This is a genomic window from Lysinibacillus sp. NPDC058147, assembly GCF_042884205.1.
Lineage (GTDB): Bacteria > Bacillota > Bacilli > Bacillales_A > Planococcaceae > Lysinibacillus.
Map to the genome: position 1 here is coordinate 207,698 of NZ_JBHVUJ010000002.1, position 115,343 is coordinate 323,040.

General features: G+C 35.1%; 99 protein-coding genes, 7 pseudogenes and 1 riboswitch (1 of these 107 cut by a window edge). Of the genes and pseudogenes, 42 read left to right on the forward strand and 64 right to left on the reverse strand.

The annotated features are described in order from the left end of the window. The 7 genes from ACFVT8_RS06415 to plsY all read right to left on the reverse strand — a co-directional run. On the reverse strand, positions 1–1,456 hold a 1,456-nt coding region (locus ACFVT8_RS06415), incomplete at its 3' end, for a GerAB/ArcD/ProY family transporter (protein WP_387082758.1). 194 nt (positions 1,457–1,650) lie between these two features. Further along, positions 1,651–3,381 (reverse strand): GerAB/ArcD/ProY family transporter, encoded by a 1,731-nt coding sequence (locus ACFVT8_RS06420; protein WP_387082759.1) that lies wholly within the window; start codon positions 3,379–3,381, stop codon positions 1,651–1,653. Between the two features lie 38 nt (positions 3,382–3,419). Continuing rightward, on the reverse strand, positions 3,420–3,653 hold the full coding sequence (locus ACFVT8_RS06425) for a hypothetical protein (RefSeq protein WP_387082760.1): 234 nt from the start codon (positions 3,651–3,653) through the stop codon (positions 3,420–3,422). 3 nt (positions 3,654–3,656) lie between these two features. Beyond that, positions 3,657–4,856, reverse strand: a complete 1,200-nt coding sequence (locus ACFVT8_RS06430; RefSeq protein ID WP_387082761.1) for a Ger(x)C family spore germination protein — start codon at positions 4,854–4,856, stop codon at positions 3,657–3,659. A 14-nt stretch (positions 4,857–4,870) separates the two neighbouring features. Then, positions 4,871–6,418 (reverse strand): spore germination protein, encoded by a 1,548-nt coding sequence (locus tag ACFVT8_RS06435; RefSeq protein ID WP_387082762.1) that lies wholly within the window; start codon positions 6,416–6,418, stop codon positions 4,871–4,873. Positions 6,419–6,550: 132 nt separating this feature from the next. Further along, positions 6,551–6,841 carry a HesB/YadR/YfhF family protein gene (locus ACFVT8_RS06440; protein ID WP_387082763.1) on the reverse strand — a complete coding sequence of 97 codons (291 nt, stop codon included), beginning with the start codon at positions 6,839–6,841 and terminating at the stop codon, positions 6,551–6,553. An 18-nt stretch (positions 6,842–6,859) separates the two neighbouring features. Next, a complete protein-coding gene (gene plsY, locus ACFVT8_RS06445) occupies positions 6,860–7,462 on the reverse strand; it encodes a glycerol-3-phosphate 1-O-acyltransferase PlsY (RefSeq protein ID WP_387082764.1) in 603 nt (200 codons plus the stop codon). A gap of 685 nt (positions 7,463–8,147) precedes the next feature. Here plsY and parE point away from each other — a divergent pair. The 7 genes from parE (at position 8,148) to ACFVT8_RS06480 (ending at position 16,836) form a co-directional block, all read left to right on the forward strand. Next, on the forward strand, positions 8,148–10,124 hold the full coding sequence (gene parE / locus ACFVT8_RS06450) for a DNA topoisomerase IV subunit B (RefSeq protein ID WP_387082765.1): 1,977 nt from the start codon (positions 8,148–8,150) through the stop codon (positions 10,122–10,124). Beyond that, complete coding sequence (gene parC / locus ACFVT8_RS06455; protein ID WP_387082766.1) at positions 10,121–12,553, forward strand: DNA topoisomerase IV subunit A; 2,433 nt, start codon at positions 10,121–10,123, stop codon at positions 12,551–12,553. The genes parE and parC overlap by 4 nt, the downstream gene beginning before the upstream one ends. Before the next feature lie 213 nt (positions 12,554–12,766). Then, positions 12,767–12,876: riboswitch (TPP riboswitch) on the forward strand. A 436-nt stretch (positions 12,877–13,312) separates the two neighbouring features. Next, the gene (locus ACFVT8_RS06460; RefSeq protein ID WP_387082767.1) at positions 13,313–14,308 is read left to right on the forward strand and encodes an ABC transporter substrate-binding protein; all 996 of its coding nucleotides are present in this window, start codon (positions 13,313–13,315) and stop codon (positions 14,306–14,308) included. Between the two features lies 1 nt (position 14,309). Next, positions 14,310–14,600: a thiamine-binding protein gene (locus ACFVT8_RS06465; RefSeq protein ID WP_387082768.1), complete on the forward strand. Its 291-nt coding sequence runs from the start codon at positions 14,310–14,312 to the stop codon at positions 14,598–14,600. Beyond that, complete coding sequence (locus ACFVT8_RS06470; RefSeq protein WP_387083372.1) at positions 14,600–15,361, forward strand: ABC transporter permease; 762 nt, start codon at positions 14,600–14,602, stop codon at positions 15,359–15,361. The genes ACFVT8_RS06465 and ACFVT8_RS06470 overlap by 1 nt, the downstream gene beginning before the upstream one ends. Beyond that, positions 15,348–16,097 (forward strand): ABC transporter ATP-binding protein, encoded by a 750-nt coding sequence (locus tag ACFVT8_RS06475; protein WP_387082769.1) that lies wholly within the window; start codon positions 15,348–15,350, stop codon positions 16,095–16,097. Before ACFVT8_RS06470 ends, ACFVT8_RS06475 begins: the two co-directional genes overlap by 14 nt. Continuing rightward, positions 16,087–16,836: a TatD family hydrolase gene (locus ACFVT8_RS06480; RefSeq protein ID WP_387082770.1), complete on the forward strand. Its 750-nt coding sequence runs from the start codon at positions 16,087–16,089 to the stop codon at positions 16,834–16,836. Before ACFVT8_RS06475 ends, ACFVT8_RS06480 begins: the two co-directional genes overlap by 11 nt. Before the next feature lie 243 nt (positions 16,837–17,079). Here the strand turns inward: ACFVT8_RS06480 and ACFVT8_RS06485 are convergent, their stop codons facing one another. Next, positions 17,080–18,426, reverse strand: a complete 1,347-nt coding sequence (locus tag ACFVT8_RS06485) for an aminotransferase-like domain-containing protein (RefSeq protein WP_387082771.1) — start codon at positions 18,424–18,426, stop codon at positions 17,080–17,082. A gap of 113 nt (positions 18,427–18,539) precedes the next feature. Here ACFVT8_RS06485 and ACFVT8_RS06490 point away from each other — a divergent pair, with 113 nt between their 5' ends. The 4 genes from ACFVT8_RS06490 to ACFVT8_RS06505 all read left to right on the forward strand — a co-directional run bounded on the left by ACFVT8_RS06490 (position 18,540) and on the right by ACFVT8_RS06505 (position 21,457). Further along, positions 18,540–19,463 (forward strand): DMT family transporter, encoded by a 924-nt coding sequence (locus ACFVT8_RS06490; RefSeq protein WP_387082772.1) that lies wholly within the window; start codon positions 18,540–18,542, stop codon positions 19,461–19,463. A gap of 147 nt (positions 19,464–19,610) precedes the next feature. Further along, positions 19,611–20,273: an MBL fold metallo-hydrolase gene (locus ACFVT8_RS06495; protein ID WP_387082773.1), complete on the forward strand. Its 663-nt coding sequence runs from the start codon at positions 19,611–19,613 to the stop codon at positions 20,271–20,273. 172 nt (positions 20,274–20,445) lie between these two features. Continuing rightward, positions 20,446–21,021: a TetR/AcrR family transcriptional regulator gene (locus ACFVT8_RS06500; protein ID WP_387082774.1), complete on the forward strand. Its 576-nt coding sequence runs from the start codon at positions 20,446–20,448 to the stop codon at positions 21,019–21,021. Between the two features lie 13 nt (positions 21,022–21,034). Beyond that, positions 21,035–21,457: a DUF5360 family protein gene (locus ACFVT8_RS06505; RefSeq protein WP_387082775.1), complete on the forward strand. Its 423-nt coding sequence runs from the start codon at positions 21,035–21,037 to the stop codon at positions 21,455–21,457. On the opposite strand, the gene ACFVT8_RS06510 is transcribed toward ACFVT8_RS06505, so the two are convergent. The 5 genes from ACFVT8_RS06510 to ACFVT8_RS06530 form a co-directional block, all read right to left on the reverse strand. Next, entirely contained in the window at positions 21,454–21,636 is a 183-nt protein-coding gene (locus ACFVT8_RS06510) for a hypothetical protein (RefSeq protein ID WP_387082776.1), read from the reverse strand. The two genes, ACFVT8_RS06505 and ACFVT8_RS06510, sit on opposite strands and share 4 nt — an antisense overlap. 100 nt (positions 21,637–21,736) lie before the next feature. Then, positions 21,737–23,281 carry a solute symporter family protein gene (locus tag ACFVT8_RS06515; RefSeq protein WP_387083373.1) on the reverse strand — a complete coding sequence of 515 codons (1,545 nt, stop codon included), beginning with the start codon at positions 23,279–23,281 and terminating at the stop codon, positions 21,737–21,739. An 8-nt stretch (positions 23,282–23,289) separates the two neighbouring features. After that, a complete protein-coding gene (locus tag ACFVT8_RS06520; protein WP_387082777.1) occupies positions 23,290–23,628 on the reverse strand; it encodes a DUF485 domain-containing protein in 339 nt (112 codons plus the stop codon). A gap of 488 nt (positions 23,629–24,116) precedes the next feature. Beyond that, the gene (locus tag ACFVT8_RS06525) at positions 24,117–25,670 is read right to left on the reverse strand and encodes a solute symporter family protein (protein WP_387082778.1); all 1,554 of its coding nucleotides are present in this window, start codon (positions 25,668–25,670) and stop codon (positions 24,117–24,119) included. Beyond that, the gene (locus tag ACFVT8_RS06530) at positions 25,671–26,006 is read right to left on the reverse strand and encodes a DUF485 domain-containing protein (RefSeq protein ID WP_387082779.1); all 336 of its coding nucleotides are present in this window, start codon (positions 26,004–26,006) and stop codon (positions 25,671–25,673) included. Between the two features lie 591 nt (positions 26,007–26,597). Between ACFVT8_RS06530 and ACFVT8_RS06535 the strand changes: the two genes are divergently transcribed. The 6 genes from ACFVT8_RS06535 (at position 26,598) to ACFVT8_RS06560 (ending at position 34,521) form a co-directional block, all read left to right on the forward strand. Further along, complete coding sequence (locus ACFVT8_RS06535) at positions 26,598–27,185, forward strand: SCO family protein (protein WP_387082780.1); 588 nt, start codon at positions 26,598–26,600, stop codon at positions 27,183–27,185. A 746-nt stretch (positions 27,186–27,931) separates the two neighbouring features. Beyond that, positions 27,932–28,636 carry an ABC transporter ATP-binding protein gene (locus ACFVT8_RS06540; RefSeq protein ID WP_387082781.1) on the forward strand — a complete coding sequence of 235 codons (705 nt, stop codon included), beginning with the start codon at positions 27,932–27,934 and terminating at the stop codon, positions 28,634–28,636. Positions 28,637–28,638: 2 nt separating this feature from the next. Then, positions 28,639–30,963 carry an ABC transporter permease gene (locus tag ACFVT8_RS06545; protein WP_387082782.1) on the forward strand — a complete coding sequence of 775 codons (2,325 nt, stop codon included), beginning with the start codon at positions 28,639–28,641 and terminating at the stop codon, positions 30,961–30,963. 411 nt (positions 30,964–31,374) lie between these two features. Then, the gene (locus tag ACFVT8_RS06550; RefSeq protein ID WP_387082783.1) at positions 31,375–32,334 is read left to right on the forward strand and encodes a 2-hydroxyacid dehydrogenase; all 960 of its coding nucleotides are present in this window, start codon (positions 31,375–31,377) and stop codon (positions 32,332–32,334) included. 109 nt (positions 32,335–32,443) lie between these two features. Next, positions 32,444–32,818, forward strand: a complete 375-nt coding sequence (locus ACFVT8_RS06555) for a cupin domain-containing protein (RefSeq protein WP_387082784.1) — start codon at positions 32,444–32,446, stop codon at positions 32,816–32,818. Positions 32,819–33,267: 449 nt separating this feature from the next. After that, on the forward strand, positions 33,268–34,521 hold the full coding sequence (locus tag ACFVT8_RS06560; RefSeq protein ID WP_387082785.1) for an MFS transporter: 1,254 nt from the start codon (positions 33,268–33,270) through the stop codon (positions 34,519–34,521). Positions 34,522–35,421: 900 nt separating this feature from the next. Here the strand turns inward: ACFVT8_RS06560 and ACFVT8_RS06565 are convergent. Next, positions 35,422–37,035 (reverse strand): PucR family transcriptional regulator, encoded by a 1,614-nt coding sequence (locus tag ACFVT8_RS06565; RefSeq protein ID WP_387082786.1) that lies wholly within the window; start codon positions 37,033–37,035, stop codon positions 35,422–35,424. A 344-nt stretch (positions 37,036–37,379) separates the two neighbouring features. Here ACFVT8_RS06565 and ACFVT8_RS06570 point away from each other — a divergent pair. From ACFVT8_RS06570 to arcC, 8 genes and pseudogenes are all read left to right on the forward strand, one after another. Continuing rightward, positions 37,380–38,966, forward strand: a pseudogene (locus ACFVT8_RS06570) (lactate permease LctP family transporter). Between the two features lie 299 nt (positions 38,967–39,265). Then, positions 39,266–40,495: an allantoate deiminase gene (allC, locus tag ACFVT8_RS06575; protein WP_387082787.1), complete on the forward strand. Its 1,230-nt coding sequence runs from the start codon at positions 39,266–39,268 to the stop codon at positions 40,493–40,495. Between the two features lie 27 nt (positions 40,496–40,522). After that, complete coding sequence (gene allE / locus ACFVT8_RS06580; protein WP_387082788.1) at positions 40,523–41,326, forward strand: (S)-ureidoglycine aminohydrolase; 804 nt, start codon at positions 40,523–40,525, stop codon at positions 41,324–41,326. Between the two features lie 124 nt (positions 41,327–41,450). Then, complete coding sequence (gene allD, locus ACFVT8_RS06585) at positions 41,451–42,500, forward strand: ureidoglycolate dehydrogenase (protein ID WP_387082789.1); 1,050 nt, start codon at positions 41,451–41,453, stop codon at positions 42,498–42,500. A gap of 17 nt (positions 42,501–42,517) precedes the next feature. Further along, the gene (locus ACFVT8_RS06590; RefSeq protein WP_387082790.1) at positions 42,518–44,275 is read left to right on the forward strand and encodes an acyl-CoA synthetase FdrA; all 1,758 of its coding nucleotides are present in this window, start codon (positions 42,518–42,520) and stop codon (positions 44,273–44,275) included. Then, the gene (locus tag ACFVT8_RS06595; protein WP_387082791.1) at positions 44,275–45,540 is read left to right on the forward strand and encodes a YlbE family protein; all 1,266 of its coding nucleotides are present in this window, start codon (positions 44,275–44,277) and stop codon (positions 45,538–45,540) included. The genes ACFVT8_RS06590 and ACFVT8_RS06595 overlap by 1 nt, the downstream gene beginning before the upstream one ends. Then, complete coding sequence (locus tag ACFVT8_RS06600; RefSeq protein WP_387082792.1) at positions 45,537–46,307, forward strand: oxamate carbamoyltransferase subunit AllH family protein; 771 nt, start codon at positions 45,537–45,539, stop codon at positions 46,305–46,307. Before ACFVT8_RS06595 ends, ACFVT8_RS06600 begins: the two co-directional genes overlap by 4 nt. Before the next feature lie 5 nt (positions 46,308–46,312). Then, entirely contained in the window at positions 46,313–47,245 is a 933-nt protein-coding gene (gene arcC, locus ACFVT8_RS06605; RefSeq protein WP_387082793.1) for a carbamate kinase, read from the forward strand. A gap of 105 nt (positions 47,246–47,350) precedes the next feature. Here the strand turns inward: arcC and ACFVT8_RS06610 are convergent, their stop codons facing one another. Then, positions 47,351–49,669 (reverse strand): MMPL family transporter, encoded by a 2,319-nt coding sequence (locus ACFVT8_RS06610; RefSeq protein ID WP_387082794.1) that lies wholly within the window; start codon positions 49,667–49,669, stop codon positions 47,351–47,353. A 774-nt stretch (positions 49,670–50,443) separates the two neighbouring features. Here ACFVT8_RS06610 and ACFVT8_RS06615 point away from each other — a divergent pair. From ACFVT8_RS06615 to ACFVT8_RS06625, 3 genes are all read left to right on the forward strand, one after another. After that, positions 50,444–50,893 (forward strand): GNAT family N-acetyltransferase, encoded by a 450-nt coding sequence (locus tag ACFVT8_RS06615; RefSeq protein ID WP_387082795.1) that lies wholly within the window; start codon positions 50,444–50,446, stop codon positions 50,891–50,893. Between the two features lie 175 nt (positions 50,894–51,068). Then, the gene (locus tag ACFVT8_RS06620; RefSeq protein WP_387082796.1) at positions 51,069–51,551 is read left to right on the forward strand and encodes an immunoglobulin-like domain-containing protein; all 483 of its coding nucleotides are present in this window, start codon (positions 51,069–51,071) and stop codon (positions 51,549–51,551) included. A gap of 414 nt (positions 51,552–51,965) precedes the next feature. After that, positions 51,966–52,910 carry an alpha/beta hydrolase fold domain-containing protein gene (locus ACFVT8_RS06625; RefSeq protein WP_387082797.1) on the forward strand — a complete coding sequence of 315 codons (945 nt, stop codon included), beginning with the start codon at positions 51,966–51,968 and terminating at the stop codon, positions 52,908–52,910. A gap of 136 nt (positions 52,911–53,046) precedes the next feature. Here the strand turns inward: ACFVT8_RS06625 and ACFVT8_RS06630 are convergent, their stop codons facing one another. Beyond that, entirely contained in the window at positions 53,047–53,526 is a 480-nt protein-coding gene (locus ACFVT8_RS06630; protein ID WP_387082798.1) for a MarR family winged helix-turn-helix transcriptional regulator, read from the reverse strand. Between the two features lie 221 nt (positions 53,527–53,747). On the opposite strand from ACFVT8_RS06630, the gene ACFVT8_RS06635 reads away from it, so the two are divergent. The 5 genes and pseudogenes from ACFVT8_RS06635 to ACFVT8_RS06655 all read left to right on the forward strand — a co-directional run bounded on the left by ACFVT8_RS06635 (position 53,748) and on the right by ACFVT8_RS06655 (position 57,972). Beyond that, complete coding sequence (locus ACFVT8_RS06635; protein ID WP_387082799.1) at positions 53,748–54,968, forward strand: MalY/PatB family protein; 1,221 nt, start codon at positions 53,748–53,750, stop codon at positions 54,966–54,968. Next, on the forward strand, positions 54,968–55,777 hold the full coding sequence (locus ACFVT8_RS06640) for a M20 metallopeptidase family protein (protein ID WP_387082800.1): 810 nt from the start codon (positions 54,968–54,970) through the stop codon (positions 55,775–55,777). Before ACFVT8_RS06635 ends, ACFVT8_RS06640 begins: the two co-directional genes overlap by 1 nt. 86 nt (positions 55,778–55,863) lie before the next feature. Then, positions 55,864–56,256, forward strand: a complete 393-nt coding sequence (locus ACFVT8_RS06645) for a zinc-binding metallopeptidase family protein (RefSeq protein ID WP_387083374.1) — start codon at positions 55,864–55,866, stop codon at positions 56,254–56,256. A gap of 15 nt (positions 56,257–56,271) precedes the next feature. After that, complete coding sequence (locus ACFVT8_RS06650) at positions 56,272–56,478, forward strand: DUF3311 domain-containing protein (protein WP_387082801.1); 207 nt, start codon at positions 56,272–56,274, stop codon at positions 56,476–56,478. Between the two features lie 4 nt (positions 56,479–56,482). Next, positions 56,483–57,972: pseudogene (locus ACFVT8_RS06655) on the forward strand (sodium:solute symporter family protein). Positions 57,973–58,964: 992 nt separating this feature from the next. Here the strand turns inward: ACFVT8_RS06655 and ACFVT8_RS06660 are convergent. The 16 genes and pseudogenes from ACFVT8_RS06660 to ACFVT8_RS06735 form a co-directional block, all read right to left on the reverse strand. Further along, positions 58,965–59,921 (reverse strand): acetyl-CoA carboxylase carboxyltransferase subunit alpha, encoded by a 957-nt coding sequence (locus tag ACFVT8_RS06660; protein ID WP_387082802.1) that lies wholly within the window; start codon positions 59,919–59,921, stop codon positions 58,965–58,967. Further along, positions 59,914–60,762: an acetyl-CoA carboxylase, carboxyltransferase subunit beta gene (accD, locus tag ACFVT8_RS06665; RefSeq protein WP_387082803.1), complete on the reverse strand. Its 849-nt coding sequence runs from the start codon at positions 60,760–60,762 to the stop codon at positions 59,914–59,916. Before accD ends, ACFVT8_RS06660 begins: the two co-directional genes overlap by 8 nt. A 21-nt stretch (positions 60,763–60,783) precedes the next feature. Continuing rightward, a pseudogene (locus ACFVT8_RS06670) lies at positions 60,784–61,422 on the reverse strand (FadR/GntR family transcriptional regulator). Between the two features lie 840 nt (positions 61,423–62,262). Then, a complete protein-coding gene (locus ACFVT8_RS06675; protein WP_387082804.1) occupies positions 62,263–63,825 on the reverse strand; it encodes a glycoside hydrolase family 10-like protein in 1,563 nt (520 codons plus the stop codon). Positions 63,826–64,476: 651 nt separating this feature from the next. Then, positions 64,477–64,797, reverse strand: a complete 321-nt coding sequence (locus ACFVT8_RS06680; protein WP_387082805.1) for a putative quinol monooxygenase — start codon at positions 64,795–64,797, stop codon at positions 64,477–64,479. A gap of 505 nt (positions 64,798–65,302) precedes the next feature. Continuing rightward, positions 65,303–67,159 carry an alpha/beta fold hydrolase gene (locus tag ACFVT8_RS06685; RefSeq protein ID WP_387082806.1) on the reverse strand — a complete coding sequence of 619 codons (1,857 nt, stop codon included), beginning with the start codon at positions 67,157–67,159 and terminating at the stop codon, positions 65,303–65,305. A gap of 57 nt (positions 67,160–67,216) precedes the next feature. Further along, on the reverse strand, positions 67,217–67,783 hold the full coding sequence (locus ACFVT8_RS06690; protein ID WP_387082807.1) for a TetR/AcrR family transcriptional regulator: 567 nt from the start codon (positions 67,781–67,783) through the stop codon (positions 67,217–67,219). Between the two features lie 461 nt (positions 67,784–68,244). After that, a complete protein-coding gene (locus tag ACFVT8_RS06695) occupies positions 68,245–68,499 on the reverse strand; it encodes an IS66 family transposase zinc-finger binding domain-containing protein (protein ID WP_387082808.1) in 255 nt (84 codons plus the stop codon). Between the two features lie 118 nt (positions 68,500–68,617). Then, positions 68,618–69,259, reverse strand: coding sequence for a 5,6-dimethylbenzimidazole synthase (bluB, locus tag ACFVT8_RS06700; RefSeq protein ID WP_249106544.1), 642 nt, complete (start codon positions 69,257–69,259; stop codon positions 68,618–68,620). A 1,287-nt stretch (positions 69,260–70,546) separates the two neighbouring features. Continuing rightward, on the reverse strand, positions 70,547–70,840 hold the full coding sequence (locus ACFVT8_RS06705; RefSeq protein ID WP_387082809.1) for a putative quinol monooxygenase: 294 nt from the start codon (positions 70,838–70,840) through the stop codon (positions 70,547–70,549). Positions 70,841–70,876: 36 nt separating this feature from the next. After that, on the reverse strand, positions 70,877–72,046 hold the full coding sequence (locus tag ACFVT8_RS06710; RefSeq protein WP_387082810.1) for a class I SAM-dependent methyltransferase: 1,170 nt from the start codon (positions 72,044–72,046) through the stop codon (positions 70,877–70,879). Between the two features lie 357 nt (positions 72,047–72,403). Beyond that, positions 72,404–72,567, reverse strand: a pseudogene (locus tag ACFVT8_RS06715) (SRPBCC family protein); the annotation flags it as partial. An 88-nt stretch (positions 72,568–72,655) separates the two neighbouring features. Then, entirely contained in the window at positions 72,656–73,666 is a 1,011-nt protein-coding gene (locus tag ACFVT8_RS06720; RefSeq protein ID WP_387082811.1) for an aldo/keto reductase, read from the reverse strand. A 562-nt stretch (positions 73,667–74,228) separates the two neighbouring features. Beyond that, a complete protein-coding gene (locus tag ACFVT8_RS06725; protein WP_387082812.1) occupies positions 74,229–74,381 on the reverse strand; it encodes a hypothetical protein in 153 nt (50 codons plus the stop codon). A 450-nt stretch (positions 74,382–74,831) separates the two neighbouring features. After that, entirely contained in the window at positions 74,832–75,545 is a 714-nt protein-coding gene (locus tag ACFVT8_RS06730; protein ID WP_387082813.1) for an SDR family oxidoreductase, read from the reverse strand. A 32-nt stretch (positions 75,546–75,577) separates the two neighbouring features. Further along, on the reverse strand, positions 75,578–76,132 hold the full coding sequence (locus ACFVT8_RS06735; RefSeq protein ID WP_387082814.1) for an NAD(P)H-dependent oxidoreductase: 555 nt from the start codon (positions 76,130–76,132) through the stop codon (positions 75,578–75,580). A 339-nt stretch (positions 76,133–76,471) separates the two neighbouring features. Between ACFVT8_RS06735 and ACFVT8_RS06740 the strand changes: the two genes are divergently transcribed. From ACFVT8_RS06740 to ACFVT8_RS06750, 3 genes are all read left to right on the forward strand, one after another. After that, positions 76,472–76,810, forward strand: coding sequence for a winged helix-turn-helix transcriptional regulator (locus tag ACFVT8_RS06740; RefSeq protein ID WP_053485593.1), 339 nt, complete (start codon positions 76,472–76,474; stop codon positions 76,808–76,810). A 776-nt stretch (positions 76,811–77,586) separates the two neighbouring features. Continuing rightward, positions 77,587–77,862: a YqhV family protein gene (locus tag ACFVT8_RS06745; protein WP_387083375.1), complete on the forward strand. Its 276-nt coding sequence runs from the start codon at positions 77,587–77,589 to the stop codon at positions 77,860–77,862. 769 nt (positions 77,863–78,631) lie between these two features. After that, a complete protein-coding gene (locus tag ACFVT8_RS06750; protein ID WP_387083376.1) occupies positions 78,632–78,952 on the forward strand; it encodes a tyrosine-type recombinase/integrase in 321 nt (106 codons plus the stop codon). Positions 78,953–79,133: 181 nt separating this feature from the next. On the opposite strand, the gene trhO is transcribed toward ACFVT8_RS06750, so the two are convergent. Further along, positions 79,134–80,075 (reverse strand): oxygen-dependent tRNA uridine(34) hydroxylase TrhO, encoded by a 942-nt coding sequence (gene trhO, locus ACFVT8_RS06755; RefSeq protein ID WP_387082815.1) that lies wholly within the window; start codon positions 80,073–80,075, stop codon positions 79,134–79,136. 482 nt (positions 80,076–80,557) lie between these two features. Beyond that, positions 80,558–81,082, reverse strand: coding sequence for an HIT family protein (locus ACFVT8_RS06760; protein ID WP_387082816.1), 525 nt, complete (start codon positions 81,080–81,082; stop codon positions 80,558–80,560). Between the two features lie 340 nt (positions 81,083–81,422). Here ACFVT8_RS06760 and ACFVT8_RS06765 point away from each other — a divergent pair, with 340 nt between their 5' ends. Continuing rightward, entirely contained in the window at positions 81,423–81,806 is a 384-nt protein-coding gene (locus ACFVT8_RS06765) for a winged helix-turn-helix transcriptional regulator (RefSeq protein WP_387082817.1), read from the forward strand. A 53-nt stretch (positions 81,807–81,859) separates the two neighbouring features. Here the strand turns inward: ACFVT8_RS06765 and ACFVT8_RS06770 are convergent. The 9 genes and pseudogenes from ACFVT8_RS06770 to ACFVT8_RS06810 all read right to left on the reverse strand — a co-directional run bounded on the left by ACFVT8_RS06770 (position 81,860) and on the right by ACFVT8_RS06810 (position 92,266). Then, positions 81,860–82,705: pseudogene (locus ACFVT8_RS06770) on the reverse strand (aldo/keto reductase). A gap of 67 nt (positions 82,706–82,772) precedes the next feature. Continuing rightward, positions 82,773–83,567: an SDR family NAD(P)-dependent oxidoreductase gene (locus tag ACFVT8_RS06775; RefSeq protein ID WP_387082818.1), complete on the reverse strand. Its 795-nt coding sequence runs from the start codon at positions 83,565–83,567 to the stop codon at positions 82,773–82,775. A gap of 149 nt (positions 83,568–83,716) precedes the next feature. Continuing rightward, positions 83,717–84,673, reverse strand: coding sequence for an LLM class oxidoreductase (locus tag ACFVT8_RS06780; protein ID WP_387082819.1), 957 nt, complete (start codon positions 84,671–84,673; stop codon positions 83,717–83,719). A 45-nt stretch (positions 84,674–84,718) separates the two neighbouring features. After that, the gene (locus tag ACFVT8_RS06785) at positions 84,719–85,192 is read right to left on the reverse strand and encodes a tautomerase family protein (RefSeq protein ID WP_387082820.1); all 474 of its coding nucleotides are present in this window, start codon (positions 85,190–85,192) and stop codon (positions 84,719–84,721) included. A gap of 11 nt (positions 85,193–85,203) precedes the next feature. Further along, the gene (locus ACFVT8_RS06790) at positions 85,204–85,683 is read right to left on the reverse strand and encodes a heme-degrading domain-containing protein (protein ID WP_387082821.1); all 480 of its coding nucleotides are present in this window, start codon (positions 85,681–85,683) and stop codon (positions 85,204–85,206) included. Positions 85,684–86,361: 678 nt separating this feature from the next. Continuing rightward, on the reverse strand, positions 86,362–87,090 hold the full coding sequence (locus tag ACFVT8_RS06795; protein WP_387082822.1) for a DUF981 domain-containing protein: 729 nt from the start codon (positions 87,088–87,090) through the stop codon (positions 86,362–86,364). 1,283 nt (positions 87,091–88,373) lie between these two features. Continuing rightward, positions 88,374–90,530: an ATP-dependent helicase gene (locus ACFVT8_RS06800; protein WP_387082823.1), complete on the reverse strand. Its 2,157-nt coding sequence runs from the start codon at positions 90,528–90,530 to the stop codon at positions 88,374–88,376. A 370-nt stretch (positions 90,531–90,900) separates the two neighbouring features. Further along, positions 90,901–91,398, reverse strand: a complete 498-nt coding sequence (locus ACFVT8_RS06805; protein ID WP_387082824.1) for a DinB family protein — start codon at positions 91,396–91,398, stop codon at positions 90,901–90,903. Between the two features lie 523 nt (positions 91,399–91,921). Next, positions 91,922–92,266 carry a hypothetical protein gene (locus tag ACFVT8_RS06810; RefSeq protein WP_387082825.1) on the reverse strand — a complete coding sequence of 115 codons (345 nt, stop codon included), beginning with the start codon at positions 92,264–92,266 and terminating at the stop codon, positions 91,922–91,924. Between the two features lie 936 nt (positions 92,267–93,202). On the opposite strand from ACFVT8_RS06810, the gene ACFVT8_RS06815 reads away from it, so the two are divergent. Continuing rightward, the gene (locus tag ACFVT8_RS06815; RefSeq protein ID WP_387082826.1) at positions 93,203–93,538 is read left to right on the forward strand and encodes a 2Fe-2S iron-sulfur cluster-binding protein; all 336 of its coding nucleotides are present in this window, start codon (positions 93,203–93,205) and stop codon (positions 93,536–93,538) included. Positions 93,539–93,747: 209 nt separating this feature from the next. Here the strand turns inward: ACFVT8_RS06815 and ACFVT8_RS06820 are convergent, their stop codons facing one another. The 6 genes from ACFVT8_RS06820 to ACFVT8_RS06845 all read right to left on the reverse strand — a co-directional run bounded on the left by ACFVT8_RS06820 (position 93,748) and on the right by ACFVT8_RS06845 (position 98,621). Beyond that, the gene (locus ACFVT8_RS06820) at positions 93,748–94,347 is read right to left on the reverse strand and encodes a nitroreductase family protein (protein WP_387082827.1); all 600 of its coding nucleotides are present in this window, start codon (positions 94,345–94,347) and stop codon (positions 93,748–93,750) included. 570 nt (positions 94,348–94,917) lie between these two features. Continuing rightward, complete coding sequence (locus ACFVT8_RS06825) at positions 94,918–95,232, reverse strand: hypothetical protein (RefSeq protein ID WP_387082828.1); 315 nt, start codon at positions 95,230–95,232, stop codon at positions 94,918–94,920. Positions 95,233–95,660: 428 nt separating this feature from the next. Continuing rightward, complete coding sequence (locus tag ACFVT8_RS06830; protein WP_387082829.1) at positions 95,661–96,479, reverse strand: SPL family radical SAM protein; 819 nt, start codon at positions 96,477–96,479, stop codon at positions 95,661–95,663. A 31-nt stretch (positions 96,480–96,510) separates the two neighbouring features. After that, complete coding sequence (gene adaB / locus ACFVT8_RS06835; RefSeq protein WP_387082830.1) at positions 96,511–97,044, reverse strand: methylated-DNA--[protein]-cysteine S-methyltransferase; 534 nt, start codon at positions 97,042–97,044, stop codon at positions 96,511–96,513. Next, a complete protein-coding gene (locus ACFVT8_RS06840) occupies positions 97,028–97,666 on the reverse strand; it encodes a bifunctional transcriptional activator/DNA repair enzyme AdaA (protein ID WP_387082831.1) in 639 nt (212 codons plus the stop codon). The genes adaB and ACFVT8_RS06840 overlap by 17 nt, the downstream gene beginning before the upstream one ends. 241 nt (positions 97,667–97,907) lie before the next feature. Further along, positions 97,908–98,621 carry a 2OG-Fe(II) oxygenase gene (locus tag ACFVT8_RS06845; protein WP_387082832.1) on the reverse strand — a complete coding sequence of 238 codons (714 nt, stop codon included), beginning with the start codon at positions 98,619–98,621 and terminating at the stop codon, positions 97,908–97,910. Positions 98,622–98,790: 169 nt separating this feature from the next. Between ACFVT8_RS06845 and ACFVT8_RS06850 the strand changes: the two genes are divergently transcribed. Beyond that, the gene (locus ACFVT8_RS06850; RefSeq protein WP_387082834.1) at positions 98,791–99,702 is read left to right on the forward strand and encodes a DNA glycosylase; all 912 of its coding nucleotides are present in this window, start codon (positions 98,791–98,793) and stop codon (positions 99,700–99,702) included. A 454-nt stretch (positions 99,703–100,156) separates the two neighbouring features. On the opposite strand, the gene ACFVT8_RS06855 is transcribed toward ACFVT8_RS06850, so the two are convergent. Both ACFVT8_RS06855 and ACFVT8_RS06860 read right to left on the reverse strand, forming a co-directional pair. Beyond that, entirely contained in the window at positions 100,157–100,912 is a 756-nt protein-coding gene (locus tag ACFVT8_RS06855) for a class I SAM-dependent methyltransferase (RefSeq protein WP_387082835.1), read from the reverse strand. A 199-nt stretch (positions 100,913–101,111) separates the two neighbouring features. Continuing rightward, a pseudogene (locus ACFVT8_RS06860) lies at positions 101,112–101,231 on the reverse strand (SRPBCC family protein); the annotation flags it as partial. A 206-nt stretch (positions 101,232–101,437) separates the two neighbouring features. On the opposite strand from ACFVT8_RS06860, the gene ACFVT8_RS06865 reads away from it, so the two are divergent. Beyond that, the gene (locus ACFVT8_RS06865; protein WP_387083377.1) at positions 101,438–102,862 is read left to right on the forward strand and encodes a VanZ family protein; all 1,425 of its coding nucleotides are present in this window, start codon (positions 101,438–101,440) and stop codon (positions 102,860–102,862) included. Here ACFVT8_RS06865 and ACFVT8_RS06870 read toward each other — a convergent pair. The 5 genes and pseudogenes from ACFVT8_RS06870 to ACFVT8_RS06890 form a co-directional block, all read right to left on the reverse strand. Then, a pseudogene (locus ACFVT8_RS06870) lies at positions 102,859–103,050 on the reverse strand (hypothetical protein); the annotation flags it as partial. The gene ACFVT8_RS06865 and the pseudogene ACFVT8_RS06870 overlap by 4 nt on opposite strands. Before the next feature lie 19 nt (positions 103,051–103,069). Next, on the reverse strand, positions 103,070–103,585 hold the full coding sequence (locus ACFVT8_RS06875; RefSeq protein ID WP_387082836.1) for a hypothetical protein: 516 nt from the start codon (positions 103,583–103,585) through the stop codon (positions 103,070–103,072). Positions 103,586–103,800: 215 nt separating this feature from the next. Continuing rightward, positions 103,801–104,727, reverse strand: coding sequence for an ABC transporter ATP-binding protein (locus ACFVT8_RS06880; RefSeq protein WP_387082838.1), 927 nt, complete (start codon positions 104,725–104,727; stop codon positions 103,801–103,803). Between the two features lie 11 nt (positions 104,728–104,738). Beyond that, positions 104,739–105,950 carry an ABC transporter permease gene (locus tag ACFVT8_RS06885; protein ID WP_387082839.1) on the reverse strand — a complete coding sequence of 404 codons (1,212 nt, stop codon included), beginning with the start codon at positions 105,948–105,950 and terminating at the stop codon, positions 104,739–104,741. A gap of 16 nt (positions 105,951–105,966) precedes the next feature. Then, positions 105,967–107,091: an ABC transporter gene (locus tag ACFVT8_RS06890; RefSeq protein WP_387082840.1), complete on the reverse strand. Its 1,125-nt coding sequence runs from the start codon at positions 107,089–107,091 to the stop codon at positions 105,967–105,969. A 200-nt stretch (positions 107,092–107,291) separates the two neighbouring features. Here ACFVT8_RS06890 and ACFVT8_RS06895 point away from each other — a divergent pair, with 200 nt between their 5' ends. Further along, positions 107,292–107,675: a hypothetical protein gene (locus ACFVT8_RS06895; protein ID WP_387082842.1), complete on the forward strand. Its 384-nt coding sequence runs from the start codon at positions 107,292–107,294 to the stop codon at positions 107,673–107,675. Between the two features lie 184 nt (positions 107,676–107,859). Here the strand turns inward: ACFVT8_RS06895 and ACFVT8_RS06900 are convergent, their stop codons facing one another. The 8 genes from ACFVT8_RS06900 to ACFVT8_RS06935 all read right to left on the reverse strand — a co-directional run bounded on the left by ACFVT8_RS06900 (position 107,860) and on the right by ACFVT8_RS06935 (position 114,443). Then, complete coding sequence (locus tag ACFVT8_RS06900) at positions 107,860–108,753, reverse strand: cation diffusion facilitator family transporter (protein WP_387083378.1); 894 nt, start codon at positions 108,751–108,753, stop codon at positions 107,860–107,862. A 648-nt stretch (positions 108,754–109,401) separates the two neighbouring features. Then, positions 109,402–110,205, reverse strand: a complete 804-nt coding sequence (locus ACFVT8_RS06905; protein ID WP_387082843.1) for an arsenite methyltransferase — start codon at positions 110,203–110,205, stop codon at positions 109,402–109,404. Positions 110,206–110,218: 13 nt separating this feature from the next. After that, positions 110,219–110,500, reverse strand: coding sequence for a Fe-S cluster assembly protein HesB (locus ACFVT8_RS06910; RefSeq protein WP_387082844.1), 282 nt, complete (start codon positions 110,498–110,500; stop codon positions 110,219–110,221). After that, positions 110,497–112,266, reverse strand: coding sequence for an arsenical pump-driving ATPase (gene arsA, locus ACFVT8_RS06915; protein ID WP_387082845.1), 1,770 nt, complete (start codon positions 112,264–112,266; stop codon positions 110,497–110,499). Before arsA ends, ACFVT8_RS06910 begins: the two co-directional genes overlap by 4 nt. Position 112,267: 1 nt before the next feature. Continuing rightward, positions 112,268–112,627: an arsenite efflux transporter metallochaperone ArsD gene (gene arsD / locus ACFVT8_RS06920; protein WP_387082846.1), complete on the reverse strand. Its 360-nt coding sequence runs from the start codon at positions 112,625–112,627 to the stop codon at positions 112,268–112,270. Position 112,628: 1 nt separating this feature from the next. Continuing rightward, positions 112,629–113,048 (reverse strand): arsenate reductase (thioredoxin), encoded by a 420-nt coding sequence (arsC, locus tag ACFVT8_RS06925; RefSeq protein ID WP_387082847.1) that lies wholly within the window; start codon positions 113,046–113,048, stop codon positions 112,629–112,631. Positions 113,049–113,058: 10 nt separating this feature from the next. After that, entirely contained in the window at positions 113,059–114,117 is a 1,059-nt protein-coding gene (gene arsB / locus ACFVT8_RS06930; RefSeq protein ID WP_387082848.1) for an ACR3 family arsenite efflux transporter, read from the reverse strand. Continuing rightward, complete coding sequence (locus tag ACFVT8_RS06935; RefSeq protein WP_387082849.1) at positions 114,117–114,443, reverse strand: ArsR/SmtB family transcription factor; 327 nt, start codon at positions 114,441–114,443, stop codon at positions 114,117–114,119. The genes arsB and ACFVT8_RS06935 overlap by 1 nt, the downstream gene beginning before the upstream one ends. Positions 114,444–114,881: 438 nt before the next feature. Between ACFVT8_RS06935 and ACFVT8_RS06940 the strand changes: the two genes are divergently transcribed. After that, positions 114,882–115,343, forward strand: partial view of a TetR/AcrR family transcriptional regulator gene (locus ACFVT8_RS06940; RefSeq protein ID WP_387082850.1) — the 5' portion only. The gene runs 132 nt beyond the window's last position; only the first 462 of its 594 coding nucleotides appear in the window; it begins with the start codon at positions 114,882–114,884; its stop codon lies off the right edge, out of view.

Below are 115,343 nucleotides of genomic sequence, written 5' to 3' on the forward strand. Positions count from 1 at the left end.
TCTGAGTAGAGTTTTCGTCATTATTATTACTTTCACTCTGTGAAGAGTTTCCACCATTGTTGCAACTATTACTCTGAGTAGAGTTTTCGTCATTATTATTACTTTCACTCTGTGAAGAGTTTCCACCATTGTTGCAACTATTACTCTGAGTAGAGTTTTCGTCATTACTACTATTACTTTCACTCTGTGAAGAGTTTCCTCCATTGTTGCTACAATTACTTTGAGTAGAATTACCGTTATTACTGCTACTATCACTTTGAGTAGAATTACCGTTATTACTACTACCTGTACCTTGTGTAGCATTTCCGTTATTATTACCATTTTCATTCTGTGTACTACAATTACTTTTTGTATTATTACCTTGATTCCCGTTAATTTTACGAATTTTCGCGACAAGTAGTAAAACTAATGGTAATAAGATTGCGAAAAAAAAGGAAAAAATAGGCCAGGTTTCTTTATTGTAAATATCTGAATGAATGATACTAGGATGAACAATTTGTGAAAGTCCAAGGATAATCATTCCGAATGGAAAAATGAGCGGTCGATGATTTTTAATTTTACATATTTGTGCGATGCCGATGACCCCAGCGTAAAAAAACATAAAAGTTTTAATATAAATTGATATTATCCACATGGCTGCCATAATAACTTCAATACGCTGCAAAAAATTCCCGATTGAAATTCTTTGCGCTAATGAATAGCTAGGAAATGTCCTAGAAGCAGTATTTTCCGGACCTAGGACAAGGATAGCAAGTGAGATGATAGCAATTAAGACAATCCCTCCAAGAATTGTGCCAATGTAAAAAGCTTTTTGTGCTGATTCATGGACGTTAACAGCAGAAGGAAAAATCATTAATAATATGACAAGTGGGAATGAAAAAATACTCATTAATCGAATAGTACTAAAGAATAATGATTTTGCTGGTGCTTCCAGTATTGGCTGTAGATTTTCCATATGGACAGATGGTGAGATACAAACTACAAATAAAATAAAAATTAAAATAAACATTGCGAATAGTATTTCTGCAGAACGAGCAAAAACTTCAATCCCTAGAAATGCTGCATAAATAATGATAATACTGAACAGAAAAGCAAAGGCCATCATAGGTGTTTCTGGCATAATTTCTGTTTTCATGAAAATGCCAATGAAATATAATAATTCACCGGCAGAAAGAAAGGATAGAATAATAAAGCCAATTGAAGTTATTTTTCCGAAAAAGCGACCTAATATCTTTTCATTAGCCACTACAAATGTAAGGGTAGGTGTCCGTTTTCCTAGAGTAACGAAAAGCTTTATTAAGAGTAAACTTAAAACGACGCTAATGATCGCTGCAATCCAGGCATCTTGTTTTGCCTCACTTGTTACGCTAGCAGGGCTAATTAAAATAGCTGTCCCAATTGAAGAGAGAAGGGTAATGATCATAAATTGTCTTGAACTAATTATTTCTTTTTCCATATGAACGCTACCCCTTTTCTCTTAACATAAAGTTCTTTATTATTCTGTCAGGGAGACATTTAAATCTTTAATTGGTAAAAAAATAAAAGTAAGTAAGTCTAGTGTACTTGGAATTTTAATTCTTAATAAGACCACAATATTTAATGCAGAATAAAAAATTTGGAATCATTTGATTCCTTTTTTTTGCTTTGCTGTTATCTTTCGGGAGAATCTTTATTTTTATCGCTGTTTGGAGTATTCCCGGTATCGCTATCATTCTGTGTAGTATTGCTTGAAGCGTTATCAATTTTGCTCGGTAAAGGATTTTCACTATTACTGCTACTATCACTTTGAGTAGAATTACCGTTATTACTGCTACTATCACTTTGAGTAAAATTCCCGTTATTACTGCTATTTTCATTTTGAGTAGAATTACCGTTATTACTGCTACTATCACTTTGAGTAAAATTCCCGTTATTACTGCTATTTTCATTTTGAGTAGAATTCCCGTTATTACTGCTACTATCACTTTGAGTAAAATTCCCGTTATTACTGCTACTATCACTTTGAGTAGAATTCCCGTTATTACTGCTATTTTCATTTTGAGTAGAATTCCCGTTATTACTGCTACTATCACTTTGAGTAAAATTCCCGTTATTACTGCTACTTTCATTTTGAGTACAATTATCGTTTTTACTATTACTTTCACCTTGTGTAGCATTTCTGCCATTGCTATTAATATTACTCTGTGAAGAATTATCGTTATTATTGCTATCTGTACCTTGAGTAGAATTCCCGTTATTACTACCACTTTCATTCTGTGTATTACAATTACTTTTCGTATTATTTCCTTGAGTACCATTAATTTTGCGAATCTTCGCGACAATTAATAAAACTAATGGTAAAAAAACCATGACAACTAAGGAAAATATAGGCCATGTGTCTCTATTGTAAATATCTGAATGAATGATATTAGGATGAACAATTTGTGAAAGTCCAAGGATAATCATTCCAAGTGGAAAAATGAGCGGTCGATGATTGTTAATTTTACATATTTGTGCGATGCCGACGACTGCAGCGTAAAAGTACATAAAAGTTCTAATATAAATTGAGATAATCCACATGGTTGCCATAATAACTTCAATACGCTGCAAAAAATTCCCGATTGAAATTCTTTGAGCTAATGAATAACTTGGAAATGTCCTAGAAGCTGTATTTGCCGGACCTAGGACAAGGATAGACAGTGTAATGATAGAAACTAAGACAATTCCTCCAATAATTGAACCAACGTAAAAACCTTTTTGTGCAGATTTTTGGACGTTAACGGCGGAAGGGAAAATCATTAATAATATGACTAGTGGGAATGAAAAAAGACTTATAAATCGAATCATACTAAAGAATATTGATTTTTTGGGCGCTTCCAATATTGGCTGTAAATTTTCAATCTTGATGGATGGTGAAATACACACTACAAATAAAATAAAAATAAAAATAAATATAGGAAATAGTATTTCTGCAGAACGGGCAAAAACTTCAATTCCGAGAAATGCAGCATAAATAATAATAATACTGAACAGAAATGCAAAGGCCATCGTAGGTGTTTCTGGCATAATTTCTGTTTTCATGAAAATGCCAATGAAATATAATAATTCACCTGCTGAAAGAAGGGCTATAAGAATAAAGCCAATCGAAGTGAATTTTCCGAAAAAACGACCTAGTATCTTTTCATTAGCCTCTACAAATGTAAGGGTAGGTGTCCGTTTTCCTAGAGTAACGAAAAGCTTTATTAAGAGTAAACTTATAACGACACCAATGATAGCTGCAATCCAGGCATCTTGCTTTGCTTCAATTGTTACACTAGCAGGGAGAATTAAAATGGCTGTTCCAATTGAAAAGAGAAGGGTAATGATCATAAATTGTCTTGAACTAATTATTTCTTTTTCCATATGAACGCTACCCCTTTCTCTTAACATAAAGTTCCTTATTATTTTGTCAGGGAGACGATTAAATCTTTAATAGGTGAAAAAATAAAGGTAATCAAATCAAGTGGGCTTGGAATTTTGATCCTTAATGAGACCCCAATATTTAATGCAGCGCCGATCAATAAAAAAATCGAAAAAATAACAATCGTTTTCGTTTCTTTATTTTTTTTTAATTTTGGAATGAAGGAAAAGGCAATAACAGCAGAAATAATTAGTATGAATATCGTCATAATCATGGCTTATTCTCCCTTCGTCTTATTCACTAATGAGTTTTCCATCGTTCCTAATCCTTGTGTGTTAACATGTACTTTAACTTTAACTGGTAACTCTTGAAATATCGTTAGCCAGTCTTTTTTGATTTTTTTCCACTCTTTAGGATTTGTGCGATGAAGTTCTTCACCAAAACCAAAAATATCGACCCGGTAATTTTGTTGAACTGAACGGATTGTTTCTTCGATTTGTTTTTTTATAAGTTCTTCTGTTTTTTTATTTATTAAGTGTATTGATTTTTCTTTCGTAAGGTCTATATTACATAGAACTTCTCCGACATTTTGGTTAACATCTATAAGAACATCGATTTTTGGAGCTCCATTTTCAAATTTACCTTTTACTTTCGTCTTTGAGTGCGTAATCTCTGTTGCTAACGTACCACCCTTAGGGCAGGCAAGGATTTCAATTGTACTGTCTATTTTGTCCCTTAAAAAACCGAGGCTTCTACTCTCATCTTCCGTTAAGAGCCCAATGAGTTTACCTTCTTTAAAAACAGCTAAGCCCGCATACCTCAATAGCACAGAAGATTTCGATCTTTTAACATTCGTTTGCTCCTTGCCAATATTTTTATCCCCCTGTATTTCAATAGCAGACATGACTACACTTGTTTCTTTAGTATTTAAAGTATTGATTAATTCATCAATTTTAATGGATTCGGTTGTACCCCAAGTTTTCTCTGACGTTTTAAGAGAATTTAGTAATTTATTAGCGGGTACTTTTTCGATAGGTGTTAATACATTTAATACTTCATCGGCAGTCGCGTCATGGGCAACGATGACATCGAAATCATTTCTGAATTCATGATCTCTTGAAATCAAATCTAACGGCTCGTTAATTCCTCCTTCTGCCAATTTGTTGCCGAGCACAACTATTTGCAGATGAGAGAAATAAAGTTTTCTAGCTGTTACTGTTGTCATTTTTCTAATTGCCTCAAAGACCGTTGCCCCTGTTGAATGATAGGTAATAACAGGTGATCGTCCTGAAGAAGGCTGTTTTGAGGAAATTTCACCAGTATCCACAACTTGAACAGTTATTTCGAATTCATTATCTACTTTATCTATTCCTAATGCTGCCACAATTGCTAATTCATTGAGTTCACGCTTACTCCAACAACCACTTAAAAGCAACGTAAGAATCATTAGTAAACAAATTGCCTTAACTTTTGACATGGTTCATTCCTCGTTTACACTTTCGTTTGATTCCTTTTTTTCGTATTAAAATATTTATGACCCCTAACAGTATTTTTTTGACTAATTAAGCGTGGTCGAGTCAATAAAGCTCTACGAGGGAACAACACTAGTGCGTCTTTTTGATCTTGTAGGATTAATGGCCCGAACGGACTTAAATATGGAACACCGAAAGTTCGTATGCTGCACATGTGTAGGATGATGATCATAAGCCCTAACATTACACCAAACAATCCAACAATTGCTGCTAAAATCATTAATGGGAAACGAAGTGCACGAACGGTATTAGATAAGCCATAAGCGGGGAATAAAAAGCTACAAATGGCTGTTAATGCTACAATAATAACCATTACGGCTGATACAATTCCAGCTTCTACGGCAGCTTGACCGATCACTAATGTTCCAACAATGGATACGGCTGGTCCAATGGTTCTAGGCATTCGAAGACCCGCTTCTCGTAATACCTCGAATGCAACCTCCATAATGAGTGCCTCTACAACGGCGGGGAAGGGGACTCCTTCTCGTTGAGAAGCAATACTTATCAGCATAGGAGTTGGTAGCATTTCTTGATGGAAGGTGGTGATAGCTACATAAAGCGACGGTGCCACCAAAGCTAAGCTAATTCCGAAAAACCTCAATAAGCGTACAAGAGAACTAATCATCCAGTGCTGATAATAATCCTCAGCAGATTGTAAAAAGGATGTAAATAGAGCTGGTACAACTAGGGCAAACGGTGAACCGTCCACTAGAATTGCAATTTTTCCGTCTAATATTTCGCCAGCAATAACATCAGGTCGTTCAGAATTATAAATTGTAGGGAATATCGAGAATTTAGAATCTTGAATAAAATCTTCGATATATCCGCTTTCTAAAATACCATCAATGTTGATACGATCTAATCGGGAAAGAACCTCTGCTACTATTTTGTCATTCGCAATGTCGTTCAAATACATAACAGCAACTTCCGTTTTTGTTACTTCACCGACAATACGAGACTTGATCCAGAGATTCGGACTTTTAATTTTTCTGCGGATCAGGGCAGTGTTCGTACGTAATGTTTCTGTAAAGGATTCTCTAGGACCTCTAATGACCGACTCTGTTGATGGCTCCATAACGGCTCTATCTTTTGCACCTTGAGTACTTGTAACGATACCAGTTGAAGATTCATCTAATAAAATGACCGTATTTCCATTCAAAATCGAATTGTACAGTGCTGAAAAATGAAAAATATCATTAACATCGCCGACTGTTAAACAAGAATCTTTTAAATAACGAATAATCTTTTCTACTTCTGCATCATGATTATCCTCGATATCAAACATTATTTTATCAATTACAGCATTAGAAATGCTTATTTTATCGGATAAGCCATCTACATAAATGATCGCTAACGTAAATTGTTCAGCTTTTCCAATGGTAATTTCTCGTATGACAAGGTCATTACTATTCCCAAGAGTGTTTTTGATTATCTTCAAATTTTGTGAAAGAGAACTATATAGTTGGTCATTGTTTTGGGAGGTATCAGTAATTTTAGAAATAGACATGTTCATTCCTCCTCAAGATTTACATAACTATAGAATGTACAATTTTGAGAGAAGATAAACCAAGGTTGGAATTGAATTCAATTCAAATAAAAAAACAGTGTTCCCTTCGTATAAACGAAAGGAAACACTGCTTTATTTTTTATACTCATATTTTAATTCGTCATTTGTGACATCCACATCTACATGTAAATTGTGATCATTGAAAAACCATAAATCTTTTTCATCAATATAATAGGTAACATCATCAATAACTGTCTTTACACCAATGTTGATTGGTTCTTCACGTGTCATACCAAGAGAAAAGCCTTCGTGAAAAGGGCTGGAACCTCCATATCTAGCATAAAAACGAATTGTATCTCCGGATTCTACTTCCATCTCTTGTTTGAACCATTGTAGGGCTTCATCTGTTAGTACGATATTCATTAGAATCTCCTCTTTCCGTTACAGCCATTTCACCTTTGGCTCGGTACCATTTTTAATGCGGGCAATATTTGCTCGGTGACGATAAATGATAAAGGTAAATAAACATGCTACTAAAATACCTAACGCAAAATCACCTGTAACAAAATAATAAACGATTGAATAAATAAGTGCTACTAAAGCGGCAATCATGGAAGTTAAACTTACAATCTTCGTTATTTTTAATGTTACAATAAAAGCAATAAATAGTAAGACAAATAGTGGCCATGAATAACCTAAGAGAACTCCTGCTGATGTTGCTACAGCTTTTCCTCCACGGAAACTTGCAAAAATCGGGAACATATGACCAATAACGGCTATTAGTCCAAGAAGTAGCGAGTGAATGGAGACATCAGAGAATATAGGAAGAGTTACAAGTAATACAGCTGCTGTACCTTTTAAGACATCCATAATCGTTACGACTATTCCTGCTTTTTTTCCTAAAATACGAAAGGTATTAGTCGCACCTAAATTACCACTTCCGTGTTGACGAATATCCGTTTTATAAAAAATTTTGCCTATCCATAATCCTGAAGGGATCGAGCCGATTAGATAAGCACATAAAATAATAAGTCCATTTAGCATAGCTGGACTCCTTTCATTATCACTTGGTACTAATAATATGTAACAAATATTCTACACTTTTTCTCTACAATCTACAATGTCATGAAGGATATTTCTAAGTGAATCTTGAATTCATTACAAAAGATAACTATTTTTCAAAGGTTTTTCTATGAATTTTAATGTAGCTTAGGCTTTTTGACATGATTCGTTGAGTCAGCAAGAAAGCCCTTTCTAAAAATATAGGTAGAATGGCAATTTTGTCAATCACCCATTCCTTTGGTAGAATAGAAGTCTATCTTTAATTTCTAGAGTAAGCTAGTATGAATCTTCTTTAGACAGAAGAAACCCATTTATTACTGCACCTGTATATTTTTCAGAAAATATTCAAATGCTTTTGAATGTAAGTTCGAAGCCTTCAGCGATTAGTAACGTTTTGAAAAAGAGTATGACCAGAAGTTAGTCATTTGTTGTTTTATTTATGCAACTAAAGTTTACTACCCTGCGTCAAGGGAATAGAAGAGTACTTAATACATATTAAAGCAACTATTGCAAACTTTTCTTCCAGTAAAATAGATCAAAATGATGAAGCTGTGAGGAAATTTTAAAAATTTATTGGGCCTGACACTAGATATTGTTAGGAAATGCTATTATTATTAGGAAGAGAACATAAATAGAACATGCGTTTGTTTTTTGGAGGGGAATTTTTTTGGCGAATAAACAGTCACCAAGCGTCTATAATGATGACGCCATTCAAGTATTAGAAGGATTAGAAGCGGTACGAAAACGACCCGGCATGTATATCGGTTCTACAGATGGCCGTGGACTTCATCACCTTGTATATGAAATCGTAGATAATGCGGTGGATGAAGCACTGGCTGGCTTTGGTTCTCATATCATTGTCACTATTCATAAAGATCAAAGTATCAGCGTTCGAGACTTCGGCCGTGGAATGCCAACTGGTATGCATAAAATGGGGAAACCAACTCCCGAGATTATCTTTACGGTTTTACATGCTGGTGGTAAATTCGGACAGGGCGGCTATAAAACAAGTGGTGGCTTACACGGTGTAGGTTCTTCTGTTGTGAATGCTTTATCTACTTTTTTAGAAGTAACGATTCACCGTGACGGTAAAAAGTATCGTCAACGTTTTGAAAACGGTGGCCATCCTGTGACGACATTAGAAGAAATTGGACAAACAAAACAGACAGGAACGCTTGTTCACTTCCTGCCAGATGACACGATTTTCTCTGTTACAAAATACAATTATGATACGCTTGCAGAACGTTTACGTGAGTCAGCATTTTTATTAAAAGGCTTAAAAATTGAGTTAATCGATGAACGCGAGGAAGGCAAAGGTGATGTTTTCTTTTATGAGAACGGAATTGAAGCTTTCGTTGCGTATTTGAATGAGGAGAAAGATGTACTGCATCCAGTAAAGTATGTAGAAGGGATTCAAGACGAGATCGAAGTAGAATTCGCCTTCCAATACAACGATGGCTACTCAGAAACAATCCTTTCATTTGTAAACAATGTACGTACACGAGATGGTGGTACTCATGAAACTGGTGCCAAAGCAGCATTAACACGTGTGTTCAATGAATATGCACGAAAAATTGGTCTGTTAAAAGATAAAGATAAAAATCTTGAAGGGACAGACATTCGAGAAGGCTTAGCGGCGATTGTTTCTGTTCGCATACCAGAGCATTTACTACAATTCGAGGGTCAAACGAAAGGTAAGCTTGGTACGAGTGAGGCACGCTCGGCAGTGGATAGTGTTGTCTCGGAGCAAATTTTATATGTGCTTGAAGAAAATGCTGAATTGTCTGCATCTTTAGTGCGTAAAGCTATTCGTGCGCAGCAAGTACGTGAAGCGGCTCGTAAGGCACGTGAAGATGCACGAAACGGTAAAAAGAGCAAAAAAGGTAGTACGATCCTTTCTGGGAAATTAACACCTGCACAATCTCGAAATGCGGCGAAAAATGAACTGTATTTAGTCGAAGGTGATTCTGCAGGAGGCTCTGCAAAACAAGGACGAGACCGTACGTTCCAAGCGATTTTACCATTGCGTGGTAAAGTCATAAATACGGAAAAAGCAAAGCTTCAGGATATTATGAAAAACGAGGAAATTTCAACGATTATACATGCAATTGGTGCTGGTGTCGGTACAGATTTCTCTGTCGAGGATTCATCGTATGACAAAGTCGTTATTATGACCGATGCTGATACTGACGGAGCGCATATTCAAGTGTTGCTATTAACGTTTTTCTATCGTTATATGCGACCATTGATTGAAGCTGGAAAGGTATTTATCGCATTACCACCTCTTTATAAAGTATCAAAGGGTACTGGTAAAAAAGAAGTGATTGAATATGCTTGGACTGAAAATGATTTACAAAAGGCCATTAAAAAAGTTGGTAAGGGTTACATATTGCAGCGCTATAAAGGTCTTGGTGAGATGAATGCCGACCAGTTGTGGGATACGACCATGAACCCTGAAACGCGTACTTTAATCCGTGTTACGATTGAGGATGGTGCACGTGCTGAAAGACGTGTGACAACATTAATGGGCGATAAAGTAGAGCCACGCCGTAAATGGATCGAAGCCAATGTAGACTTCGGCATGGAGGATGATTCAAATATTTTAGAAAATGAATTCATCCAACAAGAGGAGGACCAAGCATGAGTAGTACGGAAAAGTTTCAAGATTTACCTTTAGAAGAAGTAATGGGTGACCGCTTTGGTCGCTATAGTAAATATATTATTCAAGACCGCGCGTTGCCTGATGCACGTGACGGTCTTAAGCCTGTACAACGACGTATTTTATATGCGATGTTTACAGAGGGCAATACGAACGATAAACCATTCCGTAAATCAGCAAAAACTGTCGGTAATGTTATCGGTAACTATCATCCACACGGTGACAGCTCAGTATATGAAGCAATGGTGCGTATGAGTCAGGATTGGAAGGCGCGTCATATGCTCATTGAAATGCATGGGAATAACGGATCTGTCGATGGTGACCCACCAGCAGCGATGCGTTATACAGAGGCAAGACTTTCTGCTATTGCAGCAGAGATGCTACGTGATATTGGCAAGAAAACCGTTGAATTTATACCAAACTTCGATGATCAGGATATGGAGCCAACGGTTTTACCGGCTCGTTTCCCGAACTTACTAGTCAACGGCTCAACGGGTATTTCGGCCGGCTATGCAACGGACATCCCTCCTCACGCACTCGATGAGGTGCTAGACGGTGTTCTTATGCGCTTAGATAATCCAAATACGACTGTTGATGAATTAATGACCGTTATAAAAGGGCCGGATTTCCCAACAGGTGGTATCATTCAAGGTGTCGATGGCATTAAAAAAGCATACGAAACAGGACGCGGTAAAATCATCGTACGTGCTCAAGCAGTCGTTGAGCCAATTAAAGGCGGCAAAGAGCAAATCGTTATTACGGAATTACCGTATGACGTCAATAAAGCAAATCTTGTGAAGAAAATTGATGAGCAACGTGTGGATAAACGACTTGAAGGAATTGCAGAAATTCGCGATGAATCGGATCGTACAGGCCTACGTGTTGTTATTGAACTGAAAAAAGAGGTTCCTGGACAAGGAATATTAAACTACTTGTTCAAAACAACTGATTTACAAGTAGCTTATAATTTTAATATGATTGCGATCCACAATCGTCGTCCGACAATGATGACATTGCCATTGTTACTGGATTCTTATATTGCCCATCAAAAAGAAGTCGTGACGAACCGCTCTATTTATGATTTGCAAAAGGCTAAAGATCGTTCGCATATTGTGGATGGCTTGATTAAGGCACTATCCATTTTAGATGAAGTCATTGCAACGATTCGTTCTTCTAATGATAAACGAGATGCGAAAACGAATTTACAAGTGAAGTTTGACTTTACAGAAGTGCAATCAGAGGCAATCGTTAGCTTGCAATTATACCGTTTAACAAATACTGATATTACGGAATTACGTGCTGAACAGGAAGAGTTAAATAAATTGATTGCTAAGCTTGAAGGTATTCTTAATAGTGAAGCAAAGCTTGTTCGTGTTATTAAACAAGAACTACTTGACATTAAAAAGCGCTTTGCAGAGCCACGTCGTTCAAAAATCGAACAAGAAATTGAAGAAATCAAAATTACGTTAGATGTCCTTGTGCCAAGTGAAGAGGTCGTAGTGACAGTCACAAAAGATGGCTATATTAAGCGTACATCTACACGTTCACATGCAGCTTCGAATGGTCAGGATTTTGCGATGAAGGATTCCGATTATTTGTTATATGAAGCAAACTTAAATACGCAGCATCATCTATTACTGTTCACAAATCGAGGCAATTATATTTATCAGCCTGTCCATGAACTACCTGATATTCGTTGGAAGGATCTTGGTCAGCATATTTCAAGTATTGTGCCTACCGGAGAAGATGAATCTATTATTGCTGTATATGGTTTTGAGACATTCGAACAGGCCAATACGTATATTTTAACGGCTACGAAAGATGGACAAATTAAACGTTCACCGGTTGCTGATTATGCTGTTACACGCTATTCGAAGCCAATCAAAACGATGAATGTCAAGTCAGGCGATGAAATGATTTTTGCAGGTTTTGTGACGGACGAGGCAGAATTAATGTTAACGACAGATACTGCCTATGCTATTCGTTTCCCAATGGAGGAATTACCAGTAACGGGTGTAAAAACAGGCGGTGTCAAAGGGATTACGCTGAAAGACGGAGAAGCATTAGTCGGCGTTAATGTTTTACCGCCAAAAGACACCGCATATGTAGCGATTGTGACGCATCGCGGTGCAGTGAAGAAAATGAATGTAGCCGAGGTAGAGATGACGAGTCGTGCAAAACGCGGCTTAAAAGTGTTAACGGAATTAAAAGCGAACCCACATCGTATCGTGGCTGTAGTCAAGGTAACTGATGAAGAACAGCTAATGATTGAAACGGAAAAAGGTGTGCAAGAGATCCTAGATGTACAAGCGTTAACTCGAGCAGATCGCCATTCTAATGGCTCCTTTAAAGTAGATATAGCTACAGACGGTGCCATTTCACATGTCTTCGCTGTTAAAAAAGAAGAGAAATAACATTATTAGCCCATGCTCCTTTGAGAGCTGGGCTTTTTTAAAATCAAGAGAAGGGGTAAGTGACAATAAAGTTATTTATTTTTAGGCTCTAAATGATAATGTTAATATTTAGGGATGTTGATGTAATTTTTATGGTAATTCGGCGCTATCGATAAACAGGCCCTTGTCATTTCCGGCTAGATATGGGTATAATAATCACGAAAAGTTCATATGGAAAGAATGTAGGGGGGCTGGTATTGCCAGCTGAGATTGTGTCCGATAGACGCTGACCCTTTGAACCTGATTTGGCTCGTACCAGCGTAGGGAACATCTATTCAAAAAGTAAAAGTTTTTGATATTGATTACAAACGTCTGGGAGGAATCCTAGGCGTTTTTTATGTTTTCAGACTTTTGTTGCATGCACAAAACTAGTATAAACAGGCCATGAATACGCTTTCTTCTGATCAATTATGCCTCGGCATAATTGCGTCCGGAATCGGCTTTGTGCTTGCACAAAGCACTCCTTTCCGATTCCGTGACAACCGCCGGAGGCTTTACCTTCTTTCAGCGGTTATATGTACAAACGATGGAAAGTAGCTTAAATCAGCATTTATATCATTACCTATAGAGGTGGTAGACTTCTGTACAATCTCTAAGCTTTTGGTACAAAAGACATTAGTAGCTAATGTTTCACTTTCGCTACTAAGACATTCGCTGAAAGAAGGTAAACACATTCATCATTCATGAACACTTTCACACTACTTACTTGGAGGATTCAGCATGAAAAAATGGTTATTAATCCTGATGGCTGCGCTTTTAACATTAGTGGGCTGTAGCGAAAAAGAGGCTAAAAAGGATGCAAAAGGATTAAAAAAAGTATCGGTCGTTCTTGATTGGACACCTAACACGAATCATACAGGATTATATGTAGCGAAAAAACTTGGCTACTTTAAGGAACAGGGCTTAGATGTTGATATTTTATTACCCGGCGAAGCGAGTGCAGATCAGCTTGTGGCGTCTGGCAAGGCTCAGTTTGGCGTAAGTTATCAGGAAGGGATTACACAGGCACGTGTGCAGGATGTACCTTTAGTATCGATTGCGGCGATTATTCAGCATAATACTTCTGGCTTTGCATCCATTGCATCAAAAGGCATCACATCACCAAAAGATTTTGAAGGCAAAACATATGGAGGCTGGGGTGCACCGCTTGAAAAGGCTGTACTACAATCACTTATGCAAACAGAAAATGCGGATATTAATAAGTTAGATATAATCAATGCTGGCGACATAGATTTCTTCACAATGATGAAAAAAGATATTGATTTTGCGTGGATTTATTATGCATGGACAGGTATCGAAGCAGAACTACGTGGCGAAAAACTGAACATGCTATATTTAACAGATTATAGTGATCAGTTAGATTATTACACACCAGTACTAGCTACAAACGAAAAAATGATTAAGAATGACCCAGAGACAGTAAAAGCATTTGTCGCTGCTGCAGCAAAGGGCTATGAATATGCGATAAAACATCCAAATGAAGCAGCTGATATTTTACTAGAAGCGGTACCTGATTTAGATAAAAAACTTGTGCATAAAAGTCAGGAATGGCTAGCGGATAAGTATCAAGACGACGCTGCACAATGGGGCGAGCAAAAGCTAGCTGTCTGGGAAAATTACGCGAAATGGATGGCAAACAACAAAGTTTTAGAGGGCGAATTTAACGCCAAACAAGCATTTACAAACGACTTTTTACCGAAAAAGGAGACAAAGTAGTATGGCAAACTCATTAATAAGTGTACAAATTATCCCGAAAACTGAAAAATATGAAGATGTGATCCCGTTTGTCGATGCAGCGATTGCTGTTATCGACGCATCAGGGGTGAAATATGAAGTTCATCCTTTAGAAACGACAATGGAGGGTGAGCTATCGACTTTGCTACAAATCATTGAAAAAATGAATGAGAAGATGATTGAGCTTGGCGCTATTAATGTCATTACACAAGTGAAAATTTTATATCAGCCATCCGGTATTACAATGGATACACTAACGGAGAAATACAAGTGATGAGGCAAGCTTTTAAACAAGGAAGGACGATAATTTTTATCGCCTTCCTCTTATTCATATGGGAACTAATTGTCCGCTTTGCAGACGTGCCACATTGGCTATTGCCCGCACCAAGTGCCATTTTGAAAGAAGGCTTTCAATCGTATGAGACGTTTGTGCCACATGTTTTAGCCACTGTGCAATTAGCACTTCTTGGTCTAGCCATCGGGATATTATGTGGGCTATTGGTTGCTGTGCTATTGCATCGTTTTACGTTTGTAAGGGAGCTATTTTATCCTATTCTTATCATGTCCCAAAATGTTCCTGTGCTCGTCCTAGCACCGTTATTAATCATTTGGTTTGGCTTTGGTTTATTGCCAAAGCTCATTATTATTTGTCTTGTGTGTTTTTTCCCCATCGTTGTTTCGGCAATGGATGGTTTCCGTCAAACTTCACCTGAGCTGAAGCATTATTTTGAGATGATAGGCGCAACGAAAGCACAAACATTTTGGAAGCTTGAATGGCCCTATGCGTACCCGGCAATTTTTTCAGGCATTAAAATTGCGGCAACTTATAGCGTAATGGGGGCTGTCATTGCTGAATGGCTCGGTGCGAAAAATGGGATTGGTGTCTATATGACATTGGCACAATCTTCATTTCGGACGGATCGTGTGTTTGTAGCGATTTTTGCCATCATTTTTTTAAGTTTACTATTATTTAGTGCTATTCAATTTTTGGAAAAACTTGTTGTAAAGGGGAGAGGACACTATGCTAAGCATTGAAAACATTGATAAATCCTTTGATTCTCTTCCGGTTATTCGTAATTTATCTTTTGAGGTGAAAGACGGCGAATTTGTGGCGATTATCGGTCCGTCAGGCAGTGGAAAAAGTACACTCTTTCAATTAATTGGTGGTGTTTCATCAATTGATAAGGGTGCTATTCTATTAAACGGTACTGATATCCAACAAAAAAGAGGAACAATCGGCTATATGCCTCAGCAGCCATGCTTATTACCATGGCGTACGATAGTTGAAAACGTCACGATGGTCGAGGAGCTTCATGGAAAACCAAATATGAACGTAGCCAAGGAATGGTTAGAGAAAGTGGGGCTCGCAGCGTTTGAAAAGGCGTATCCCAATGAGCTATCGGGTGGTATGCAACAGCGAGTATCGTTTATTCGTGCAATCGTTAGTAATAAGCCCATTTTATGCTTAGATGAGCCGTTTTCTGCACTGGATGAATTTACAAGGCTTGAAATGCAGGCGTGGCTTTTATCGATATGGGAGAAAGATCGAAAATCTATACTATTCGTTACACATAGTATCGAGGAAGCTCTCTTTTTAGCTGATCGTATCATTGTCCTCACGAAACGGCCAGCGACGATTAAAAAAGAAATTATCGTACCTTTTGCAAGGCCTCGACAAGAAGAAATTCGCCATTCCGCTACATTTACAGCCTTGAAACAACAGCTATTCACGTATTTAAAAGAAGAAAAGGATGAGGCGAATGTTGATTGATGCACATATTCATTTAGATCAGTATAAAGAAAATGATATACCAACTTTACTAGAGGAAGCTGAACATGTAATTGCAGTTAGCATGAATCTTCCATCGTGTGAGAAGACGCTGAAGCTGTCGAAGGCCTATGCAAAAGTAAAAGCAGCGTTTGGCTTTCATCCAGAACAGCCGTTACCTAGTAAAGTGGAGGAAGAGACTTTATTCGATTGGATACGACAACACGCTCATGAAATGGTAGCAATTGGCGAGGTAGGTTTGCCTTATTATTTGAGCCAGGAGAAGGAGATTGATGAGCGTCCGTATGTGGCATTGTTAGAACGGTTTATTGTTTTGGCAAAGGAATTAAATAAACCGATTGTGTTACATGCTGTCTATGAAGATGCGGCGATTGTTTGTGATTTGCTAGAAAAACATCATGTAACGAAAGCGCATTTCCATTGGTTTAAAGGCGATATGGAAGTGATTGGACGAATGATTTCTAATGGGTATTTCATTTCTGTAACGCCCGATTGTACGTATGAGACTGAGATTCAACAGCTGATCAAAAAATATCCAATCGAGCTGATGATGGTAGAAACAGATGGACCTTGGCCGTTTGAAGGTCCTTTTGATAATAAACGCACATCGCCTTGGATGATGGAGTACTCCATAGAGGTTATCGCTTCGTTAAAGGGGCTTACAACACAGGAAGCGGCTAGCATCATCACAAGAAATACGACAAAATTTTATAATTTATAACAAAAAACACAGCTGTTCTTAAGGAGCAGCTGTGTTTTTGTATCAGAATCGCTGATAAAACGTCGAACATCGCTGATAAAAGAGCTAGAATCGCTGATAAAAGTACAAACATCGCTGATAAAAGTACCAGAATCGCTGATAAAGCCTCAAACATCGCTGATGAAAATAACTTAATCACTAACTTTAAAATAGGAATGCAGGCCATGATATAGCTTTGCAAACCTTTTATCCAAGCCCTTCCCATCACTTAGAAAGAGATTGTGCCAATGCAACAAACTTTTTTATCCCTTCCCGTAGTTGTTTTTCATTTGCGTAAGAATAGCTTAAACGTATCCAGGATGAAAGCTGTTTTAATGGATCGCAAATTTGACCTGGCACAAAGGATATAGATTGTTCGATACTTTTGGTTAATAATAATTCAGTTGGAAGTGTATCTGGGAGTTGCACCCATAAATTAAGACCGCCTTTTGGACTGGTCCATTTCCAATCTGTTACTGCTAGCTCTTCCTCCATGATTTCCTTTCGAATCTGTAAAGCGATCCGGATTTTCTCCACGTGCTGCTGTAATCTTAGTGATGAAAAGTAATGGAGAAAAATTTTTTGATTGAGAAGTGGTGAGCCATTATCAGCTAACGATTTTACTGTTAGTAGTGAATTCATTAATGATGATCCAGCAGTATCATATGTGTAAATTGGTGGTGGTGGAGCATGATCAAAATATATGTCGTGATATGCATCGTCCTCAATTAATAGACATCGATATTGTTCAGCTAATTCTACTAATTTTTTGCGCTGCTCAACTGAAACAGTATAACCAGTTGGGTTATGGAAAGTTGGATTGAGATAAAAAAGGCGTGGTTTATATTGTTTCATATATAATTCAACCTGCTTTAAATCGTACCCGTCTGGATGGATATCAACTGTTAAAATCTGGGCTCCTTGTGTTCTAAAAATATCAATCGCAGCACTATAGCTTGGACGTTCAAATAAAACGACGTCTCTTGGCTTAATGAAAGTTTGAGCGATTAAGTGAATCGCTTGCTGTGAGCCAGAAGTGATTAACAGATTATCTGCATTGAGATGAGTTTTATACTGATTGATAAAATATTGAGTGAGTGTTTCCCGTAGCTCTAAATCACCTTGCACAGTTGAGTAGGTTGCAAGTACTTTTGGATAAAGGTCAAACACTTTCTTCACGTAATCTGAAAAATAATGATTAGGCAAAAGATTTGGATCAATTAACGCCTGAGAAAAATGATAGGAAACAGATGATTGATGGATTTCAGATAAATGATTTTTTTGTACGTATGCAGAAACAATTGGATTGTCCAGATCTAGATATTCAAGATTTTTCGTCACCTTTGATTGGACAAAATAGCCTGCTTTATCTTTTACATAAACTTTGTCATGCTGTTTCAGTAATTGATAAGCTTTTAATACAGTTAATCGATGAACATTCATTTCAGATGCTAATTGCCGGACGGAGGGAATCTTTTCATGTTCTTTCCATTCTTTACGTTCTATTCTGTGCAATACATAATCATATACTTTCTTAAAAAGATAATCTCCATTTTGAATCGCTTTGCTCACATCGATTCCTCCTATTCAAGACGATTGTAACACGATCCAATCTAATCTGTTCTATCTTTTTCAATCTGTTCTATAGTCTTTCTTTTATGATTGAAAAAGAGGAGGAGTTTTATATGGTTATTATTAATTATTTCTTTATGTGTTTGATTTTTGGAACGACATTTTTAGCGATTAAAATTGGTGTTGATGCAGGAGTGCCTCCATTTTTATCAGCTGGACTTCGTTTTTTCATTGCTGGTTTGCTGCTATTTAGTTTTATGGTTTGGAGAGAAAAAACGACAATACGGTTATTATTTCGGAAAGAGATGTTTTTTACAGGAGTAGGTTTAACATTTGGGACGTTCGCCACATTATACTGGGCAGAACAGTATGTGACATCAGGGATTGCAGCTGTCTTATCTGCTACAGGTCCAATGATAATCATTGTTATTCAGACATTTATATTGAAGCAAAAAGGAAATTGGAAATCATTCATTGGTTGTGTCGTCGGAGTCATTGGTGTGACGTTCTTGATCTTACCTAGTTTTTCAATTGAGATTAGTCACTTCTGGATGGTTGGTTGTTTCGCCATTATATTGGGTGAAGTTTTTTACGCATCTGGAACGATTTATTCGAAGCATGTCATCCGAAAATTTAAAACGACATCACCGATTGCTTTAAATGCAGCGCAAATGATGCATGGTGGAATTTTATTAATCATTTTGTCATTTTTTACCGAAAAAATGCAGCTTGATTATCTTTTAAGTACTGCTTCAATTGGCTCTCTTCTTTATTTAACTATTTTTGGTTCAATGATAGGCCATAGCATTTATTACTGGCTTGTTTCACGGACAAATCCTGTTTTTCCTTCTACATGGCTGTATATATCACCATTAATTGCCGTTATGCTAGGTGTTACCTTCTATCATGAATATATTTCTTGGCTAACAGGCGTAGGAACTTTGACGATTATTGTAGGAACTGTTTTAGTCAATTTCGAAACATTACGGAAGCTGCTTTGGAGGAAGGGGACTGTTCTTCAGGATATTAAAAATTAACCTGCTAGATTTTGTTCTGTTAAATTTAAATTTATGCCAGAAATGGAACGGATTTTTGAAGAACAGCAGGAACTTTTATGAAGTTCTTTTGTAACTAAACGCACTCTTTTACATCAATAAATTCTAATTATAAAGGAGCCTAAAGTTATGGGAATTTCTAAGGGAGTAGAGATGCTCCAGCTTGAATTTCACGGAAATATTATTCATCCAACTCTTTTATGGGATCGAGAAATGGCTGTTTTAATTGACACTGGGTTCGTTGGACAAATTGAAGATTTACGTGTGGCAATGGAAAAAGTAGGAGTGTCGTTTGACAAATTAAAAGTTATCATTTTGACGCATCAGGATATAGATCATATAGGTAGTCTTCCAGAAATATTACAAGAGTGTGGAAGTAATATTAAAGTTTATGCTCACGAACTAGATAAGCCTTATATCCAGGGAGATTTACCACTTTTGAAAGATGGGCACATAGAGAATCCGCCGAAGGGAAAAGTGAATGATACCTTGACTGATGGTCAAGAACTGTCGTATTGTGGCGGGATTTGTGTCATCCATACTCCGGGGCATACTCCTGGCCATATCAGTCTATATTTGAAACAAAGCAAAACACTGATTGCCGGAGATTCGATGTACAGTGTAGACGGAATAATTGGTGGAATTCATATCCCAACCGTACTTGATTTAAAAGAGGCTCGTCTCTCTTTGAAGAAATATCTAGACCTCGATATTGAATCTGTGGTTTGTTACCACGGGGGATTAACTAAGGGAAATATTAATGATCAGATACAAAAAGTAATTTCATATTAAAAATAAAAACTTTATTATACCCCCATCCAAAACAGGACGGGGGTATAATTTTGGAAGTATTTAACTTTTACTACGTTATCATAACATTGACATTATTTTCATTTGGTACTATCATTAAATGGAAAATAAGGAAAATGAAAATGTTTTTTTATTTTCCTGTAGGTAGGTGATTATGTTGAAGGATAGAATTTTAAAGGTATCAATAAGTGAAGCTGAACGAAAAGGATTCCGATTTACAATGGGGGAGCTAGCAAAACAGCTTGGTATGAGTACTAAAACATTGTATGGATATTATCCCTCAAAGGAAGAAATTCTAAATGAAATGATTGATCTCGCAATTGATGAACTGAAGATGAAAGAGGTAGAAATACTGCATGATTCAGCTTTAAGTCTTTTAGAAAAACTAAAGAAATGTCTTGTACTCGTTCCAGCTGATTTTAAATTTGCACAGCTGCAATATTTAGAGGAGCTTCAACGATATTACCCGAAGCAGTGGGAAACACTCGATCAATTTATTCAAGAACAATGGACAGGCATCTTTTCGTTAATAGATGAAGGGATTGCTACAAATCAAATACGTCCATTTAATAAAGAGATATTTATAGAAGTCTATGTTGGAGGGCTTTATCGATTGATGGAACATGCATCAAAAAACAGAAATATGATTTCGCTTCAAGATACAATGCTGGAAATGGTAGACATTCTGATGCTTGGGATTCTTAAAGAAAATATACATGAAGAAAATTAAATGGGGGCTGTAGATGAGTAAAACTTTAAGATACCTATTTTTAGTTACAGATTTCTTTTTTATATTCTATTGGCTAGCCACTTTTTTTAATTTGATTCCAGAAGAGTATTTATATCAGGATTATCAAAATGAATTATTAGTTATATGGAATTGGTCGTTTTTCCCGTTAGATATTTTAATTTCATTTACTGGTTTTATAAGTCTCTACCTTTTTAAAGTGAAAAATGAGAAGTGGAGAGCGTTTGCCTTATTATCATTGGCACTAACATTTTGCTCAGGACTACAGGCGATTGCTTTTTGGACAATAAAGCTTGATTTTGATCTTATGTGGTGGATACCTAATCTTTTTCTTTTACTTTATCCATTGTACTTTATTCCGAAGCTTATTACATTTAAACATCAAGATATCTCATTACAAGCAAAACACAACCACTAATCATCCTCTGTGTGGTTGTGTTTTCTATGTTTTGTAAAATTTTGTTCAAGGCTTTCTTTTTTAGTTTTCGTTACACGTTCATGTGTACTGAAAGGGGAGAATTGACGATTTTTTTCAACGTCTTTCCCTTTCGTACGCTTGATATGCGAGCGCTTCTTTTTTGCTTTTGATTGTGTCATGTTAAATTACCCCCAATAGTCATTTGTAAATATCGTACCGAATACGGAAGAAAAAGTAAAACCCCGTAAGTTATAAACTTACGAGGCGGTTGTCTTATTATTAGTGAGATACGTCCTGTACAGAAATACCTGTGTTTGCTTTAACATCCACTTCACGATATTTCTTAGCATCTGATTCCTTAGAAAGCAACGTTCCGATGAAACCTCCAAGGAAGCCAAGCGGTACAGAGATTATTGCTGGGTTCGTTAACGAAATTAACGGATCCCCAACGAAAATTGCTTTTCCTTCAACTGGATTCCAAAGGTTTGGTGAAACAGCAACAAGAATTAAGGCAGAGATTAAACCTGTTAACATAGCTGTAATAGCACCAGCTGTGTTAAAGCGTTTCCAATAGATTGTATAAATGATTACAGGTAAGTTAGCTGAACCTGCAATACAGAATGCAAGCGATACTAAGAACGCTACGTTTAATGTTTGTGCGCCAAGTGCTAAAAGGATTGAAATAACAGCGATTGTGATAGAACCAATACGAGCTGCAAGTACTTGCTCTTTCTCTGTTATTTTTCCTTTTTTAATGATTTGACCGTATATATCATGTGATAGGGCAGACGCGCCAGAAAGTACAAGACCAGCTACTACCGCTAAAATTGTTGCGAAAGCTACCGCACATACGAATGAGAATAAAATGTCCCCACCAAGTGCTTCCGCAAGAAGTGGAGCTGCCATGTTACCAGCAGCGTTTGCAGCAATGATTTCTTCTTTACCAACGAATTTAGCTGCACCGAAGCCTAAGAAGATTGTAAGAATGTAGAAAATACCTACAATCCAAGTAGCCCAAATTACTGAAGAACGAGCAGTTTTCGCATCTTTTACTGTAAAGAAGCGCATTAGGATATGTGGAAGACCAGCTGTACCTAATACTAATGCGATTAACATTGAAATAGTATCAACACCATTTTGATATTTAAGACCTGGATTCAAATAAGCTGCACCGCTATCAGTTGCAGTTTCCATTTCTTTGAACATCGTTGCAATACTAAAGCCGAATTCTTTTAATACTAGGAATGAAATAATAACTGTACCTAGCATTAAAAGACAAGCTTTAATAATTTGTACCCAAGATGTTGCAGTCATACCACCGAAAAGTACATAAGTCGTCATCATAAAGCCTACGATTAAAACGGCAACCCAATAATCGATTCCTAAAAGTAATTGAATAAGTGCTCCTGCACCAACTAGTTGTGCAATCATGTAGAATAAAACAATTGTAATAGTGCTTAAAGCTGCTGTACCACGAACTTTAGAGCTGTCAAAACGCGCTGTGATCATGTCAGCTAATGTAAATTTACCAAGATTACGTAGTGGCTCAGCAACGATATATAATACCACTAAGTAAGCTACTAAATATCCGATAGAGAAGAAGAATCCATCAAATCCAAATAATGCAACTGCTCCGGCAATCCCTAAGAAAGACGCTGCAGATAAGTAGTCACCAGCGATGGCTAGTCCATTTTGCCAGCCCGTTAATCCACCGCCTGCAGTATAGAAATCACTTGCAGAAGAAGTTCGTTTAGATGCCCACCATGTTATAACTAATGTTAAACCAACAATGGCTACGAAGAAGAATATGGCTGTAAAACTCATTCCGTTATTCATCGGCGGCCACCTCCGTTCTCGTATTCAGCGATAATCGCCTGTGCTTCTTTATCAAAACTATTCGCTTTTGCTACATATAAGTGACATAAGCTCCAAGTCATGATGAATAATCCTGCTGAATATATCCACACCCAAGTAATTTCCCCAATTGCCTTTTGGTGTAGTATTTTTGTGAACGAAGTAAGAATTGGTAGCAACATATAAGCTGCTAAGAAGATCGCAGTTATTGACCAAAGAAATGATTTCTTTCTTCGAACAAGCGCTTTAAATGATTCTTGATTTGCAATTGCATCATAGTCAATCACGACGCCCTTGTTCCCTTGATTGTTCCCCATTAACATTCCCCATTTTGTGTTTATTTTTACTGCTTAAAGACTTGATTTTGCTAGTTTAGTGAATTCACATCTTCATTTTATGAGAGAGTTCACAAAATTGCAATACATTTCAGAAAAATTATGAAAAAATAATTTTCAGAAAAATAGTCTTGAAAGAGAATATACATAACAAAGTCCAGAAATAAAAGGATTTTGGAAAATTCTGATAAATAAATGAAGTTAGGTCAATTCTAGATTTCCGAGCGGGAAATTAGGATAAAATTTCAAAAAGAAGATGGTTTTTTATAAAAAATAAACACTATTTACTCAGTGAAAATCAGTTTTTTTTGAAAGAGAATAGTATTGTTAGATAAGTAAATTGGTAAATTTTTTATAATAAAAAGTTAAAAAACCCGACAAAAAATCGAGTTTTTTAACTTGATATTTTTATTATGAAGGATAGGACGATTGATGTATCCTTTTGCAATTATTTGGATTGCAGAAAGCGATCAATGAGAGATGTCAGAAACGGATACACCAGTGTTTGCTTTCACGCGAATTTCCTTATAAATACGATCTGCTTCTTCCTGAGGTACTTTGCTAGAAGATAGAACAGTACCTAAATAACCTGCGATAAAGCCAAGTGGAATTGTGATGATCGCTGGAACAGCTAAAGGTACGATAGGGTTGCCAACAAAGATTGCCGCACCTTCAATAGGACTCCATACATTTGGCCCCATGGCACCTAAAACTAAACATGATACTAACCCAGTTACCATCGCTGTTATAGCACCTGTTGAATTGAATTTCTTCCAGTAAATTGTGTAAAGAATAACTGGTAGGTTTGCTGAAGCACCGATACAAAAAGCAAAGGACACTAAGAACGAAACATTTAAGTTTTGTGCAAATAATGCAAGGATAATCGAAACAATGGCAATAGAAATCGAACCAGTACGAGCTGCTACAACTTGTTGTTTTTCTGTTAATTTACCACCTTTAATGATTTCTCCATAAATATCATGGGAAATCGCAGAAGCTCCTGTTAAAACTAAGCCCGAAACAACAGCTAGAATAGTTGCGAATGCTACTGCACCGATAAATGCCATTAACACATCACCGCCCAAATAATTAGCAAGAAGTGGGGCTGCCGTGTTACCAGCTTTACTTTCAGCGAGAATTTGATCGATCCCTACAAAATTTAATGCGCCAAAGCCTAAGAAAATAGTTAATGAGAAGAAAATAGCTGTAATCCAAGTTGTCCATGAAATAGAAGAACGAGCAGTTTTGGCATCTTTAACAGTGAAGAAGCGCATTAAAATATGCGGTAATCCAGATGTACCTAAAACAAGGGCCATCATCATCGAAACTGAATCAATGGTACTTGTATATTTCATCCCAGGTACAAGGAATTTCTCGCCATGATCCACAGCGATCGTATCGAACATTTTCATAAGAGAGAAGTCGAATTTAATTAATACTAATGTAGCTAATACGCCTGTCCCAAATAAAAGAAGGCTCGCTTTAATAATTTGCACCCAAGAAGTAGCTGTCATGCCACCAAATAATACATAAGTAGTCATCATTACACCTACGATTAAAACCGCAATCCAATACTCAATACCAAATAATAGTTTAATAAGGGCACCTGCACCTACTAATTGTGCAATCATATAAAGGATTACGATGATAATTGTGCCTGAAGCAGCGACCCCGCGAATGCGTTTTTCATTAAAACGAGCAGTAAGCATATCTGCCAAAGTATAACGGCCTAAATTACGCATAGGCTCCGCAATTACATAAAGAAGAACTAAGTTAGCTACTACATAGCCTACAGAGAAGAAGAAACCATCAAAACCAGTTAACGCAATTGCCCCGGACACCCCAAGAAATGCAGCTGCAGATAAATAATCACCAGCGATCGCAAAGCCATTTTGCCAACCTTTTAGACCACCGCCAGCTGTATAGAAGTCAGCCGCAGAAGACGTACGCTTCGCTGCGATATAAGTTACTACGAGTGTTAAACTAACGATTGCTAAAAAGAAACCAACGGATACTAAGTTCATTTAATTTCCACCTTTCTCGTGATACTCTGCTAGCACTGCAGCAGCAGCTTTATCGAATGAAGAAGCTTTTTTCACATATACTGTACAAAGAACGATTGTCATAATGAATAATCCAGCTGAATAAACCCAAACACCTGTAATATTTCCGAAGAATTTTTGTTGTAGTACAGGTTGGAAAGCAAGGATTGGTAGTAAAATATAAAGTGTTAAAAAAATTGCTGTAATCGAGAAAAGGAAGGTATTTTTCTTTTTCACGAACTTGTTGAACGATTCCATAGCTTCAATTGCATTATAGTCAACTGATTCTATATTTTTGTTCTCAGAAATGTTTTCCATTATTATTCCCCCTAAAGTGTTATATTTCTGTTTCAAACGACATATTTCTTTTTCATCAGTCGTTATATTCACTTATTTTATGGGGATGATTCTTATAATGCAATACTAAATTTTGAGTTTTTGTAATTTTTAATCACTTTCATAATGTGGAAATAACATAGAAATATTAAGGATTTAATAGAAATAATCCGTATGAAAGAGAAAGGTATTATCTATTAGAATAATATTCCTTTAATAGTTTTCTTGATAATAATATTGATTGTAGGAGAGAATTCGAACGTAAAAGAGAATTTTGAGGAATTTATTATTGGGTCATCATACGATAGAGGAGTCAAAAAGGTAAAAAAAACTTTGTTATATAACAAATAAATGATGCCTTGGGAAATAACCAAAATAGTAAAAAACAGCTATAAATAATTTTTTAAAAAAGTGTGAATTGTCTGGAATATACAGGATATTAATATACCAAAATCATACAATATACATTGAATTGACATAAAAAAATGAAAGGATAAGCGCATATCTTGTATTCAGTAACTATTATTTATACAATAAACAACGATGGTAAATTGAAGGGAAGTGAGCAAATATATGAAGAAGAAAAGTGCAATGCTCGTTTTAATACTAACATTAAGTAGCATTCTAACTGCTTGCGGAAGTTATAAATTTGAACCAGAAATGAACATAGAAGTACGGGATTTTTCGGTTACAAATCAAAAAAATGAACAGGTTAGCCTTAAAGATTTTAAAGGCAAGCCATGGTTAGCGATGTTCGTCTTTACTAATTGTAATACCATTTGTCCACCAATGACGTATAATATGACAGAGGTGCAAAAGGCACTTCAGGATAAAGGCGTGAAGGACTATCAAATTGTAGCTTTTAGTGTTGATCCTCAGGTTGATAAGCCAGAAGTTTTAAAAAATTATATAAAACCGTATACAGTGGCCGATGAAAGCAAGTGGCAATTATTGACTGGCTATGATCAAAAGTTTATTGAACAGTTTGCAATGAAATCATTTAATTCAGTAGTAAGGAATGATCCAAACTCTGACCAAGTTGTACATATGGGACGGTATTACTTAGTTAATGCTGATGGCATTGTTGTAAAGGATTATAACGGTGCAACAAATGTGCCAGTTGAGACGATTGTGGCAGACATGAAGGCGTTAACTAAATAATAAAAAATAACTCAGAGGTTAGAATGCCTGCTGAGTTATTTTTTTGGATGCAAGAAAAATCGAACATTCAATTGTCAACATGCATAATATAGTCAAGGACACCGTAAGCATTTTGCTTAAGTGTCTTTTTTTATGCTTAAGTTCAATAAAAGAATTCAACGATACAGAATGAATACGGCGAAATTATTGAACAGAAATTTATATAGTCAAAGTTCAAATTGCTATGAAACCGTAGTGATCATAATTTAAATATTCAATTCTAATCCTCCAAACTTCATAACTTGTCATTCGATTTAATAATAATATTATTATGTAAACTAAAAATAGTTATTCGACTGGATGGAATTTCTTATATAAAGCTTCTTTATATAAGAAAGGGGACAAAATGTATTTTTTAACCAAACATGTATATATTTAATTTTATCAGCTTATATATTATTAGAAGGATTTAACTGCTTACGGCTGAATCTGAACAAAATTATTCCGATGCATATAGGCCATTAATAGCAAGAGAAACATCTTTAAACCGTTGGGAAGTGAAGGACCACCATGTATAGCGAGGTTGAAATTACAGCAAAACCCTTTTTAATTTAAACTTTAATATTTTGCCGTGTTGAACGGTTTCTTGATAAAACGTATCGTAAAGAATGAAGGCAAAAAAACAGTAACTCTAAAATATACGACTAAAGTTGTTTATTTTAGAGTTACTTGACGTTGAAAAAAGACTATATAAGGGGATGTAATAAATGAAAAAGCTGATCGAATTTAAAAACGTAACGAAAGAATACAAAATAGGAGAGATCCCAATTAAGGCTCTTAATGGTGTAGATTTTTCTATAAATGAGGGGGAATTCGTTGTTATTTTAGGGGCAAGTGGTGCCGGTAAAAGTACGATTTTGAATATTCTTGGTGGTATGGATACGGCTACCTCAGGTCAAGTTTTTGTTGGTAATCAAGAAATAACAAGATTGAACGATAAAAAGTTAACAGAATATCGTGGTGAGAAAATTGGCTTTGTCTTTCAATTCTATAACTTAATTCCGAATTTAAACGCTCTCGAAAATGTTGAATTTGCTACCGAAGTATGCAAAAACCATCTGGATGCTAAAGACATTTTACAAAAAGTCGGATTAACGAATCGTATTAAAAATTTCCCTTCCCAGCTTTCTGGAGGAGAACAGCAAAGAGTCGCTATAGCTAGGGCTATTGCAAAAAATCCCTTACTTTTGCTTTGTGATGAACCAACCGGAGCTTTAGATTATGTAACTGGCAAGTCGGTATTAAAGCTTCTACAAGATTTAAACAGAGAAACGAAGAAATGCGTTGTTTTAGTCACACATAATTCCGCTATTGCTCCAATGGCTGATAAAATTATTAAAGTTAAAAGTGGAATGATCGAAAGCGTAACGATAAATGAGGAAATACAAAGTGTTGAAGGGATTGAGTGGTAATCATGAAATTGTTTTTAAAATTATTGCGGGACATCAAACAGTCTATGGGGCAATTTATAGCCATAGTGTTAGTGATCGCAGTAGGTGCTTTTTTCTACGCGGGACTAGTAACTTATAGTAATAGCCTTAGTGCTTATACGAAGGATTACTTTCAAAAACATAATATAAGCGATTTAAATGTCTATTACAGTCAACTTTCCAAAAATGATGTAACACGTTTAAGTAAAATTGAAGGTATCAATAAAATGGAAGGACGTTATACTTTTGATGGTACACAAGCTTTTGAAGATTACAAAACATCATTGAAAATCCATTCAATCCCTGAAAACAATGAAATAAATACTCCAACTATAATTGAAGGTAATATCCCATCAAAAAAGGATGAGATTTTTTTAGATTCACATTACGCTAAAGAGCATCATTATCGTGTCGGTGACCAAATTCAAATAACTGCGAATGAAAGAAAGTTTAACTTTACAATTAGTGGCTTGGGTGAAAATGTTGAACATGCAAAAAAGAACGAAATTCAAGATCATAAAACATACGGAATAGCTTATATTGCTGAAGAGACATTACCTGAAATCTTAAGTGGCTTTTACTATAATGAAATCATCGTGGATGCTAAAGAAGGATACGATATTGAAACATTAGGAAAATCAATTGAAGCACAATCCAAGCAGCTTAGTTATTTAGATCAAGTAAGTAAGGAACGGACTCTCAATTATTCTAAAATCAATCAAACAATTTATAATAATAGCTTAATGAGTAAGGTGATACCTTTAGTACTTTTTTTGATTGAAGCGATAATTCTATTTCTCGTCATGTCGAGAACTATCGATTCTCAACGGAATCAAGTTGGTATTATGAAGGCTTTAGGTGTAAAAAACAGCAACATCATGCTGCACTATATGGGATACCCAGTGCTTGCAGGTATAGTAGGTTCAATCATTGGTTGTATCATGGCCGCTACGGTATTTATACCTTTAGTAACTAAGTCGTGTGCAAGAGCCTACTCTTTACCTGACATTCAATTCTCACTCCCTATATTTTCAATCATCCCACCGATTATTTTCTCCAGTGCTTTCGGGGTTCTGTCATGTTACTTAAGTGGCAGATCTATTTTAAAGGAACGTGCGGCTCAGGCTATGCGCCTTAAACCGCCAAAGAAGATGAAAAAACTTTTGATAGAAAGAGTTCCAGGTCTATGGAGTCATATTTCCTACAGTTATAAACTCATTTTGAGAAATATATTTTTAAATAAACAAAAGGCTTTAGCGAGTTCAATTGGTGTTATTGTTAGCACTGTTTTATTGATTACCGCTTTCGGTACCCAAGCATCCTTGCTAAAAGTAGCAGACCAAATTGAAGATGTTTATACCTATGATTTAAGAGTAGATTATACGAGGGGCACAAATTCTAATACTGTAAAACTACCTTCTGAAATTAAAAATAGTTATTTGTTATCCACTTTTCCTATTGAATTCATAAAAGATAATGAAAAAGAAAGCGCCACTTTAGTTGTTACTGAAAAAGAAAACAATCTCATTCATTTCTTTGACGAAAATGACGATAGGATATCAATAGAAAATAACGGTGTGCTTGTACCTAAATCTTACGCTGACAAATATCATATTTCTAAAGGAGATAGTATCAACATAAAGTTCACAGCACCAGAGCTTAAAAATACATCAGTAGAGATGAAGGTATTAAATATATCTACACAGTATTCGAATCCATCATTTTATATTACACCAGAGTATTTAAAAAACTTTGATATAGACTACAATCCTACCTCACTTTTAGTTCAAGCAAGTAACTCTACAGATGTAATGAGCGCTCGTAACTTTTTTGAACAAGATCGCCGTGTAGAAACAATTGCAGATAAGAGTGATTTAAAAAAATCAGCTCAATATATTGTAAAGCAAAACAGTTTTGTATTTATCATGTTTATCACAAGTGCCATCATTCTTTCCTTTGGCGCCATCTATACGATATCTTCTATCAACATATATGAAAGGAATCGTGAGCTTGCAACACTTAAAGTGTTAGGTTATCAAAAAAATAAAATAAATAGACTAATATTTTTGGAAAACATCATCCTAACGACATTTGCGGTCATTGTAGCTTTACCGATCAGTGGCTATGTCTATAAAATTATAGTTAAGGCACTATCAAGCACCCATCAACAAATCCCAGATAAATTAAATCTTTTAATCATACTAGTCTCTATTATTGTCGCGTTTTTACTGACAATAGTTTCTAACTTACTCCTTAGAAGAAAAGTTACGAAAATTAATATGATTGAATCGCTAAAAAGTGTGGAGTAGAATTTTTGTGATTAGGGGCTAAAATGGGGCCTAAAACAATGAGCATCGATTGACTAATAGATATAGTTAAAGAACAATGTGTGGTTAAATATACGATTAAATTGTAACGAATCAGTCCGATAATCTTCGGGCTGATTTTTTTATTTCGCACGAAATCTTTTGTCAAAAGTAAGTAATATTGATTGTATTTTTGTTAAAAGTGAACAATGTTATTTAATAACTCGTATCCTACAATCAGATTAAGAAAAGATAAAAAAAATAAAGAAAAAAAGGGGTGTCCACCAATGTAAATGTTACATTTTTTGTTCGAAGTATACAAAACAAAAAAACAGAGTGATTCTCTCTTTTCTAACTAGGGCCACTAGTTAATCAACAGACGTATTTGAAGAATAATAGGAAGGAATTGATTGTATGTTAGTAAAACTAATAGAACCATTAAATGTTCCGGATTCGATCATTGAAAAATTAGCGGAGCCAATCAAACAAGGCGGTCATGAGTTTGTTTATTACAACGAGAAAACTACTGATTGGGCAGAATTAGCAAGTCGTAGTGAAGGTGCAGATATTATTATGATTGCAAATAATCCTTATCCTACAGAAGTAATTGATCAAAATGACAAATTAAAATTAATCAATGTCGCCTTTACAGGTGTTGATCATGTAGGTATCACTCAAGCTAAAAATCAAGATATTATGGTATGTAATGCAGCTGGATATGCGAATCAAGCAGTTGCGGAATTAACAATTGGTTTAGTATTAGATCTGTATCGTCACATTACTCAGGGAGATAGAGAAATTCGTGCTGATAATTTCCCAGGTGCATTCCAAGGTAGTGAAATTAAAGGGAAAACAGTTGGATTGATTGGTACAGGTAAAATTGGTTTAATGACGGCTCGATTGTTTAAAGCATTTGGTGCAAACTTAATTGCTTCAGACCAATCCAGCAGAAATCCAGAAGCTAAAGATTTAGGTATCGAGTATATGGAATTAGATGATTTATTAGCACAATCTGATATTGTGTCATTACATATACCGTTGCTACCAAGTACTAAAGGATTAATTTCTAAAGAAAAATTAGAATTAATGAAGGAATCAGCTATTCTAATCAACTGCGCACGAGGACCGATTGTTGATAATGATGCATTGGCGAATGCATTAAATGAAGGGCAAATTGCAGGGGCTGGTATTGACGTATTTGATATGGAACCGCCTATTCCTGGAGACTATAAACTATTGCAAGCCAAAAATGCGATTTTAACACCTCATGTAGGGTTCCTTACTGATGAAGCTATGGAATTGCGAGCTAGAATTGCATTCGATAACACGATGGCATTTTTAGAAGGTAAACCTCAAAATATTATGAAAAGATAATTCTTTGCTATTTTTCTAGCAAATCCGAGAAGTTTTTATTCGTTGTCTAATACACGCTAAATCATTTGAGTATGGTGAAGTTTGAAATTTGAAACAAGGAGAAAATACAATGCCATTAAAAAAAATAGCAAGAAATGATTTGAAAAACCGTATTTTCCATTGGCCAGATATTCAAGAGTTCAGAGAAGAAGAAGCGACAAAACATATTTTCTATGAAACACCTAATACTGTAGGAGCTGTTTGGTGTATGCGACCAGGACAAAACTTGCCCATTCACTCGCACAAGCAAGCGGATGATATTTGGATTGTTATTGAAGGAACAGCAGATTTTTATCCAGAATGTGGTGAAATGGTCCAAATTAAAGCAGGTGATGTTGTTGTTGCGCGTCCGGGTGAAAAGCACGGTATGACTAATACTTCTGATAAAGATTTTGTAATGTTAGGGATTGCGGGTCCAACACCAATTGGTTTTATTCCGCATTAATAGTATAGAGTTAACTATCGCGTCTGTTGATTAACTAGTTTTCATCGTAAAAAAGAGAGATTAACACGATTTCACGGGAATAAGTGGATCTTACAATGAGGCTGTCCAAAAAGTCAGATTTACATCTGATTGTTTGGCAGCCTTTTTATTATATGTCCAACAAAATTTACTAGGGAAGCGGATTGAGGAAATAAAAAAATTCCTCAATCCGTTTTTTATTAGTCTTTTTAGACAGTCCCTCGAAGTTCAAGAGTAAAACAAAGAGAGGATTCGTACGTTTTGACAAAATTATAACTATTTTAAAAATTCCCTTTTGTCTAAAATGTGCAAAGTTATTTTTATTTTTGTTCAAAGTGAACAATGTTATTTAGTAGCTCGTAACCTACAATTAAGTTAGTAATAACATAAGTAACAACATAAGTAAATACAAAAAAATGGGAGTGTCAACCATGGAACAAACAGTTAAACATGACCCGAAGTATTACAAAAAAATCATTTTTGCATTGTGTTTAGGTTGGGTAGCTATTTGGATTTATCGTACAATACTTACACCAATATATCCACAAATTCAAGAATCGCTTGGTAATATTAGCGATACTCAAGTAGGACTTATTGCCTCTATTTATTTCTTTGCCTATACTGGTATGCAAATTCCATCAGGAATACTCGTTGATAAATTTGGACAAAAACGAGTATTAATCCCTGCGTTTATCATTTTTGCATTAGCAGCATTCGTCATTGGATCAAGCACGACAATCACTCAAGTTTATGTAGGCGCCTTAATGGCAGGTCTTTCGACTGGTTCATACTATGGTGCGGCTTTCTCTTTATCAGCTAAACATATGCCAAAAGATAAGAAAAGCTTTTCTAATGCGATCATCAACAGTGGTTCGGCATTAGGGATGGTTATTGGTCTAGTAGGCTCATCAGTATTAGTAGGTGGCCTTGAAATCCAATGGAATTACATGCTTTATATTATAGCAGTCTTAATAGTAGCAGTAACATTTGTGTTTGCGTTATTTGTTAAACAAGACAAAAGAACAGCTACAAATGAAACATCTGAAGATAAGGAAACAACACAAGCCACAGTATCTCAAGGCGTAGAATTATTCTCGCTAAAAAAATTAGTTATTTATTTCGTCTATTTTGCAACATGTTATGGTTATTACATGATTGTGACATGGTTACCATCATTCCTTGTCGCAGAAAAAGGATTCGAACAAGGTTCAGTAGGATATGTAGCTGCTTTAGTTGCAGTCACAGCAGTACCTGGTGCATTGATATTTTCTAAGTATATTGACAAAAATGCACATATGCGTCAGAAATTAATTATCTTCTTGTTAATTGGTGCAGCCGTAACAATTAGTTTAACCGTATTTGCACCTAACCCTTCTGTCCTTTATGCAGCATTAGTTTTATACGGTTTATTAGGTAAACTTGCCATTGATCCAGTTTTAATCACATATGTAACGGATTCAGTACCTTCCAACAGCATGGCCAAAGCACTAGGTATCTTTAACTTCTTTGGAATGACTTCATCAGTTATTGCGCCAACTCTTACAGGTTATATTGGTGATATCACTGGTTCGAAAGTATTAGCATTCTATATTGCAGCAATACTTCTTACAGCAGCAGCGATTTTATTCTTCCTTGCCGTGATGGTGAAAGAGAAGAAAACAATCAATCCCCTAACTAATGAATAAAGTAAAACTACCTATCAGTGGAGGTTATACATCTCCTGCTGATAGGTAGTTTTAAATTCCCTGTCTAAAGGTAGCGAAATTTAGCGAGGTTTTACAAGCTAATGCTTTAAATTTATATAAAACATGAATTGTACAATCCCATGAAGTTCGAGTTTCATTATAACAACAGAATTAAGCAGTAGTAACAAGGAACAAATTCTTGTCACTACTGCCTTTTCGATTTAGTGTGTATAACGTATTTTATACATTATTGGTTTGGCGGTGTTTTACGGTTGGATCACCAACCGCAGCATGAATTCATTTTTCTTATCAAGCTAACTAAGCAGTGTAGTTGAAGAACAATCTCCTTTTGAAATTGGAACTTTCACCCAATGATTAACGTTAAACTTTTAAATTTTCTACTGCTATTAATAGCTTTGTGAAATAGAAAGGAGACTTTTATGAAATCCAATCTTTTATGTGGGTATTTTTTCTTCCTTTATTCTTTTTTTTCAGTTTAATGCTATATATTGAGGTGTCAGTTTATTCAGCTTTGCCTCCAGAACTAGGTGGAAGGGGTTTTTGGGTAGAATTTATGAATGTTTGGTATCGTTCAATTTGGTTTTATGCAATAGTTTTATTAATTTCCTTTTTGCTTTATTTGAAGTTTCTACATAAAGGAAAATAAAGAATTAATGAACTATTAATGTTGAACTCCCACGAAATAACCTATTCATCTTTCATTTTCTGTGGTAAAGTACTGATTTTGTACTTAACGAATGGCTAACATGAGCTTAAGAGGAGCTACTACATTTTGCATGATCATAAAATTGAGGTAGGGAAGCAAGTGTTCCGGTAAAATAGGCAAAAAGAATCCCGCTAAAAAGCATTCATAACAGCTTTTTAGCGGGATTTTTTAGTTTAAAAATTTATTTTCTCTGACGCAAATAATGCTAATCGTAGATCCAATGAAATATCAGGCGATTCGATAGACTGACCTAAAATTTCTTCACATTTTTTAATACGATATTTTACCGTATTCCGATGAATAAATATATCTTCAGAAGTCTTTGTCAGATCACAATGATTCGCCAAATAGATTTTCAATGTATGCTTTAGTTCTTTTTCCTTCGTTGTTTTCGGATAGGCTAATGAGCCTAGTGTGTACGTGATAAACGGTTTTAATTTATTGGCTGGAATGAGTTGTAACAATTCTTCTACACTTTTAGATTTATAGAGTTCTATAAATTCAACTTTACTACTTTCAGACTTATGATCAAAAGCTTCATTCGCTTCAAAATAAGAGAGTGGTAACTGTGAGAATTCAGTAACTTCATTACCAATACCGAATGACAGTGTGCTATTAAAAAGTTTTTGATACTCTTTTTGGATATATTTACAGTAATCTAAATAATATTGATGTTTAGTTTGTAATAGTATCGTAAACCGATGATTACCTGGAGACCTATAAACACTGATAGAAGGATCAATGTCAGTCAACTTATGTGTTAGCCATTCAAAAGTCATTTGATAGCGCTCATTCAAATAGATATTATTTTCCACATCCCTTTCTTGATCAATCGCACAAACGATTACTTGATAGAAATTGGATGGTTGAATAAGGTGCTTTTTTAAAAACTCGGGGTGCTGTTTGACTGAAATAAGATTATCAGGATGTTCAGACATCAATGTTTCGAAAAAGCGGTTTACATCTTGTTGTTCCGCTTCTTTGATTTTACTATTTTTATAAATGGCGAGACTAAGTGTATTTACGGCTTGTTCTATGGCAAGCAGACTAAATGGATAAGTGAGCGTATTAACATTTGAAACCATCAAATAATACGGAAAATATTTAAATGCTGGAACTTCAAATATAATATGTTCTTCTTGGAAAGATGCTTTATTATTAGGTGAAATTTGCTTGGAATTAACACATCTTTTGAAGTAACTAAGATTTTTCTGAATTTGCTCTGAGTGTTCTTGGAAGTGATGGCTCATCGATTTAATTTGATGAAAAGGATTTAAGAGCATCACAGGGACTCTAAGGAGTCTGCTCATTCGTTCAATCATCATTTCCAAGCTCAAACCTCTCATAAGCATTGTATTTAATTCTTGTTGGATATCTAATGCAAAGTATAACTTTTCAGTTTCTTCATCCAAGATATAGGATGATATATGATGCGTAATGGATCCAAGATTCCAACTATCAGGGATTCTGATAATGGGGAATTTTAACTTGTTTGCATATTCTATTACTTCATCGTCAATTTCTTCTAAAAAGCGCGATAATTTAACGCCTATGCCAGAAACTTGTATATCATTTAATTCTCGAATGAGATCCTTTAATCCGGATTGGTCGTGTTGATAACACATACCCGTAGTGACGATAAATGAATGAGGTGCTGTGAAATTTTTAATATCAGGCGTTTCCGTAATATCGACCATTTCTACTTCTCTTTCTAAATCTCCCTTATCATTTAATAATGTTAAATCAGAAAATTGTTGGACAGACATGATTTCTTTTAATGTTGTCATAAGAATCATCTCCTTTATATTTGTTAGAAAAAGCCAAAAAATGAATTAAATATGTGAGATGCTACAAGAATAAGCTATCACTCTGATTGTATACTATTTTTGAAGGTTATTATACGTATAATCCTTTATTTCGAAATAGTAAAGGAGAATCATATGCTTGAACTAGGTCAAAATATTCTATGTAATGCTTTGTTTTTGAAAAGCGGGTTACAACAAGGATAGCATGCTAAAGTAGCTCGAACAAAGAAATTCACCTTTACTCAACTAGACCATGTTAGAAATAACTACGTTAGAAAGAAGTGACAACGAAGTGGGATCAATAATACAATCCACTTGGAAACGAAATAGCGAGTGGCATCATAGCCTTTCTTACTATACTCCTATTTTCTACTTAGTTTAACAATCTTTAAATTAAAAGGGGTATATGCAGCAGCATTAACTTTAGGTGTTACCATTATCATTACAGTCGGAGTTTTCGATATGCCGATAACTAAAGCATTTGGAGCAATTATTCTCGGAACAGGTAAAGCGTTGTGACCCATCGGTTATACCGTCATTATGGCTGTTTGGTTGTACAAAATTCTGTGCAAGCCGGAAAATTTGAGATCGTACGTGGTAGTATAGCGAATATTACCGAGGATCAAAGACTACAATTATTGCTCATTGGTTTTTGTTTTAATGCTTTCTTGGAAGGAGCGGCCGGATTAGGTGTTCCAATCGCTATTTGTGCAGCCTTACTTGTGACGCTTGGTTTTCATCCGATTAAAGCGGCCGGACTTTGTCTAATCGCCAATGCCTCTACGGGCGCATTTGGTACAGTTGGAATTCCAGTCATTACTGGTGCAGAAGTAGGTGGGTTGGAAACGTTAGAACTGTCAAGAATGACAGGCTATCTTTTACCTTTGATTTCATTTCTCGTTCCTTTTCTCCTCATCTTTATTTTAGATGGTATCAAAGGAATAAAAGAGATATTCCCAGCTATTTTGGTCGTCAGTAGTGTTTATTCAGGGCTTCATTTACTGACAATTACGATGATCGGGCCAAAGCTTGCGAATATTATTCTTTCTTTAGTTAGTATGGTGGTTTAAGCCTTATTCTTAAGGAAATGGCAACCAAAAACGATTTACCATGAACCTGGGGTAGAACTAACAGGAAATTTAAAAAGCTATTCTATGAAAGAGATTTTGGTAGCTTGGTCACCATTTTATATCCTCACTGGTGTTATAGCCGTTTGGAGCTTGCCTGGATTTAAACAATTATTTGTAGATGGTGGTGCACTTGATTTTACGACTGTCGCATTGAAAATTCCCGGATTACATGATCAAATCATGCATATACCACACCGATCGTAACAGAAGCCAATTCTATACCAGCTATCTTAAATATTAACTTTGTTTCGGCTACGGGACCGGCGATTTTATTGGCTATCATTTTAACAAGTGTCCTGTTTCCTGCGTTAAACATCAAACAATCCGTTCATTTATTAGGTGACACAATTAAAGAACTATGGTTACCGATTTTTACAATCGTACTTGTAATGGCTTTTGCTAATCTTTCGGACTTTTCTGGGCTAAGCTTCTCTAGGACTGGCGCTTGCCAAAACGGGTGAATTTTTCCCATTTGTTAGTCCAGTATTAGGATGGATTGGTGTTTTTCTCACGGGATCTGTTGTGAATAATAACGCATTATTTGGTAGCTTGCAGGTAGTTACCGGGACGCAGATTGGGATCCCACCATCATTGCTAATGGCAGCTAATACTGCTGGGGGAAGCGTAGCAAAATTGATTTCACCACAATCTATCGCGATTGCAGCAGCAGCCGTTAATCAAACCGGGAATGAGTCAAAAATCTTTCAATATACAATACGATACAGCTTAGGCTTCCTCTTACTTGTATGTATCATGACACTTGGGCTATCGTTTATCCTCTAATCATTTTAATAATGACTATATACCACATGGTAAATCTAAGTTTTTACATAGATTTACTATGTGGTTTTGTTTTTTATTAAGGATCAATTCGATTATTTACTCCGCTCATATGCCTTCTTAGTACCCTTACATAATTCGACTGCTAGATTTCTTTTTTACTCCGGGTACCTGCTCCTTATCAATAATTATTTTGTCTAAAGTGCATAAAACGACCATCCATTATTGTTCGTTGTGTCAATGAATGGTTGTGATTATGGACCTATAATAAAAGTGTACTAGAAGGAAGGAGTGAAAGAGTAATGGATATTCAATCAACTTTTCAATCTTTAGATAAGAAATTCACAAGTTTTGGTGGTTTAGAACAAGGTGGGATTACACGCCTATTATATTCTCAAGAATGGAATGAAGCCGTTCGTGAACTGGAAAAAACATTCAAAGATGAAGGCTTAGAAGCAAGTTTCGACGATATAGGTAACTTAACTGGGCGTCTTGTTGGAAGTAAATATCCGGAAGAAACCATTTTAACAGGATCACATATCGACACAGTAGTTGAAGGTGGTCATCTAGATGGACAATTCGGTATCTTAGCTGCACTAGCGGCTGTGAAATATTTAAAAGCTAAACATGGCCAACCACTACGCTCATTAGAAGTATTATCGCTTGCGGAAGAAGAAGGTAGTCGATTCCCTTACACATTCTGGGGTAGCAAAAACTTCTTTAACTTAGCTAAAAAATCGGATGTTGACACAATTGAAGATGCTGAGGGTATTAAGTTTGAAGACGCGATGCGTAAATCAGGCTTCGATTATCGTAAAACGACTGACGTTCGTAATGACATCAAAGCATTTGTTGAAATTCATATTGAACAAGGTAAAGTGTTAGAGACAGAAAACAAAACAATCGGTGTTGTTAATGGCATCGTTGGTCAAAAACGCTTCACGATCAACTTAAAAGGTGAAGCAAACCACGCTGGTACTACGCCAATGTCATTACGTCGCGATACAGTTGTTGCCTATAGTGAAATTGTCTCAGATTTAACAAAACGTGCTAGAGAAATTGGGGAACCACTTGTATTAACGTTCGGTCATGTCACACTTGTACCAAACACAGTAAATGTAGTTCCTGGTGAAATTACGTTCTCAGTAGACTGTCGTCATATTGATCAGCAAATATTAAATGATTTTGCAGCAGAAATCGAAGACAAAATTAAATTAGTCGCTGAAGCAAATAACATGACTTACGACATTAATTTATGGATGGATGAGGCACCAACATTGATGGACAAAAAAATCGTTCAAATCATTGAACAAGCAGCAAAGAACAATGTAGGGGATCAATATAAAGTGATGCCATCTGGTGCAGGACATGACTCACAAATCTTTGCTCAATATGTTCCAACGGCGATGATGTTTGTACCTTCTATTGGTGGAATTAGTCACAACATTAGTGAAGAGACGAAGATAGAAGACCTTGTTAAAGGTATTGAAGTATTAAGCGATGTACTTTATGAACTAGCATATAAAGAATAAAAATAATGAAAAAGGAGCCAGATACTTATGGGTTACTTAAATCAAGTTCAAGGATATAGAGAAGGTTTATTAGAAACACGTTCTGTCATTAAAAAAGACAATTATGCGGTAATCACACCAGATGGCCTAGTTAATAATGTTGTACCTGGTTTCAAAGATTGTGACGTAACAATCTTAGGATCCCCGCGTTTAGGTGCAAGATTTGTAGATTACTTAGTAACAGCAAAAAACCAAGGCGGAAACAAAACTGGTTTCGCTGGTGATGGTATTCAATCGTTTGTATACGTTGTTTATGGCAAAATCAATGCTTTTGCAGATGGTAAAAGATACGAATTAACAGAAGGTGGGTATTTATATGTGCCCCCACACTTACAGTTAACTTTTGAAAATAATAATAACGGTGAAGATAGCCGCTTATTCTTATACAAAAAACGTTATCAACCTCTTAAAGGACAACCTCTTAAAGGGTATACACCAGAAGTCGTTACAGGTAATGTGAACGACATCGAACAAGAGGCATATGAAGGTATGAAAGAAGTATTAATCCAAGACTTATTACCAAAAGAAATTGGATATGACATGAACATTCATATTCTTTCATTCAAACCAGGTGCTTCACATGGTTACATTGAAACACACGTTCAAGAACACGGCGCTTATGTTTTAAGTGGGCGAGGCATGTACAACTTAGACAACGAGTGGATGCCAGTTGATAAAGGTGACTATATCTTTATGGGCGCTTATGTACCGCAAGCAACCTATGCAATTGGTTTAGATGAACCATTCTCATACATTTATTCTAAAGATGCAAACAGAGATATTGATTTATAAAGAGGAAGTCTAATTAATCTTCGAAGCTATCAAAAGATTAATGACGTATCTCTGTTACAAAAGAAATTCATTTGTGTAGAATCTGAAAAAAAATTTTAATCATGTAAGGCAAGGGGCTGACAAAATGCGAGTATCTAAAGTAGAACTGTTTAATTTAATGAAACAAAAGTTTATAAAAGCAGGATTAAATGAAGGAGCGGCACATGATGTTGCAGATGTATTAACATACGCTGATCATAGAGGTATTCACTCACATGGTGCTGTACGTGTTGAATACTATTCTGAACGAATTGCAAAAGGCGGTATTACAACCAATCCAAACTATACATTTGAACAAACAGGACCAGCATCTGCGGTCTTTAATGGGGATAATGGTCCAGGTCACCAAATAGCAAAACAAGCGATGGAAAAAGCGATTGAAATGGCTAGAAAATCAGGTGTTGCCGTTGTTGGTATGAAAAATATCTCACATAGTGGTGCATTAGGCTACTTTGTTGAAATGGCAGCCGAACAAGATATGGTTGCTCTAAGTATGTGTCAATCAGATCCAATGGTCGTGCCGTTTGGCGGAACTGAACCTTATTTTGGGACAAATCCAATTGCATATAGTGCACCGTCTGCTGATGACCGTATCATTACATTTGATATGGCGACTACTGTCCAAGCATGGGGCAAAATCTTAGATGCAAGAAGTAAAAATGCATCGATTCCAGATACATGGGCTGTTGATGCTACTGGTGCACCTACGACGAATGCAAGAGATGTTCATGCACTCCTGCCTATTGCAGGCCCAAAAGGATACGGCTTGATGATGATGGTAGATATTTTATCAGGTAGTCTTCTAGGAGTCCCACATGGTATTCATGTGTCTTCTATGTATCAAGACTTAACTAAAGGACGCGATTTAGGTCAAATTCATATCGTGATTAACCCAGCCTATTTCACAAATCTAGATGCTTTTAAACAACAAATTTCAACGATGCTCAATGAATTAAAAGAGCAACCAGCGGCAGAGGGCTATGGAGAAATTTATTATCCAGGTGAACGCGGTATATTAAGAAGTAAGGAATACGATAAAGAAGGTATTGAAATCGTTGACGACATATACAACTATCTTGTGTCAGATGACGTTCATTACGATCGTTACCACGGAAAAAATAGATTTGCAGAATAATAAATTGGAGGATCATCATGTTATATACAATTATAAAAGAAAACACTTATAAAGACTCCATTGTGTTAATGCTTTTATCAAATAAGTTATCTGCAATTGACGGTGTAAACAAAGTATCAATCATGATGGGAACACCAGCGAACAAAGACATTTTTAAATCTTCTGGCTTAGGCACAGATGAATTAGAAAACGCTAAGCCAAATGATATTGTCATCGTTGTAGATACAGATCAAGAAGAAAAAGTAGACGAAGTGAAAGAAGAAGTAGAGATCGCTTTAAAAGGTGAATCAGATTCACAAAATACGTCTAAAGGTCAAGAAGCACACAACTGGAAACGTGCATTGGAGCTTGCGAACAATCCGAACTTAGCTTTAATTTCAATTCCTGGTCAATATGCAGCAATGGAAGCGGAAAACGCATTGAACGAAGGCTTACACGTATTCATGTTCAGTGACAATGTCGCTAAAGAAGACGAAGTGAGATTAAAACAAAAAGCGCATGAAAAAGGATTATTAGTAATGGGACCAGACTGTGGTACGGCACTTATTCACGGCGTACCACTGGCATTTACCAATATTGTCAGAGAAGGCGATATTGGAATTGTTGGTGCTTCAGGCACAGGTATTCAAGAAGTGACAACAATCATTGATCGCTATGGAAAAGGTGTCACGAACGCTATTGGTACAGGTGGACGTGATTTATCGACGGAAGTTGGTGCGATCACAATGTTAGATACTATCAAAGCGTTAAATCAAGATCCTAAAGTAAAAGTAATTACTGTTATCTCCAAACCACCTGCAGAGGAAGTACAACACAAAGTATTAAACGTACTAAGAAATATTGACAAACCAGTTGTAACATTATTTTTAGGTGACAAACCTTCCTATCAAGAAGAGAACATCTATCATGCCTATACACTTGAAGAGGCAGCGGTTGTATCTGTCCAATTATCAAATGGGGACAAGCCAAATTTCAAACCGACAACAATCGAAAATGTAAACGTGCAATTAAAAGACTCACAAGTTGGTATTAAGGGTTATTATTCAGGAGGTACATTAGCATCTGAAGCAGCTATGTTATTGAAAGATGCATTCAAAAATGAAATATCTGAAGATAATAAAGATGGCTATGTCTTAAAAACAAAACATCATGAAATCATTGACTTAGGTGATGATGTTTATACAAAAGGTAAACCACACCCGATGATTGATCCTGAAAATCGTATCTCAATGCTTGAAAAATCAGTGAACGATCATGAAACAGCTGTAATTATGATTGATAATGTTATCGGTAACGGTGGTCATGAAGATATGGCTAGCGCGTTAGCACCAACAATCAAACGTCTATTGGACAATGCACGTCAAGATGGTCGTCAACTTGCAGTACTTGTAACTGTTGTAGGTACAGCACAGGACATCCAAGGCTACGACAAACAAATTGACATCTTACAAGAAAGTGGGGCAATTATTTGTCAAACAAACGATCAAATGGTTCGCACAGCTATCCAACTTGTAGGTGGTAAAGTGGAACAACCAGTTGTTGCTGTACGAAAATTTGAATATACAGAAGAAAACTTAGCAGTAGATGAGAAAATCATATCTTTAATCAATATGAAACCAAGTGTCATCAATATTGGGCTGAAAAGCTTTTCTGAGGCTGTTCAAAAAAGTGGCACAGAGTGTGTTCAATTTAACTGGCGTCCTATTGCTGGTGGCGATGAGAAGTTAATGAAAGTACTTCAATTCTTAAACTATTATGAAGGAGGTACAATCTAATGGGTTACAAAACAATAAATGAAGCGAACGAAGCCGTTATCCAGAAGATCATAGCAGCAGCACCTTTTTTAACAGATGTTGTGCCTGCTAAATCTGTGATTCCTGAATTAGAAGATTACGTGTTATTACACGCTGGACCTCCAATTAAATATGAAAATATGACAGATCCTATGCAAGGTTCCTGTGTTGGAGCAATCCTGTTTGAAGGATGGGCAGAAGACGAAAAGAATGCACGTGAATTACTTGAAAACAATAAGATTACATTCATTCCATGTCACCATGTGAATGCTGTTGGACCAATGGGTGGTATCACTTCACCAAACATGCCAGTACTCGTTGTTGTAAATAAAGAAAGTGGTAACGAAGCATACTGTCAAATGAACGAAGGCATTGGAGCAGTTTTACGCTTTGGCGCCTATAATGAGCAAGTCATCAATCGTTTACACTGGATGAAAGATGTATTAGGTCCTGTATTAAGTAAAGCGTTAAAAACATTTGATGAAGGCTTGAACGTCAACGTATTGATTGCTAAAGCTATTGCAATGGGTGATGAGTTCCACCAGCGTAATATTGCAGCTTCACTTGCATTTTTAAAAGAACTATCTCCAGTCATTGCATCATTAGAAGATATTGAAAAAGAACAACGTACAGAAGTAATCCAATTCTTAGCTGACACAGATCAATTTTTCTTAAATATTGCTATGGCGACGGGTAAAGCGATGATGGATGCAGCTCGTACAATCGAACACGGTACGGTTGTTACCGCAATGTGCCGTAACGGTGAAAACTTTGGTATCCGTATTGCGGGTATGGGAGATGAATGGTTTACTGGTCCTGTTAATACACCGCAAGGATTATATTTCACTGGTTACTCAGCAGAAGATGCCAACACAGATATCGGTGATTCAGCTATTACTGAAACAATCGGTGTCGGAGGTATGGCGATGATTGCTGCACCTGCAGTAACACGCTTTGTTGGTTCGGGTGGATTTAATGATGCACTTGAAACAAGTAATCAAATGACAGAAATCTGTATTGGTGAAAACCCGAACTTTGTCATCCCAACTTGGGACTTTAAAGGCGCTTGTTTAGGGATCGATGCACGGAAAGTTGTAGAAACAGGGATTACACCTGTCATCAATACAGGGATTGCCCATAAAATAGCGGGTTATGGACAAATTGGTGCCGGTACAGTACACCCACCGATCGAATGTTTTGAGAAAGCCATCACAGCATATGCTGAAAAGTTAGGTTTTAAAGGATGATATTACAAGCAAGTGCGGTTGGTCCAATCGCACTTGAAGTATTGAATGAAGGAAACACCTTTACCGTGCACAGTATTTTTGAAAAAGGTTTGAATATGGTTGATCGAAATGGTGAATTGATATTTGCTGGAACCGACGAAAATGGAACATTTCCGTTTGGTATCTTGCTTGATCATCAAACTAAACAAACGATAAAGTCCTGTATTAGAGTAGGCGATACATTAACATTTCACAATAATCGTCTATTTCATAACTGTTTTGAAATGGTTTTTAATGTAAAAATACTACCGTTATATATGGATTTTGAATATGCAAATATAAATAGATTAAAAGAAAATTTAAAATACATTTCATTTACATCATATGAATCAACAGATTTTGAACCAGCACGTGTGTTGGCCTTGATCGATAGATTACATGATCCAACGCAAAATCTTGAGAAGACATTCCGTTATTTTATTGGACGGGGACAAGGTTTGACACCAACTGGTGACGATATACTGGTCGGCATATTGTACGGGCATTTTCTAAATAATTTTATCGAACATAAACATCTTGAAACTTTAAAAGCTTTAATCAAGGAACCTTTAACGACCATTGTCAGTAAGCGCTTTTTAACATGTGCTTTAGATGGTGTATTTAGTTCGAAGATTACAGCATTACAGCATGATCCATCTTTAGAAAGTATGAACAGTCTTATAGAAGTTGGCTCATCATCTGGGATGGATACGTTATATGGCATTTATATGTCGTTAATGAAGGAGTGAAAGAAATGGGAAAGAGTGTAGTTATTGCATTGGGCGGTAATGCAATTTTACAGCCGCAACAAAAAGCAACTTATGATAATCAATTCAAAAATGTAGTGTCTGCTACTCGTCATATGATAGAAATGAAAGAAGCGGGGCATAAAATTGTCATTACACACGGCAATGGTCCGCAAGTGGGAAATATCATTGCCCAAAACGAAGCTGCTAAAAATGTAGTCGAACCACTACCAATCCATGTTTGTAACGCAGAATCACAGGGTTTCATTGGTTATATGATGGAAACAGCTTTAAAAAACCATCTTAAAGAACGAGACCTTAATTCAAATGTGGTTACATTGTTAACAATGGTTGAAGTTGATAAAGAGGATCATGCATTTGAAAATCCGACTAAACCAATCGGTGTATTTTTCTCGGAAGAAGAAGCGAAAAGTTTAGAAAAACAAGGCTATACGATGTTAGAAGATGCAGGGCGTGGATACAGACGAGTTGTACCTTCACCAGAACCACAAGTAATTCATGGTATAGACGAAATAAAACGTTTAATCGATGATACGATTGTAATTTCATCTGGTGGTGGTGGAATACCTGTATATCGTGAAGATAATGGTCAATTACATGGTATTGAAGCGGTAATTGATAAAGACCGTTCAGGATTAAAGCTTGCACAACAAGTAAATGCGGAAGTTTTCATGATGCTAACAGATGTACCAAATGTATATATCAATTTTGGTAAAGAAAATGAACAAAAATTAAACCAAATTACAATAAAAGAAGCTGAACAATACGTTGCAGAAGGACAATTTCCACCAGGTAGTATGCTTCCAAAGATGCAAGCAGCTATTGAATTTGCGAAATTAGGTAAAGAGGCAATTATTTGTTCGTTGGATCAAGCAGTTGCTGCATTAGAAGGAAAAGCGGGTACACGTATAATACAATAAGGCTCTTGTTAACTACACTTAACAAGACCTAAAAAGCGCAAGAAATCAATTTTAGAAACGTTGATTTCTTGCGCTTATCTAATATTTACAAGTCTTTGTTTTATCTTACTTATCCACGTGTTTTATTCTTATTCGGCGAATACGATCCACAGCGCTTAACAATGCTGGGATGAAAATCGGTAGCATCACAAAGCTAAGTAAAAATAGACCGAGAATAACAGTCATTGCTACTTCTATAAGTGTAATGATCCCTGAAGGAATCAATGCCGCAAATGTACCGCCAAGAATGATAGCTGCAGATATAATAACTCCACCGATATGACGTGCAGCATCCACAAACGCTTGCGTAGAATGACCATCCATCTCTTTATAACGCATCATTAAAAAGATACTGTAGTCTACACCTAGCGCTACAATCATAATGAAACTAAAGAACGGTACATTCCATCCAAGCTCATTTACATGTAATAGTTTAGTACTTAAAAATTCACTCATTCCAAGTGCAGTAATGTAAGTTAATACTAGAGATGCTATAATAAAAAACGGTTTCAATATTGAGCGAGTAATAATGATTAGAATAATGCCGATTCCAATCAGCATAATCGTTGCTGTTTTAGTGAAGTCTTCGCTAGCAATCTCTTCAAGATCCACATTCTGAGGTGTTCTCCCACCGATTGCGACCTTCGCATTTAGCTCACCACTTTTGATAATTGCTTGCACCTCTTGTTCTACTTGCTTTACAATGGCCATTGCTTCCTTTGAATAAGGATTAACATCTAATATAATACTCATTTTAGCTATTTTTCTATTCTCAGACATATACATATTCAAAGATTTTTGGAATTCATCACTTTCTAAAACATCCTGTGGAATATAGAATTTCTCAGAGGCCTTTGATTCACTAAGAACCGTTAAATAATTTTGGGCATCGGTTAAACCTGTGCTAACTTCGTTTAAGCCTTTCGTGCTTTCTGATAACCCAGATTGTAAGGTTTTCATTTTATCAGCTAAATCAGTTAGTCCAGTAAGCATTTGCTGTTGTCCTTCGTTAATAGTCGTTAAACCTGATTCAAGGGCAGGTGTTTGGTTTGCAATTTGGATGGAACCGATAGCAGCTGTTTGCAATCCTTGCTTTAAGCTAGATGAACCTTGGTATAGCTTATTTACACCAGTTTGTAGTTGTGAGAAACCATTATTAACTTTGGCAAGTGATGCATTTGCTGCTCTAAATGATTTAATTGCGCCATCATATTGGGGGGATAGCGTTTGTAATTTCTCCGATAACTCACTCAATTGCTGCTTTCCAGCTGAAGCAATCCCAAGCGAGGTTTGCACATTTACATCACTAGATAACTCTGGTTTTGACTGGACTAGTGCAGTCATGGAATCTTCAATTTGCTCATAGCCTTTTTTGGCACTTTCGATGGCTTGAGCAATGCTTGAAAAATTGGTGCTAAATGACGATAAACCTTTTTCGATTTCCGTATAGCCATTCAATAATTGTGGCATCGAACTCGATAGAGCATCCATATTCTCTTTTACAGATGTTAAACCATTTTCTAGCTCTTGAGCGCCACTCGCTCCTGCACCTATACCATTCGACAATTGATTAACAGCATTTCCTAATCTAGAAACACCGTTCTTCACTTCATTTGTTCCAGTAATTAGTGCTTGCACGTTTTTTACACCATTCGTATCTGTTTGATCGAATTGATTCTCAGCTGAGGACAATCCATTATTTATTTTGCCCACACCTTCATTAGCGTCGCTTAGTCCACTATTTAATTCTTTTGTTTGTTTTGTAATATATAAGTCAGCGATTTTTTCTCCACTTGGACGAGTGGCAGATAAAACTTTTGATACACCATTTACTCGTGAAATCCGTTCAGCTATTTCATCCAATACTTGTAATGATATTGTTTGATCCAATGCTTCATTGGACTGTATGACAAGGGTTGCTGGTGAAGAAAAGCCAGCAGGAAAGTGTTTCTCGATAACATTGATTCCTTGTTTAGAAGAATAGCTATCATCTACTTCCAACAAATCATTGTAGCTTAATGAATGACTATAAGTGTTGACAAATGGAACACACAAAATTGCTATAAAGGCTAAAACAATCAATGGTCTTAAAAAAGACGTATTAGCTAAAAACCCCCAGATTTTACTGTCATGATGACCATTAAATGTTTTCACTGGCCAGAATATCTTTTTCCCTAATAAAGCCATAAAAAATGGATTCAAGGTCATTAAAACAAGTACGAGTACAGCTACTCCAATTCCTACAGCTGAACTTGCTCGGTATAATTCGAAATTAGCAAAAATCAGTGCCATAAATCCAATAAATACTGCGAGTGCACTATACAGAACGGTTTTACCAGCCGTTTTATACGTTACTCGAACCGCAGTCCAAATATCTTCTTGCAAAATGTAGAGTGTGAAGAGTTACTATTCCGTGTTCACTTTTTTGTAGGGGGACTAGCTTCTTTATACCAGGACTGGTTCGCAGGAAAGTTTGAATGCTCTTTAGAAAAACTAACCGAATCCGTTAGTCGAATGATGATACAAGGATTTCAGTCATATACTTTTAAATAAATGTAGGAAAGAAAAGACGTTAGGGTATCATTGAAACAACGAATCGAGGGCTACCTTTATATTTAAGGGTAGTTAGCTTTTATGAAGATGATTAGAGGCGAAGATATTCGTCTCTTTTGCATTGTAAGAACTATAGGGTGGAAGTTTCAGAAGCGGGGAGATAGAAGGAAGAAGGACTGGTTAGCCGATAGCAATGAGTCTGTGGTACTCGGAATCAGAAGGAAGCTGAAGGTAAAGCACAGGCCTGGGGAACTCGGGATCTCGTAAAAGGCTAGGGATGATTAGGTGAGTGCCCACTATACTTTCAACACGAAAAGTTAACTTAGTATGAATGCAAAGCTCGATGTCTTTTTTTAAATTTATCAAGAAAAATGCGATTTTTATGGGTGGTGAACATATGTTCTCGTTTGATATAATTGAGCTATAGAGGGAATTCAGAAAGTAAGTTACATACAGGAACATTAAGAGATAGAGCAACTACAAATAAAAGTAGGCTATGTACTAAAAGATTGAAAGAAACTAGCAAAAAGTTTAATAAATGCTTAATTACCTTATATCAGGAAAGCAAGTTATAAAGCAGTAACCAAAACTTGAGGAGGTATTGTAGTGAACCTACACAAAATGATAATTACTCAGTATAGTCCCGAATACGCTGAACAAACAGTGGCTATGTGGCGAGATAGTAAGGAACAGGCTATTGGTCAGAAAGAAATTCACAGCTTTGAAAGTCACGTTTATTTTTTAAATCATATATTATCTGAACAGTTTCAAATAGATATAGCGTTAATTGATGAAAAAGTAGTTGGAATGATTGCCTATAATGAAAGGGAAATAAGCCAACTATATATTCATTTAGATTATCAGGGAATCGGTATAGGTCATACATTACTAGATAAAGTAAAAGCACAATCGAGTGGGAGATTAACATTATACACATTTGAAGTAAATGAAAATGCACAACAATTTTATGAAAAACAAGGATTTGAAATCATAGGTAGAGGACATGAAAACGAAGAAAATTTAGCTGATATTCAATATGAATGGAAATTCAAATAAACGATTATCAAGTGCTTTTGTGGTAAAAAGCTAAAGGTCTACTTCAACTAACAGGGGATTTATTTGAAGATCATTGAGTTGCATAAGCAGCTCTTTTTTTATTGAATTAACGGTCCAGTTTAGTGCTGAAACTTTATTCCAAAATCTGTGTCTAAATATTAAAGGGGGAGATAGTTTGAAAAGGATTTTTATAGTATTGGCTGTAATTAGTTTTGTATTAGTCGGTTGTTCCAAAGAACCAGAAGGGCAAACAAGAGAACTTACAACTGACTGGGAACCTACAATATACGGAACTGTCGACAACCTTGATGGAGTAACGATGATTGTAAAGGAAGGAGCGGTTTCTTCTACTGGATTGACGGTGACATTTAAAAATAACTCCGATAAGCAAATCATCTATGGTGAACGTTTTTTGTTGGAAAAGAAAATCAAAGGGGAATGGTATCAAGTTCCAATTGTCCTAGATGGGAACCCAGCTTTTAGGGATATTGGTTATAGCTTGGATTCTTCGGGTGGTAAGGAATGGAAAGTTGAATGGGATTGGCTCTATGGAAGTCTAGACAAAGGTGAATACCGTATAGTGAAAGAAATACTGGATTTTAGAAACGCTGGGGACTATGATAAGTATCATTTGACAGCGGAGTTTACAGTTGATTAATCAAACAAAATTAGTATGTAAGGAAGATAGTGAAATATTGTACTTAAAGTAACGGGCGCTCTAGTTAAATATTCGATTTACGAAATAGGACAGCCTAAAAGAAACATGGCTTTCAGGTGTCGAATGGAAAAATTCAGGGAATACATTTGTTATAATAGTTGAAATGGTGGCCCATATTCACTTTTTTATAAGATGAAGGAGCGAATTCAAAATACTATTTTGACCCTGAAGTATTGTTCAACTTTTATACTGTAAACGATGCCGTATAGATAGTAAAAGCCTCCGTACAATTAAGAAATTCTATCCAACTTGTTAAAGACTTTTGATAAAGAGATAAATAGCTATTTCAAATCATACCGTGTTATGAAACAACAAGATGAACAATAAAAATGTTTAAAGGAGAGAATAGAAGAAATGAGTCTAGAAATTTATAACGGAGAACGTTCTGAAGAAAGTGTTCAATTTGAAAAATTGTTAACTTCCGAAAGTAATAAAAAAAGTTTTTCTAGTATTGAAAACACCAAACAGTATGTAAAGCAAATGGGAACTGAAAATGTTAAGCCTTATGTTATTGGGGATGATGTTAAATTTTTAAGCGATGTCAAGGAGCGGTCATTCGAGGACATGCAGGTTTACATATTAAATGACCAAGAGTCCCTGAAACAAAAAGTTATTTTATATTTACATGGTGGTGCTTGGACGAATCAACCTTTAAATTTTCACTGGTGGTTTTTAGATAAAATGGCGCAATCTTTGAATGCGAAAATAATTGTTCCTATTTATCCTAAAGTTCCTCATTTTAACTATAAACATACCTATCCAAAAATCCTAACCCTTTATAAAGAAATTCTTGAAACTGTTGAAATTTACGATCAATTGACCATCATGGGAGATTCTACGGGCGGAAATATATCACTTGGCCTTGCTCATCTTTTAAAAATGAACCATTTACCTCAACCGAAAGATATTATTTTGTTGTCTGCATGTGTTGATATGAGTTTTGATAATCCTCATATACCTGAATATGAAGAAAAGGACCCGATGCTAGCTAGTGAAGGAATGGAAGTCATTTCAAAGATATGGGCAGCTGATAAAGATATAAAAGACTCATTAATTAGTCCAATTTACGGTGAGTTTGAAGGGCTTGGGAAGATTACTCATTTTATTGGAACACACGAATGTTTATATCCAGATGCAATAAGACTTGATGAAAAGCTAACTGAACAGGGAATTGAAATCAATACCTTTGTTTATCCTAAAATGAATCATGTGTTTGTTGTTATGCCAATTCCTGAAGCGGAGAATGCACAACAGAAAATTATTTCTATAATTAGTTCATTGGAAGAAATGGAGAGTTAACGGTACTTGAAGCGGCCACCAGGAAGGAAATCTTCGTTTAGAACAAGAGCTTATATCGTAAAAAAGGAGTGTTTCAAAGTTCAATTTAGACTTTGAAACACTCCTTTTATTATCAAAGTATAGAATAGCAAAAAAATTAATACGCCTTTGATTTTTTGTCATTAAGCACGGTTTGTGTCCTTTGATTAATTAAGCTTAAGACTGTAATATATTTTTGAAAATCTTCGGCTGTAAATTGCTCAAGGTTCTTCAAATGACCCCGGTATTCCTCTAGATCTAGATTTTTATGATATTCATAAACTATTTTGCCTTTTGGTGTTAATTCAATATGGAATTCTCGATAATTATCCTGATTTCTATATTTAATTACTAAACCTTTTTTAATTAGTTTATCAACCATTTGAGAAACAGCACTTTTTGTGCAATTTTTAATTTCTGCAATTTCAGAAGTAGTAGTTTTTACTTGATCTCCAATTAAGTTGAGTGTATGAACTTCTATCATATACAATTCATCTTCTGTCCCGTATTTTCTTGGAATATTTTCATATGAACTAATAAGTCTAGATGTCTCGTAAATCGTTTCCATTAGCTCATAAAAAACCTTCTCTTTATCCACAATGCATCACCTTCCCCACAATTGGTAGCAAACTTAATTTAATTTTAACATATAGAAAATTTATATTTAACTTTCATTTTGAATCTAATTAATTTTAGAAATATTCAGAAATCGATATTGACGATTTTACAGTTAAGGTGTTAAACTGAGAAAAATTTAATCTAAACGTGTCGAAAATTGCGATTAAGTAGAATGTTGACACAACAAAAGGGGGAGGAATATTGAAATATAATTTTGATGAAGTAGTTAATCGCAGAAATACTTATTCCTTAAAGTGGGATGGCGGAGATTTAATTAAAACAATGGGTTATACAGAAAGATATGACTATGAGACCATTCCACTATTTACAGCAGATATGGATTTACCCGTACCGCAACCATTGTTAGATGCGCTATATAAAACGGTTGATCATCGTATTTTTGGATATTCTGTTTTTCCAGATGAGTACTTTGAATCAATTCAGCATTGGTTTAAAAAGAGACATGATTGGATTATCGAAAGGGAAGAGATTGTATATAGCCCTGGAACAGTACATGCCTTGAATATAGCTATAAAAGCTTTAACTAAACCTGGTGAAGGTATCATTATTCAACGTCCTGTTTATCCACCGTTCACAGCTACGATAGAAGGGAGTGGAAGAGTTGTTCGAAATAATGCGTTGAAATGTGACGCTGAAGGGTATTACACAATTGATTTTGAGGATTTTGAAGCCAAAGCAAAAGAAGAAAATACTACAATGTTCATTCTCTGCAGTCCACACAATCCGACTGGAAGAGTTTTAACATATGAGGAATTGAAAACGCTTTCTGATATCTGTGCGAAAAATAATGTATTGATTGTAGCTGATGAAATTCATGGAGATCTCATTAGAAAAAATCAAAAATTTATTCCCATTGTAAAGGTTGCAAACAGTACGGATCATATCATCACGTGCACAGCCATCAACAAAACATTTAATGTTGCGGGTCTGCACTGTACAAATGTTATTATTTCAAACCGTGAGATTAGAAAAATCTTTAGCGACACAATGGGAATGCAGTTACCATCACCGTTTACAATTGCAGCACTTATAGCTGTCTATAACGAAGGAGAGGAATGGTTAGCGCAAATAACAGAATATATCGACGACACAATAAAGTATGTAAAAAATTTCTTAGCCGAAAAAATGCCTACTGTCAAAGTTAAGATCCCTGAAGGAACTTACGTGCTGTGGATGGACTTTAGTGGTTATGGTCTGTCAGCTCAAGAGATTCATGATCGTATCTATAAAAAGGCCAATGTCATACTTGAAGATGGTCACTTGTTTGGAATTGAAGGTAAAGACTTTCAAAGGATCTGTATCCCTTCACCGAGACCAATTATAAAAGAAGCACTTGCAAGAATCGCTTTAGAATTCCAAGATATCGAATCTAATAATCAATTAGAAAGGGAGTATATATAATGAAAACGATCGAATTTAAGCTCGATGCGTTAAAAGCTGCAAAAGAAATAGAAGATTATGTAATTGAGATTAGAAGAGATCTCCATAAACACCCTGAAATCGGATTACAGGAAGTACGGACAATGAGAGTTGTAACAGATGAGTTAACTAAATGGGGCATTCATTATGAAATTGTCCCTAATGGCGGAATTATTGGTTATATTCAAGGGAAACAACCGGGAAAAACATTAATTCTTAGGGCAGACTTAGATGCACTTCCGATGAAGGAAGAGGAAAATAACTTAAAAAAGAAAAAAGTAGTATTTTCAGAGTCTGATCAAGCTGCTCATACTTGTGGGCATGATGGACATACAGCGATGCTTTTGGGTGTCGCCAAAATCTTGACACTACACAAAGACAAAATTAAAGGAAGAGTGCTTCTCGCTTTTGAACAGGGGGAAGAAATGGGCGGAGGGATTTATAATCTCTGTAAACGATTACACGAAATTGGAGGAGATGGAATTTGGGGTATCCATTTAAAAAATGATCTTCCGACTGGAAAAATCTCTGTTGATCCAGGACCAAGAATGGCAGCTTCTTTTGTTTTTGATGTCTTAATAAAAGGAAAAAGTGGACATGGTTCAAGACCAGATTTGTCAGTTGCTCCATTAGACTGTTTTACCGATTTTTATAACAATTTAAGAGCGATGAGATTGAATAATCTAGATCCTTTTAAAACAATTACCTATTCAATTGGAACGATTAGTTCAGGTTCAGCAGCAAATATAATTCCTGAAAGTTTACAGTTCTCAGGAACAGCAGATATTTAGATTATTACCAAGGTGCCCATGCTGCAAAAGAATTTAAGAGAATTCTAGAAAAAGTCTGTGACCTGCATAATTGCACTTATGAATTTATTACAGAGCCTAAAGAATCGGACTTAATAGTCTACAATCAAGAAGATTGTGCACAAATTGCGATTGATGCAGTGAAACATGCAATTGGTACGGATGCTTTACATTCTATCCCAGCTTGGATGGCATCGGAATCATTTGCGTTTTATGAAAAATACTTCCCAGGCGTATTTGCATTTGTTGGAATACAAAACCTCGAAGAAGGGATTGGGGCTGAACACCATAATGTTTACTTTGATTTAGATGAAGATGCATTAAAACTAGGAGTGGCTGCTACTGTACAATATACAATTGATTTTCTAGATTCTGAAAAACAAGTTAATTATACTCCTGATAAAAGAGATATAAATAGTCTATTTATTGATAACGGGTTTCAGCGATTAATTAATAAATAAAAAGGAGATAGAAAAATGACAAAAAAAAGCCTCTGCTATTTACTCTCGCTCATTGCATATTTTGGAATGCCTTTAGGAGTCCCTTTTATTAAAAGTGCCGAACCATATATATTAGGTCTTCCACTTTTATTATTTTGGATGGTTTTATGGATCTTTTTAGGAACAGGTTTAATGATTATCGTTCATCGTATAAATCCTACTGCAAAAGAGGAGACAGAATAATATGATAATTTCAGTTGGAATCATCGCAATTTTCTTAGGTATTGCTTTATTTTTAGGCATCATGGCAAGTAGAGGTAAAGATATGAGCCTAGAACAATGGACAGTTGGAGGCCGTGGATTTGGTTCTATCTTCATCTTCTTATTAATGGCTGGTGAAATTTATACAACTAATGCATTTTTAGGGGTAAGTGGTTGGATGTACGGAAAAGGTGGTGCAGCATTTTTCAATATCGCAATGCTAAACTATGTCATTGCTTACTGGTTGACACCTAAAATATGGGCTTATGGAAAGAAACATAGTCTACTATCACAATCTGATTTTTTTGAAAAGGCATATAATAGTAAAATTCTCGGCACACTTGTAGCCATTGTAGGGTTAGCAGCTTTAATTCCTTATTTAGTCATTCAATTAAAAGGTCTTGGCATTATAGTTTCTGAAGCTTCTTATGGAGCGATTGATCCGAAATTAACAATTTGGATTGGCACAATTGCAATGATTGTTTATGTTATGGTTTCAGGAATTCATGGTTCAGCTTGGACAGCTGTTATTAAAGATTTCCTTATTCTCGGTGTTGTGTTATTCCTTGGTATCTACTTACCTATTCATTATTATGGCGGTATACAACCAATGTGGGAAGCAATTGAAGCTGTTAAACCAGGATTTTTAACGCTTCCAGACACAGGTTTTAGTGCCTCATGGTACATTTCAACAATCATGTTAACATCGTTAGGGTTTTATATGTGGCCACATACATTTGTTGCTACTTTTTCAGCGAAAAGTGGAAATGCCCTAAGAAAAAATGCAATTATGCTTCCTATCTATGCGTTATTTTTATTATTTATTCTATTTACTGGAGCAGCAGCAATTTTACAAATTCCAGAATTAGAAGGAGGCGCTGTTGATTTAGCCTTATTTAAAATCTCAACGCAAACATTTAATCCAGTTATTGTTGGCTTTATTGGAGCAGCAGGGTTGCTAACTGCGATTGTTCCGGGCTCATTGATTTTGATGTCTGCAGCAACACTATTTGCAAAAAATGTTGTAAAACCTATTCGTCCTCAAACGACCGATCAACAAATTGCTATCATTGCTCGCTATTCAGTCCCAGTAATTGCACTTATCGCACTTTACTTTACTTTACTTTTAGCGGTGGTGGAGCAATTACATTACTATTTTTAATGGGATATGGTCTAGTTACTCAATTCGTACCAGCAGTTGTAAGTAACTTTATGAAGAAAAATCCATTAACTGTACAAGGTGTGTCTGCTGGGATTATTGTAGGAGTTTCGATCGTAGGCTGGCAAGCAGCTACAGGAGCTCATCTAAGTAAGCTGTTCCCAAGCTGGCCATCCTACATCCAAGATATCAACATTGGTTTTCTTGCATTGTCTGTAAATATTTTAGTAAGTCTAATTGTAAGTTCGTTTACAAGGAATGTAACTGCTAAAAATGATGGAATTACAAATGAGAAAACAGTAGAAAACACCCCATAATATCATTTGTATTTTCTTAATGTTCCGACTCTTTAAATTGAACCAAAAGTTAGAAGGAGATTTACTATTTATTCTAGTCAAATTCCTGTTAATTCGTCATCAAATTAAGTCGTTGTGAACGATATTGTTATTCAGACCAATCGTTATGAAGAATATTGTGGCTATTATAGAATTCCAACAGATTCAAGTAAAATGTCGTGAAAATAACGATTTTTTCTAAAAAACATGGAAATTTAAACTTATAAATGAGGAATATAACAAATATTTGAGTGATCAATGGACATGCAAGATTGATTTATGCTAGAAGTGAGTCGTATTTCAGATGTAAATTTATTTGGGAAGAATCCGTTTTAATAAAAGCATGTAAAATGGATTCTTTTTAATTTAACTATATGAGTGACAAGATTAACAATTTTTATTTAAGTAATCAAGAAATCATCAAAGTCTAAAATTATTTTATTATTGAAATAAAATTAAGCTATTTACGTCCATTTATATACGTTTTGTCTCACTGTTATTAGTATACTTTTCATTGATACGTAACTTCCTATAATTTATATTATGTAAACTAAAATTATTTTGCGGGAGGAGGGCTTGGATACTTCAACTACCCTGTAAAAGGACACAAAGTACGCACTTTCGGAATTTATACGTAATTTCGAAAAAAACGTGACACAAAGTTTACACAGTTAGTCATTCCGACTGTTGGTTTGGAATAAAGTTTGATTAAAGGTTTGTTGCAAATGTTGATTTTATAATAGAAGAAACCCACGCATTTTGAAAAAAGTTTGATCAAAATACGTGGGTTTTATTTAAATGCGAAGTTATTTTTATCAAACTATATTACAAATAATCGAACTTTATTATAAATGATCAATCTTTTTACAAACTACAACTCTTTTTTCTTCCATCATTAGGATATTAATTTATTTAAGAAACAATTTTTATCTCTTTACGAACAAATTCACATGTCCAAAAACCTAAAAATGAATTTAAACTTCTGTATATTGTCCAATCTTTCTGAATTTCTCATAGCGATCTTCAATTAATTGTTCGCCATTTAGAGAATTCAATGCTTTTAGTGTGACGCTTATACATTCTTTTATATAAGATGCTTGCTTCGCAACATTGCGTTGTGCTCCACCAGTTATTTCAGGGATTATTCCATCAATAACGTCGAGCTCTTTTAAGTCAGGTGCTGTTATACGCATTGCTTCTGCAGCTTGCTTCCCTAGGCTACCATCTCGCCATAAGATCGATGCAGCCCCTTCAGGCGAGATAACCGAATACGTTGAGTTCTTTAACATAAAGACGCGATTAGCTACCCCTAATGCAATGGCACCCCCACTTCCGCCTTCCCCAATAACAATACTAATAACTGGTACTGTTAGAATCGCCATTTCAGAGAGAGTTCTAGCAATGGCTTCACTTGGGCCGCGTTCCTCAGCTGCCTTACCCGGATAGGCTCCTTTTGTATCAATAAAACAAATAATTGGGCGCTTAAATTTCTCAGCTTGCTTCATTAAGCGTAATGCCTTACGATATCCTTCAGGGTGTGGCATACCAAAATTTCGTCGAATATTTTCTTTAGTTGATTTTCCGCGTTGATGTCCAACAATTGTTACGGGCTGTCCTTCAAAGAGAGCAATTCCTCCAAGAATAGCTGCATCATCACCAAATGTACGATCTCCATGTAACTCAATAAAGTTTTCACACATAGCTTCTATATATTGTAAAGTAGTTGGTCGTTCTGGATGTCTAGCAACCTGTACACGATCCCATGGCTTCATATTGGCATAAATAGATTGTTCTAGCTGTGTTAGACGTGTTTCAAGCTTTTCGATTTCGCTTGTCATATCTACATCTGCCTCTGTAGCAATCGTTTTTAATTCATCAATTTTTTCTCGTAATTGTACTACTGGTTCTTCAAAAGGTAAATTTTTAGACATGTTGCACACCGCCTTTTGTATGCATTTTTACAAGCATTACTACTTGATTTCGTAAATCCTTCCGATGGAAAACTGCATCAAGCTGACCATGCTCTAGTAAAAACTCTGACTTTTGGAAATTATTTGGTAATTTTTCTCTTAATGTTTCTTCAATGACACGGCGACCAGCAAAGCCAATCAATGCTTGTGGTTCAGCAATATTAATATCTCCAACAGAGGCAAAGCTTGCTGAAACGCCACCGTATGTAGGATGCGTCATGATCGAAATAAATAATAGTCCTTCTTCACTATGACGTTTTAATGCCACACTCGTTTTTACCATTTGCATTAATGATAGAATACCTTCTTGCATGCGCGCTCCACCACTAGCAGTAAAAATAATAACCGGTACACGTAATTCAATAGCTTTTTCAACGGCACGTGTGATTTTTTCTCCTACAACGGAGCCCATTGAGCCCATACGGAAATGAGAATCCATAATGGCTACAACAATTTCTTCTCCATCAAGAGTACCTAACCCAGTCAGTACAGCTTCGCTTAATCCCGTTTGTTGTTTAGCCACTGAAATTTTTTCTACATAATCAGGGAAATTAAGTGGATTACTTGTTTGTAAATGATCATCCATTGAAACAAATGAACCTTCATCTAAGAGATATGCTACGCGCTCCTGTGCAGTCATTTTGAAATGATGGTCGCATTTTGTACACACTTTATGATTTTTTTCTAATTCCTTTGTTAACTGAATGTGACGGCATTCTGGACATTTTGTCATAAGTCCTTCTGGAAATCCCTTTTCCTGTCCGTCCCCTTTCTTTTTACTAAATAAGCTACGTATTACCATGTTTTACTCCCCCTTTGTTGTCTAAATGCCTTGTTCAGCATTCATCCACTGTTCGTAAGCTTTTAATGCTTCTTTTTCATAGCCAAGCTGCATCGATTTCAACATAGTTTGAATGATTAATTTTTCTTCTTCTGTTGAGTTTCGATTTAAACGGTCACCGGCATAAACTGCTAACTGAAACCAGACTTTTAGTGAAAGACGATTTCCTGACGTGATGATTATTTCTCGTAAAACATCCCGAAATTTAATCGTACTTTCTATCTCTAGCTTTACAAAAAAACTGCCCCACACTGGTAGTGTTCGCAGAGTCTCTGTACAACTTATAACGCGAATGGCTTCCTTTTCATGAATTTGTCGCGTTAATTCGACATCCTTTTTGATTTTTCATCTTCTAATAAAAACATCGACAATATTTCTACGAGCTGATGCTTTTGTAGAAGCTAGAAACGTACCTTCCCCATGTCTCGTTTCAATAAGACCTAATAACTCTAAACTTCGCAATGCCTCTCTCACAGAGGATCGCCCGACACCTAGACGTTCTGAAAGGACTCTTTCGGAAGGTAGCTTTTCACCAGCCTGTATTTTTTCTATTTTAATAAGTTGTCGTAATTGTTGGACGATATCTAAAAACACTTTCTTTTGTTCGGTTTTTTTATCCATACGATCAACTCCTCGGTCAATCTATTCGCCTTGGAATAATTATTGCTGTCGCTTTCCTTTCGCGCAGATAAACAATGCATCCAAAGGCTTTATCTTCATTCAGTATCTTCATTCAATAGGTGTTTGGATACCTACTAAAAAGAAACAAAATCCACCACCTTCAGATGATGGCGTCTCTTACTGAATGAATTCAAAAGTGGTCTGGCCACTTTTGAAGTTGGCTTTATCTTACAAAATAATTATTTGAAAGTAAAGAAAAAACTGCATAAAAATTTATGCAGTTTCTAAAACTCCCTTCAATTTCATATTCTTTTCGTCGTTTGTGCATATTTTATTTTCACTTGAGGTCTACCAAAGCGCTTTTCAAGCGTTCTCTCAATGTAAAGCAATTCATCTTCTAGTAAAAGCTCTTGAACAAGATGAAAAACTTGCGGGAATAAGGTTACAGAAACCGTTCCAAACTCATCCTGAAGTCAATAAAGGCCATTTGTAAACGGCGACCTTATCTAGCACTTTGAGTGTCTAGAAGTTCTTGTCCACGTACAACATCTGTATATGGACTAGAACTTGCAGACACTCATATAAAATTAAGTGTAGTCTTTTAATAAAAATTCATTAAAATGTTGCTTTAAAATAAAGTTTGTTCAAAAAATCTTCACCAAGCCAGCATTTTACGATAAATAAAAAGAATCCATTTTGTAAAAAGATTGATCAAAATGGATTCTTATCCCTCAAATTTAAGATTGTTTTTTATAAAAAAGATCGATTATTTTCTACCAACAGGCTTTGAATCTACAGGTTTTTCTGGTTGCTCTGGCCCTTCAGGTGTTGGCTCTTTTGCTACTGGTAAGGATTTCCGTCTTTTAGAACAAAAGCAGTTTTACTTTCCACACCTGTAGCAGATATAGACTTTATACCATATGTGTATACTTTACTATTATTTGCAATAGTATCTACATAAACAGTATTACCTTGTGTGTTATAAACCACGTCTACTATATTTTTAACGTCTTCATATGATCCTTCTTTTGTTCCATCAAATCGGTATATTACATATTTCCTTGGTTGAGTACTATTTTCATCTGTAATAGTAAGCTTCATGCCGAAAGACTCTTTACTCAATTTAACATCAGTTGGACATAAAGGTATTGCAGAGCCTTTCCAAGAAATTGTAGGTGTTAAAGCTTTATAATTGTATAGTTGCTGATTTAGATAAGAAGCATATCCAAGAGCGTTATTGTTAATACTTCTTAGAGAAAAATGCATTTGCCCTTGAGCATTTTTATTTGCTCTGTTGGCGATTACTTGGCTGAAAAGTTCCGTCTTATTATTCCATGCAGTATCAGAATCATTTCCAACTTTATGATTGGCCATGCCAATATATAGATTAATAGGGTGGACTTTTGCGTATGTTTGAACTTCTCTTCCCCACCAATCTAATAAAACAGAGTAATTTGCTGCTTTATGATTTCTGGACCAATAGATTTGAGGCGCAATATAATCGATACTTCCATCTTTAATCCACTGTCTTGTATCAGCATAAAGATCATCGTAGTTACTCATTCCATTCGTGTTACTACCAGTAGAATCTTTCCCTTTGTTTCGCCAAATTCCAAACGGAGATATTCCATATTGAACATGAGGTTTAATTGCCTTAATGCTTGCATAAACCTTTTTTACTAATTGATTAACATTATTTCTGCGCCAGTCTTCAATATTTTTGAATGAGCCACCATATTTTTTAAAAGTTTGTTGATCTTGAAAAGTCTCTCCTTTTATTTTATAAGGATAGAAGTAATCATCCATATGTACAGCGTCGATATCATAGTTGCTTACTAATTCTTCTATGGTTGATAATAAGTAATTTTGAACTTCCGGCAAACCAGGATCTAAGTAGTATTGTTTACCGTATTTCACTACCCAATTGGAATTTTTACGGGCTACATTATCGGCAGCAAGATTAGACAAAGATTGCGAAGGCATAGTGACCCTATATGGGTTTACCCAAGCATGAAGTTCTAATCCTCGCTTATGTGCTTCGTCCAGCATTATTTGCAATGGATCAAAACTTGGATTGGTCCCTTGTGTCTTGCCTGTTATATACGATGACCATGGAGCAAGCTTAGACGGGTACAGTGCATCATTTAATGGCTTAACTTGAAAAATAACTGTATTAAAGTTATCAGCTTTTAATTTGTCTAAGGTACTTTGAACCCATTGAGTATATTGGGTTTTACTCATACCTGCCTTCATATCAATATTAGTTACTGTTGCAATCCAGGCTGCCCGCATTTCATTTTGAGGTAGTGAATTAGCTGTAGCCTTTTGATTTGTAAAAACAGGAATAAGTAAAAGTAAAATAAAAAAAGTTACTAAGCACTTTCCAAAAAAATTTTTAAACATAAATAATGAAATCTCTCCTTTTAATTCTCAGCTATTAAAACCTAGCTGTTACTATAACCTAAGTAAATACCATTTCAGCCTATTCTATAAAAGTAGGAACTGATTTATCCTTCTAAATTTTGTCGGCAGGACCCCCTATTGGTAATTTCAATTGTTTGCGAAGCTCGTTGGAAAATTTTATTCTGTTTCTTCGCTTACTATATAATACCACAAATCCCCAATTATTCTCCCTTCACCGGTAATCTCCATTTATTTAAATTCTTGACGCCAATTTTATGATAGCGTTGAATAGCAATCATTTGGTCAATTGTTAAGTTTGTTTGATAAAGTGGACCATACGGTGGAAGGATTGGAAGAAATTATTCACAAGATAAACATCAGTTTTAACATAAATGTCCAATAAAAAAATCATCTCAAAGGATATCTGAAGAGATGATTTTATAAAACTTTATTAGGGAGTGGTGTAATAGCCGAATTAACTCCCGAATCCTTTGAATTTTAATAAAAGTATTTTTATAACTCATTAAATTAATTCTTCCTGTAACCATTTACATTAGTTACCTTGATATTTTCATAACTGTAAAGAGGCCAAAAAAGTCATTAATTGAACAAAGAGTTGAAGTCGATCTTCATTTCTTGCTTTCGTTTAGCTTAATAAAAATTCGATAAAGTGCACTTACCACCCCTTGTTTTTAGGGTGCTTATTCTCTCCATTCCAGTAATGATTGGTTTTGCACGCTTTATTAATGTTTGTGTAGATTCAAGTGTTAGAGAAGCTTTATGGGCATTTTCATTACTCCACACCTCATAAACATAAACACAATTTGGTTCATTTTCAGAAACATTTACGAGATATATCTCGCATTCTTCAAGATTCTCCATTGATTCTGCTGCTTCCAACAAAATATCTACCATTGTGTCACGTTCGCCCTCTTGTATTGTAAACTTCCCAAACAAACTGAATTTGTTCATTATGAACCTCCTTATTTTATAACCTGTTAACTATTTCTACATCCAACCTCTGTTATCCTTTTAATTACATAAACAAAAACTAATAAAGCTTCTTCAACTAACCTCCCTCAACACCGTTTCGATATTCCCAAATAATAAGTGTATTCTTTCACAAACTTGTTTATTTTCACTTAACGTATTGCGGGAATGCAACCTTATAGTCACATAAGAAAAGGGCTACCTTATTTTTATTAAAGAAAGTTCAATAAAAATAAGGTAGCCCTATTTATAATTGGCTTATTGCCATTTCACTTGATAAGAGTACTTATAAGCGTCCATTTTTTCTAACAGCGAATAACTTGAAGATCACTTTCCATCAAAACAACCTCTCTGTATCTTTCATAACTGATTATCTTATATTTTATTTGCTATACAAATTTATTCAATCCCCACAGTCCATTTAATTACATACCATGCATAAAAAGCAATACTTTGTTCATACCCACTTTTTATTTATCCCACAATCTCATCTGCTAGTACTACTATTTTTTATTACCAAATTAGCCGTTTCACTCGGATGGTTAAGAGGAAAATGATGACCATATGGAACAAAATCAACCTTACCAAGATGCGAAGGATCAGAATAGCCTCTGTCATATTCCCCCCAAATAATGCGAAGATTATACTTTGTTACTTCATTGAAATCACCTTGAACGTTTTTCAATAGTAAACTGTTAAGCTGAACCGTAGTATTTAAAATTCTAGGAGAAGTAAAACTTTTACTTATTTTTTCAATATAATGTTCAGGGATGCTCTCTGTACTTTCAAATAAACCATTACTTAATAAATAACGCTCTATCAAATTAGTAGTTGCCAATTTCAATGTCCATTTGTTCATAAATTGAGGAACAGTTATCGATTTAGCATTTTTTTTAGCAACAGGTGGCTGAAGTAAAGTAATTGTATACTTCTTATCTATGTGCTTTTGTACTAATGCTTCCAAAAGAATATACGCACCAAATGAATGGCCAATTAGATGGGCACCATTAGTAGCTTTCTCCAATAACTTTTTCAATACATTCAAATAGATATTTAAAAGATTTTTCTCTCGTTTAAAAGGAGAACGTCCCAAACCTGGAAGGTCCATGATCCATACAGGTCGACCCGTTTTTTCATGAAGCTCTTTCCCTAAAGGAAATAAATCCTCTCCATCACTTAATAAACCATGTAATAAAATAAACGGTTTACCCTCTCCTTGAGTTTGGTAAATGGTAGTATTATTACATAATGTTCGTTTAAATAAATGACTGTGCTGGCAATTTTGATACATCATGCGATAATCCAGATCAGCTATTACGGCTGGGAAAAATTTCATTACATTTGTCTCCTTAAACCAATCTTCTCCCATAATCTTTTTCGCTGAACCATTTGAAAAAGTTCGATTTGTAATAAAGTTTAGCCCATCAGCAGGAATTTGGGTTATTTTGCTTACGCCACTATTCATAAGTACTTTCATAAATGGCAATGGGGCAGATATTTTAGGTGCAGTCATATTCATACTTTCTGACATAGCATCTAATAATTCTGAAATATTCTGATCATGTTGTTTATCTTCAACAAGTGTATATGTTTGTATAGTTGGTTGCTCCAATCTGAAAACCTGCACAATAAACTTTGCTAGTTCATCGTTTGCAATAAGTGGTAATCTATATTCCTTTCCTCCAGGAATCACTGGCATGAGACCTTTTCGCATACTCATCACAAGCAAGCCTAAGCCTCCTGTTTGCTCCGTACTCCCTGTTTTACTACTACCAACTACAGTTGGTGGATTAATTACTGAAAGCGGATAACCTACTGTTGATGCCTGCTGACGGATATAAAGATCTGCTAAAAACTTTGTTCTCTCATATGGATTTTTTATTTTCAAAAAATTATTTCCTTCTTTAAACACATCTATCGCAATCTTGCTATTTTTATCATCAAAGGGACTCATATAGCCTACAACATGAATAAATTGTTGCAATCCCTTCAATTGATGAATATTTTTAGCGATTTCACTAATATGTTGGGCACCATTCAAAAATACGGAAGCTGCCTCTTTGCTTGTCGCTTGAATATCCATGGGGCCTCCTGCGTGAATAATCACATCCGTTTTCAATACCCACTCCTTATCTTCAGCACTTAGACCTAAGTCTATTTTCGTCAAATCACCTTCAATAAAGTGCATAACTGCCTCTTTTAAGATACCTCTTTCTTGATAAATGCGTGTTGCTTTACTTTTCGATCTCACTAATAGAAGAATTGTAACATTCTCTTTGGCTAATTCCTTCACTAATTGCTTTCCAATAAAACCTGTTCCACCAGTTAAAAATACTGTTCTCATATAAATCCTCCTTTTAGTACTGTTTAGTACTAATTTGATGTAAAAAAAATGCTTCTTTTATCGAAGCAAGTTTAAAAAATGATCTGCTGTTTTCATGATTACAGTTGCATCCTTCAGTGTTTCTGAAATAAATAGCGCTCCTTCAAGATTTGTAATAAAAAGAGATGCAACCTCGTCAATATTAATTGTCTTTCTAAATTCACCATTCTCTACCCCTTGTTTAAGTAATAAAGAAACTTTCGTTTGTAATCCTGCAAAAAAAAGACCTATTTTTTCTTTTACTTTTGTGGCATTTGTAGGGCTTTGAATATAAAGCGTAATAAATGGACAGCTCCCCTTATATTCTCTCGACTGAACTCCTTGTGATAATTGCTTTAAAAACAGTTGGATACGATCTTCAACTAATAATTGGTTTTGAGATAGTAAGCCATCAATTGCAGATTGATACATTTCAATCCAATAATCAACGACCCCTTCCAACAATTCTTCCTTGTTAGAGAAGTGATAATACACATTAGACTTTGAAACTTTGCTTACACGAACTAATTCATCCATGCTTGTATAAGCAAATCCTTTTTCTAAAAATAATGTTGCAGCTACTTCAATTACACGTTTTTGATTCATTAATTTTCCTCTCGTCATAATTAGTACTGTACAGTACTACGATGGGCGTTGCAAGTATTTTTGTTAGTTTAATAAAAAAATAGATCAAAAAAGCTATACTTTAATTGATTTTAATGCTAAAAATTAATCTCATTTTGAACAAAGTTGTACTGAACCCCAAAACTGTTTTGGATGGCCTGCAATTTTTTACTGTATTTTAACGCTAGGTTCATATATTTTTGAAAAGACATACGAATTTATTTTTGTAGTCACTAAATTGCTAATGCATTTTTTCAAAAGAAGGTGATCCATCCACCCATTTCAATAATTTTTCTACAATTGGCTTTGAATATTTTTGCCGTGATTTTCGGTGTTTACCTGGTGGAAGATGCTTAAATTGACGTTCTAGGCGATACAGTTGGTCCTGCAATACTTCGCTGAATGGCATCTTGTGGGGCTTTTCCACGTTTCATTTGTGCTTTTTATGTGGCGTCCTTTTTACAGTGCTTGCACTCGTAGGCATGTTCAATATGCTGGATACACATCATTATTGCCGGAATGAATTTTGCTTCTTCACGCGCAATCGTTATACCAGCTTCAGTCATTTGACCAAGGCAACAGTCACATTGTATGTTTTCAAGATGATGATGAATTTCTTCGATTTCCATTCCATCACGAAACGAATCATTTCGTTTTTTATGTAGTTTACGAACAACTGTATACGTAACAGTTGACATGCTTTGTTCTTCTGTGTGCTCAGATTCGCTAGGAGTTACTGCTCGTGCGTCGCTAAAAAGAGTTACCTATGCAATTCAACATTATTCAATTAACGCCCCCTGATAGATTAATAAGTCTCTAGTTTTGTCCCCATTTATTTTCGAAAATAAGATGTTCTAAAGAACGTCTTTTTTCCCAATTAGCTAACTCTAAAATGGGCTTTTCTGGGTAATTTTCAGTGTAACCGATTGATATAAGAGCAATGGGATCAATGTGTGGTGGTATTTCTAAAATGTCTCTAATATCATTCTTTTTATAAAAACTTACCCACCCCATCGCAAGTCCTTCAGCACAAGCTGCTAACCACATATTTTGAATAGCACAGGCTGTTGATAAAATATCTGTTTCAGGAATTGAATTTCGTCCTAATACATGGGAACCTCCTCTTGTAGGGTCACATGTAACACAAATAGTTATAGGAGCTTCTTTTAAACCCTCAATTTTTAAATCAAGGAATTTCATTTTTTTCTCCCCATCATAATGAATAGCTAATGCTCGGCTTTCTTTTTCTGCTGCCCAAGCCAATTTTTCTTTAATTTCGTCAGTGGAAATCAAAATAAAGTTCCAAGGTTGCATAAATCCTACTGAAGGTGCATGATGAGCTGCATTTAATATTCTATGTATAATGTTTTCAGGGATAGGAGTTGATAAAAAACTTCGAATATCTCTCCTATTATAAATAACTTTATAAATAGACTCTCTTTCTTCATTAGAAAACATAAATTCCTCCCCTTTTCTTTACAAAAATGTTTATTTTTAATATTAACTGATTTTTCATTATTCTGCCACGTAGGTTGAAGTAAAAATGCACCAAAAAGCGTGGTTTGGGTGTGTTTGTCCTTATCGTTGTATCCTCATAAATCTGACTCCACCTCTTCTAACACTCGTCAAATCGATTACCACATTTCCGTTCAGTTTCATATATGGATAATGGTACCACTAATAATAGACCGGTTTAAAGACACCTTTTGCAGATTTCACAATTGCCTTTGGCTGCTGAATCGATAATCCTTCTAATAGCCAACGAAGCTCTTGCTGAGAGAGAGTTCATACTTCAGCGTGTTATCAATTTAATGTATAAAATTGAACAAAGGAAATAATTCATTAAATATCTCTAATGGGATAGGAATTATTGATTGGGATGAATTATTTATACGATTTACAGCTCTTCTTAATGTTCGTGTTTTATTAGATTTTCGAAGCATCCAGCTGATGGACAAATAGCACTTTCATTGATTAAACACGAATATTCAAAAGCGTTTTTCAATAAAAAGTTCGAAAAATACCTTTGTGCGATAAAATTTTACAAATTCTGCTTTTTATTTACCTAGCTGTAGCAACAAATAAAAAGCCATGAGACGCATCGAAATTTAGTAACAGATACCATTACCCATCTCGATTGCTCTAACAGCTCAAATTAAAAAGTACTTTCTATTTTTAAAACGAGCCCCTTTTATTTTTGAAAACCTTTCATCATAGCTGTAGCAAATTAGATAACGTAATTCCTAATTTCTCCATTCGTATTTCATCAGCAATTGAGCCCCGTTTAATTCTGCAGATTCATCTTTATCATTAGACTTTTCACAATATATAAACATAATTAATAACATTGGCAATTAAAATAAATGCAAGATCACCATAAAAACGGATGATAAAACAAATAGCTAATCACAGATTATTTATTAAAAGACAAGTATTTTTTTGTTATCAATGTTAGGGTTTTGGACTTAAGCCTTTTTGAATGTTATAGTGTCAAACGTACATCTCCAATTTGACCCGATGCTACTTTTGCACAGGTACGCACCACTCGTAGATGAATTGTTCATTTTTTTATATTTAATGGATGTTCATGTGTAACATACTTATTAACACTACAGGTTTTACTTAGTTCCGCTTCTGGCATACTATAAAGCTTCTTTAAGAATATACCAAATTTATCCACCTTAGTTCACTCACGATTAAAGAAGCACCATTCAGTATATTGAACGGTGCAAAAGAAGTTCTCGATTAAGAGTTTAATATTTGTAAACGGTGAATCTCTTGTTTTTCCAGTAGCGGCTCTGTTTGCTGACCACAATATTTATAATGCTCAGTATTAATATGAAAAGTAAGCGCCTCTTCATCTTTCCATCTTTCATAAAAAACAAATGTATCTCTATTTTCAACAGATTCATGAAGAGTATATTGAATACAGCCATCTTCGGCTCGAGATGCTTCAACTAAATTTAGTAACTCTTTTTTTAGCAGTTCACCTTTCCCTGATTTAGCTTTTAAAACTGCAGTGATTATAATTTCGTTCATTATTTTCCCTCTCCTTGTTAAGGACATATTATCCTCTTATTCATACATATAAGAACGCGTCATAGGAATTGAATCATTAATGCCTTTTGTAAATACAAATTGATGTAAATCAATATTACCCGTAAAGAATGAAGCTGCACAGGCATTTAAATATAAGCGCCACATACGAATGAATCTCTCATCTTTAGTCTGACGAATTTCCTCTAATGCATTTTCAAAATTTTGAGCCCAATGTTGGAGGGTTTTACCGTAATGTCTGCGTAAGCTTTCCACATCAACAATATAAAATTGTTGGTTTGTCATATTGGTGATTAATTCGTTGACAGCGGGAACATACCCACCAGGGAATATATATTTTTCAATCCAGCCATTGGTAGCACCATTCGTTGGAGAAGTAATACAATGAAGCAGTGATACCCCGCCGTTATTTAATAAATTATTAACTGTTTCGAAGTATTCCGTGATGTGATCTTTTCCTACATGTTCAATCATGCCTACGCTAACAATTTTATCAAACTTACGATATTGAATATCACGATAATCAAGTAAAGATACTTCAACCAACTCAGTAAGCCCCTCTTGCTTAATTCGCTCAGAAGTCTTTGTATATTGCTCCTCACTTAAAGTTACGCCCATTGCTTTAACGCCATATTGCTTTGCAGCAGCCGTGATTAGTTCACCCCATCCGCAACCAATGTCCAATAAAGTATCACCTTTCTGAAGATTTAACTTCTTTAAAATATGCTTTACTTTATTATGTTGAGCTTTTTTTAGAGAACTATTATCGCTTAGAAAATATGCACAAGAGTATGTCATTGTTTCATCTAGCCACAGTTTATAGAAATCGTTCCCGATATCATAATGGTGAGCAATATCTTCTTTATTTTTTTGTTTTGAGAAATTCCATTTACTTTTGAAATATTGCAATTTACTATTACCTAAAAAACTATCCTGCTTTTTATAAATAGATTGAATTGCTTTTTCAAGGTCTCCTTGTATTTCAAGATCTCCATTCATATATGCTTCACCGAATGCGATAGAAGGGTCCTTTGCAATCTCTTTTTTTGATAGAGGCTTATGGAATGTTACATGAAATAGAGGTTTTCCTTCACCATATTGTAAGGTCTCTCCATTCCAAAGTGTAATTTGAACAGGGTCTGAAAAGAGATTTTTTAGTATATTTTTATAAAAAAATTCTTCAACCATTTAAACATCTCCTACTAATAAATTTAAAAAAACTACCTTGATAATCAATCTATTTAGAATTAGCTAATTATGATTGAAATGAAAGTAAGTTTATGTTTCTATAAGACATGGATTCCATCGTTTATTAAAATCAATTCATTGATCACCCGAATCAACACTGAGAATAATCCTCCATTATAATGCTTACAAGTAACAGTACCCCCACGGTGTACGAACTAAGTTTGTTACCTACCGATATCAGATCAATCTTAATATCAATACAGTACGCACTAAGACGAACAGCCAAGGCTTTTTTGAAAAAGCTCTTGGCTGCTGAAGCATCTTTAGATATAAAATTCAATATATCCGAGATTTAGTAATTAGTGTGAGTAGCCATGTAACCAGAAACGGTACCTTCATAATTGAATAAGTGTAGGCTCCTTATTGTTAAATGCTAATAAACGCTCTACAATCGTATCACGATCAGAATTAGCTAAATGATGCACGCGTCCACCCTCACTTACCTCACTGCTTGGTATATAAAGTTACCAGTTCTGAAGGGAGTCTCCTGGCCTGTTCAGGTGAAGCTCAAGTTTTAATAGATGTGTATTTGCCTTTTCATTACTCTTTTTATTTAAAATCGATTGGAAGTGGTGCATTAGGTGCTACTAGTTTTTGTACACGCATTTCTTCCCAGAATGCTGCCGGAATTACCGTGTTCAATGCAACTTTGTCTTCTGCAATTCGCTCTGGTTTACTTGCACCAGGAATGACAGCAGCAACTGCTGGGTTCGCCAATGAAAATTGTAAAGCTGCCGCCTTGATGCTAATTTGATGACGATCTGCAATATGTTTGATTTTCTCCACTTTTGCCATAATTTCTGGTGACGCTTTTTGATATTCGAAGTGAGTACCTCCCGCAAGAACACCTGAACTATATGGGCCACCAACGACAATGTCCATGTTATTTTTTTTAGCTGTAGGCATTACTCGTTGTAGCGCACTTTCATGATCTAATAAAGTGTAACGACCAGCAAGCAAGGATACATTAGGCTTTGCTTCCTCCAGGTCAAGCATGAGTTCAATTGACTCTACTCGGTTTACTCCAAGTCCCCACCCTTTAATGACTCCTTCATCACGTAAACGTGTGAGAACACGAAATGCCCCTGTTCGAGCAGTTTCAAATTGAGCAATCCATTCATCGCCATAAAAGTCTTGCGCTAAATCATGAATAAAAACAAAGTCTAGACGATCTGTTTGTAAACGTTTCAAGCTATCCTCGATAGAACGAAGAGTTGCATCAGCACTATAATCATTGATAATTTTATTCTTACGGCCGAATTCAAAAAGCCCACCTTTTTCACCTAAATCACGTGCAGATGGATCTTCCAATTCATCTGAAATAATTCGACCTACCTTTGTACTTAAAACGTACTCATCACGATTTCTTTTCGATAATGCTTCACCAAGACGAATCTCCGCTAAGCCAGAGCCATAAAGTGGAGCTGTGTCAAAGTAACGAATACCACTCTCCCATGCCGCATCTACAGTTGCTATAGCTTCTTCTTCCGGGATATTACGGTACATATTACCAAGCGGCGCAGTACCAAAACCTAGTTTTCCTTTCAGTATATCTCTCATTTAAAGAATCCTCCTAAAAATTTATAGTAAGAATTGGATTGAATAGTGTGAATAGATATAAAAATCAATGCTGAATGATATTTCATCACCCGACATGATAAATCGTTTAACAAGAAAAAAGTACACACGATAAAATACCTTATTACTCATTTCCGTCTTACAAGTGTCATTATGAAATATATTTAACACGATGAAAAGTACGTACTTTAAAGTGCTTTAGAAACAAAAAAGTACCCATATCGTAAAGGAAGGAGATAATGTAGTTCTTCTTAAGGTCACAATGTTCCACCTAAAGTCGAATATTTACTTACCGAGGATGTTGGACTTAGCACAGTAAAGTTGCCATTCCTGTAATCACATACATTACAATTTCAACTCTAGAAAGTTTTCTTTCTAACCTGTTATTTTTCAGTTGACTGAAATATATAGCTACATATTCATTGTCTATTTATAGGGAATAATACCAGAGAGAGAAATTTCAATAATATTCGAAAATTGTTAACTAACCCATTAATGTAATTGACGGTCTTCTATTTTAGATAATCACACAAATCGTAAAGCATTAGATCCGTAATCCTAGGCCCTTCATATATTCTGAAATCTTATTAATATTTCTTCGATAAACGTTCTTCGAATTTTGTGACCATACACTAACCAGTTCTTGATCTAGATAAGCTTCTTCCAAAGTGCTTTTTTCTGTGATCGTGTTATTCATAATAAATCCCTCTTTCCTTAAAATTACACGAAAAAACCCCAAGTTAAAGACAAATTAACGTTTAGAAAATTTGTCTTTAACTTGGAGGGGTTCCCTTGTTTATATTAGATCGAAGTAATCATGGCATATATGGATTATTTGTCAATTAAAAATGGCGTTTTTTCCATTGATTGTTGTTTTTACTGTCCTTTGATAATAAATAAAGTTTATTCTACAAACATTTGTGAAAGATAACTTTTAAATATAATATTCGTGTTTTATTTAATCTATGATGTGTTCAACTGATGGGCGAATAGCATTTTCACCACTTCAATACGAATGTTTAGGATTGTTTATCGCAAAATAGTTCGTTAATTATCTTTCTATCAGAGATGCCTTTTTTTAAAATGTTTTGCTCTTTATAATGAATTTAATCAGGAGCTAAAAATCGAATAAAACCTTGTGCATGTCTTAAGTTAAAATGTGACCGCCTTCTACATGAAGAACGGTTCCAGTCACGAAACTATTTTGTAGCAAGTATAGTACGCTTTGTGCAACATCTTCAGCTCTTCCTATTCGTTTCACAGGGAGTTTGTTTTCAACTGAATTATAGAAGTTATTACGTGCTTCTTCTGGCATTTTGCTACGGGAAGGTGTATCAATTATACCAGGTGAAACGATGTTTACTCGGATAGGAGCAAGTTCTAAAGCCAAAGTCTGGCCTAGATTCGAAATAGCCGCATTGACTGCACCTAGAATTGCTGAGCCAACCATAGACTTGTAGGCTACAACCCCTGAGAATAAAATGATTGAACCGTTTGGTAAAATTTTTGATGCACCGTATTTCGCTGCATAATATTGTCCCCAGAATTTGTTTTCAAACAGTTTCCGGGCTTGAGCTGTATCCGTTTGGAGGAATAACCCGCCGGATGTTTCTGCAGCGCTTACTACAAGATGATCGAACTGGCCAATCTTTTCAAAGAAAGATTGTACTTGCTGTTCTTGCGTTGTATCTAGAATATAAGCCGTTGCTCTAACTCCTAGTTGCTCTTTTGCATTCTGTAATTTATCTTCGGAACGGCTGGCAATGATTACTTCTGCCCCTTGAGCTATTAGCTGTTTAGCTAATTCCAAACCAATTCCTGAGCTTCCGCCGATAATTACAATTTTTTTATCTTTTAACATGTTTTTCTCTCCTTATACGTTAACTTAATAGATTAAAAATTCAATATCTCTTGTAGGTGTAAATCAAGTTCGGATACAAACTTTTCAACTTTCGGATTTTTGACTACATCATAACAAGAGAAACTCTTTAAAGGTTTCATTCCGAGAAATTTCTGTATTCGATGTAAATGAATTAATGCATCTTCTAGGCTGCTCCCTTCAAAAAATTGACTTGGATCGTTAAATGCTTTTTCATGAGCATTCCAGGTAGTCGAAAACATATATTTCTTTTCAGTTAACAACCCGCCTTTTCCATACTGATCAGCACCCCTAAAAAATAAACCATAAGTAAATACTTCATCCATATACGTCTTCAATAAGCCAGGGACGCTGAACCAATAGATAGGTGTTTGGTAAATGATAATATCAGCCCATAAAAATTTTTGTTGTTCTTCTTCGATTTTATATCCGTTTTGAATTATTGTTGTTTTTACATTGTTCTTCTTTTCACTTAAAAAACTGACCATTTTGTTCATCAATGTTTGGTTCAAATTCCCCTCTGCTGAAATATACTTCTGATGACCGTTAATAATAAGTATATTTTTCATCTTTATCTAGCTCCTTCAATTCTGTTATCTCTAAAAAAAACGCCTAACGCCTAGAGGGTAACCGATAACCCTACTGCACTTAAGTTAAAAATCAAATCATTTGCTACATCTGGAATAAAGCAATGAGTTAAACAACGGTAGCTTGTTTCGTTGATTTCTTGCAATAATTTTTGATCAACTCCTCAATAAGGGATGAAATTATAAGTACAACGATATTATAAATATAGTAGCTTCATTTATGGAAGTAGTGATATTTAATTCATAAAGTTTCTAAAAGTATACTATTGTTATATGATAAGATAAATTTAGTAAAAAAATTTTTTAGGGAGGATGTTTCAGATGAGTGTTATTGAGCCAGTAGTGTTGACCAAAGGTGCACCAGGTGAGACTTGCCCGATTGCTAAAACGCTTGACGTGATTGGGACTAAATGGACTTTTTTAATTATTCGCGATCTACTTATAGAAGGAACAATGCGATTCAGTGACCTATTGAAGTCAATGAATGGAATTAGCCCGAAAACACTTTCACTCCGTCTTAAGACACTAGAAGATCATGGCATATTGAATAAAAAGGTATTCCCGGAGGTTCCCCCTCGTGTGGAATATACGTTAACAGACAAAGGAAAACAATTGGAAGGTATTTTCATTGAATTAAAGAGATTTGGATTAAATTTATAAAATAAGTCCTTCTTTAAATTTTGGTAAGTTAATTATGAATCATATCAGAGCTTTTTTTATTTTTAAATCTATTTCTCAGGCTATGAACTATACAAACTACGCTATCACGGCATATTGATAGTAATGTAAAGCTATTTTAGCCTTACACCTCCGAATTTTGTTACTTAGGGTCACTCCTATCCCAAGTGACCCTTTTTATTTTTTCTTTCCTCAAACTGTTCATTAACACTTGTTTAAATTTATTTAAATGAACCAAGGCAGCTTCACTTTTGTCTTTTATTAGATTTTGCAAGATCATAATCAACACCTTTTTAAAAATTCAGGGTATCAAATTTATTACTTGTCGCTTCTTCAATCCTTTAGTAATCTTTTCTCAGTCAATTCAACAATATATAACAAAGTTTCCATTGGTTCTATATAATGTGTAAAAAAGAGTCGAACATACAAATTTGTATGTTCGACTCTTCAAGTATGCCCGTATTAGAATCATTTTGGGTTCAGGTTCAATTGAGATATTTGTAAAGCCTTTAGTATTTTATAAAATGCACATATACTATTTCCTTTTAAAAACAGAAAATGGATATATAAAACTGATTCTATTAATAAATTCTTTGAACATTTATCTAGAAAATCACTTATTAATTAAAGCATAATATAACAAGAATATTTGATACAAATCATACATATATTGATTTTAGTATTTCATTAAAATAGAAGACTATAATTAACTTAACATGGATTTTTAATATATGCGAAAATTATCTATAAAAGATAGGATGATGACTATTATTGAAAAATCGGTTCTTGCTATGGTTATATTACGTGTATTGTCTGGAAGTATTGAAGTAAGTGCTGGATTGTTGATGCTAAAGTTGAATAATTTAGAAAAAGCATTCTATATTAATACAATGCTTGCATTGGTTGGTCCAACAGTTTTAATCGTAACGACAGCAATTGCATTATTTGGACTAGCTGATAAAGTTCCTGTGACGAGAATCATTTGCCTATTTACGGGAATAACACTTATTATTATTAGCTCACATGTTAAGTAATATGGACATTTCATTCTTAATCCTTGCTAAACTCTTTATTACAAACCTCACATTAATTAGCCGTAATTTTTTGTCCTTTCTAAAAAATATCTTTTTGATTATTCTTCCTAATAGTGTTCATTAGTTTGCTGTAGCGTTTGACGACGCTGCGTTTTTTTTTATGTATAAGTAACCTCTATCTGTATCTGCTTAAATTTAAATTGAGTGTATCGCACGCAATTATTTGGATGTGGCGTTGGTTGACCGTCACATCCTCCCTCATTCAGGATCACCTTAACTCAGTGACCCTTTTATAATTTCTATTCTCAGATTGTTTAGTAACATTACACTGGATCAGGTAGTTTTCTATTAAAGTTGTTTTGTGTGCTTTTTGGCTATCTAAGGTTGCTTTTAGAGATATTAATTCGCCTCGATTCTTCTCTAGTAATGCGAGATTCTCTTGTGCAACCGATTATGCAATACTTCGAATATGAGCATCCCTATAGTAAATCCAATAAAGGTACTTAACCAACCGCCAGTTTCAATTGCTTCTGGGAAAAATTCGAAACTAATTAAGCCCAAGATAATACCTGCACAGAGTCCATAAATGATATCTATCTTCTGTTGCAATCCCTTAAAAAGCCAAGCTATCGTTCCACCTAAAAAATATCCCTGAAGAAGTACATAAAAAACCTAGTAGCCACATTCCACATTATCACCTTTCAATGGTTATAATTAGTGGTATGATTAAAACTAACTGTTTTTAGCACACCAGTCATTAGTTCCTCTTCTGGCATCCTATAAAGCTTCTTTAAGCTCATATCAAAATTTATCCAACAGAACCTGTTTTTCTAAAAAAAATCGTAAAGCATTAAATACGCGGGGGTTACATGTCATCTTTAACGATGTTTTGAAAAAGGCAGGCCTCCCACCTACCCGCTTCACGCTACATCATTTCCGACATACTTTTGCAACATTGTGTTACAGCAAAATAAAGAAAACGTTGATTTGCAAACACTTAAAGGATTACTCGGCAATAAAAGTATTGAATGAAGAAGAATTACTGGCTAAATTTTTTACCAATTACACACTCCGCTTACAATTAAAATAGGGCTTGTATCCCTAAGTAAAATTAAGTGAAAAAAAACCGATAAACCCTTATATAAAGGTTCACCGGCTATATAGTAATATAGATTGATCTGAATAAAGCAATTATACAAGAATCAAGAATGGACGTGAACGTCATTGTGTTTAAACAATATTAATTCCTGCACTCGCACAGCTTTTCATGCTTATGCTTGTAACGCCTCAATTGTTTGCGCTACTTGCTCTTCTGTTAAATTGTGACGCACGATGTAGCGGTTACGCGCATGCTTTGTACATTCGATTGTACAGCCACCTAAATGCTTTGCTTCATTTTCTTCAGATGCGATGATTTGCTTGTTACATTCAGGGTTTGCACAGTTAATGTAACGTTCACAAGGTTCACTGTCATAGTGATCTCGACCGATAATCACATGCTCTACTTGATTGATTGGCACCGTTAAACGCTCATCAAATACGTACATTTGACCGTCCCATAATTGGCCTTTCGTAACAGGGTCTTTTCCGTATGTTGCAATACCGCCATGTAATTGACCGACATCGCCAAAGCCTTCACGTTTCATCCAGCCCGAAAACTTCTCACAACGAATCCCACCCGTGCAATATGTTAAAACATTTTTCCCTTCGAACAGCTCGCGGTTTGCACGTACCCATTCCGGTGTATCACGGAAGTTTTCTACATCTGGTCGAATCGCGTCACGAAAATGGCCGACATCGTATTCATACGTGTTACGCACATCTAATACTACTGTATTTTCATTTTGCATTTCAGCAAGGAATTGTTCTGGTGACAGGTAGCGACCTGTTAATTCATGTGGGTTTACGTCTTTTTCTAAGCCTAAGTTTACTAACTCAGGACGTGGGCGTACGTGCATTTTTTTGAATGCATGCCCATCGGCCGCATCAATTTTGAAGACAATGCCTTCAAACAATGGGTCTGCTTGCATATTTGCCATGTATTGCTCAGTTTGCTCAATCGTACCTGAAACAGTACCATTAATGCCCTCAGTTGCTACTAAAATACGACCTTTTAAACCGATTTCTTTACACATGGCTAAGTGTGTTGCTGAAAACACAGCTGGATCTTCAATCTCCGTGTAATGGTAATATAATAATACTTGATAATTCATTGTTTCCACCTATCATTTCATATATTTGCAGGATATACCTGATAGTGTCTTTTACGACTTATTAACCATACAGGATATTTATTTAATATACTATCGGTAATTAGACTGAAATAGGTATAAAAATTGTTTTCAAAGAATTTGTGAGTGGTCAGCGACACTTTTTTATTAAAAAGTGTTATTCCACAATCCCGTTTGTGGAAGACAAGTTAAACAACACTCTTAAATTATCTTGCTCTGTTAGTTGAAAAAGAATCCAGTCCATAACACTTAAGTTTGGACCCTTTTAAACAAAAAAGGTATCCTCCTCATATGAGATGGATACCTCAGACTGTAGTTGTGATTTTCTCCAGGTGATAAAATTTGGACTCATTATAACCCATCTTTTATAATTGCTGTGATTGTTTCTTTTGATGTCCTAATAAACTTTTTTTGATTTTTTTAATACTAAGTAATCAATACCTAGTTCTACTTCTTCGCCACGCTTATGTAAAAATGCAATCGGCATCACTATTATTATCCCCTCCCCCTTCTCCCTTATAGTTTTCACTTATCCACGAACGCAACTTATCTGCATAGAAAGGACGTTCATCTGGTTCAGTGTAATAGCCTTTGGTTAGGTATAGGTTATCGTTTTCATATCTTGGATAAACGTGAAGATGATAATGCCACACATCTTGATTTCCAGCAGGTTCATTATGTTGTCGAGTAGAAACTCCATTACAACCATATGTATTTTTCATCGCAAACGCTGTCAATTGAGCAGCACGATGAATTTCAGCAGCTATTTCTGCTGGAAGCTCATATATATTCTCGAAGTGTTCGTTAGGAACAACGAGAACATGCCCCATGTTATTAGGCCACCACTTGCTTGCGATAAACGCTGTTACGTCTTTATTCTGATAAATAATGTCTCTTTGTTTCGTTCCCTTATTTGGTTTTTCTTTACCCGATACTACCCGACAAAATGGGCATTCGTACTCTTCAGGTTTATGTGAATATAATTTCATATCTCGTTATCACTCTCCTTTGTATTCTCTGTTCCTTTTACTATCCTTTAAAACTAATAATAATCATCTCAAATATCCTTTATTTCTACAATTAGTTATTCAAGAATATGGCTCTTTAGATGAAGAAAGACGCATTCCTTACTAAAGAAATGCCCACCAAAACCAATAAAATATTCTGCAATCATCGATATCAACGCAATGACAGAGGCAATTGGAAAAAATCATTTTTAATAAAGAGATATATCCTTTGATTTTTATTATCCTGTGTAGTAATATACATACATGCCTAAAAGATATGTAGAGTACTTTTAGTTACTTTTAGTATTACAGGAGGTTTACAATGCAAAAAATTTATAATATTGGTGTTGAAGCTACGCTTGAAGTCATTGGTGGTAAATGGAAACCAGTCATTCTTTGTCATTTAAACCACCATGGTAAAATTCGAACAAATGAATTTCGTCGATTAATTCCAGGAATTTCACAAAAAATGCTTACAAGTCAATTAAGAGAATTAGAGCAAGATGGATTAATCCTTCGAAAGGTTTTCAATCAAGTACCGCCGAAAGTTGAATATTCCTTAACGCCCTATGGACAAGGAATGGAACCTATTCTGAACATGCTTTGCACTTGGGGCGAAAATCATGTTGAAGTATTACAGGATAAAGGCGAAGATGTAATTTTAAACCACCGTGATGATGATATAGCCATGCAGCAAACATCTTAATGAGGGAAAAAGAGACTGTCAAACACAAGACAGTCTCTTTTCATTTTTATTGCTTATAGAGCAAAATCGTATTCATCTGGATTTGGTCCAACACGTTGTTCAAGGTTCATGGCATTGATTATAGCCATTTCTTCGGTTGTTAAATTAAAGTCAAAAATATCGGCATTTTGCATCATGCGTTCTCTACGTACAGATTTTGGGATAGTGATGACTCCATTTTGTATATCCCAACGTAAAATAACTTGAGAATTTGATTTCCCATATTTTTTTGCTATTTTTGAAATGGTTTCATCTTCAAGAAGTCCACCTTGCATTAAAGGTGCCCATGCTTCAAGTTGAATTTGGTGTTTGTCACAGAATGAACGAAGCTCGACTTGTTGTAAGCGTGGGTGAAATTCCACTTGATTCACAACAGGTTTAATACGAGCAAATGATAATAAGTTTTCTAAGTGTGCAACAGTGAAGTTACATACACCAATTGCTTTGATCTTGCCTTGTTCATATAGGTCTTCAAGAGCTTTCCAAGATTCAGCATATTTATCTTTCCCAGGCCAATGAATAAGATAAAGATCTAAATAATCTAACCCTAGTTTTTCTAGGCTCTCTTCATATGCAGCGATAGTTTCATCATAGCTTAATGCGTCGTTCCATACTTTTGATGTAATAAACAAGTCTTCACGTCGTAAGCCAGTAGACCCTAGCGCTTGTTTAATACCTTCTCCTACACCTACTTCATTACCGTAAATAGCAGCTGTATCAATGCTTCGATACCCGACCTAAATGGCGTTTTTTACCATTTCTGCAGTAGCATCATTCTCTACTTGAAAAACACCTAAACCCATACCAGGCATTTGTAGGCCGTTATTTAATGTGATTGTATCTTGTAAATGATTAATCATTTTTTTCCTCCAATTGTTTTCATGATTACTTTTTCATTTTGATGCCCTGATAGGATTTGAAACCCTCTTAAAAGACACTACGTACTAATCCCCCATCAATTCTCAACGCAGATCCATTTATAGCAGAAGAAAGAGGACTACTTAAAAATGTAACGAAATTAGCAATTTCCTCTGGGCGAATAAGTCGCTGTATAATAGAAGTAGGCCGATTTTCTTTCATAAATCGCGCTTCAGCTTCTGCCATTGACAAATTTTCATTAGGATAAAGGGTATTTAGCATCGTTTCTACGCCTTCTGTTAAAGTAGAACCTGGCATAATCGTATTGACGGTAACATTGGTTTCTTTCGTCAGCTCCGCTAAACTACGAGAAAGAGAAAGCTGCATCGTCTTTGTCGCACTATAATGTGCCATTTCTTGTGATGGCATAATGGCTGCTTCACTCGCAATAAATATAACTCTTCCTTCCTTTTTTTGAATCATTTGATTGAGGTACCATCGCGTAAGTCGAACTCCACTCATAATGTTGACCTCAAACATCTTTAACCATTCTTCATCAGAGATGTTAAAATATTCTCTAGGCTCAAAAATCCCTAGGTTGTTAATTAGAATATCTACTTCTTGGAACTCCTCTATAGCCTTTTGGCAACCTTGAGCTGTTCCTAAATCAGATACTAATGATTGGAGGATCGCTTCAGGATATTGTTCTTGAATTTCTTGAATTGTTTGTTGAACTTTCTCTTCATGGCGTCCATTAATTATGACAGTAACACCCTCTGCTACTAATGACTTTGCAATGGCTTTTCCAATTCCTGCTGCAGACCCCGTAACTAGTGCCGTTTTCCCTTTTAAATTCAGAAACATAATAAATCCCTCCCAATGTAGTTTTGTAAATAATTAATTGCAATATACGCTTAATAGTATGGGGTTTCCTCATTCTTTTAAACAGTTTATTAATAAAGAAGGAGTGGATAGGAAATTTCTCCTGACACTCCACTCCGTTGTTACATTCTCTACTTGATAGCTGGAAAATGAGGCAATACCTCTTGACCGAGCTCATGAATAACTTCTTCGGCTGGTCGTTTACTATCAAATAGCGCAAAGAAAAGATGATTAACACCGATTTCCTTATAGATGTTTAATAGTTCTATTAATCGATTTCGACCTACTCGGAAACCCAAACGAATTGGTGTAGGCATTTCATTGGGATCTTCTGACAAATCCAAATGCATAGGCTGAGTAAATGGCTTGAAAACTCCAGGGCAATATTGTTCTACAAGTTCTCTCCATTGTCGAATCGTCTCGGCTTGAAGATGTGGCATTCTTGGATAATACATCCATCCGTCACCATTTTTCGCGAACCATTCCATTGATTGCTGTGAGTATCCTGTAATCATGGTTGGGATTCGCTTCGTTGGTTTTGGTACTAAATTACTTCCTTGAATATCGCCTAATGATGAACGAATATAAGGAAACTCTTCGTACAACACTTGATTTAAATACTGAAATGCTTCAATGAATCGTTGACCTCGATCTTCATGATGAATATTTAATCCATGGAAATCGGCCCTTCGATCGCCAGATGAAACGCCCATAATTAAGCGTTCTGGGAATAACTGATCAATCGTAGCTATTTCCTTAGCCACTCGTAAAGGATGACGTAAGGAAAGAACAATCGCAGACGTTCCTAAGGCAATTTCTTTTGTTTGGCTTGCTAAATAAGTTAAATAAATCAGCATATCGTAAATTTGACCTACTGCTGGGTCACCAAAAGAAGGATCCTCTAATATCACATCACGAAACCATAAACTGGTAAATCCGTAATTCTCGGCTAATTGCGATAATTCTACTTGCTTTTCCATTGTCGGCGTGTCAAACCTATAATTTTCTAATGGAATGTGGAGGCCTAGTGTTAGTTCACCTTCTTTATACATTCGATTATAGCTACGGTAATTAGAAAATTCACTCATAACTATTCTCCTTTCTACTTACTTAAAATTTTTAATTAGATTTTTTTAATATGTTCTACTTTTTGAAAGAAAGTCTTTATTTGCTCCCGTTATCCCGCTTTGTCCCCAGTTTCCTGGAATCATTTCACGAATGACGATTAGTACCTTATCCATCGGGGCGTGGGTAAATTTGGATGTTATTTGTGTAAGCTGATTAACCCATTTATCCTTTATCACTTGATCAAATGTATCCCATATATCAATCGCGATTATAGTCATTCCATCTACATTACTTGCCTGTTTTTGATAAGACTCTTTAGTTTCCCAATTGACAACTCTACTTTTCTCAGCAAAGTTAGTATCATTTGCTACTGCCCCAGCTTTTCCCCAATTTTCTTTAGCAAGTTCATGTATTACGATCTGAATTTTGTCAGGGACAATCTTTAATAATTTTGTTGTAAGTTCAGTTACAGAAAAAATGTAGTCCTTTTTTTCTTCCTTTGACATAGTTGGCCAAGTTTTTAGTTCAATTAATGGCATAGTATCCTCCTCTAAAACTGTTTATTTAAATAATTTTTAATTGCTTTTACCACCAATTCATGATCTTCCTCAGGTGTTAATCCTGATACCGTTATCACTCCGATGGCCCCTACGTTTTTTATTTTGATGGGAAATGCTCCACCGAATGCAGCGTATTTTGAAGGATCTAAACGGTATTCTACATGATGTGGAATTCCATTTAACTCACTTTGTATCTGCATATAATAGGAGCTATGATTATGCAATGAAACGACTTGTTTTTTGCGCTCAATCCATATAGTATTTTCCTCTGTCATCCCCGACATCTTAAAATGAAACAATTGCACACCATTTTTAGTGATATCAACAGCAATTAATTTCCCCTTTTGCTTCGCTATTTCAACAATTAATAAACCTAATTGAAAGGCATCTTCATTTGTAAATGTAGAAAATTGAAGCGTTTCCTCCTCTAATATAATTCTTTTTGTTTTGTCTAAACTTGAAATACTCATATCTTTAACCTCCGTACAATCGTCACTATTTTGTTCTTTATCCCTAAAGCCATACTTCAACTAATAAGGATAGCTCCCCGTTCCCTATAATACATATAAGAAAACTGAGTTTTAAAGGGGAATAAACCAATATTTATAAACTACTCTTATAGCTAAAGCATAAAGACTATGGATCTTTCTCCATTCTTTTGTCTTTTAAAAACACTGTCAGAAGAATATCTACAAATGTATTATAAGAAGTGTGCTTAATAAAAGTAAGTACGCACTTTAAAGTTTTATAGTAATCAAAAAGTGATTTAGGCACTTTAAAGTTCCTATCCAAAAACTTTATTTTTTAGGGAAAAGAACAAGCCTAATCTTTTTACAAATGCTTATCCTTTTTAGAATTACTTACTTTTACAAGCAAACAATGACCCTATTTTTTCTAAAGTTTACGAATGGATTGTTAAACCTTAAAACAACAGACCTTGGAAGATGGGGTAAAATATCTGTGTTATCTGTTCAAAAAACATCAACAATCGGCCCTTTTATGAAATAAGATGTATGTTTTATAATCAACTTTATTGTTAATTAAACTACTTATGTAATAACTTTTTTATCACACCACAGGAAGGAAAATTAAAAAAAACCATTTGAATTAATGTTCAAATGGTTTCTTTATTGTAGATTATTATCAGGCTACTTGGGCATTGTATTAACAATCAATCCGATATGTGTAAAGTAGTTCATAGCGCCAAATAGAACAAAGACGATACCTGCAATTGTCCAAAGGAATTTAATAACTTTAGCAAAGTTCGGATTTGCGTTTTTGTTTAAGGCAAATGGAAGTAATACTGCTCCAATCCCTATAATCGCGAATAATAAAGACATAAAAGTAGCTTCAATCATTGGATAATCGGCAAAAGCTCCTGATATTGGTTCTTCTGGAGGTGCTGCAAATAATTGGAATTTAATACCTGCACACGCAATTGAAATAAGTGCTAATCCCATTGCCGCAGCAAAATAAGATAAAGGTTTTATCAAGTATGGCAATTCTTTCTTTAAGGTATTTGAAACTATTTTAGAATCGTCCATATTCATTCCTTGTCTTAAATATAGATTAGATTTTCTCCATAATAAGATGGATACAGCCATAAGTAGAATACCAAATGCGAGGGAAGGCTCGCCAAATATAATATCATCAAATGGGAATCCAATCTTCGACAATGGCCAGGTAAAGCTCATATGAGCTCCTGTTATTGTTAATATAAACCCTGGTATTCCAAAGCCTATTGCCCACCCTTCTAATTGTCCAACTTTTTCTTTAGCTAGATGGGAAGCAAATCGAAGTATTAATAATAAACCAATGCCGGTTGAAACCGCCATAATAGTGTTATAGACTTCTGTTACTGACCAATCGATAACCATATATAAAACTCCTTTCTATATATCTCGAATTTGAGATGTTTTGTTTACGAAATAAATCATATTCCTTTGTCACAAAGTTGTCAACAAATTAGTTTTGGTTTTTTCTTTACCTGAAACCGAAAGAAAATTCGAAAGTTATAAACTTCTTCTCATATAGAGAAAGCCTTATTTAGATACATAATGGTGAATTTTTATATTGAAAAATAGGACTTATTAATATTTTTATTTTTCTTAACGGTGTAGTAAAGTTGTCTTCAATTCTTCATTCTTAGTACGCAATTTTACATAGATAACCATGTAGTTTAGAAAATTTTAACGGACATTTAAATTTCTTCGCTTTTTATTTGAACTTATAAATTTTGATAATATGATGATTGCTTAGAATAGTAATTTTTTTAGTCACATGATTGAATTAATTGTATCTATTTACAAATAAACTCATAGCGACGACATTACTATTTGAATAATAATTCAGACCTAAGTCTGAAGACAGGAAACGAATAATAGTTGTATTATTTCATTTATAATTTTTAGTTATAAAAATATAAGGAGAAATTCTAAACAACTATTACGTAGTCTAAAATTAAAATTTAGAAAAGCGATCCATTACTCCCTTTTCCTCCAACAAGTTGTTCATGTTCTTCCAGAAACCATTGATCTGTTGTCACATTGTTAGTGGCTCTTTACCTCTACTAATTGTTTTTTATTCTAAAAAAAGTAACCACTCGATTGAGAACATTTGCTTTAAAAATAACGCTATGAGGCGCATCGAAATTCCGTTATACGTACCGATGCCCATCTCGATCGCTCTCACAGCGCAAAAAAAAGCTACGGAAGACACTAAATAAAGATAGTAATTTTTAGTAAATAGTTCGGCATTTTAGAACAATTCAAAAAGTCCTGCTATATAACATAAATCAAGAGAAATATTACTGAGGCTCCCTATTAAAACAAAATGCTTCAAACTTTAACAATTGAGCATTGTATATAGTATCTTTCTCTATTTATAGCTATACCAACTTATTAGTCCCGATATTTATGTTGAAATAATCTCGTTACGATTTTAACTCCTTCAGGTACTAAATGAACGCCATCAGGTTCAAAATATTCCGGATGATTAATCGCTGCGGAATGCCAATCAATAAATGTGGTATAAACTAATATTTCCATTTGACGGAAAGTACATGATGAGCAATGGCGTTTATTTTTCTATCAAGGAACCCCTACAAAATAGCACTACTATAAAAGAAAGCGTATTCGAAAATATCCCGAATACGCTTCATTTAATCTTCCATTGTTTCTAAATAGCCTTGTTGTAAACATGTATCCGTCAAAAACTTCTTAAGCCCTGTAGCAAATGACAATTCAATCGTGCTACTAGTAACGGATAATATTTCCCCTTCTCCAAAGATCACATGATTTACTTTTGAGCCAACGATTAACGCTGACACGGTTGTAATCGTCCGTTCATTTCGGTATCGCTTCAGTGCTTTACTCGAACTTTTAGCCGCTTTAATTGGCATTTCTTGCGGTGTGACGATTTGTTTTAACACCTTCAAGAAAATCGATGGCACCACACTTGTTTTAAAACGCTTACTATACGAAATTAGTTCCAAATGGCGAATCGCACGCGTGATACCGACATAAAAGAGTCGCGTTTCTTCCTCGATTTCTTCTTCTGCCTCACTTGGTATAATCCCCTCAATCAAGTCAATCAAATATACACGGTCAAATTCCAATCCTTTTGAACTGTGCAATGTTGTCAGTGTAATTGCATTCATTTCATTTTTTATATGAGACGATCGTGCTAAAATTTCAAGCTGCTTCAAACGACCCGCAAATTCAGTCATCGTCCGCGTATGACGAGCAATTAAACCAAGTACATTCACAATATCTAATAAATTTTCATAATTAAAACCGAGTTTCTCACTCATTTTCTTTAAGGTACGTTCATAACCAAAGTCATATCGGATATGCTCTAGCATGGCTGTTGGCGTCGTTTTATCAAATTGAATGCAATCATACGTTTTGCGAATCCGCTTAATATATTCGGGCTGATAATCTTTTAACTCAACATGCTCTAGCAACTGTGTGAATACACAGCCATCCCCCTGCACTTTCTGTAGTGCCTTAAATTGCGTTGGTGTAATATAAGCATTCATTTTTGTATAAACTTTTTCAAATACCGTGATATTTTTTGTATTATACGCTAGACGCATAAAGTTCATAATATCCTCCACGACCCAATGCGTGAAAAAGCGAATCGTGGAATCTTTCATATAGAAAGGCAAGCCTGCTCTGTCAAATGCGTCCATAAGAGGAATGGCTGACGTATTATTTCGATATAAAATAGCCGTTGAGTCACTCTTAGGCAGTTTCTTCAACTGGCCCACTAAATATTTGGCCTGTAAATTGTAATTCTCTAGGATCTTAAACGAAATTGGCTCTGCTGCAGGATTTTCTGTAAACATTTGTTTGTTATAACGCTTTTTATTTCGCTGAATGAATATATTGGCTGGCTCTACAATCGTTGCAGATGAACGATAGTTTTGCGTCATAAGTAAAACCTGCGCCTCCGGATATATCTTTCGGAAATTCAACAAATAATCTGGCTCTGCACCACGCCAGCTATAAATGGACTGATCCTCATCTGCAACGACGCATAAATTTTGATGGACTGCGACGAGCTTCGCGATGATCGCATGTTGAACTGGCGATGTATCCTGACTTTCATCTGTTAAATAATAATCGTAGCGGCGTTGGTATTGTGCTAAAACCTCTCGATTTTTCGTGAAAATATCATTCGCCATTAATAGCATATCGTCAAAATCAATTAACAAACGGTCACTACCTGTGCGTTTATATTCCTCATAACGCTTAAAAATCTCAACTTTTCTTGGTACCTTTACTTCTGCAATTGCCCATTTCTGTTCTGGCAGCATTTTATTTTTGATAAACGTTATGTACGTCAGTAGCTCGTCTAACTGATCTTCGGTAATTTTCGAGCCATTTAATTGTTCAAAAATCTCGCGAAGCACTCGTTTTTTTGAAACAACACCAGACTTATCCGATTCTTCAATGATTCCGTACGAAATGCCCTGACGTTCAAGTGTCTGTCGCACAACTTGAAATGCTAAACTATGAATCGTCGAAAAATCAACCGGTGGCAAATGCGGGAAAAACTTTACAAACCGTGACTTCATATCGCCGGCCGATGCCTTACTAAACGTAACAGCCTTTATGCGAGAAGGATTCACACCAAGCGCTTCAATCATATAGCCAATACGCATAATAATCGTCGTCGTTTTTCCTGAACCGGGAGATGCCAATAGTAACAGCGGGCCATTCGTTTGCAACACCGCCTGCGTCTGCACATCATTTAGACAAACGCCAAGTGAACGCTCCTTTTCTTCAAAAAACGCTTTTTGCGTTCCATTCATATCAATCGCTCCGTTCCAAAAAATCTATACTCTATTATACCAAATGATGAGGATTCATCCGAGGAGAGCAGCACTTGTAAGCGTCAAATAGCGCCCACCTGTTGTTTAAGGGGCGCTACTGTTATCATAATTTAAATCATTATTTGCACCTTAAAGATAGTCAGAATTCTCCCTGAGCTGAGCACGCTGCAGTGTCCTGCACATCGATTAATGGTAATTGCTCTAGTGTATTGAATAACTTTTTTACAACCAATATTGATCAAAGTTTTTTGATATAACTGTCCAAGTTATTTACAAGTGACATACATCTGCATTAAATATGAGATTTTATACATAAGTCCATTACACTTAAAGGCTCTAGATACTTTGTTCATCGGGCTTTCTCATCTGCCGAGGGACCGTAGATGCCCGGCACCGAAATATCAAGTAGACGCAAGTATACCCCGAGTTGCGCCCGGTGATGGATCATGTGGTTTAATCCGAAGGTGCGTAACGCAATTGCTCGTACCTCACTGCGGATAATTTGGTCACCGTGGCGCAGTGTCCATTCCTCACTGAGCGTTTTCTCGTCACATTCAGCCAGCAAATTTTTCAATTTGCCGACGTTTGAGTCAAACTCATCCAGAATGTCAGATTGTTTTTCCAAAGGCTTCCGTTGCAGCGGCACGGTCGAAAGATCAAACTCTTGGTACTGAAGAATTGCAATTTGCCAGTTCAGCAAATTAATCAGGTGCGTGGCCAGCTCGCCAAGCGTCATTGATTTCTCATGCGGTCTCCATGAAATATGCTCCTCGGGTAAGCGTTCCAAAATGCGACGAGTAGTAGCCAATTCATACGTTGCGTCACCGACGATCAATTGTTTAACCATAAATTCCCCTCCTCCTTATGGTTAGCATACTATAAATTCCATTCGAGTAGAAAGCTCTCAGGTAAACGGACTATGAAAGTGTATATTATTGAGCTATTTTGCCCTAGGTTAAGTACAACCACTTTTTTCTCAGCTATTTCAGCTATTTATTAAAACAAATTCGACCATTGTTCTACTTCGGATATTCCTGTTCTAAAATCGTAGTATTTATTTTTTAACAAACAAGTATAGTGATTCATTAACAACCAGCTAAGTTCATCTCTCTTATGAATAATTTTTATCAATATTGGACAAATCTACATTAATAATTAGAACGAACAATTCCCTTTTGAATGATAAATTATAGGAAAACCATCCGATAATTAGAATGTAATGACCAAGGAATTAATATTATGTAACAAAAATTATTTGGCGTTGGGGATGGGCTTGTATCGTAAAATACTCATATGTACATTGACATATCGTATCAATAAATATCAAAAAGCATAAGCTTTTTACGCCTACGCTTTTTCAAAAATTAATGTTAAGACAACGTCGTTATTCTTTTACAAGCTATTTTTGCTGCTGGAATCTGAACACCAGCACCAAGTGCTGCTTCTACTGATTCTCCCCAAGAACCACTGCTAGCCTTTATTTCGTTCCCTGCTGTCAAAACTCCCTCTGCTACAATTTCAACACAATCATAATAGTCTGGATTAGGATTACTTTCAAGATACTGTGCAGCTAATTGGTCTGCTTTCTTTTGTATTGAAAGTCGACCTTGTTCAGCTAATGAACTAAAAACACTCTCAGCTTGCCCACCAAAATGTACTATTTCGTCGTTAATGTCTTGTCCAGTACGATGTATTTCTCCCATTTCAGATGACATATATAGTCCCCCCAATCCTTGAAATTTGAACTTTTTAAGTTCACAAATATTTTATCCAACTGAGATTGATCTTATCCATCAACAACTATTTCTTATTGTTTAATCACTTTTAAGGTGTCCGTAGATTCATGTCCACATACAATATGAGTCTAATCTTTACTTCGATGTCAAAAAAGTTTAGATTTTAATGTTTTCTTTTATTCCTCAATTAAAACTTCCTTTGCTGTTGATTCTCAAAAATGTTAAACGCTATAAAGTGAATCTAGATTGTGTAACACGTACCGTTGCGCATCTCAATCGATTTCACAGCGCAGAATGACCTAATGTTTAAATTAAAAGCAAAAACAGGTCTAAAACGTTCTGAAATTGTTTCATTAACTTGAGTACAAGTTGATTGGAACCTTCATCAATACTCCGCTTCTGGCATTGAATTAAGCAATATTGTTTTGCTCGAAAAAACAGTTTTTAGAAAACAGCCTTTATTATTTACGTTTAATTAACTTTCAAATACAATATTCGTGTTTTATTCGATTATTGAAGTATCTCGTTGATGGAAGAATAGCGTTTTTAGTGTTTAAACACGAATATTTGGAGTGAATTTGTGTGAAATAGTTAATTTATATTTTGATAGGATTTTTGTAAATAGGGGTCTATAAAACTTTCCTTAGTTTTTAGCCATTTCTTAAGGGGATGGCTTTTTCTTAATTTACTACATTTTATAGTTGTAATGTTTGCAAACCCCTAAGTATATCCGTCTTATGGTTATCCTTCATATGACTTCCCACAAACCGATTTCCTCACTAGGTAAATTTTTTTATGCTTTCACTAAATGAATGGTTTCTAAGTATGAGAATAGCCTTATCAATACAAACTGATAGTAACATTTACTTCGTTAACCACATCAATTAGGAAAATTATGAAGGGAGTATACAATTGATGCCATTTGTCACCGTATTTGGAGGAAAAACATTTGAAGTAGAGGAAGGAAAAAAATTAGTTTTAGCACTTGAAGATAACGGTATAAGTATATTTCATCAATGTGGTGGAAAAGCAAAATGTACCACTTGCAGAGTGGAGGTCTTAGCTGGGGAATATAAGGATATTTCGAAAATAGAAAAAAATGCCTTCGTGATTAAAAATATTGATGAGAATTTATATGAAGACTGCTTACGGCTATCTTGTCAGATTCGCGTCATTGGAGACATTACAATTAGACCTATTTTAATTTCTGAAAATACAGAGGATAATAGAGGTCCAAGACCATCAGATTAAATAACTAAATTTGAGGTATTTTAGTTTGGCCAATATTTCATTTTAAAAATTCCTTACACATTAATTTTGATCTCTATAATAAATATAAGCAAGCATTAAAAACGCGGTCTTAAAGTGTAAGATCCGCGTTTTTAAGTATGGTAAAATGTTTGACACTACTGTATCTACAGAAGTACTGGCTTGGTATATATCGTAAAAATAGCAGTTAATTACTTGTGAAATTTAATTCGATCTTCGAGTGGACGGAATTCTTTTTCACCTGGTGTTACCGTTGGATTACCAAAGGGCATTTCCGCAATAAGCTTCCAATTATCAGGGATATTCCATTCTTTTTTCACTTCATTATCAATTAGTGGATTATAATGTTGTAATGAAGCTCCTAATCCTTCTGCTTCCAATGCTGACCACACAACTAATTGGTGCATACCTGATGCTTGATTTGACCAAATTGGGAAGTTCTCAGCATATGAAGCAAATTGCTCTTGAAGCGATTTAACTACCGATTCATCTTCTAAGAATAATACCGTACCATAACCTGCTTTAAAGGAATCCATTTTTTGTTGAGTTCCTGTAAAATCTCCATCTCCAACCACTTTTCTTAATACTTCAGTTGTGATGTCCCACAACTTATTATGTGCCTCACCTGATAACACAACAATACGTGCAGTTTGAGAGTTGAATGCTGACGGAGTATATTTCACAGCAAATTCTACAATTTCTTTAATTCTTTCATCCGATATTTTTACCTCTTTATTAATTCCGTAGTAAGTACGTCTTTCTTTAAGTGTAGTGTAGAAATCTTTTGTCATAATTTTCTTCCTCCTAATTGATTGAAATTGTTGTTTATACAAATTGTTCTGTCGTATATCTTTTGTTTACGGGTATACTCCAGTACATATTTAGTGATCATGAAAATATGTTAACCAAACAAACGGTAGAGTATTCATTAGAGTATTCAAATATCTGTGGATATAAAATAGATTCCTGTAAGAACGATGATAAACTCCATGTCTATATGACATTAACAGATCTAAACCAGCTATTTGCCTTATCCCATGATGAACTTTTTCAAAGGAACAAAAAAAGCTTCTTGTCCATAATGGACAGAAGCTTAGTTAACCGAAAGCCTTTAAAATCTCTCTATTATTGTGTAACGCTTAATTTGAAATGTCTAAGTTTAAATTATTACCAAAGCCATGATAAAGTTCGGTTCAAGGCACGACAATAGTACGCATTACACCGTCCCCATTGCCTAAATTAACTCTTTTTAGTGAATACTAAATTATAATAGAATCAATTGTTATGAATGCATTCTGATAAATAAATTTTTTCCATCAGAACTCTCTCATTTCATAGCAATTGTTTATTTGTATATATTATTATTTTGATGAACTACCAGTTGATTGATTAATGGCTGTATTTTGTAATGACTGATTCATTTGTTGTGAAGATTGATTTGCTTGTTGTTGAGGTTGACTCGATTGTTGTGAAGTTTGGCTCATTTGTTGTAAAGGCTGAGACATTTGCTGCAATGGTTGTGCCATTTGTTGTATTGGTTGCATCATTTGTTGAGCATTCTGTAGATTTAATTTATTCGAAATATTTTTTGTGAACTGTTGAAGAGTACCATTTTGAAATCCTTTAGCTACCCCAAATATAACAGCTCCCAATACACCCCATGTTAGAAATCTCACTAATAAAAACTCCTTCCATAATTTATTATTATTTTAATACAGGCTTAGTATTGGAAATCGAGCTAATATTATACTGAACATTTTTTTGTTATTTTCGTGTATTTCGAAACTTTAAAGGCATTAGAACATTACCGTTATATCCACATTAAGAATAGTTACTCTCTGACTAAACTAGTTTCACGTAATTGATTTTAATAAAACTAAATTTACTTTTTTTACAATGATAAAAACACTATAAAAGCGTATCGGGATTCAGTAACACGGAGGGACAATCTAATTTTCTATATGATTTACTCGGTGGACACCCACCAAAAATACTTGGTGTATCACTTTGAAATAGATGCATGCGGTACCCAACAGGGTGAATGTCTTTTTCTATTTTCAGCACTTTTTCCATTATCTTAATACAAGCAATTACTTCCTATTTTTTACGGCTCAAACCCAGCCCGGCTTACATAAACGTGATTTTCCGGAAAGATTTCAATAAATCGGTTATACACTTTATTGATTACATGTGGTCCATACCATTCTTCTAAACCTAGTTGGGCATATTTTTTCTCAATACCAAGTTTTCTTGTGCGTTTTCCACCACTGCCATCGCCCATGAAGTAGTCATCCATACATATCCGATCGACGAATGGCTTCAATTTCTCAGGAAAATATTCCCCACTCGGTAATATGGGGGCTATAGCAACTTGGGTCGGTATTCTCGCAGCTGCTAATTTTTCTAATGTCTTAAAGCGTGCCTGGATTGGAGGTGCCTTTGGTGTAAAATGTTTACGTATCGTTTCCGAATCGGTCTCTATTGTCATACTTACTCGAACTTTATCTTTAAAATGTTGCAGTAAATCGATATCTCGGCTTACAAGTGGGCTTCTAGTTTGTACTAATAGGAAGTCAGGGGGATCTTCTACCATAACTTCTAGTAAAGATCGCGTCACTTTTTCCTTATGCTCTATTGGTTGATATGGATCTGTACTTGATGACATAAAAATGGTTACATTGCCTTTGGCTTTGGCGCGATGAAGTTCCTTTTTTAATAAATTCGTAGCTCCGTTTTTAACATCGACCCAATTTCCCCATTCCCCTTCTCGAAAAAGAGATACGGGCATTTCACGTACATAACAATAGGAACAACCAAATGAACAGCCTGTATAAGGATTTAGTGAATGAGTATATCCAGAAAGAAAGCCAGTCCCTTTATTCAGAATGCTTTTCGGATTTTTATAGAATATTTCACTTTTCATGACGGAACCTCCATTCAATGTACGGCATTAATTACTCATTGCTAGATGATGCTCGCTTTTCTAGATCCAGGAGCTGTGTCTTCATTTCTAAACCGCCCCGATAGCCAGTTAATGAACCATTCTTTCCTATTACACGATGGCACGGTACAGTAATTAATACCGGATTAGCCCCAATAGCCGCTCCTACAGCACGAACAGCTGCTGGTTTATTTATATCATTTGCAATGTCGGAATAGGATTTCATCTGTCCATAAGGAATTTCACAAAGTGCATTCCAGACTGCTAGCTGAAATTGTGTACCTACGTACTCAATTGGAACAGTAAAGGTTTTCCGCTTTCCTTCTAGATACTGAGTGATTTCAACGACATAGGGTTCAAGCTTTTCATTATCTTCAACAAGAGGACTTCCTGGAAAGCGTTTCTTAACCCATTCGAACAATTCCTCGAATGGTTTGTTCTGTGAACCTACAAACACAATTCCCTTTGAAGTTGAAGCAATATAAAATTTCCAATCCTCAAACATTAGTAAAGTCCAAAAAAGCGTTGGTTTATTCTTTGTTTCCATTGTACTTTTCCTCCATTTTACTCATTTGACGAAATTGCGCTGGTGTCTGCCCAGTTTTCTTTTTAAATAAAGTAATAAAATATGGCGCGTTAGCCATACCCACACATATGGCGATATCTCCAATCGCTTTATTTGTCTGAGTCAAATACTGTTTAGCCGCGTGTACTCTTACTTGTTGTATATAGTCAACCGGCGTAATGCCTTTAATCTTTTTAAATGTACGATGCATATGATACGGACTCCCGTGACAAATAGTTGCTAACGATTCTAGTGTTAATTTCTCTGTAAAATTTTTATCAATGTATTCAGTAATTAAATCTACCCACTCGCTATCAGGCAAATTTTCATTTGTGGGCTTGCACCGTTTACAAGGGCGAAAATTTGCGCGGAGAGCTTGTTCTGCGTTTGAAAAAATGCATACATTTTCTTTTTTCGGAACGCGAGATTTGCAGGATGGTTTACAGAATATCCCTGTCGACTTTACTGCGTAGAAAAATTGATTATTGTACGCTGCATCATTATTTATAATTGCTTGCCACTTTTCATCTGTTATCATTTCTACATCATTCGAAATTTTATGATCATGACGCTCTTTATGTCCGTTATTGATACTATCCAACATATATCTCACCTCTACTTACAATATACTCCCTATTAATTCAGAATGTACAATTCTGGTAATGGAATAGCAAGATATTGAAGTTTAATTTTTATCCGGCATTAACGGGCTTTAAGACTCCCACCTCAAAACTTAAAGAAATCGGAGAAATTTAGGTGGGAGATGAACAGCCGGTAAAAGCCCGATTGGTTTAACTAATGATCAGTGTGGGATGAAGAAAAACTCCACTGATCAAAGTTTCACTTTATTTAGAATCATGAAAAATGATTCCAAGACCGTATCGTTCGCCAGAAGTAACCGTACTTACTCCGTGACGAATCGTATTTTTGTAATATCCTCTTTTACCTTGAACAGGTCTATGGTTAGTAGGAAAGATCAGCGCACTGCCTTGTTCTAAAGTAATTACATGTCCCCTACTCTGAGCACGAGGAATTTGTTCCACTAAAAGAGATTCTCCACCGCTAAAGTCTTTATCTCGTTGGTTTAATACAAATACTACTTGAAACGGGAAAAATATATCGCCATATAAATCTTGATGTAAACAATTAAACCCGCCTGTTTCATACTTTAATATTAAAGGTGTCGGTCTAGTTTGTTCATATTCTTCACAGATGTTTAAAAAATCTTGAAGATGATCTGGAAACTGTTCTGTTTTATTTAAATACCCCAACCATCGATTGGCTGTTTTCGCTAATTCTGGATAAAAGGACTCTCTTAGACTTTGGATGATTTCAGGTAATGGATAGGAAAAATATTTGTACTCCCCATTCCCAAAGCGATATCTTGTCATATTAATTGTCGTTCTGTATGACTCTTCCTCACAATACAATTCCATGAAGAATTCACATTCCTCTTTTGTTAAAATCGCTGGAAGCTTTGCAAATCCTTGCTCATCTAATTCATTTTGAATTGAATACCAATTTAAGTTTCCGACACGTGTTTTTATATATTGGACCATTTTTATCCACCCCTATTTAGCATTCTTGATAATTAACACTATAACCGCATAATTAGAAAAAAATAAGATGTTTAGAATGTAATAGCAAGATAACAAAATTAGTAAAGATTATTATGTGATAAAGTAAAATGGTAAAAGAAAATCGTAATAAGATGAGGAGAATGAAAAAGTGACATGGCATGAAGTCAATGATGTGATTGTAATTACATTACCTGAAAATTTTGATATGAATGCTAACCTAGGCTATCTAACAAGGGAAAAAAATGAATGCATGTATGAAATAGAGAACGATATAATTACAAAAGTTATAGCCATTGGGGAAATTCGGTCCTTAGTCCAGCTAAGCGTAATCAATAATAAACAAATGGTAGTTCAATTTCTAAATGATTCTAGACCTATTGAAAAGTGGAAGCGGGAAGAGATTGTAAAATATATTCATGAATGGTTTGATCTTGATAACGATTTAACGCCATTTTATGAAATGGCAAAAGTAGACCCATTACTTAAAATGCCTGCCCAAAAATTCTATGGATTGCGAGTTGTCGGCATTCCCGACTTATTTGAAGCTTTATGTTGGGGAGTTTTAGGACAACAAATTAACTTAGCCTTCGCGTACTCCTTAAAGAAGCAATTTGTAGAAGGATTTGGCGATTCTATCGAATGGAATGGTAAAAAGTATTGGGTGTTCCCATCATACGAACGAATTTCACAGTTAACACCTAACGACCTAGCAGATATTAAAATGACGATAAAAAAAAGTGAATATATCATTGGGATTGCCAAATTAATGGCAAGCGGAGAATTATCGAGGGAAAAATTAATGAAAATGAACTTTAAAGATGCTGAAAAAAACTTAATTAAAATACGAGGAATCGGTCCTTGGACAGCCAATTATGTTCTAATGCGCTGCCTCAGGTTCCAGACAGCTTTTCCAATCGATGATGTGGGACTTATTAATTCGATAAAATTATTACGTAATATGGATCGAAAGCCTACGAAAGATGAAATCTTAGAAATATCGTTGCCATGGAAAAATTGGGAATCATACGCTACCTTTTATTTATGGCGTGTCCTTTACTGAATAATTACAACTAAAAAATGAACTTAAAAACTTAATCTCTGTATTTTTGTAATAAAGTTTCATTAAATTAATGTGATATGAGAACAAATATAAAGAGCATGTTTTGAAGAAGATTGATCGAAACACGCTCTTGTTTGTATGTGGGCAGATTATCTAAAAGGAAAAGAGCCACCCCTCCATCATAGTATATGGAAAACGGTGTATCTGCTTTCCATAAGAGGCCCGCTTAAAAGATATCAAAGCTGCTTAATTCAATAATCCTAAAATGTGTAGCTATGTATGCAAAGAATTCTTCAATTACAGTTTTATGAGATAAATAAAAGGCATCGAAATGGGGTTCCCATACCAATTTACCAATGCTGTAGACCCTGTAACTAGTGCCAAACCCCGTACTAAATTTAGTACGAGGTTAAAAATATAATTTTGATGTAAGATAAACCTTATATTCGGATATTTAGACATTGCCAAGATAACTTCTTGTTATGTTTTTGAGAACAATTTTTCCATTCTCGCTGTATTTTTCGAATAACTCTGACAGGAGAAAAACAAAACGTTTATACTCTTCGTCATTTTCTTTTGGAGCATAGGACGCTGACAAGTTCCTTCCCAAAAAACCTTCATAATCAAAAAGCAAATCATTTTGATGCTTTTTATACTCATACTTTCCATCCTTAAAAAAGTTGTTAAATACTTCTGGAGTCTCCTCTATACCACCGCTAAATCCTTTGAAATTTGAACAGATCTTTTGGCAAATTTCTGCATTCTCTTTAATAATCGGACTAGTTAAATCTCTGCTATTCCAAACAAGAGCAACATTTGCCCTTTGTTTTAAAATCCGTTGACATTCGATTTTGAATGCTTTTTTATCAAACCAATGAAATGCTTGGGCAACAGTTACTAAATCCACACTATTCCCTTTTAAAGTGGTATGTTCAGCAGTTGCTTTTATTGATTTAAAACGAGAATATAGTTTTAACGATTGCTCAGCTATCTTTAGCATGTCATCATTTGGCTCAATTCCAATAACATTTAAATCTCTTTCAAGAAGCTGACGGCTAAATATCCCTGTACCTGAACCAATATCGGCCACAATCCGATCCCCTTTTAATTGATTAGATGATAACAAATAATCAATATATTCATGAGGATAATTAGGGCGATATTTCGCATATATTTCTGCCTTATCGGTAAAATTTCCTGTTGTTTTCACATTACTACCTTCTTCCCCACAATATTATAACCAGAAATATGAGTTCGTCAAAATTGCTTTTGTAATAAATACTTAAAAGTCGTCACTAAAGTTACAGTCGAATTTATATTCCATCTCTCCCCAATCCCTCATAGAAGTGGGATCTAAGACCGCCCATTCTCTGTTCAACACTTATGAAAAAATAGCCTTCACTTCATCATGATTTACCGTTAGTATCATCCTTAACGTGGATTGTAAATAAATAATTAGTAACCGGAAAGGGTGCTTTCAAAATTGAATAAGTGTAGTAGTGCTTCTTATCATTGAATACTTCTAAGGGCTTTACAACATTAGGATTTTCCTTTATTTATGATTAAAACACAAATGAAAGCGTAGCAAGTTCTTAAGAAAATCTTCATAAATAACCTATCTAATTATTAATAATTTCCATTTACAATAACAAAGGTAGGAAATATTAGATGGTCTTTTTTTCATGTAGATCGCAAAATATCAAAATAAATACGTTAGGAGAGCTTCACCTTGGGAATGACAGATATTATTAGTAATGTTCGGTATTTAATGTTGCCGGTATTAATGATTATTGGAATAGAGTTTATACTTATCGCACTATATTATTTCTTTTATTATAGAAAACAAACGTCAGATCGAAAAAAACAGATTCCTATAAAGAAACTTGTTCTTGTTGCAGTCTTCATTGGATATATTATTTTTGTTTTGGAGTTAACTGTTTTTGGTCGTGGCACTTCCCATTACTTGCAGATGAACCTTCAGCCGTTTAGTGGTTATATTGATGCATGGAAAAAATACTCTTTACGTGATCTTCAAAATTGTATTTTTAATATCTTAATGTTTGTTCCACTTGGCGTTTTTTTACCTTTAGTGAACTCTAAATTCAAAAAATTTAAGTGGCTTGTTCTTGTAGTTGTAAGTGCGACGTTATCTATAGAAACGTATCAGACTCTTTCAGGATCCGGGATATTTGAGCTTGATGATTTATTGAACAACTCACTTGGTGGTATTATTGGATACCAGTTATACAGACTAGGGGCTTCCATTGCATATCACAAAAAAGTAAAGATCAAAAGTCTAGTCGGAAACCTTGCTATTCCTCTATTGATGGGTTTGATTTTTGTTGGAATGAATATTGTCTACGCCCAACAGGAATTTGGTCATTTAGCAATAAACGCCTATACAAAATCGAACATGTCAGATGTGCATGTATCAACTTCACTGAAATTAAGCTCATTACCAACAGTTGCCCCAGTATATAGGAAAATAATTGAAAGTGATGGAGTTGAAGCCCTGTTACAAAATAAATTAGGATTATCAGAGGTGAATGAACAGGTTTATAGAGATGATCGTGAGATTCTATTGGAGGACAAAGCAGGGTTCCAATATACGTTGTTTATAAGCTCAGAGGGAAACTGGTCATTAAATGAGAATAATTATAAGCCAGGGCAAACTTCTTTTTCAGGGAAAGAGTCAATGATTGACAAGGCAAAAGCAATGATGGACGATTTTGGCATACTACCTCAAGATGCTGAAATGACTGTATTGGAGACTGGAAAATTTGAATGGAAAATTCAGGATAGTACTAATTTAAACACTGATTATTGGACAGGAGATATCATGCTTGATCTTAAACAAGATGGCAGTGTCTCTTCGTTAGAATATAATTTCCGTAAAAATCAATTTAAACGAGAAGTGAACATACTGTCTCCTGCAGAAGTGTATGAGCGAATAAAAAATGGGGAATTTCCACAAATACCATATAATGCACTTGTGAATGAGGAAGATCTTGTTATAAAAAAAGGAGATCAACTTGAGATAGAATTAATCGAGCTTTCGTATATGTATGACACGAAAGGTTTCTATCAGCCAATATATAGAGTTTCCGGAAAGTATAATGGGAATGATTGGTTTACCTTAATCCAGGCAAGACAGTCCTAACGGTAATCTTTAAATGTGACCCTTAAAAGTTTAAACACGGTTATCTCATTAGGAAGCGGTTTAGGCATGAGTATCGGGCTCATGCCTTTTAATTTTGACTTAATTTTTTTGTATTGTAATACGTTATATATTTTTTCTAAATGCTCTACACTTTCAAAGTCTTTAAAGTATAGAAGTTCCGATTTCATAGAGGTTTGCGGTGCTTCTTTACTCCCTTCCCCCTTGTACATTTCTATTTCCTATATTATTTTCGCGAGTATCCCATAAATAAAAAGCTAAGGCAATAAAAATTGAAAAACTGATAAACATGAAGAATGTATTTAAATTAAAATATTGGTTGTTTACATGAATAGTTAGTCCTGTTGTAATGTCTTGTAGATACTGATTATCTACTTCCCCACCCTCTTTAATTAATGCATCTTTAATAATATTACGATAATTCGCTAAAGCGATTCTTTGATAAATAAAAGCAATCGTTAAGTGAACGAAAGTCAAAATTATTCCAACAATTGAAAAGCGTTGATTTATTGAATGCACTCGAAAAATTCTTCCCCATAAGAAAACCATTAGAATGAACAGTGGGATTAATATGGTAACTACTATCAATGCTGGATTCCCATTGCCAGAAATAGTACCTGGTCTCGTAGTCATTTGGTTCATCAAATAAAACAGTAACAATACTACTAAACTTGTTATAAAAAGTTTAAGCTTTGCACCTTTCAAATTAACATCCCCTTTCAAATAATTTTTTAAAAGAGTATATAAATAAAATGAATATCAACAATTAAAGCCCTTATAAACGACGAATAAGGGCTTTTATTTTGCTACTATTGCATAAAAATATAATAAAATTATTGTACTAAGCTACTCCAGTCCTAGGCTCTAATTTGACCATGATTTTTAATTCCTTCACTACAACATGGACGAGTCTTTCTTGTTTAACTGGCTGGCACATTTTTACCTTCATGATAATACATTGAATACAAATCATTTAATGTAACTTTCCCAAATGCAAAATCCACCACATTTCTCTCAACTAGAAACGATGTAAGCGAACTTAATAGACTTGCTTCAGAACTTGGTAAATGAATTAGTGACATGCCGTTTGAAAGTGTTTGAACTTCTAGATTTGGAAAAAGCTCGTGAAGCTGTTCTTTGATACTATTACCCATATTTTTCACGCGAATAGTTTTAATATGTGCTTGACTAAAACCTTCTATTACTTGATTGGTATCAACTAACTTTCCATCGTTAAATAAGAAAATTCGGTCTGCGTATTTCTCTAAATTATCAAGTAAGTGGGAGGCAATAATAATAATCTTACCTTCTGCCTTTTTCTTTAATAATATTTTCGAAATAATTTCTACATTATTTGGATCAAGTCCGTTCATTACCTCGTCCATCATCATAATTTCCGTATTTGTGACAATTTGCATTGCAAAACATAAACGCTGGCGCATACCAAGGGAATACGTGCCTGTTTTTTTATTCACATAATGCCCCATATTTAATGCTTCGATTGTTTCGTCAATTAGTTTTAAATCCGATTGCCACATTGTTGCAAACATTTTTAAATGCTCGCGCCCACTTAAGTGATTATACAAGTCACTTTGGTCTGGCATCATCGTCACGAATTTATGAATTTTCACTTCGTTTGATTTATTCGTGTAACTTAGCCCATTTTTAAATACTACCTTTCCTTTCAAAGGTTTCACATAATTCATTAACACATTCATAAATGTGGATTTTCCCGTCCCATTTGGTGCAACAAGCCCAATCATTTCTCCTTGCTCAAATGTCATTGAAATATCATTTAACACATTAATTTCCCCAAATTGCACTGTAATATTTTGAATTTCAATCATCTTTATCCCTCCTATTTAATTAGCTTATATCGCCTATTCAATGCAATAAGTATCATTAAAAAAATGACAATCCCCGCTAGTCCAAGCAACAACTGTAATCCTAAAGTAAAATCTAATTGATTGTTCAAATAATAATAATTTCGCCATTTTGAAATAATTTGTCCGACTTGAATGTAAGATGTCGGATAGTTTTGAACGTCCCAAAAATAGCCAATGTAACGGCTGGAATAAAAATTCTCACCAAAAATAAGGAGCAAGCCAACAGCGAAATTCACCATCTCGGTGCGGAATATAATACTGCATAATAGTACAACGTTGATAATGACGATAAACCAGGTAAAAAGCAAAATGAAGGATTGTCCTAAAAACGTACCTAATGTCATCATTTCAAATCTTCCTTCCACACGCCAATCGAGATGCGCTGCATACACGGGAGATGGTAAATTGAAATTCCCAAAACCGAATTGTAAGCCTATGATAATGATGCCAACTATAAGCGGTACAAATAATACCATGCTACCTAGTAGTGCAACGAACATTTTCACAAGTAGCTTTTTCCAATCACTAATTGGAAATCCCTTTAAAATAGATGAATGACGTCGATCTTTTTTTACAATATCAATTGATAAAAGAAGTACACAGACAATTAAAATAATCGGAAGTACTCCCTTTAATAAGCGTTCGAACGTTTGAAGTGCTGTGCGTTGTTCAAACATTTCCAATGATAACTCATAATCCGCTTTCGAATAAGTATCATAACGGAAAGCCTGTTCTAAATAGGCGTAAAAGGCATCATCTGCTGCATACTTGTTATTTTTTGTGAAATACTTTGAGTTATATGAAAATACCTCATTTCTATATGTAATCGAATTCGTAAAGTAGTACCAATCGCTAGTTAGATCTGCATATTTTTTTAAATTTCCCTCATCTAATGCATCTAATCTTCCTTTATCTATAGGGTTAATTTGCTTATATATTTCAAGTGCATAAATAATGGAAGGATGATGCCCACTTAAATCTTGTCCTTCCATATGATCTAAAAATTCCTGACGTGTCAAATAGCGCGCTTCAATTTCATCATAGTCAACACTTTCGATTGGATTGTAAGTTGGCGCTATTTTAAATACATAAAAAAAGGTTGCAAAAGCAAGTAAAAAATAAATTGCTAAGTTTTTCCTATTCGTAAAAAACTGCTTAAATTCAAATTTAAAATAACTCCACATGCTTATAATACCTCCCTTATGCCCTTTTGATTTTTCCAGTTGAGAAAAATGTTTTAATAACGAATAACATTAAAATGATACTTATACAGATAATGATTAAGCCTAAATTCATAGTAATATCAACAGGCTTCGCTAAATCTACTGGTAAGCCTTGTAAAATATCATTGAAGTTCATAAAATTAAAAGGATTATATGGGATGAAACTAATAAGAGATGGAAAAATCATTGGTAAAAAGAATACTATAAAGTGTACAAATAATGTTAAATACATATTTTTCAGTAGCACATTTAAAATAATCGACAACAGCATGACAAAAATTGAAATGACTATCATATAACCAACGCTCATAGCAATATATTGAATCGTAGAAATTAATGTGGCATTTCCTACATATATCCCTATAGGCTCTAATGGGTTACCAAGTCCATTTATGATCCACAATGGAATTGCGCAGATAAAAATGAGCAAAATGCTTGTAAATATAGATAAAAAAGCAATTATACATTTAGATAAAATATAGTAATCAAATCGAACAGGAAAGCCCTGAATTATACTAGAATGCTCAAAGTCATCTAGTAAAATAGAACTTGTATGGAAGCTAATAAATATGTACCAACCTGCCCCAACGTGAAGAAAGAAAAATAATAAAAACGGCATGTACTGAAATAAATCGGATATTATATACTTTCCTTCATCAATCATTCTCTTAAAATAAAGGTAGTCCATAGAATTTTGCAATTTAGAAGGTAATAATTCTGCAATATTTTCGTATCCTTCTAATTGGAATGCCTCTTGTCTTAATTTTGCGAGTTGAAGTGAAGTCTCATAATACATAGATTGTTTGTCCATCGTTAATGCTGCTATTTGTAAAGCAATATTACTTTTTTGTTTAGTTAAATTTTTATATAAGTCGCTTCCGTCACCCGTTTCTGAAGCATCTTTAACTTGAAACTTTGATAGTATAGCTTGTGCTGAATAATAATCCCCCTTTTTCTCAACAAGTTGATTACCAAGAGCTTGTGCATTTATATAAAACATAAAGCCAAAAACGATAATGATTACAGCGACTAGTGCGACTAAATTTTTCCTATTCGCTCGCTCAATAACTAGACCTACTTTTAATGCTCTTAACACCGGCATCCTCCTCACTTTTAATGAAAGCATTTACAATAAATGATAAGGTATTGTGGATATTTTTTCAATTTTTAGATTTTTAAGGTTTAATATAAAATTTAGATATTTTGAATATTTAATTGTTTGATTAAAGCAGGTGTTTTTTTACAGAGTGAAGAATTACTTAACTTATATGGGGAAATGATCAATTCAGAGGTGATGATAAGGTGAAAATAAAATCAATTTTGTTTTTATTTATTTGTTCTATATGGTTAGTAGCTTGTAACAGTAATAAAGTAACAACACCAACTATAGAAATTCAAGAATTAATTAATTTTGAAGAAGTAAAACCCGACACATTACAATTAATTTCTAATGCGAAGGATATAAAAATTATAGAGAAAACATTTAAAAAAGCTAGAGAATTTGGTGAAGTAGATAACAAAATAGTTCCGCAATATAAGATCAAACTAAACGATGATGAATTCTATTTATGGATTGACAATACAATTACAGGGACAATAGCAAACGTAAATAGTAGAAATATGTTTTACAATATCCTAGCTACCGACGAATTTAAAAAGGCCATTAATTATCAAGAACAAAAATAAATTACTTTCTAAAAAAATGAGCCAAGCAATCTTTCTGTTAGAATGAAAAAAAGAGCATAGCCTTTACTTTATGTAGTAAAAGCATGCTCTTTAATTTTTACGTCATTTATTAAATTTAGTTTATTGGATTTACCCTGTGCGCTTTATTACTAACTCTTTAAGCTGCACACTATTGTAAGTACTTTTAATCCATATAGTAAGGATTAATATGAATAAGGACTTCCCCTACATCTGGATATTTATTTAATATTGCATTTTTTATATCACGTGCTATATCATGGCCTTGTTTAATCGTTAAATCATGATTAAGTGAAAGACGAACGTCTAGAATCTTATAGTGCCCATGTTCTCTTGCACGGATTCTATCTATTCGTTTTACTTGATTAAATTCATGGATAGTGGATTCATATTCGTCTAAAAGATACTGATCTACGCTTTTTTCCATTAAAATATCAACAGAAGGTTTAATTAATTCCATTGCGATTCTAAAAATAAAATAAGCTACTATAGCACTTGCGAGAGCATCCGCGTATAACAAAAATGGCCATCCAATTGCATTTCCTATAATCGCTAAGAGGACTCCAATAAATGCTGCAAGGGAAGCAACAATATCACCTTTATGATCATAAGCAATCGCTATAATAGCCTTACTATTCCACTTTTTCCCCTGTTTTATGGAGTATCTATATAATATTTCTTTCGCTATATAAGAAATTATGGCTACTATTAATGCACTGTACTGTGGTACACCGGGTTTATCAAAAAATGATAAAACTGCTTCTACGAAAATATAGAGTGAAACTAATATTAGAATAATTCCGACGATTGCTTCACTAATCACCTCTGCCTTACCATGCCCAAATGGATGATCCTTATCAGGTGGTTTATTAGAAATACCTACAACTGCTAGCACAGCAATCGAAGCTACTACATCTGCCCCCGAGTGAATTCCGTCTGCAAATACTGCCTCACTACCTCCAAAAAGGCCAAAGAATATTTTACCTATCATTAAAATTAGGTTGGATACAAGTGCAATCCATGCAACTTTTTTGCTAATTTGTTCTCTTTCACTAACCATAACCATTTATTTCTCCTCCAATTAAGAGTTTTGTAACTAAAAAGAGGGAAGAAATTCTCCTCAAATACCCTTAATCTGCTTCTTACAATTAATACTCAATTATGATATCAGACGAATATCGAGTGGGTCTACAACAACCTTTTTTACTATCTCTAAATAATTTTAGAGAATAAAAATAAGTTGCCTAAGACCAAATTTGTAACTCATATTTAATTTGTATATATTGTTAGGAGTGTGAATATTTATCAAGGAGCCTCGCTGGACATTATGGGTGACCTATGGTTGATGTGTGTTAGGACTGATTATGGGCGTTGGTTTACCACCTGATAGCTGTGGTCAAGAAATCGATCAACTGTTCCATCGTTCCGTCTTTCGAGGGTATACTATCCATCTCATATAATTGAGCTCTTGTACCTTGATGTCTTTGGCAGTAGTACAGCAAGAACCATTTTGTTTAAAAACGTTAAGTGTTTTCATAATTAATTCTTTCTTTTCTATAAATCATTAAATATAACCATTCTCTTATGTATAGGGTATTTTTTACGTCTAGCAGAAGCTAGACGTAATTTTTTGTTTTCAAATAGGTTGTAAGGCAATTAACATGACTATGTTAAAATCTAGAACGGTTCAGTCATCGTTATTTATCTCCTATTTAACAGCTTGTATAATTGCTGAGACAATATAATTCTCTAAATCATAATTAGGTTCCCATTCACGAATGAATTCTTTTGAATCATCTTTTGGTACTATTGAGATATTTGTAAAGCCTGCATTCTTTAAAAGTGCTTCATATTCTTCTATCGAAATAGCACCAGAGATACATCCGGAATATAAATTCATATCTGATAAATAACTCTCTGGTAAGGCAGCAGTTAGAACAACATCTGAAATCGCTAGGCGACCACCTGTTTTTAAAATACGATAGGCTTCTTTAAATACCTGTTGTTTGTTTGGCGATAGATTGATTACACAATTTGAAATGATAATATCAGCTGTATGATCAGCAACAGGCATATGTTCAATTTCACCTAAACGGAATTCTACATTTTCAAAACCTGGTTTTTCTGCGTTACGACGCGCTTTTGAAATCATTTCAGGTGTCATATCAATGCCAATTACCTGACCTTCTTTCCCAACCTTTGGTGCAGCTAAGAAGCAATCGAAACCACCTCCAGAACCTAAATCAACAACAGTTTCTCCATGCTTCAAATCCGCGATAGCTTGTGGGTTACCGCAACTAAGCCCCATATTAGCTCCGTCAGGAATAGAAGTTAGCTCTTCTTTTGTATAGCCCATTTTTTGCGAAATTTCTTCAATTGAGATATTTTGGTTATCATCTGGATTACAACAGCTAGAGGCCGATGTACAGCATCCTTGTGTGCTGTTTAATTTCAAGGCTACTTTCGCATAATTTTCACGTACATTTGTACGAATATCATCTTCTCTTTTCATTTAAAACCCCACCTTAGCAAGATTTTGGCGAATATCCTACTAGCACTAAACCAAGTTCGCCATTTTCTTCTTCTGCATGAATTGTGACTTCTGTTAATTGATTTGCAATATCAGGATGAATGGCAACTTCAATCCCTTCAATTGTCTCTACAGCATCTTCATCTGTAGGTGCTTCTAAGCCAACACCTAAATTAACGCCACAGCATCCTGGAATGCCGAAGAAACGCAGTGTTTTCACCTCTGAATCTGCCAATACTTGCTCTAAGTAATTTTTACCTTCTGGACTCATTTTCATTTGATTTTCTCTCCTTTAAGTTCATGTAAACCTTTTGTTCCTACTGGCGGGATTTTTACCCATGGGATGGCCACGAATTGATTGTTGCTGATGGATTTAATTTCTTCTAACCATTTTGTTTCAGCTTGTTGCTTTTGTATTAATGTTGGACTAGTTGTTTCAATAGATGAAAATGTCTGATTGACAACCCACCAATCAACGGATAATCCAGCACGTTGTAAATCTTCCTGTAAACGTGTTGCTTCAAAAACAGGAGTTGCTTCAGGAAGTGTTACAATAGCTACGCTTGTATAACTTGCATCACGTAATCGTGGTAGCAGGTTTGAAACAGCTGGAGGGATTTCGCCTTGCGAACGACTTATTTCACGATGATAAGCTTCTGTCGCATCTAATAACAACAACGTATGACCAGTAGGTGCTGTATCAATAATAATGACTTCATCTTGATGATTTTCTACAACATTAGCAAATGCACGGAATACGGCAATTTCCTCTGTACAAGGAGAAGCTAAGTCTTCTTTGACAAATGCTAAGCCTTCTTCATTCATCGTTTCACTTGCTTTTGCAAGTACTTCTGCTTCATAATTCGCAACTTCAACTTTTGGATCGATACGACTTACCGTTACATTTTTAACTTTGTCATCACCGAATGTCCAATTTAGATGAGCGGCTGGATCAGTCGTAGTTAAATGCACGCTCATACCTTCTTCTGCTAATCGGAGAGCAATATACGAAGCAACTGTTGTTTTGCCGACACCACCTTTACCCATTGTAAATATAAGCTTCGGCTTACGTTCTAAATAATCGGCTATCACTTCTTCTACTTCAGGGACCGTCATACCTTTGTCTGTTTCATTTCCATGTATGATATCTTGATCTGTCATCCATGCCTGCATACGCTCAATACTTGATAATGAGTATGGGACAAACGGTAAATAGTATTGTTCAAATTGCTTTAACTCTTTAGAAATCAACTCTAATGCTTCTATTTGACGTGCAATGAATGCTTTCTCCACTGCATCAGTAGATTTAAGATTTTTCATATAACCATTAACTAGTAAAATCTGATTTTGAATTCCAATTTCAAATAGTTCATGAGAAGCACGCGCTGCCTCTTTTAAAGGGTTTACGTCTGGACGTGTTACAAGCATTAGTGTTGTTTGATTGGCATTTTTTAAACGTTCAACTGCCTCTTTATAGATTTCACGTTGTGGCTCTAGTCCTTTTAATGGACCTAAGCAAGATGTACCAGTAGTGTTGTCATCTAAAAACGTAGACCATGCAGAAGGCAGCTGTAACAAACGTAACGTATGTCCTGTTGGTGCCGTATCAAACACAACGGTATCAAAATTTTCAATTACTGAAGTATCAGTCAATAATGTAGCAAATTCATTAAATGCAGCAATTTCAACTGTACAAGCACCTGAAAGTTGTTCTTCCATGTTTTGCAGGACTACATCTGGCAATTTTCCTCTGTAGGGGCCAACCATTTGCTCTTTGTAATGTTGAGCTGCCTGTTCAGGATCTAAATTTAATGCAAATAAATTATCAATACCATCTATTTTAGTCGGGGTATTAGAAAGCTTTTGACCGAAAATATCTTGTAAGTTGGATGCTGGGTCCGTACTAATTAGTAGCACCTTTTTCCCTTCATTTGCAATGGCTATAGATAGGCTACTAGCAACTGATGTTTTTCCAACACCGCCTTTCCCAGTAAAAAATAGGAATGGAGTGTCAGGGAAATGAATTCTTGTAAAGCGTTCCATATTACGTATCTCCTTTTAGTGAAAAGCGTACTTTTGGTTTTTGTAATAGTTCTTCTTCTGAAAGTCCTGACCACTGTGAAAATTGTTCATTTGTCGGGTATTTCCCTTTACAAAGTAATTTTCCATCTACAAATGTTGCAGGTAGTGCATCCATGCCTTCTGACATTAGAAGCTGATTGATGGCTTCGTTCTCTACAAAGACATTTGGTTCATTTGTTAAATTAAATCGTTCAGCTTCTATATCTGTTTTCTTTAAATTATTCATTACAAATGACATACGTAATAACTCTGGGTCAATAGATGGTCCACATAATCCTGTAGAACAGCACATTGCTGGTTCATAAATATGAATTTTTTTCATTTTATTTCAACTCCTCAGCTACAAATTGTCCAATACGCTTGCCAATAGCATCACGTACGTTTTGGAAAACTGCCCACTTCTCTTCTTCTGTACCTGACGCTTTTGCTGGATCTTCAAATCCCCAATGCTCACGACGAATGTGAGGTGGTGTCATCGGACATTTATCTGCGGCATCACCACAAAGAGTAACAACTAGTGTTGCGCTGTTTAATGTTTCTATATCTATTAGATCAGATGTATGATTCGAAATATTAACTCCTACCTCAGCCATAGCTTTGATAGCTTTCGGATTTACTCCATGTGCCTCAATGCCAGCACTTTTGATTGTCCAATCTGTAGGCAGTAATTTTCTTGCCCACCCTTCAGCCATTTGACTACGGCAAGAGTTCCCTGTACATAAGAAATAAAGTGTATTTGTCATAAAAGTACTCCTATAATTTAATGGTTTTAAAATATTTTTTCTGCCAGCGTAATGCTACCCATACAAGTCCAATGAGTACCGGTACTTCAACAAGTGGACCAATAACAGCGGCAAAAGCTACTCCACTATGAAGTCCAAAAACACCTACAGCTACAGCAATGGCTAATTCAAAGTTGTTACTAGCGGCTGTAAACGACAGGGCTGCTGTGACAGGATAAGATGCACCTGCTTTACGAGAAGAAAAGAATGAAACAGCAAACATCACAACAAAGTAAATAAATAACGGAATCGCAATTCGCACTACATCAAGTGGTAGTTCGACTAATTTTTCACCTTTTAATGCAAACATCATCACAATAGTGAACAGCAGTGCAATTAAAGTAAGTGGTGAAATCTTTGGTAAGAATTTTTCTTCATACCATTGCTTCCCTTTTGTTTTGATACCAATCCATCGTGTTAGAATTCCGGCAGCAAATGGTATTCCTAAGTAAATAAGAACACTTTTCGTAATTTCCCACATTGAAATGGACACATTAAAATTCTCTAAACCAAACCAACCAGGTAATACATTTAAGAAAAAGTAAGCAAAAATCGAATACGTTACGATTTGAAAGATGGAGTTAAAGGCAACTAAACCAGCTACATATTCGCGATCTCCCCGCGCTAAATCATTCCATACAATTACCATTGCAATACATCGAGCTAAACCAATCATAATGAGCCCAGCCATGTACTCTGGATAATCTCGTAAGAAGATGATTGCTAAAAAGAACATTAAAAACGGACCCAATAGCCAGTTTTGAAAAAGTGATAGTAAAAGTACCTTCCAATCTTTAAATACTCGCCACATTTCTTCATACTTAACTTTCGCTAAAGGTGGATACATCATCACAATTAACCCTATTGCAATAGGTATCGATGTTGTTCCAACCGACATGGATTCTAATGCTTCACCAATATTAGGCATTGTGATACTTAATAAAACGCCAATACCCATCGCAACAAAAATCCAAAGTGTAAGGTAGCGATCTAAAAATGAAAGCTGTTTCGTTAAAGAATCATTACTCATTAATTTTCCTCCCCTATGTGTGAACTATCACAATCAGAGCTACAAGTGCATCCCTGTAGCGGCTCTATTTGCTCTAAAACACCATTCATAAGTGGCGTTTGGTTCTCAACTAAACGATAATGTTTCCATGTACCAACCTTTCGTTCAGTAATAATGCCTGCCTCCTTTAATTTTCGTAGATGCTGACTAACTGCGGGTTGTGAAATCCCTAGAACATCTACAAAATCACATACACAAACCTCCCCGTTCTTCATACATGCAAGTAATTTAATACGGTTCAAGTCAGCTGCTGCCTTTAATTGTTTTTCAATTAGTGTGTTTTCCATTTTTCTGAACTCCTTATATAATCATTTGCTTATATATATTTTAAAATAAAATCACCCAACCAGTTACGGGTGATTAAATTATTATATAACTATACGCTTATATTATGCTTGATGAATAAAAATTGCAATATGCTTTTGCCTATTTTTCAAAAACTTTGACACTCAGTACTATACGATTTTAAGAAGCATAAGCCCAATCCTGAACCTATATTAAAAACCAATATTAAATGAACATAAGAATTGTATGTACATTGGGGATCAGCCAATTGATATTTTAGCCTAACATCAAAAGGATTTACTGACTCTCGATAGCTGGCTTTTTTCCTTAATTTTCATGAATTATATATTATACACTTGTAATTAATACCAATAGATGATACCTTATGAATATAATATATGAATATTCATATAAATAATTCACGAAGGAGGTATTCACCTATGGCAAGAGGAAAAAAAGTATTTTCTGAAGAAGATAAAGCTTTGATTAAACGTAAATTGAAAGATGAGTGTATGGCATTTTGGATTTCTCAAGGTTATAAAGAAACGAGTATTGGTGCGTTTTGTAAAAAAGCAGAAATATCAACGGGTACTTTTTATAATTTATATTCAAGTAAGGAAGAACTTTTTTTTGAAGTTTTGTATGACATTCAAGAAGCTATTTGTGGGGATTTTATTAAGCGAATTGAACAATGCCCTGAAAAGTCCGGTTTTGAAACAGCGATACTTGAGCTTTACTATGAATACGAAAGCAAGCCATTTCTTTATGACGTAAAAAACCCCGATTTCACATCATTTTATAGTAAGCTTTCGGAGGAAATGAAAGAAAAACTAACATTTGATAGTAGTGATCTATTTCGTACTGCAATCGAACGAGCAAATCTTCAATTAAAGGTTTCTGAA

What these genes read in the sequence shown, in the direction of transcription:
- ACFVT8_RS06510 (WP_387082776.1), bottom strand. Translation starts at nt 21,636, where the DNA reads ATGACACAATCAAAAGCAAAAAAGAAGCGCTCGCATATCAAGCGTACG.
- ACFVT8_RS06705 (WP_387082809.1), bottom strand. Translation starts at nt 70,840, where the DNA reads ATGAACGAAATTATAATCACTGCAGTTTTAAAAGCTAAATCAGGGAAA.
- ACFVT8_RS06555 (WP_387082784.1), top strand. Translation starts at nt 32,444, where the DNA reads ATGCCATTAAAAAAAATAGCAAGAAATGATTTGAAAAACCGTATTTTC.
- allE (WP_387082788.1), top strand. Translation starts at nt 40,523, where the DNA reads ATGGGTTACTTAAATCAAGTTCAAGGATATAGAGAAGGTTTATTAGAA.
- ACFVT8_RS06560 (WP_387082785.1), top strand. Translation starts at nt 33,268, where the DNA reads ATGGAACAAACAGTTAAACATGACCCGAAGTATTACAAAAAAATCATT.
- ACFVT8_RS06740 (WP_053485593.1), top strand. Translation starts at nt 76,472, where the DNA reads ATGAGTGTTATTGAGCCAGTAGTGTTGACCAAAGGTGCACCAGGTGAG.
- ACFVT8_RS06595 (WP_387082791.1), top strand. Translation starts at nt 44,275, where the DNA reads ATGGGTTACAAAACAATAAATGAAGCGAACGAAGCCGTTATCCAGAAG.
- ACFVT8_RS06785 (WP_387082820.1), bottom strand. Translation starts at nt 85,192, where the DNA reads ATGCCATTAATTGAACTAAAAACTTGGCCAACTATGTCAAAGGAAGAA.
- ACFVT8_RS06525 (WP_387082778.1), bottom strand. Translation starts at nt 25,670, where the DNA reads ATGAACTTAGTATCCGTTGGTTTCTTTTTAGCAATCGTTAGTTTAACA.
- ACFVT8_RS06780 (WP_387082819.1), bottom strand. Translation starts at nt 84,673, where the DNA reads ATGAGTGAATTTTCTAATTACCGTAGCTATAATCGAATGTATAAAGAA.
- ACFVT8_RS06730 (WP_387082813.1), bottom strand. Translation starts at nt 75,545, where the DNA reads ATGTTAAAAGATAAAAAAATTGTAATTATCGGCGGAAGCTCAGGAATT.
- ACFVT8_RS06795 (WP_387082822.1), bottom strand. Translation starts at nt 87,090, where the DNA reads ATGGTTATCGATTGGTCAGTAACAGAAGTCTATAACACTATTATGGCG.
- ACFVT8_RS06910 (WP_387082844.1), bottom strand. Translation starts at nt 110,500, where the DNA reads ATGAAAATGAGTCCAGAAGGTAAAAATTACTTAGAGCAAGTATTGGCA.
- ACFVT8_RS06565 (WP_387082786.1), bottom strand. Translation starts at nt 37,035, where the DNA reads ATGACAACATTAAAAGAAATCATGTCTGTCCAACAATTTTCTGATTTA.
- ACFVT8_RS06420 (WP_387082759.1), bottom strand. Translation starts at nt 3,381, where the DNA reads ATGGAAAAAGAAATAATTAGTTCAAGACAATTTATGATCATTACCCTT.
- ACFVT8_RS06840 (WP_387082831.1), bottom strand. Translation starts at nt 97,666, where the DNA reads ATGTTGGATAGTATCAATAACGGACATAAAGAGCGTCATGATCATAAA.
- ACFVT8_RS06425 (WP_387082760.1), bottom strand. Translation starts at nt 3,653, where the DNA reads ATGATTATGACGATATTCATACTAATTATTTCTGCTGTTATTGCCTTT.
- arsD (WP_387082846.1), bottom strand. Translation starts at nt 112,627, where the DNA reads ATGAAAAAAATTCATATTTATGAACCAGCAATGTGCTGTTCTACAGGA.
- ACFVT8_RS06735 (WP_387082814.1), bottom strand. Translation starts at nt 76,132, where the DNA reads ATGAAAAATATACTTATTATTAACGGTCATCAGAAGTATATTTCAGCA.
- adaB (WP_387082830.1), bottom strand. Translation starts at nt 97,044, where the DNA reads ATGGAAACAAAGAATAAACCAACGCTTTTTTGGACTTTACTAATGTTT.
- arsA (WP_387082845.1), bottom strand. Translation starts at nt 112,266, where the DNA reads ATGGAACGCTTTACAAGAATTCATTTCCCTGACACTCCATTCCTATTT.
- arsB (WP_387082848.1), bottom strand. Translation starts at nt 114,117, where the DNA reads ATGAGTAATGATTCTTTAACGAAACAGCTTTCATTTTTAGATCGCTAC.
- ACFVT8_RS06815 (WP_387082826.1), top strand. Translation starts at nt 93,203, where the DNA reads ATGCCATTTGTCACCGTATTTGGAGGAAAAACATTTGAAGTAGAGGAA.
- parC (WP_387082766.1), top strand. Translation starts at nt 10,121, where the DNA reads ATGAGTAGTACGGAAAAGTTTCAAGATTTACCTTTAGAAGAAGTAATG.
- ACFVT8_RS06810 (WP_387082825.1), bottom strand. Translation starts at nt 92,266, where the DNA reads ATGTCATCTGAAATGGGAGAAATACATCGTACTGGACAAGACATTAAC.
- ACFVT8_RS06790 (WP_387082821.1), bottom strand. Translation starts at nt 85,683, where the DNA reads ATGAGTATTTCAAGTTTAGACAAAACAAAAAGAATTATATTAGAGGAG.
- ACFVT8_RS06720 (WP_387082811.1), bottom strand. Translation starts at nt 73,666, where the DNA reads ATGAGAGATATACTGAAAGGAAAACTAGGTTTTGGTACTGCGCCGCTT.
- ACFVT8_RS06820 (WP_387082827.1), bottom strand. Translation starts at nt 94,347, where the DNA reads ATGACAAAAGATTTCTACACTACACTTAAAGAAAGACGTACTTACTAC.
- ACFVT8_RS06475 (WP_387082769.1), top strand. Translation starts at nt 15,348, where the DNA reads ATGCTAAGCATTGAAAACATTGATAAATCCTTTGATTCTCTTCCGGTT.
- arsC (WP_387082847.1), bottom strand. Translation starts at nt 113,048, where the DNA reads ATGACAAATACACTTTATTTCTTATGTACAGGGAACTCTTGCCGTAGT.
- ACFVT8_RS06685 (WP_387082806.1), bottom strand. Translation starts at nt 67,159, where the DNA reads ATGAGAACAGTATTTTTAACTGGTGGAACAGGTTTTATTGGAAAGCAA.
- ACFVT8_RS06680 (WP_387082805.1), bottom strand. Translation starts at nt 64,797, where the DNA reads ATGAACAAATTCAGTTTGTTTGGGAAGTTTACAATACAAGAGGGCGAA.
- ACFVT8_RS06515 (WP_387083373.1), bottom strand. Translation starts at nt 23,281, where the DNA reads ATGAGTTTTACAGCCATATTCTTCTTCGTAGCCATTGTTGGTTTAACA.
- ACFVT8_RS06650 (WP_387082801.1), top strand. Translation starts at nt 56,272, where the DNA reads ATGACAAAAAAAAGCCTCTGCTATTTACTCTCGCTCATTGCATATTTT.
- bluB (WP_249106544.1), bottom strand. Translation starts at nt 69,259, where the DNA reads ATGTTTTCTAATGAAGAAAGAGAGTCTATTTATAAAGTTATTTATAAT.
- ACFVT8_RS06600 (WP_387082792.1), top strand. Translation starts at nt 45,537, where the DNA reads ATGATATTACAAGCAAGTGCGGTTGGTCCAATCGCACTTGAAGTATTG.
- ACFVT8_RS06830 (WP_387082829.1), bottom strand. Translation starts at nt 96,479, where the DNA reads ATGAAAAGTGAAATATTCTATAAAAATCCGAAAAGCATTCTGAATAAA.
- ACFVT8_RS06530 (WP_387082779.1), bottom strand. Translation starts at nt 26,006, where the DNA reads ATGGAAAACATTTCTGAGAACAAAAATATAGAATCAGTTGACTATAAT.
- ACFVT8_RS06460 (WP_387082767.1), top strand. Translation starts at nt 13,313, where the DNA reads ATGAAAAAATGGTTATTAATCCTGATGGCTGCGCTTTTAACATTAGTG.
- ACFVT8_RS06505 (WP_387082775.1), top strand. Translation starts at nt 21,035, where the DNA reads ATGAGTAAAACTTTAAGATACCTATTTTTAGTTACAGATTTCTTTTTT.
- allC (WP_387082787.1), top strand. Translation starts at nt 39,266, where the DNA reads ATGGATATTCAATCAACTTTTCAATCTTTAGATAAGAAATTCACAAGT.
- ACFVT8_RS06495 (WP_387082773.1), top strand. Translation starts at nt 19,611, where the DNA reads ATGGGAATTTCTAAGGGAGTAGAGATGCTCCAGCTTGAATTTCACGGA.
- plsY (WP_387082764.1), bottom strand. Translation starts at nt 7,462, where the DNA reads ATGCTAAATGGACTTATTATTTTATGTGCTTATCTAATCGGCTCGATC.
- ACFVT8_RS06540 (WP_387082781.1), top strand. Translation starts at nt 27,932, where the DNA reads ATGAAAAAGCTGATCGAATTTAAAAACGTAACGAAAGAATACAAAATA.
- ACFVT8_RS06660 (WP_387082802.1), bottom strand. Translation starts at nt 59,921, where the DNA reads ATGTCTAAAAATTTACCTTTTGAAGAACCAGTAGTACAATTACGAGAA.
- ACFVT8_RS06710 (WP_387082810.1), bottom strand. Translation starts at nt 72,046, where the DNA reads ATGGTTGAAGAATTTTTTTATAAAAATATACTAAAAAATCTCTTTTCA.
- ACFVT8_RS06900 (WP_387083378.1), bottom strand. Translation starts at nt 108,753, where the DNA reads ATGGTTAGTGAAAGAGAACAAATTAGCAAAAAAGTTGCATGGATTGCA.
- ACFVT8_RS06520 (WP_387082777.1), bottom strand. Translation starts at nt 23,628, where the DNA reads ATGGGGAACAATCAAGGGAACAAGGGCGTCGTGATTGACTATGATGCA.
- ACFVT8_RS06430 (WP_387082761.1), bottom strand. Translation starts at nt 4,856, where the DNA reads ATGTCAAAAGTTAAGGCAATTTGTTTACTAATGATTCTTACGTTGCTT.
- ACFVT8_RS06470 (WP_387083372.1), top strand. Translation starts at nt 14,600, where the DNA reads ATGAGGCAAGCTTTTAAACAAGGAAGGACGATAATTTTTATCGCCTTC.
- ACFVT8_RS06880 (WP_387082838.1), bottom strand. Translation starts at nt 104,727, where the DNA reads ATGATTGAAATTCAAAATATTACAGTGCAATTTGGGGAAATTAATGTG.
- ACFVT8_RS06845 (WP_387082832.1), bottom strand. Translation starts at nt 98,621, where the DNA reads ATGGTCCAATATATAAAAACACGTGTCGGAAACTTAAATTGGTATTCA.
- trhO (WP_387082815.1), bottom strand. Translation starts at nt 80,075, where the DNA reads ATGAATTATCAAGTATTATTATATTACCATTACACGGAGATTGAAGAT.
- ACFVT8_RS06550 (WP_387082783.1), top strand. Translation starts at nt 31,375, where the DNA reads ATGTTAGTAAAACTAATAGAACCATTAAATGTTCCGGATTCGATCATT.
- ACFVT8_RS06935 (WP_387082849.1), bottom strand. Translation starts at nt 114,443, where the DNA reads ATGGAAAACACACTAATTGAAAAACAATTAAAGGCAGCAGCTGACTTG.
- ACFVT8_RS06885 (WP_387082839.1), bottom strand. Translation starts at nt 105,950, where the DNA reads ATGTGGAGTTATTTTAAATTTGAATTTAAGCAGTTTTTTACGAATAGG.
- ACFVT8_RS06640 (WP_387082800.1), top strand. Translation starts at nt 54,968, where the DNA reads ATGAAAACGATCGAATTTAAGCTCGATGCGTTAAAAGCTGCAAAAGAA.
- ACFVT8_RS06890 (WP_387082840.1), bottom strand. Translation starts at nt 107,091, where the DNA reads ATGCCGGTGTTAAGAGCATTAAAAGTAGGTCTAGTTATTGAGCGAGCG.
- ACFVT8_RS06480 (WP_387082770.1), top strand. Translation starts at nt 16,087, where the DNA reads ATGTTGATTGATGCACATATTCATTTAGATCAGTATAAAGAAAATGAT.
- ACFVT8_RS06500 (WP_387082774.1), top strand. Translation starts at nt 20,446, where the DNA reads ATGTTGAAGGATAGAATTTTAAAGGTATCAATAAGTGAAGCTGAACGA.
- ACFVT8_RS06490 (WP_387082772.1), top strand. Translation starts at nt 18,540, where the DNA reads ATGGTTATTATTAATTATTTCTTTATGTGTTTGATTTTTGGAACGACA.
- ACFVT8_RS06625 (WP_387082797.1), top strand. Translation starts at nt 51,966, where the DNA reads ATGAGTCTAGAAATTTATAACGGAGAACGTTCTGAAGAAAGTGTTCAA.
- ACFVT8_RS06590 (WP_387082790.1), top strand. Translation starts at nt 42,518, where the DNA reads ATGTTATATACAATTATAAAAGAAAACACTTATAAAGACTCCATTGTG.
- ACFVT8_RS06805 (WP_387082824.1), bottom strand. Translation starts at nt 91,398, where the DNA reads ATGGTTAAACAATTGATCGTCGGTGACGCAACGTATGAATTGGCTACT.
- ACFVT8_RS06535 (WP_387082780.1), top strand. Translation starts at nt 26,598, where the DNA reads ATGAAGAAGAAAAGTGCAATGCTCGTTTTAATACTAACATTAAGTAGC.
- arcC (WP_387082793.1), top strand. Translation starts at nt 46,313, where the DNA reads ATGGGAAAGAGTGTAGTTATTGCATTGGGCGGTAATGCAATTTTACAG.
- ACFVT8_RS06695 (WP_387082808.1), bottom strand. Translation starts at nt 68,499, where the DNA reads ATGTCAACTGTTACGTATACAGTTGTTCGTAAACTACATAAAAAACGA.
- ACFVT8_RS06905 (WP_387082843.1), bottom strand. Translation starts at nt 110,205, where the DNA reads ATGAAAAGAGAAGATGATATTCGTACAAATGTACGTGAAAATTATGCG.
- ACFVT8_RS06465 (WP_387082768.1), top strand. Translation starts at nt 14,310, where the DNA reads ATGGCAAACTCATTAATAAGTGTACAAATTATCCCGAAAACTGAAAAA.
- ACFVT8_RS06865 (WP_387083377.1), top strand. Translation starts at nt 101,438, where the DNA reads ATGACAGATATTATTAGTAATGTTCGGTATTTAATGTTGCCGGTATTA.
- ACFVT8_RS06435 (WP_387082762.1), bottom strand. Translation starts at nt 6,418, where the DNA reads ATGTCTATTTCTAAAATTACTGATACCTCCCAAAACAATGACCAACTA.
- ACFVT8_RS06765 (WP_387082817.1), top strand. Translation starts at nt 81,423, where the DNA reads ATGCAAAAAATTTATAATATTGGTGTTGAAGCTACGCTTGAAGTCATT.
- ACFVT8_RS06545 (WP_387082782.1), top strand. Translation starts at nt 28,639, where the DNA reads ATGAAATTGTTTTTAAAATTATTGCGGGACATCAAACAGTCTATGGGG.
- ACFVT8_RS06440 (WP_387082763.1), bottom strand. Translation starts at nt 6,841, where the DNA reads ATGAATATCGTACTAACAGATGAAGCCCTACAATGGTTCAAACAAGAG.
- ACFVT8_RS06745 (WP_387083375.1), top strand. Translation starts at nt 77,587, where the DNA reads ATGATGACTATTATTGAAAAATCGGTTCTTGCTATGGTTATATTACGT.
- allD (WP_387082789.1), top strand. Translation starts at nt 41,451, where the DNA reads ATGCGAGTATCTAAAGTAGAACTGTTTAATTTAATGAAACAAAAGTTT.
- ACFVT8_RS06800 (WP_387082823.1), bottom strand. Translation starts at nt 90,530, where the DNA reads ATGAATGGAACGCAAAAAGCGTTTTTTGAAGAAAAGGAGCGTTCACTT.
- accD (WP_387082803.1), bottom strand. Translation starts at nt 60,762, where the DNA reads ATGGTAATACGTAGCTTATTTAGTAAAAAGAAAGGGGACGGACAGGAA.
- ACFVT8_RS06775 (WP_387082818.1), bottom strand. Translation starts at nt 83,567, where the DNA reads ATGTTTCTGAATTTAAAAGGGAAAACGGCACTAGTTACGGGGTCTGCA.
- ACFVT8_RS06690 (WP_387082807.1), bottom strand. Translation starts at nt 67,783, where the DNA reads ATGAATCAAAAACGTGTAATTGAAGTAGCTGCAACATTATTTTTAGAA.
- ACFVT8_RS06675 (WP_387082804.1), bottom strand. Translation starts at nt 63,825, where the DNA reads ATGTTTAAAAATTTTTTTGGAAAGTGCTTAGTAACTTTTTTTATTTTA.
- ACFVT8_RS06760 (WP_387082816.1), bottom strand. Translation starts at nt 81,082, where the DNA reads ATGAAATTATATTCACATAAACCTGAAGAGTACGAATGCCCATTTTGT.
- ACFVT8_RS06725 (WP_387082812.1), bottom strand. Translation starts at nt 74,381, where the DNA reads ATGAATAACACGATCACAGAAAAAAGCACTTTGGAAGAAGCTTATCTA.